Origin of the sequence: Klebsiella sp. MBT K-1, from assembly GCF_002556465.1 — a bacterium.
In the GTDB taxonomy this organism is placed as follows: Bacteria; Pseudomonadota; Gammaproteobacteria; order Enterobacterales; family Enterobacteriaceae; genus Klebsiella; species Klebsiella grimontii.
Map to the genome: position 1 here is coordinate 400,580 of NZ_PDEL01000001.1, position 114,626 is coordinate 515,205.

Here is a 114,626-nt window from a genome sequence, read left to right on the forward strand (position 1 = left end):
CAAAACTTTTTCCCCTCGTCAAATACGCCGATTTTCTTTGTCGATCTCTGGCTCCCGTACGGTACCGATATCGCGACCACCGAAAAGATGACCAGCGATATTGAGACCACCATTAACGGCCAGCCCGGGGTGGTCACCACCGTGGCCACCGTCGGTCAGGGCAGCATGCGGTTTATCCTCACCTACAGCGGTCAGCGGCAGTACAGCAACTATGCGCAGATCATGGTGCGTATGGACGACCAGCGCAATATTAACGCGCTGACGCAGCATGTTGATCGCTATATTGCGCGCAACTACCCGCAGGTCAACGCCAGCACGAAACGCGTGATGTTCGGCCCTTCCGGCGACAGCGCCATTGAGGTGCGGATTAAAGGTCCGGACCCAGACCGCCTGCGCCTGCTCGCCAGCCAGGTTGGCGATATTCTCTCCGCAGATCCGGCTACCGATGGCGTGCGGAACGACTGGCAAAACCGCAGCAAAGTTATCCGCCCGCAGTACTCCACCGCGCTTGGCCGCGAGCTGGGGGTAGATAAACAGGATATTGATAACGCGCTTGAGATGAACTTCTCCGGCAGCCGCGCGGGCTTGTACCGCGAGGGAGCCGACCTGCTGCCGGTGGTCGTCCGCCCCCCGGCCGCTGAGCGCCAGGACGCGAATCACCTGAATAACGTGCTGGTCTGGAGCCAGAGCCGCCAGCAGTATATTCCGCTCAGTAACGTGGTCAGCGGCTTTCACCTCGAATGGGAAGATCCGCTAATCCTGCGCCGCGACCGCAGCCGCGTGCTGACGGTGCAGACCGATCCCGATCCGCTGAGCAACCAGACGTCGGGGGATATCCTGTCCCGCGTGAAGCCGCAGATTGATGCGATCGCATTGCCGCACGGCTACAGCATCGAGTGGGGCGGCGATGCGGAGAACTCCAGCGAGGCGCAGCAGGGTCTGTTCACTACCCTGCCGCTGGGCTACCTGGTGATGTTTGTGATTACCGTGCTGATGTTCAGTTCGCTGAAAAACGCGGTGGCTATCTGGCTGACCGTACCGCTGGCGCTGATTGGCGTAACGCCAGGCTTCTTGCTTACCGGCATCCCCTTTGGCTTTATGGCGTTAATCGGCTTGCTGAGCCTGAGCGGCATGCTGATCCGTAACGGCATCGTGCTGGTAGAAGAGATTGAACAGCAGAAGCAGGAGAAAGGACAACAGGAGGCCATTATCTATGCCGCCACGTCGCGTCTGCGCCCGATCCTGCTGACGGCGTTTACCACCGTGCTCGGCCTGGCGCCGCTATTACTGGACGTTTTCTTCCAGAGCATGGCCGTTGTTATCATGTTTGGTCTGGGTTTTGCTACTATTCTGACGCTGCTGGTTCTGCCGGTAATCTACGCCTGTTTCCACAATAAGGACATGAAGCGACAACCATGAATAGTACCGGGTTAAATATTATTAAAACGCTGGGATGCATGACGGCGGTGACTTTCTTCACCATTTATAACACCTGGGATAGCTATGATTATGACTATCACTGGATCCTCGGGTTTTTGACGTTTATTTCGACTATCGCCACGCCGCTGTTTTTTGTGGTGGCGGGCTATCTGGATTCGCAGTCTCGCCACGATTCACAATGGCAGTTGGGCAAAATCAAGAGCGTGGTAATCGTCTTTCTATTCTGGATGACGGTGTACTATCTCTGGGAGCCCTACCAGCGCGGCTATCTTATCCAGCCATGGTTTGTGTTTGCGTTTATCGTCATTTACACCTTTCACCCGGTTATCGAGTGGCTCAGCCAAAGGCGCACAGCGTTCTTTGCCACGGTGTTCTCCCTGCTGCTTCTCTCGTATGGTTACGATCTTCTCTCCGCGCTGTATCCTGATATTCATGCGCTAAGCCTGGCGCCGCAGTACCGCCTGTGGACCTGGCTGCTATTTTATCTGACCGGTCAGCTGTTCAGCGACCCGCTGGTCGCCGACTGGCTCAGGCGTGAAAAAGTGGTCAAAGGCGCGATGATCGCCATTCCGTTTATTTATCTTTTCACCTGGTTTTACGAGCGGCATTTCTTTTTCGCCCTGTTTAAGGCCGACAGAAATGCGTTCATTCTGACCGGTTCACAAATTTATATTCTGGTGGTTGCGCTGGTTATTGCGGCCAACGGCGTGCGTTTTCGTAAAAACAGCGAGTTTAAAGAGACCCTTCTCGCCACCATTAGCAAAACGATGACCGGCGTTTATATTCTCCACTACTCCGTTTTTCACCTGCTCACCGCATTTATCCCGATTAACTCGCTGGGGACAAAGTTAATGCTGATTGTCCTCACGTTTATTACTTCGGTGCTGATTTCGATGCTGGCGCTGTCCAATTCGCTAATTAAAAAAGTGATTACGATTTGACGATCTGTGATTCCTGGCCGCGTGGACGCCGCCTTACCGGGCCCGGGGAAAGGATTCAGGTTCTCTTTGTCGGTCGGGTAAGGCGCCAGCCGCCGCCCGCGCATGGCTAAAAACCGTAGCGTAGCCACGCGAACAGCACGTTACCGTTGTTATAGGTGCCGGGAATATAGGTGAACTGCACGCTCAGACTACGATAGCTGGCGGAGAAAAGCGGCAAAATAATCGGCAGCGGCACGTAGTTGGCGAAGTCATCGCGGGCGGTGATGCCGGCGGTGACGCCAAGGCCAAGGCGAAAATCGCGGCGACTATCAAGATACCAGCCCTTCTCCCAGCCGTAGCCGATAATCGGCTGCCACTCGTTGTGCGAATCCTTGAACATCATGGCATAGAGCGAACTCCAGTTCCCCTCCTGGTTATATCTGGACACGCCAAATCCTCCGCCCCACGGCATTTCATTATAGTTATCGGTCTTTTCTTTATCGTACATAAAGCGGTTGTGCCAGCTGAGAAACGGCAGATAAAGATCGTAGTTTTGCGGCTCATTCCAGGTCTGCGAGACATCGTTTTTTAGCCAGTTCCACCAGCCGCTGACGCGCTGCTCGCCGTATATTTTAGTTTCAGCCTGTACTGAAAAGGCGAAAATAAACACAATTCCCCACGCTACCCGCAGACAACGTTGCATAGTTTTATCCTTAAAGAAAGTCGCCCGGTGTTCATTCAGTTTGGGAACAAAAAACAGGCTTTGCAAATATCGGCAGACAAATTTTCTGCACCGGCCAGGGGCTAATTGCAAGTCCAGTTAAGCGCCCATTTCAGGACAGTGAGAACCGCCACGGCGATTTCAATTCCTTGCCGCTGGTATTATGATGGCGCTAATTATCCTTTCTGTCCGTAGTGATTGAGAAATAGATGGACTTCATCAGCATTATTATGTCGGCGGGGAAAACGTCCGTCGATGTGGCGCTTTATACGCTGTTGCCAATCATGGTCGTCATGCTCATCGTGATGAAATATCTCGAGGTACGCGGGGTACTGGACGTTATCGTTCGCTGGCTCGCCCCGCTGCTTAAGCCGTTCGGCTTAACCGGGATGAGCGCGTTTGCCCTGATTCAGATGAATTTTGTCAGCTTCGCCGCCCCGCTGGCGACCCTCGCGATTATGGATAAACGCGGCGCTTCGGACCGGCAGATGGCCGCCACGCTGGCGATGCTTTTCGCCATGGGTCAAGGCAACGTGTTTTATCCGTTAACGCCCTTCGGCCTGCACTGGCTGGCCTCTATCGTTATCTCGATTGTCGGCGGACTGTGCGCCGCCGCGGTCACCTGGCATATCACCGGCCGCAGGCTGTCAATGGTTGAAAACGCGCGGGCCGAAGCGCTGCCTGAGGCCGAACAAAATAGCCAGGGGATAATCGCCGTTATCAACAGCGCCGGCGCCGACGCCATTCGCCTGGCCCTCGGCGCGGTGCCCATGCTGATCCTGTCGCTGGCTATCGTCGGTTTTATGCAGGCGGCGGGCCTGATTGAGATGCTCCAGCGCCTGCTGATGCCGCTGCTGCTGTGGCTGAATATCCCGGTTAACTTCATGCTGCCGGCGCTGGTCAAATGCGTGGCCGGCGGTACGGCCTACTTCGGCGTGGTCTCCGAGCTCGTTCAGCAGGGTAAAGTAACCGTAAGCCAGATCAACGCCTCGGCAGGCCTGTTGGTGCAGACCTTCGACCTCCCCGGCATCGGCATCTTTCTGGGCGTCAGCTCGCGCTTCGTACGCCTGTTCCGCTTCGCCGCGACCGGCGCAATCGCCGGGATCGCCATCCGTACCGTGATGCACCTTACGCTATTCTGACGCCGCCGACTCAGGACGGAGACAGGCAGCGATATCAGCCCGATCGCTACAGGCGATATGATGGTTAATTCTCACCATCATCCACGGGAAAAACGGGTTGGACGTGACGCGCATCAGCGTATCCAGCCCGACGCTCAGCGTAGCGGTTTCTCCGCGCAACGAGATCGTCCCGATGCTGATCCCGTAGCGATTTTTCTCCGCCGGTTCCCGGCCATAGAGCGAATCGCTCAGCGGGAACGGCACCGCCACGTGCGACAGGGAGTACATATCCTGCGGCCAGGCGATATGCAGCGGCGTCACGGTTTCGCTTCGCGTTCCGGCAAGCGTGGTGCGGGCTACCGTCTCATAGGTGTCGGGCGCGGCGTTGGTAATCACCGTGGTGCCGTAGGGCCGCGGCGCCGGCGGCAATAACGTATTGACCGCCGAATAGAGCGACGGGCGGAATAGCGCGCGCAAATTCGCCGCCTGGTTAATATCGAAAATCACCAGTTCGCTACCGTTATCCGGCAGATAGCGATAGAGCGAATCCACCACCGCCCGGGTGCTGACCGTGGAATCCATCACCGACTGGAAAGTTAACACCGGCGCCAGTTCAGAAAGCCGCTTACTCTGTGCTTCCTGCACGATTTGCTGCTGCAGCGCCTGCGACAATAGCCACGACTGCCTTGCCGCCTTCACCGGGAACGAATTGTATTTATAGGGGTTAAATTCCGGCACGATGTTCAGCCACGCCGCGCGCGCGAAGGCCGGAAACACAGAGGGTAAACCGGCCAGCCCGGCGAAACGGGCAAATGCGGTCACGCCAATCATCGGCGACAGCAGGATGACCTGCTGCGGCCGGCGCAGCGATTTATCCTCAAGGCTATCGAGGGCGTACTTCAGCGCCAGCGCCCCGCCGTTGGAGTAACCAACCACGTGCAGCGGCGCGTCATCCCCCGCCAGCCGCGTCGCTTCGCGCACCGCAAGCCGGGTTGTCGCTATCCACTCTTCGCGATCCACCCCGGTGAGCGCGCCGGGGGCGGTCCCATGTCCGGGCAGCCGCGGCGCGACGGCGACAAATCCCTGCTGCTGATAGCGCTGCGCCAGATAATGCACGCTGTAGGGCGAATCCGTCAGGCCGTGGAGCAGCACCGCCGCGCCGCGCGGTTTGCCCTGCGGCAGCAGAATAAAGGAGCGGTTCCAGTCGGGATGAAACTTATCCGGATAGACCAGGCTTTGCGCGTAAAAGCGGTTAATGGCCGTTTTTTCATCGTCGCTCAGCGTGTCGGTAATTTTGCTTTTCATATCGCGAAAGATCGCCGCTTCCCGCGTCTGGTATTCAGCAAAAGTGGCGTGGTCAATCTCGCTGGCGATCATTTCATTCGCCGTCCAGGTATGCCAGCGGTGCAGCGCCGGGCCGCGCTGCGACTCGTAAATACGGCCAATAAAAAAGACGATCACGACCACCAGCAGCCCAATAATGGCTTTTTTCACCACCGAGACCATTCTTAAGCCCGACTTATTCAGCAGGCGGGTAAAACGCATCATTGCCATATTTCTGTCCGAATTATCTCTTTAGCTGCGAGGGCGTGGGTAATACTCAAAGCGGATCCGATCCTGCGATTCACTTATTAAACATAGACTAAACCAACCACCTGTTCTTATTGTCAGATGAGAAGCAAACATGAATTATCGCCGGAGTGTAACAGGTCAGGAATAAACAAATGGAATGGTGGATTAAGAAACTACACGAGAACTCGACGTCTACACCTACCCACGCGGTTCTGCAAAGCGGCCAGTTAACGATCATTGCCGAACTCACGCCCTGCGGCCGACGTTTACAGGAAGGCGATAAGCTCACGCCGTTGGCTAACGCGTTGTACTGCATCAACGGCGATAAGTCGATCACGATTAAAGTGCTCAACGCTACGCATTTTAGCGCTGAACGCTGGGGCGCCATCGTGAATATCACCGCGCATTAAGCGACGTACCCTGGCATCAACCGGTTCTAATCTCAGTACTTTCTCAACTCAGCGGGTGAAATTATCCTACGCCTGGTTCAGCCTGTGACATACTAAGCAAAACGTCAGCAGAGCAGAAACAAGGAGTAAGTCATGAACCAGAAAGCCGCCAGGCTGACCCCAGAACAGGCGCTTACGCAACTCGAAGCGCTCTATGAAAAATCGGTCAATGCGCTGCGTAAAGCCATCGGCGACTATATTCACCATAATATCCTCCCCGAGAATAGTGCCCGTGCGGAAGGGCTGTTCGTTTACCCGCAGCTGTCGGTATCGTGGGACGGAGCGGAACATAAAGCGTTAAAAACCCGGGCCTGGGGTCGTTTTACCCATAGCGGTTGCTATACCACCACTATTACTAACCCTAAACTGTTTCGCGCCTATCTGCTGGAACAGCTCACCATGCTGTATCAGGATTACGATGCCGCGATTACCGTCGGGCTATCGCAGCATGAGATCCCCTATCCGTACGTCATTGATGGCTCAGAGCTTACGCTCGATCGTTCAATGAGCGCCGGCCTGACGCGTTTTTTCCCCACCACCGAGCTGTCGCAAATTGGCGATGAAACCGCCGATGGTCTGTTTCATTCGACGGAATACTATCCGCTTTCGCACTTCGACGCCCGCCGCGTCGATTTCTCGCTGGCGCGCCTGCGTCACTATACCGGCACGCCGGTTGATCATTTCCAGCCGTATATGCCTTTTACCAACTACACCCGCTACGTCGATGAGTTCGTGCGCTGGGGCTGTAGCCAAATTCTCGATCCCGAGAGTCCCTATATCGCCCTCTCCTGCGCGGGCGGGATCTGGATAACGGCGGACACGGAGGCGCCGGAAGAGGCGATTTCCGATCTGGCGTGGAAAAAGCACCAGATGCCCGCCTGGCACCTGATCACCAAAGACGGCCAGGGGATCACGCTGATTAATATTGGCGTCGGTCCGGCGAATGCCAAAAATATCTGCGACCATCTGGCGGTGCTGCGTCCGGACGTCTGGCTGATGATTGGCCACTGCGGCGGCCTGCGTGAAAGCCAGAATATCGGCGACTACGTGCTGGCCCACGCCTATCTGCGCGACGACCATGTGCTGGATGCGGTGCTGCCGCCGGATATCCCGATTCCGAGCATTGCCGAAGTTCAGCGCGCGCTCTACGACGCCACGAAGCAGGTCAGCGGCATGCCCGGTGAAGAAGTGAAACAGCGGCTGCGTACCGGAACGGTGGTCACCACCGACGATCGTAACTGGGAGCTGCGCTACTCGGCCTCGGCGCTGCGTTTTAACCTCAGCCGCGCGGTGGCTATCGATATGGAAAGCGCGACCATTGCCGCCCAGGGCTATCGCTTCCGCGTCCCCTACGGCACCCTGCTGTGCGTCTCCGATAAACCGCTGCACGGCGAAATTAAGCTGCCGGGCCAGGCGAACCGCTTCTATGAAGGGGCTATCTCCGAACATTTGCAGATTGGTATCCGGGCGATTGACCTGTTGCGCGCCGAAGGCGACCACATGCATTCGCGCAAGCTGAGAACCTTCAACGAACCGCCGTTCCGCTAAGCGCTGATATCATACGCGCAGAATAAACTCAGTCCGGGTGGCGTGAAATATTTATGCCCTCCGGACTAAGCGTTAGCGAAGGAGAGTCGTTCGGCCAGAGAGCCAATAACCACTCTCCTGCCGTAATACAATAAAATTTTTATTTTCTTTAATGGTAAAAATTCCTCCGAAAATGGCCATACCGCCTATCCGAGAAATATTATTGCTAAACTGCCGAGATTAAAAAAATAACTGCATCGATTAAAAAAACACACTGTTAACATATTAACAATATTTGTCACATGATCATAAAACGTCCCACTGTGGCTTGATTAACACTTGAATGGGGTCTCGTAACCTATTAAATTAATTACATAAATTCACAAGCAACCAAAAAGCGGTACAAGATAGACAGTGCCATTGAGAGATCAAAATAATCAAAGAGTTACCTATGGGCGTTACTCTCCCCCTGGAATCATCCTTTAATAGCGACAGGTTATTTGCAACAAATATCTTGTTACTACATTACCAGAGTTAAATTGCGCATGTCGACGGTAAGCAACCATGGATATGCTTATCTATCGCGATCGGCAATGGACTATTTTCGTAAAAGTAGGGAAGACAGCTTTATGAAATTAACCATAGGGAATATCCGCCTGTTTATTTTATTAGCAACGTTTTTTTTCTGGACAGTCGCGATCGGGCTAATTTCCCTAATTGTATCCTGGTTTTAAAAACCTGATGGTACGCAGGGTATGTTCTTCTGCGCCCCGACGTTGCCGCCATCGTGTCTATGGAATAGAAAGCAAAAAGCCCGCTTAAGTTTCCTTAAGCGGGCTTCTTAAATTTGGCTCCTCTGACTGGACTCGAACCAGTGACATACGGATTAACAGTCCGCCGTTCTACCGACTGAACTACAGAGGAATCGTGTGAACGGGGCGCATATTATCGATGGCGCCCCACCTTGTCAAAGGCTGTTTTCACATTTCAAACCGTTTGCCGAATAATTCTCCACTTTGGGCGAAAAGTCCCGCTTCGCTCTGTGAGATTAGCTCTCTTTGGCCGGCGCACTGGTCTCTTCCCTCTGCGCTTTCGTTCGCGGATACTTCCACAGCCAGCGCCCGCTGACCATTCGGCAGTAAAACAGAACGCCGCGCACCGCCCAGTCAAGCACCATCCCGAGCCAAACGCCGATAACCCCCATCCCCAGTACAATCCCCAGCGTATAGCCCGCCACCACGCGGCAGCCCCACATGCCAAGCATTGAGACCCACATGGTGTAGCGCACGTCACGCGCCCCTTTAAAGGCGCACGGCAGCGTCCAGGCCATCGCCCAGATCGGCATAAAGAAGGCGTTCAGCCACAGCAGCTCTTTTACCACCACTTTGACATCTTCTTCACTGGTATAGAACGAGGCGATCAGACCGGCAAGCGGCGCGGTTCCCCAGGCAATCACCGTCAAAATGATGGTCGACAGCCAGAAGACATGCCACGCCTGACGCTCTGCCTGGCCGATCTGCCCTTTTCCGAGACGTCGGCCGGTGATAATGGTCGATGCTGAACCGAGGGCGTTCCCCGGCAGGTTGATCAGCGCGGCAACCGAGAAGGCGATAAAGTTGCCGGCAATCACGTTAGTGCCCATCCCAGCGACAAACATTTGCGTCAGCAGCTTGCCGCCGTTGAACAAGACCGATTCAATGCTGGCGGGAATACCGATACCCATCACTTCCCAGATAATGGCGAAGTTAAACGGCTTAAAATAGCTCTTCAGCGAAATGCGCAGCGCCGGGTTAAAACCGATCATTAGCACCCAAATCGTGGCCACCGCGCCAATGTAGCGGGCAATCGTCAATCCAAGACCGGCGCCGACGAACCCCATACCGGGCCACGAGAAAATGCCGTAAATCAGGATGCTGCTGATGATAATGTTGAGGATATTCATCCCGCCGTTGATCAACAGCGGAATTTTAGTGGTTCCGGCGCCGCGTAGCGCACCGCTGCCGATCAGGGCGATTGCCGCCGCCGGGTAGCTCAATACCGTCAGTTCAAGGTAGGTGAGCGCCAGGCCTTTCACCTCTTCTGTCGCATCGCCGGCGACAAAATTGATAATTTCCGCCCCAAAAGCATGGATAACGGCTGCGAGAATAATCGAAAACAGGGTCATTATCGCCAGCGACTGGCGCGCTGCCGCCCTTGCCCGCCGCCGGTCACGTTTGCCCAGGCTAAACGCCACCACCACGGTCGTACCGAGGTCGATGGCGGCAAAAAAGGACATAATCACCATGTTGAAGCTATCGGCCAGGCCAACGCCCGCCATGGCCTCTTTACCGAGCCAGCTAACCAAAAAAGTACTCAACACGCCCATCAGCAGTACGCAGGCGTTTTCCAGCAAAATCGGGACCGCAAGCGGGCTGATTTCACGCCAGTAAAGGACGCGATAGCTCTTGCGTTTTTTAAACCAGGACGTGCGTTCGACGGACTGGCGTAAGGCGGCGGTGACGTTCAAGGGAGACCTTAGTGAGAAAAGTTGAAACTACATTTCAAATGATGATAGAGAAAAGCTAATCCTGCAAAGCATTTTTCCCGATAAATTGTCGATAATGGCGACAATTTGTTGATGGATGCGCCAGTTGAGCAACGGACGGCGAATAGATGTTTGACAAAAGTTTTTTCGCCGCTAAGATACGACTCCACAACGATTCCTCTGTAGTTCAGTCGGTAGAACGGCGGACTGTTAATCCGTATGTCACTGGTTCGAGTCCAGTCAGAGGAGCCAAATTTGAAAAGCCTGCTTTTGAAGCAGGCTTTTTGCTTTTCTGCATCCTGGCGTTAACTCAAAATAGCATCCAGCCTGGCAAGCACTTCATTTACCATAGCGTCTGATATGCTTTCCAGCCGCATGCCGTTCCGGGCAGCCATATCAATGGTTCTGGGCTGGTCGCAGCGAATAACGCCAATCGTTTTTGTCCCTGCCCCTGCCAGTGAAACGGTGAAACCTGCCGTGCGGGCAAAGTTTCCGCCGCTGGTGATGGGAACAACAACGGGTAGCCGGGTCAGCTTGTTAAACGATGCCTTCGATACGATAAGCACGGGACGTTTTCCGCTTTGCTCGTAGCCTGCAATCGGATCCAGTGAAACGAGCCAGATTTCTCCTCTGTCCATTTACAGGATCTCCTTGCCCACCGCAGGCGCATCAATCCATTCCCGATCCTCTTCGCTCATTTCGGCGTGCGGATCGCACTGCGCCAGCAGTTCCTCAAGCGAATAATGGGGCCGTTTCTGGGGTTCAATAATCAGGCAGCCATTATTAATGGTCATGCCGACTTCGCTGTCCGTCGACAGTTCCAGCGTTTTCAGAACGGCGGGAGCTTAGTGCGTAACAAAGAAGGCCGATAATAGAAAACTGTTTTGGTGGCTCAAAGGATTATCGCGGATCGGATAAACGAAATGCGGTGCAGCTTCCGTATCCGGGCTGCGCCGGAGGGGCATCAGCAAAAGCGTGAAGGCCACCTTGTCGAGCTTTTCATGCTGACCGTTCCGCTGCTCAACCGCTCACGGTTTACAGTTCAAATCCGTAGTGAGAACCATCCGGCAACTCAACATCAAGACGTAGCTTGCCGCCGGTGGCTTCAACGTAGCGTTTAAGCGTGGAAAGCTTCAGGTCACGGCCTGGTTTTTCCATGCCTGCAACGGTAGGTTGCCTGATGCCCAGCGCCTGCGCCATTTCGACCTGCGTTTTCTGTACTTTCTCACGCAGTTCTGCAAGGTGAATGTTGAGCAGGATGTCCGCCGCCATAGCCCGGGCGTCAGCCACGACTTCCGGTTTTTCATCCGCCATCAGCTGTTCCAACGTTCTGCCCATCGCGTTACTCCTTCTCTTTGAATGTCTTCAGCCAGTTCGTGAATTCCCGCTCAGCAACAGGGAGCATCTCATCGTAAAAACGTTTTTCATTGCCAACCTTATTACCGGCACAAAGCACAATGCCGGTACGGGCCGGGTCAAAAGCGAAAAATGCCCGTATCGGCTCGCCCCGGCTCTGAATACGCAACTCTTTCATGTCGCTGTAGCGGGAGCCTCTCAGCGTATCGGCATAAGGTCTGGACAAACCCGGCCCCTTTTCTCGCAGGACCAACAACGCTGCAAGCACCCTGGCCCTATCGGTATCGTTGAGCGAGGTAAACCAGCGCTCAAACGTATCCGTTGTTTTAATCATCCACACGGGACCTCCAAATCAATATAGGTCAAATGCTATATAGGTGTAAACCTATAAAATTGATTATGGAGAGATGGGACACGAGATTCATGCGTCGTTACTGCAAAGCTGAAGACGCATTCGGCTATTTCAGTGAATAACATGCAAGGGATTCACCGTTTTACGACCTGTCCCGAAAAAGCCGTTCAGGTATTGGCACAGTGCATGCTGAGCTGTCGCGCGTCACTGGCGTTCTCTCGGTCTCCCGCCTGCAACTCAGAGAGTCTCGACAACCCTAATTTCGGGATGTAGCTTTTCAATCAGCCCGTTAATGGCAAAGGCGCTCCCAGTCAGAGGAGCTATATTTAAGAAGCCCGCTTATGGAAACTAAGCGGGATTTTTGTTTACCGCTACGCTGAGCGTTTCGGGAAAATCAGGCTGAAAACAATTTGCGCGCCCGGCTGCTGCGACAGGCACTGAGCGCGAGCCTCACCGCCGTGCAGAGTCATAATTGCGCGTACGATCGACAATCCCAGCCCGCTGGCATGGCTACTGCGCGCGGCGTCTGCGCGATAGAAACGCTCAAACAGCTTTTCCAGATGTACCTGCGCAATCGGCGGGCCCTGATTAATCACCTGGATGATCTGTCGGTTTTCTTCCATGCCGGCTCGTAAGATGATTTGGCTCGCTTCATCGGCATAGCGAACCGCGTTGGCCACCAGATTGCTTAACGCCCTCTGGAACAGCATCGCATCGGCCCACAGCTGCCCTTCGCCTTCGCAAATCAGCAGAATATCGCGCTCCTCCGCCAGCCCCTCGAAATAATCCGCGACACGCTGTAGCTCCTGAGCAATATCCAGTTCCCGGCAGTTCAGCACCGACTGCGCATGGCTGGCGCGCGCCAGAAACAGAATATTTTCCACCATGCGTGAAATGCGTTCCAACTCCTCCATGTTGCTGGAGAGCAACGTTTCATACTCCTCCACGCTGCGAGGCTGATACAGCGCCACTTGACACTGGCCCATTAGCGCCCCTACCGGTGTGCGGATCTCGTGGGCCAGATCGGCGGAAAACCGCGTCAGGCGCTGATAGCCTTCGTTGAGCCTGTCGAGCATGGCGTTGAAGGAGACAATCAGCTGCTGCAGTTCCTGCGGCGCGTCCTGTTCGCTCAGGCGAGTCGCCAGCGTACTGGGCGTGATGATCGCCGCCTCTGCGGCCATACGCCTTAATGGCCGCAGCTCGCGACGCATCACCCAGTAGCCCAGCAGCGCAATCGCCAGAAAGGCCACCGCCACCGCCGCGATGACGCGCCACAGGTAGCGCGCCAGCATTTTCTGTTCATTTACCATCACATGCGCGACAGAAATTTGCAGTACCCTGCCATCTTCCAGCGTCACCAGCCCCGACGCCACACGCAGCGGAACACCCTGCCCGGTCATTCCGCTCTGTACCTCATTCAGGCGCTGCGGACGATCCGCCGGCGTCGGCGTCACCGACGGTAATTGAACCCTGGCAGGATTCACATTAATTAACGGCGCCTGTCCCGGAATACGAAAGATTAAAACGTCCTGCTCGTTGCCCAACATGTTTTCGAACATCCCGGTGTTCGCCACCAGCCGCTCCAGCGGAAAGCGTTTACTGAGTACGTTTCGGTAATATTCTATGCGCCCGGTCACCTGCAGATCGCTACGGTGAATCATCTCCTGACGCATGGCGTGATATAAGTATCCGCCAGCGGCGCTGACCACCAGCGCTGCAACCAGGGCAAACAGAACGGCGCTTCGCAACGTCAGCGATGTCGCCTGCCAACGGCGAGCCAGCACGTTCATCAACGAACCTCGCAAACGTAGCCGATGCCGCGGACGGTATGAATAAGTTTGATATCGAACGGCCGGTCGATTTTGGCGCGCAGGCGTTTGATCGCCACATCCACCACGTTGGTGTCGCTGTCGAAATTCATATCCCATACCTGCGAGGCGATCATGGTGCGCGACAGCACCTCTCCTTCACGCCGGACCAGCAGATGCAGCAGCATAAACTCTTTGTTGGTCAGCGGTATCACGGTGTCCTGACGGGTGGCTCTGCGCCGCAGCACATCAATATGCAGGTCGGCAATTTCATAGCGATCGGATTCCCGTACGGTTCCGCGGCGCAACAGCGTACGCAACCTGAGCACCAGTTCGGTAAAGGAGAAAGGTTTGACCAGGTAATCGTCCGCCCCCAGCTCCAGGCCATGAATACGGTCCTGCACCTCGTCGCGGGCGGTAAGAAACAGTATCGGCACATCGCTTTTCTTGCGTAAAACATCAATAATCTGCCAGCCGTCAAGCCCGGGCAGCATGACGTCGAGCACTATCGCATCGTAACCATACTCCAGCGCCCGAAATAAGCCGTCGGTACCGTCGCGCGCCAAATCAACGCCGTATCCGGCCTCCGTTAACCCCTTTTTCAGGTAATTACCGGTCCCGATATCATCTTCCACCACTAATATGCGCATGCTTACCACCTCTTCACGTCTGCGGACAGATTAACAGTTTCTGCGCCGCGGCTTGATGACATTAATGTCATCAAACGGACATGGTGTTGTCCCGATCCCCTGGCCATGCTTAACCGGCAAACCATCACAGGAGAATGTCATGCATACACGCCATCGTATTGCCGGTTTACTGTTGTCTACCCTGATGCTCTGCAGCGGCATAGCCACTGCGGCGCAGACGCCGGCTAAAGCTATCACGCCGCTGCGCGGCACCATCGATCAGGTCTCGGATACCGCTCTGCAAATCAGCAACCGTCAAGGGGAAAAGGTCGACGTAAAGCTCAACGACAAAACGCAGGTTTTTAGCGTCGCCAAAGGTTCGATCGACGATATCAAGCCGGACAGCTTTATCGGCACCGCAGCGGTCCCCCAGGCCGACGGTAGCCTGAAGGCGCTGGAAGTACACGTGTTTGCCGCCAGCCTCCGCGGCACGGGCGAAGGGCATTCTCCGTGGGAGTCCGCGGACGGTAAAATCAACACCATGACCAACGGCACCATCGGCAAGCTGGTAAACGCCAACGGCCGCACGCTAACCGTTAAATACGGCGATCGGCAAAAAAACGTCATCGTCCCTGACGATACGCCGGTAGTGACCATCAATCCCGGCGATCGCGGCCTGCTGAAGCCCGGTACGCATATCGTGCTGTTCTCCGCCACTAACGATAAAGGCGAACGCGTCGCCACCCGCATTTCCGCCGGAAAAGACGGCACCGTACCGCCGATGTAATCCAGGAGACGTGCATGAAAACCAACGCGTCGCGGCCAGTACATCGCTGGCCGGTCAGGCTCACCCACTGGGTGAATCTGGTCGCCATGATCGGTATGTTCATGAGCGGCTGGGAAATCTACAACGCTTCGCCGCTGTTCGACTTCCGCTTTCCGCCCTCCCTCACCCTGGGCGGCTGGCTGGGCGGCGCGATTGGCTGGCACCTGGCGGTCATGTGGCTGCTGGTCGTTAACGCTGTTTGCTACCTGCTGTGGAGTCTGTTCAGCGGCCATCTACGCCGCGACCTGCTGCCGCTACGTCTGGCCGCGCTCCGGCAGGATATCTGGCTGACCTTAACGCTGCGGCTGAACCACCGCCTCGGCCATTACAATGCGATTCAAAAGCTTATGTACCTCGGCGTTATGGCGCTCGGCCTGCTGCTGGTGCTCTCCGGGCTGGCTATCTGGAAACCGGTACAGCTCTACTGGCTGGTGGCGCTGTTTGGCGGTTTTCCTGTCGCGCGCTATGTCCACTTCTGCGCCATGGCGGGCATCGGACTGTTCGTCGTTATCCATGTACTGATGGTGTTAATCGTACCTTCCACCCTGTGGGCCATGCTGTCAGGAGGCAAACATGAAGGGTAAAGCGCCAACCCGCCGGGCGCCCGCGCTCGAGCCGGATCAGAAAAAACAGCTGGTAAATGTGCAGCGCCGATTACTCCTGCGATCCGGGCTGACGCTGGGAGGCGTGGCGATGCTGACCGGATGCAACATGCAGGATGGCGATCAAGTCGACAAAGTGCTGTGGGCTATGTCGCGCTGGAACGATCGGGTCCAGTCCTGGCTGTTCAGCGGCCAGCGCCTGGCCCAGACTTACCGTCCGGATCAAATTACCCACCCCTTTCCGTTTAACGCTTTTTATCCGCAATATAACGCGCCGGAAGTCGATCTGTTCGACTATCGTCTGGAAGTCTCCGGTAAGGTGGAGAAAAAAGCGCCGTGGACGCTGGAACAGCTACAGCGTCTGCCGCAACAGAGCCAGATCACCCGGCTGATCTGCATTGAAGGCTGGAGCGCAATTGGTCAATGGGGCGGCGTACCGCTAAAGCTATTCCTGCAACATGTCGGCGCCGACCTCAACGCGCGCTATGTCGGCTTTAAGTGCGCGGATCGCTATTATTCCAGTATTGATATGGCCACCGCGCTGCACCCGCAAACCATTCTGGCGCTGGATTTTGCCGGTAAGTCGCTGCCGGCGGAGTATGGTTTTCCGCTACGACTGCGGGTGCCGACCAAGCTGGGGTTCAAAAACGCCAAGCATATCGCCGCCATTTTCGTCAGCGATACCAACCCCGGCGGCTACTGGGAGGATCAGGGCTATAACTGGTTTAGCGGTATTTAGCGCCCGCGCTGCGCCGGTAAAACGGAACCGGGCAGCGTTAATGGCGCGGGATCGCGACCGGACGACAAAACCGAAGAGGCATCAGGCGTATCGACAAGACAAAAGCGCGTTATAAGGTCGGTTTTTAAGCCAGATTATTTTCACTCGCCTTTTCAAATTCTATTGCTGGAGAATATTTTTATTCATCGACATCACCCATGTTATGAATGTTCTCAGGGTATCCCGCCTCCGGGCGGGAGCGACGGTTTCCGTCTCGCGGATGTTTCTTTTCCAGCGCGTCAGTTTGTTGACCCCATGCAGCAACCTCCTCATCAAGCCAGGCCTTAAACAGAACGGCTTCGGTTTTCTGTTCAGCGGCCTGCGACGACACCAGCCAGTAAGGCCACGGATATGGGGCGGTGAAAGGCGTAAGCTGGACCAGTTCGCCTCTGCAGAGCGCCTCCTGGACTAACGAGCGGCGTTCCAGCGCGATACCTTTACCAAGCCGGACGGCCTCCAGAACCAGGTTCGAGTCGTTGATGCACAAACCGCCGGGCACAATCTCTCTTTCAAGTCCCGCATTAACGCACCATGTTTTCCACGACTCCATCGAGAAGATAATTTTACTCTTCGCTATCTCTGATGGTGTTCGGGGAAGCGCGCCGTCGTTATAGGATGGCGCGGCCACGACGATAAGCTCATCGGCGAAAAGATAATGGCTTTCCATTCCTTCCCAGTCGCCTTTGCCCATTCGGATCGCCATATCAATCCCTTCCTGCTGCATGTCGGCGATCGCCAGACTCGCCTGTATGCGCAGCGAGATATGGGGATATGTCGCCCAAAACCGCTCCAGTCGCGGCACTAACCAGTGACTACCAAAGGAGGGTACCATCGCCAGCGTCAGCTCCTGCCTTCTCGGTTTGACCTGCACCAGCCGGGTGGCATCAGCGATATGATGCAACGCCTCGCGGACCTGTAAGGCATAGAGCCGCCCGTCTTCATTAATCTGCACGCCGCGACCGTGACGGATAAACAGCTTTAAGCCGACCATCTCCTCCAGCACTTTAATCTGCTGGCTGATGGCTGAATGCGTAACGTGAAGTTCTTTCGCCGCCAGCGTCACGCTGCCAAGCCGGGCCACGGCTTCAAAACTACGCAAACTGGCAATAGGTGGAAAATCCGACATGCTTCACTCCCGCAGCTTAACTCAATATACGTGACCAACAACCTGTCAGTAATACTAACCCGATCCGTTAGATACCGATGATATTCGCTATGCACAATTTATTGTAATGTCTGTTCACCACCGGTGATGAAGCGTTAACCCGCCGCTACTGAGTCCCCATTCGTATTAATGAATTGAGTTGCGTCATTTCACAGAGACAGGAAAACAGGAATCATGATTAAACTTATCGGCATGATGGATTCGCCTTATGTCAGGCGCGTGGCGATTTCTCTTGAACTCTACGGCGTCGAGTTTGAAAGTCACCCGCTGTCGGTATTCAGCAGCTTTGACGCGTTTTCCCGCATCAATCCCGCGGTAAAAGCGCCGACGCTTTTGCTGGATAACGGAATTCGCCTGATGGACTCGTCGCTGATACTGGCCTATTTTGAAGGCCAGGCCTCCCCGGCGCGCAAGCTGCTGCCGGTCGATCCACTGGCGCAGGCAAGCGATCTGCAAACGCTGGGCTTTATTCTCGCCACGGGTGAAAAGGCGGTGCAGAACGTGTATGAACACAACCTGCGCCCGGCGGAAAAGCAGCATAATCCGTGGATAGAGCGCATCACGATTCAGCTGCTGGCGGCCTGCAGGGAGTGGAATACCCTGCTGGAAAACCGTTCGGCGGCCGCGGTCCCCGATCAGGTGGCAGTAACGAGTACGGTAATCTGGACATTTATTCAGTCGATGATCCCCCACGTGGTTTATGCGGGAGACTTTAATCATATTCAATCCGCTGCTGAATTATATGAAGCCCATAGCGCATTTAAAAAACATCCCTTTGGTTAAGCTCAAAGAGATGAAGCTAAATACCCAACATGAATCTCCACGACGACCAATAGCGCCCGGCACCCGCGGGCGCGCAGAAACCGTTCAGCGTGGCGGAAAAGGTTAAAATCCGCTACCTGCCGGCATAGCTGAATGCCCAATCGCCACCGGCATACCGGAGCGGCGTTCAAGCGCTTGCTCCGCACGATTCACATCCACGCCCTCCCCCTTCACAAAGGCCTGAAGCGCCGGCGTGACCGGGAGCGGCACCTTACGGTCCGATTCATACTCCGCGCGGTTGCGCGACAACGGTTCGTGGACTTCAACCCAGCGGCTGCCGTCCGGCTCGACGGTATATTTCACCGGCTGATCGATGATTTGCACGCGCGTTCCGACCGGAACGGTATCAAACAGGTATTTGATATCGTCGTTACGCAGGCGGATGCAGCCCTGGCTCACGCGCAGGCCGATACCGAAATTGGCGTTGGTGCCATGAATCGCGTAGAGCCTGCCGATGTAAATCGCATACAGCCCCATTGGGTTATCCGGCCCGGCCGGCACAAACGCGGGCAGGCTTTCGCCCCGACTGGCGTATTCACGACGGGTATTGGCGGTTGGCGTCCAGGTTGGCGCCTCTTGCTTACGCTCCACGGCGGTGACCCAGTTACGCGGGGTTTCGCGTCCTGCCTGACCAATGCCAATCGGCAGAACATCAACGGTTGTGCCTTCAGGTGGATAGTAGTAGAGACGCATTTCTGCAACGTTGATCACAATGCCCTGGCGTACCGTGGCGGGCAGAATAAGCTGCTGCGGCACCACCAGCGTGGAACCCGATTTCGGCAGGTATACGTCGACGCCGGGGTTGGCCTCAAGCATGTTGCTCAGACCCTGGCCGTACTGAGCGGCGAAGGCCTCCAGCGGCTGGGTATTATGTTGCGGAATAGTGATGGTCAGCGGACTGCCCACCAGGCGGCTTCCTTCCGGCGGCAACGGGTAGCTCACCGCCAGAGCGCTCTGGCTGGTGAGGATCATAATAAGAGAACAAAGCAGTTTCACACGCCGCACAATTTCCCTTCCTTTGTGGCGATAATCGTGAATAAATTATAGCTTCGTTTGCTATCTCATATCTGATTTATCATCCTGCTAAATCTGATAATCAATCGCCGCTTCTTCCGGCTCCATCGCCTGGCGTTTAATTTCCTCCAGCGACAGCCCAGCGTTGCACAGTTCAATAAAGCGCCAGACGTAGTTTCGCTGCAGCTGCCCGCGCTTCAGGCCCAGCCAGACGGTATTGGCGTCAAACAAATGGCGGGTATCGAGACGCGTAAAGGTATCAGACTCGCGCGCGTCGCCTGACTGTTCCGCTACCAGCCCAACTCCCAGCCCCAGTTCGACGTAAGTTTTGATGACGTCGGAGTCCTGAGCGCTTAATACGATATCCGGCATCAGTCCTTTACGGTTAAAGGCTTCGTCAATACGCGAGCGGCCGGTAATTCCCTGACGATAGGTAATGAGCGGCCAGCGGGCGATGGCATCGAGGGTTAACGGCGTCACCTGGGTCAGCGGGTGATCTTTGGGGACCAGCAGGCTGTGGTGCCAGCGGAACCAGGGAAAAGCCACCAGCGTCGGATCGTTGCTCAGACGCTCGCTGGCGATACCAATATCCGCGCCGCCGTTGTGCAGCAGCGCTTCAATTTCCTGCGGCGTCCCCTGAACTAACTCAAGACGCACGTCGGAAAAGAGTTCACGGAAGGCTTTAATCACCGGCGGCAGGCTATAGCGCGCCTGGGTATGGGTGGTGGCGATGGTTAAGACGCCGGAGGCATCGTTAGTAAACAGGTCAGCCAGGCGGCGAACGTTGCTGGCTTCATTAAGAATACGCTCGGCAATCAGCAGTAACGCTTTGCCCGGCTCCGTCATCCCCAGCAGACGTTTGCCGCGGCGGATAAAGATTTCGATCCCCAGTTCTTCTTCCAGTTCACGAATATGACGGCTGACGCCCGATTGCGATGTATAGAGCATATTGGCGACTTCCGTCAGGTTGTAATCCTGACGGGCCGCTTCACGAATAATTTTGAGTTGCTGGAAGTTCACCCTTTCCTCCGGGCTATCAGACATAACATAGGCGCTATTGTTAAAGTCTGTTGTCCCTGCTAACAAATAATAAAAACCAGCAACTTATTCCATCCAGGAATATAGCCTAACTGACTAACAATAATTCACGGTTTTCCAGCGACGGGCGACTCACCAGCGACATCAAAATTTCCTTCACCGCCTGCGCCTGCGGAGATAGGCTGCCGCGAGCCGACATATTAAGCGACAGCGACAGGCTCATTGACGGCGTGCTGATGCGCGCCATCCAGCCATTAGCCGCGCCGCACAGCGAACGGGCGGCGGATTCCGGGAGTACGGTGACGCCCATGCCGCTGGCAATGGCCGCCGTCAGGGTGGTGATGGATTCAATTTCGCCGATAATTTTTGCCGACAGGCGACGCAGGGTGAAAGCTTCGGTGACCCGCGCGCGGACGGCGCTATAATCGCGCGGCAGGAACAGATTCATCTCCGCAACCGCCGTCAAATCCACGCTCTGCCCCGGACAATCCCGGGTGCCGACCAGGTAGAGATCTTCTTTCAGCAGCGGCTGGCTGACGATCCCGGCGACCGGCGAGCGTTCGTAGAGCACGGCCATATCCAGCTGACCGTCGATAAGCTTGTCGTTGAGGATCGTTCCGCTGCTTTCCTGCAAATAGACCATCACTTCCGGCAGCTCATTACGCACCGTTTGCAGCAGCGGCATGGTAATGGCCGAAGCCGCCGTCCCCGGCGCCAGACCGATTGACACCTGGCCGCTTAGCGTCTGACCGACGTTGTTGACCGCCAGTTGCGCCTGCTCGCACTGGCGCAGGATAGTGCGAGCGTGGGTGTAAAGGATCTTGCCCGCTTCGGTCGGCGTGACGCCGCGCTTGGTGCGGATCAACAGCTGCTGGTCCAGCTCGCCTTCCAGGGTCGCAACCTGTTGGCTTAACGCCGGTTGTGCGATGTGCAAGACTTCAGCGGCCTGGGTCAGACTGCCGATATCGACGATTTTCACGAAATACTTCAGTCGTCTTAAGTTCATTTTGCCTCCTGTAAGGAACACCAGTACCAACACTGGCCGTTTAGATACAGAAGGTTTTGCAATTTGCTTGCCAGCTTTTTACCACAGACGCAAATGCCGCTGCAGGCCGCGTAATAAGGGATACTGATAGCAAACTGCGATTTTGTTGCCCGGTAAGCGGATTGCGGTATGCCCCATTAGGGGTATAAATGCACTGCAACGGTGCACCCGGCCGGCCAATGCCGGAAAAACAGGCACACTGTTGAAATTGTCAGCAAACGAACAAGCGCAGGTGATTCAGGCTTTGACAAGGGGGATGGTCATCGTTAATATGCGCCCCGTTCACACGATTCCTCTGTAGTTCAGTCGGTAGAACGGCGGACTGTTAATCCGTATGTCACTGGTTCGAGTCCAGTCAGAGGAGCCAATTTCCTGTTTGCATGCATCTTTGCGAATCCTTATCTGATATTGATTCAAGAGGTTAGCGTGAAAACTCTTCCCGGTGCATTTTGATTTTACCCTTCGCATCGGGAAAAATTGGTGGTCAAATCTGGGGTCAGGTTAGTTCGATAATGGAGTGACCCCCATATGTCCCTTACCGACGCGAAGATTCGCACTCTCAAAGCCACCGATAAACCCTATAAAGTCTCCGATTCCCACGGTCTGTATCTGCTGGTCAAACCTAGCGGTTCCCGTCACTGGTATCTCAAGTACCGTATTAACGGTAAAGAATCCCGCATTGCACTGGGTGCCTATCCTGCCGTCTCACTGTCTGATGCCCGCCAGCAGCGCGAAGGTATCCGTAAGATGCTGGCGCTGAACATCAACCCGGTAATGCAGCGGGCCGCAGAACGCGGTGCCTGCCCAACTGAGAAGGTGTTTAAAACCGTGGCGCTGGCCTGGCATAAAAGCAATAAAAAATGGTCGCAGAATACCGCTGACCGCCTGCTCGCAAGCCTGAACAATCATGTCTTTCCGGTTATCGGATATCTGTCAGTTACCGAACTTAAACCCCGGCATTTCATTAATTTGCTGAAAGGAATTGAAGAAAAAGGCCTGCTGGAAGTCGCGTCCCGCACGCGGCAGCACGTCAGTAACATCATGCGCCATGCGCTCCACCAGGGATTAATCGATAACAATCCGGCTGCAAACCTTGAAGGCGTGACAACACCTCCTGCCAGACGGCATTACCCCGCCCTACCGCTGGAGCGGCTGCCTGAACTGCTCGAACGCATTGAGGCATATCATCAGGGCCGTGAACTGACGCGGCTGGCCGTCCTGCTGACGCTGCATGTGTTCATCCGCTCCAGTGAACTGCGCTTTGCCCGCTGGTCAGAGATTGATTTCAGAAACCGGGTCTGGACAATACCCGCGACGCGAGAACCCATTCCAGATGTGCGTTATTCCGGGCGTGGTGCCAAAATGCGCACTGCTCATATCGTGCCCCTCTCACAGCAGGCTATAGCTATTCTGAAACGGATTAAGGAAATATCCGGGGTTTATGAACTGGTATTCCCCGGCGACCACAACCCGTACAAGCCGATGTGTGAAAACACGGTCAATAAAGCACTGCGCCTGATGGGATTCGACACGAAAAAAGACATCTGTGGTCATGGCTTTCGGGCGATGGCATGCAGTGCCCTGATGGAGTCTGGTCTATGGTCGCAAGATGCAGTGGAACGCCAGATGAGTCACCAGGAGCGCAACACCGTGCGTCTGGCTTACATTCATAAGGCTGAGCATCTGGAAGCCCGCAAGGCGATGATGCAGTGGTGGTCGGATTATCTTGATATATGCCGGGTCGCATACGTACCTCCTTTTAACACAGGACGGGATAAAAACAACGAAGCGGCATGACCCATAACAAAAAGCTGTATCAGCATACCCTGGTACGGCTTTGTTCATTTCTAATAGCTTGTCAGACCCATCATCCCACCCCGTCGCTGCCTGTAGAAAGCTGTTATACGATAACAACACGCTTGCCCCGTCAGCCCTGGCGTGCCATTTCATTTAAGAGCAAGGATCATCCCTACTGCCCCAGCTACGAGAACGGCATCAATGAGAAGCTCGAACGTGTGCGTCTGGAGTTTCTGGACGAGACGTTTCGCAATCATCGAACCGACGAACAATGCGATGCCGATGGCAAGTCCATGTGTGAGGACAGGCTGTGCGAGTGCGCCCGATATACCGAACGTAGCTAACTTGCCAGCGTAGAGCAGGATTGCGCTTGCCGCCTCTGATCCCAGAAATACGCCGCCACTCATTCCGTAGCCGGTGAATACTGGCACACTGAGCGGCCCTGTAGAGAGCACGAATCCTGTCAGAAACCCGACAATCGCCCCGGCAAAACTCATGTGCCAGAGATTCAAGTGGAGGTTCGATCGTCTGATGAGACGGCGCAGCGGGATCATCGCAAGGAAGAAAGCTGCCAGGAATACCTCCACTGTGCCAGGAGAAATCGTAAGTAACGTGTGCGCCCCGAGAACAGCCGCAGGAACTCCCGCGAACGAATAGGCAAACACCGGTCGCCAACGAATCTCATGCCACCAGACAATCACCCGTCCGATGTTGCCGAAAAGGGAGGCGATCGCCATAACAGGCACTGCAATCCTTGGCCCGTATATGGTGACGAGGACGGGGAGCATGATTAGCGACGAACCAGTGCCGACGACACCGCTGAGCACACCGGCACCGAGGGCCAGGCAGAAGAGAAGTAATAGCGCGATCATCTGCCTGGGATCAACCTGGGCCATCGCTAGCAGCCGCAAGAAGCGGCACCAGGATGTCGCTGACAGGCGTTGGAATGCTGTGAACCCGGCCGCGACGCGCAATGACACCGTTGCGGATATCCCATTCGAGCAGTCGGCCTGCTTCTCGATCCGTAAGGATGGAAGTGCTCATGTCTGCGGGAGCCGCCCGGAACTTGTCGAGGATCTCCTGCGGCACTTCGTCGCCGAGTTCTGCTCCTTCTGCCCGTGCCACGGACAGACATTCCTGTAAATAAGCCAGCGTAAGCCTGGCGATGTCAGCGCGGGCGAACATGCCCGAGCGGCGGTGCGTGAGCGCCATGAGTCCAGCCACCGCGTTCTGCATCAGTTTGCGCCAGGCCAGGGAGCTGAAGTTTGCGGCCAAATCTACGGAGCACCGCGTGCCTTGTAGCGCTTTTGCCACTAAGAAGGAAGCTGACGTGTCTGGAAGGCTCAGGCGCGCGTCGCCACGCAAGCGTACTGAGCCATCTGACTGCGCCTGTGCGGGAAACCACACGACTGCGGGGACGATCTGTCCGGGCAGAGAGTACGTCGCGAGCCTGTCCAGCTGTTCGACCCCGTTCTGAAGCACGCATACAACCGTCTCCGGGCCGGTCAACGCCCTGAGCCATTCTGCTGCCGCGTCGATTTGTGTGGACTTGACTGCCAGAAAGACAAGATCGGCTGTGCGAGTAATTTGCGCCGGATTCGTCTGTACCGGACCGGGTACGGTGATAAAGCGGTCGCCGTCTTGCAGGGTCAGGTGATCGCGGGGAGTACGTCCACACAGCAATGGTGTGCGGCCGACTTCGTGTAACGCCGCCGCGACTGTGGTGCCGATGGCACCCGGACCAACAACAGCGACAACCGTCTTGATTTCAGTGTTCATGATGCGGACTCCTTTTAACAGAATCTACTTACGTGATGGTTGTGCCCTTCGCAAAGGGAATGTAATATATTACACATGAAAAATGAAAATGGTAACAGAGTTTCAGAAAGCGAGCAGCGGTTACAGCAATGGCTTGGCAGCATTCACGCCCGAAGCGGCGACCTCGCTGCAAGTGAGGCTAAAGTTGTCGATCTCCTGCTTGTCGATCCTTTGTTTGTCGGTACAAGCACGACAGCACAGGTTGCCACCCGCGCAGGTGTATCACCGCCGACAGTAATACGCGCTGCACGAGCGATTGGGTTCACCGGGTTCACTGAACTTAAGATAGAGATTGCCCGGGCTCGTGGTACTGCCCGGTTCTTTGCACCGCCTGAAGTTCTCACAGCGGATGCGACGTTGGCATCGGTGCTGGAAACATCAGTTCGTGCTGGTGCAGACGCGCTGACTGCGCTCAGTGGTGCTATTGAAATCTCCGCCCTTGATGAGGCGGTCGATTTAATCCAGAGCGCACGCCAGGTATTTGCATTTGGTGCCGGCCCCTCTGCGACGGTTGCCGCTGATGCTGTATTTCGTCTGCGGACGGCTGGTGTGATAACCATCAGTATCCAGGATTATTTATCAGCGATGATTGCTGCCCGCCTACTCGGTTCAGGCGACGTGATGATCGTCGTCAGCTCGACAGGTCGCACATCATCCACACTCGCCGTTGCTGATGCCGCATCCTCGGCCGGAGCATCGCTTATCGCAATAACTAACCAGTACGATACACCACTGGCGACACTCGCCAACGTTTCGCTCGTGGTTGGCGGAGCGCCATTACCGGCACAGATGGCCGCTGCCGGCAGTAGACTGGCCCAGCTAGTCGTTATTGATACGCTGGTCGCTGCCCTCACTCTGCGGGATAAAGAACAAAGTCGCCGGGCTGAACGAGCGGGTATTGATTTGCCGGATATGTCCTGATGCAGTTCAGCACGGTTGCGATGATTCTTACTGCTTCAGTAGCTCATGCAGTATGGAATATAGCCTCAAAATACAAGAAGGAAGACACACTTTTGTTCGTCTGGGCCTACAGCTGTGCCTCAGCATTGTTGTGGGTTCCGATCAGCCTCATTCTGACAGTTGAGGGACAACAGGAGCTCGACTGGCGACTCGCAGTCGGGGCAGTTATCTCATCTGCGCTTCATATCGCTTATTCTCTAATCTTGCAGGCTGGCTACGAGCGCGCCGAACTTGGTGTTGTTTATCCGATTGCCCGGGGGAGCGGACCGGTTCTGACGATACTGTTTGCAACCCTTCTGATGGGGGAACGGATTTCACCAGGCGCTTTACTCGGCGCTTTTATCGTTATCGCTGGTATTTTCGTTGTCACCGGCAATCCGTTCAGGAGCGGAAGCCGACCACTACAGGGAATGCTTTGGGGGGCAGCGATAGGCACCGCCATCGCTGGCTATACACTCTGGGACGGTTATTCGGTAATCTCTCTGCACCTGGATCCAGTGCGCTACTACGCCAGCACACTCCTGCTACAGAGTCTGATTCTTACCCCTGGTGCGATGCGGCGACGAAATCGCATTCCAACTGCTGTACGTGTGGATATCATCCCAATCCTTATCATTGCTGTATGCTCTCCCCTTGCCTATATCCTTGTACTGACAGCCATGCAGAGCATGCCACTGGCACTCGTCGCTCCTCTCAGGGAAACATCCATTATTGTCGGCTCCCTTCTTTCGTACTGGCTTTTTCGTGAAAATCATCTGGCACGCCGGATTGCCGGTGCAGTGGTGGTGCTGACCGGCATCGCAATAATTAGCCTTTGATCGCTTCGTTGGATGCCAATCGTCGTCTTATTGTCAGCGTGGATCGTTCGTCGAAGTTCAGTTTTCATCACCAGCTTGATCGCAAAGCTATGCCACATAGCACTATTGGCTTTATAATCATTAACGGTAAAAGTGGTATTGAATAGTTATACGCCGATGCAGCACATTCAACATGTAGCCTGATTCTGATGACCACTTTCGTTAGAAATGGCTTACTCCATACCGAGAGTTCGTGATGCTCAAAACAGAAGATCTCAACACCATGATATCAATTGATGAGATTCACTTTGCTGACTGGCAAATCTGGCCACAGCTAAGGATTCTGTTACATCGGGGTAAGCCAGTAAGAATTTCTGCCAGAGCTTTTGATGTTCTGGTTGTTCTGGTGAGTGCTGGAGGTAAAGCGGTAAGTAAAGAATCTTTACTTACTCAAGTGTGGGGAAATGAAATCGTCGAAGAAAATAATCTTCAGGCACAAATTTCTGCTATACGCCGCATACTGGGACATGACCGCCATCTACTGATTACTGAATTTGGTTGTGGTTATCGCTTTAATATCAACAAATTGCCAACTGAACCGCTCTCTAAATCAGAAATACCTGAGCCCGCTGTTACCCCTTTTCTCGCATCGATTCTGGGGCGTGATAACGCTGTGCAGGAATTATGCACCGTATTGGATCAATACCGTCTGGTGACGGTTACAGGCTCAGGGGGCGTGGGTAAGACTCGTTTGGCATGGGAAGTCGTCAGCCTTACACACTCGCATTTTCCTGATGGAATATGTGTGGCTGAACTGGCGCATATCACCGAAGCATCCAGCTTGCTATCTGTTATTTCACAAGCGCTCCATCTTCCATTAGCTGCCATTCATAATGATGCCGATTTACGGCAACAGCTTGCACGGCGTCGATGTTTACTGCTGATTGATAACTGTGAACATGTAATTAGTGAACTGGAACCAGTGATTACGTTGCTCCTGCGCCTGGCTCCCCATATAAAACTGTTGTTGACCAGCCAGGTAGCGTTACAGGTTGCCGGCGAGCAACAATATCTACTACCGCCATTACAAGTTCCTGAGAGCGAAGAGGCTGATACCCACGAGTTACTGACTTTTGACAGTGTCCGCCTCTTTATCGAACGTGGGCAGGCCAACCGACATAATTTCCATCCATCAGCCAGCGAACTGTCGTTGATTGGCGAGTTATGCCGTCATCTTGACGGTCTGCCGTTGGCGATTGAACTTGCGGCCTCCCGTCTGCCAGTCATGAGTGTCAAAGAGATCTATAGCCGACTGGAAGACCGTTTCCAGCTATTGAGCAATACGCACAGCTCTCTGGTGCCCAGACATCAGAAAATACTGACCACGCTGGAGTGGACTTATCAGTTACTCAACACTCGTGAACAAAGATTATTTTGCTCTCTGGGGATCTATACCGATATGTTCAGTGTGAAATCAGTAAGTGACCTTCTGCTGATTAAAGACAAGCATCGCTGGCAGGTTGTTGACGATCTGCAAAGATTGCTGTCTTTATCCCTGATTCAGGTCAGTACTCAGGTACCAGAGACCCGTTTCCGCCTGCTGGAAACCATGCGCCAGTTCGCATGCGATAAACTCAGGCAACAGGGTGAATATACTGTTCTTGAAGCCCGTTTTACCGGTTATTATAAAGTTCTGGTAGAAGAGGCCCAAGGTGATTGGTTTATGCTGCCAACGGGACAGTGGCGTGAACGTTATAGCCATATGCTTAATGATTTGCGGAGCATATTACAGCAAACGTTGGCTGAAGGGGCCGCTCCCTCTAAGGGGCTTGAGATCTTACAAGCGATGACCCCTTTTTGGATTGAATATTCACTCTACGATGAATGTCAGCGCCATATCTATCCTTTGCTTTATGAAAATACTTCTCGGGTAGTATTAACGCTACGCCAGAGAATGAATCTCAGCGCTGTAGCAGGTAAGGCGTCAACCTGGGCAAAAGGCCCTACGCCTGAAACACATTCAGCCTGGAAAACCGCGCTTGCACTTGCAGAAAAGCTCGACGACAAAGAAATACGTTTACAGGCTCATTACGGATTATGGTTGTATTATCTGCGTACTGGCGAGTTGGATAAAGCGCTTGAGCATGCGCAATCTATGTGCGAGCTGGCACGGTCCATTAGTGACGAGGAGGCGATGGCAACCGGGCTGCGTATTCTCGGTGTATCCCTGCATTTTTTGGGGCGTCATTATGTCGGGCGTGATTATCTCCAGCAATCTCTTGACTGGTATGAACATGGCGAATTAAGTCACTCTTTCCGTTTTGGTCTTGATCAAGAGAGCGCCGGTCAGGCCTTTCTGTCTCGTTTACTCTGGTTACAGGGTGAGTATAAGGCCGCGAAACAGATGGCATGGCGCGGTGTTAAAAAAGCCGCTCGTTTGCAGCATGTCTGTTCTCTTTGCTGTGCACTGGCTGAAGGCGCTTGTATGACAGCAGCACTGGATCGTAATCCGCGTTGGGTTATAAAGGCCGCAAACTGGCTTATTCATCTGGCAAAAAGGCATGATTTATATTTCTGGAAGACATACGGCGAGCTGTTTCTTGTTTGGGCCAAACAGTTCAGTCATACCGATGTTAGTCAAACCACACTGTTTAGCTCGTTGCGGGCGATGGGATTAGATTGGCAATATTCCCCCTTGTTGTCAGAAATTGATACCGGGTTATCGCTGAGAGCCACCCGCCAGGATCATGAAAACTGGTGCACGCCTGAGCTGATGCGTCTTTCTGCCACTCAATTACCTCCTCAGAAGCAACGCCTGCTGTTGGAGAAGGCCCTGGACAAAGCGCGTCAGCAACAGGCTCATGGCTGGGCCCTCCGTATTGCTTATTCATTGGCGACATTGCAGGCTGAAGCCGGGGAAAAATGGGCTGCTAAACAATTGATACAGGACGCTTTACATGATGTTGATGACTCAGACAATGCGACGGATGTAAGAAGTGCTATTGCGCTATGTGCCCGAATAGGGGCCTGAATATTTACGTTTTACGGCTATCAACATCCCCATGATCACGAGTCCGCCCCCTGCTGAAGAAATCAGCGCCCAGCTATGAGTTGTCTCCCATAACCAGGTGGCAGTCAGTGAGCCACATGCTCCGCCAATAAACATAACGCACATAAATAATGTATTAAGACGGTTTCTGGCATCCGGACGCAAAGAATAAATCGTGTGCTGATTAGCTATCAGTACACATTGCTCACCCGCATCCAGTAGTAGAATGCCCACCACCATACCCACAATACTGTTCCATCTCCAAAAAACAGTCCAGGCTAGCAGCATGAGTATCACACCAAAAACAACCATTCGGAATGGTCCCTGACGATCGCTGAAACTTCCCGCCAGAGGCGCACACAGAATACCGATTAACCCCAAAGCAGCTAGGGCGCCGGTTATCCCTGCACCGTAATCGTAGCGATGAGCTAACCAGAAAGGGAGCACGGTCCACAGCACGCTGAAGGAGGCAAACAGCATTGCTTGTGTAAGAGTTGCACCACGCACCTGCGGCTCGTTTTTCCACAGCAGTCCTAATGAACGTAATACCGCCAGATAGTTAAACTTTGGCGTTGACAACGACTGAGTAGGCAAAATGCGTAAGATGAAAAATATAGCCAGCAATGTCATGATCGCGCCGGATAAAAAGACGCCACGCCAGCCGAAATACTGACCAATAAGGCCTCCGATAGCCCGGCCAGCAAGGATACCTGCCAGGACACCGCTCATCACCGTACCAACGGTTTTACCTCGTGCAGAAGTTCTTGAGAGCGAGGCGGCAAGCGGCACTATCTGTTGAGCTACTGTTGCAGCCATCCCGGTAAGGAAGGAGAAGAACACCAACACTGTCGCCGTTGGGGATAACATCATGCCGATCATTGCCAGGAAAAGCACCTGCGCTTGACGCAGGATAAGCCGCTGACGTTCAATATAATCGCCAAGGGGGATCAGAAAGAATAAGCCCACCGCATAGCCTACCTGGGTGACCATGGGGATCAAAGAAACAGCTCCCCATTCATTGGGAAAGGATCCGGCAATTAAATTCAGGACAGATTGATTAAAATAAATATTAGCCACAACAATACAACAAATAATCCCCAGCATAAGAATCCTGGTAGAAGAAAGCTCGTGATTGTCCGAACGCATTGACCACTCCTGGCACTAAACTCAATATTGTCTGGAGTATAAGCAAAGGCGACACCCAACTCTTTGACCGCTTTTTTCAGACATCTGAATTCTGATGCACAAGCTCCTGAAAAAGAGATTTGTTACTAATACTGCTCATGTTATTGACTGTGCTTAACTTGAGGAGCAACAAATGGATTTAAAACTGACTGGAAAAGTGGCTCTGGTAACTGGAGCCCATACCGGAATTGGTTTCAGCATTTGTGAAGAATTGGCCGTGAATGGTGTGCATTTAGTCATGGTGGCCAGACGAGAACCTGAGCTGATTCTTGCTGCGAAAAAAATTTCAGAGAAATACGGTGTTTCGGTGCTGCCTATTGCCGGGGATGTGACTGATCCCAAACTACCTTCTTTAGTGGTTGAACAAGCGGAAAAAGTTTTTCAGCGTATTGATTTACTGGTGAACAATGCCGGAAGAGCCCATGCGGGCACGCTGTTAACCACTTCGGAAGAAGACTGGCAGATAATGACTGAGACCAAATTCTCCGCCATGCGACGTTTTTGTAAGGTAATCATCCCCGGGATGCAGAGACGAAACTGGGGGCGTATTGTCAATATCTCATCCATTGGCGGTATCTACCCTAATCCGCAACTTACCGTCTCACACGCACTGAGCGCCGCTATCAACAACCTGACCCGTAGTTTAGCACTTAGCGTGGCTCCGGATGGCATTCTGGTCAATGCGATCGGAGTGGGTGCTGTCGCGACGGATAACTGGGCGCAGAACATGCTACCGAATGTTCGCAATCGTCGTCCTGAACTGGCTGACAGAACAGACGAAGAGGTAATGGCATTACTGGGTAAAGAGAAAACGCCTGTGGGCCGCTTTGGACTTCCTGAAGATATTGCTGCAATTGCTACGTTCCTACTTTCTGGGAGGAATCAGTTTGTTACTGGACAGACAATTGAAGCATCAGGCGGAGCAGACAGATTTATGTAATGTCTTCCATTCAACTTAAATAATGTTTGAGAATTGAATTAGTTTAACCTGATATTTGTTCTTCTTTTCAATCACTGCGAAATATGAGGCCGGATATGGGGGACTGAAACGCTAAGAAGCCCCCGTATCAATATAATCCAAATATTATAACGTAATAGATCCCGCACCATGAAATTAATTTCACTGGAAAATTCATGGTATTTTTTTTAAAAAACAGAAATAGAGGAAAACCACTATGTCAAAAAAACAAACACTATCAAATACAAACTATAGTTCGCCTGACTGGCTGACTATCCGTGAAGCAGTCGAAGTGATAAATAAAAAAGGACTGAAAATTAAAAAAAAGTGACATTTACAGGCATGCATTACATGGCAGCATTCATCTCTCTATTTACTTTCAGTCGCCAATTACATTACGAAAAATACAGAGATCGAGCTACAAAGTAAGGCTCAGACCATGTGATATGTCATCAATAAATCGTTTATGCCTTCTTGACAAAAAAGCGTTTATTGAAGGACATAATTTTATTGTTAGCACTACTGGCAAATATATCATTCCCACAGAGAGAGTGATTGACACTCTATTGATTGGATATGAATATGTTCTAGTGCAAAAATTACTTTCCCAATCTCTTAAAATACCATTACCTGTAACAGGAGCTATTGATTTTAATCATGGCATAACAGTTAGCTTACAAGGAGAACCATTTCAACTATTCGATAAAATGACATGGGAAGAAAGAATAACACAAAAAATTATGCAACTCCCTAAAAACATTTCACCATATGTACATAAAGAGATATTCTCAAAGAGGATAAATAATTACCTGGGGAAAGAGTATTTCCCGGCTCATATTTTACCTCGGGATGCCTGGTTTGTTATTCGACATGCTGAACTTGATAAAGTCATTGACATCATAACCAATAGCAGAGTGCCCTCATTATCTGCAACGCGAATATCAACACCACTATCTCGTTTTTTCTGGCTGGCCTGTAAAAATAATGAAGTCATCCGTCCATTAATTAGTAAACCGTACAAACTACTATCTATTTTCGAACAATGGGCATCTGACGAAGGCATTACCGACAGGCTCAGTGGTGATACGTTAAAAACTGCACTCGTACGCGGTTCCCCCACATCAATGTCGGATTGACGCAAGTGAATTTTACCAAACCCAAATGTCCGTATTAAGGACTCTAAAATCAGTAATACGGACATAATTAGTTTTTTTGACTCTTTTTTCCTTGTCACCTCAAGGGACATTGTATTTCTGTACTACTGGTATCAATACATATCATCAATTATCAAGCATTAGAAAAGTAAAAGCAAAACAGTACTTAAATGCTCGCAACCACGCATATACATTAAAGCCACTCCTTATTAAAGGAGGGTTTAGTCGAATTGCATAGGTTCGATCGAATCCAAAATGCACGAAATAGATTAACCTTAATTTATCCAATCATTAAATACATACATGGGCTCGTAATTATATTCCAATTAATGAATACGAATTTACTTACCAATACATTACACATGCAAAAACACGAAAGCATACATTGCACAGGAAGACTTAGATTCTTTTCAATGAAATAAATGAGTGATTTCATTTCGTTCAATAAATCTATAACTGAGGTACTAAGACCATGATTACCAGATGAACCCCGTCCATAATCCAGATAGTTACTAAAGATTTAAAAGCTCACCTTATGATACGAGTAATTACCTTACTCCAAAGAAGACTTGCTTTTAATATTTACGGCATTTTTTCTATACCGGTGTGGTGGGACATTATATCTTTTTCGAAATGCCCTGGTTAATGATTGCTGAGAGTCAAAGCCAAATCGCATCGCGATGTTTATCAAAGATTCATTTGTTGTGATAACAGCTTCTAAAATAAGACATAATTTTTTCTCTCTGATAAAACCTCCTAGACTCTGCCCTGTTTCAGAAAAAAACAATCTCTGCAAATGCCATTTTGAATATCCGGACTTGATAGCCACATCATCAATTTTTAGTGGCATCTCTATATTTTTGTTTATCCAAACAATTAAGTCATTTACAAAATCTTTCCTGTTTTTCATAACCGAAACCTCAGAATTACTCTAACAGAAACACATTCTCATCAGGCATATAGATCAAGAGCTGACAATCCCTAAGTTCTGCATAAATCCTCAATAGAGACCATACTTTTTATTATGGTGTGATGGATATACTCGCAGACAGTCCAGCCACCAATTCAATTCCCTCCGGCAATCTGTCAATATGAATCCGAACCGGGATACGCTGCGCGAGCCGCACCCAGCTAAAGGTTGGCTCGACATTAGGCAGGCCAAGCCCCCCGGTCTCGTCATTGTTATCATCTATTCCGCGTCCGATGCTCTCAACATGACCCGTGATCACCGGCTTAAATCCCATCAGCGTAATGTGTGCAGTATTTCCCGTGCGGATATGTTGCAACTTAGTCTCTTCAAAATAGCCAACCACCCAAAAACTATGGGCATCAATGATGGAAACTTTAGTTTCTCCCGCTGTGGCATAGTCACCAGGGCGAAGCCGCAAATGTGTGACATAGCCCGTAACCGGAGACCGAACAATAGCATGCGATAAGTTAAGCTCTGCAAGGTCCAGCGCAGCCAGTGCACCGTGGTAATTAGCCGCAGCGACGCTGGCTGCGCTGGCTGTTTGTTGTAAATCCTCGCTGGAAATTACCCCTTTAATCTGAGAGCGTCGTCTCGCCGCATCCTGGCGCATCAGCATTTCATGACGTTTCGCCTCAACATCAGCCTGTGCGCTGACCACGGCCAACCTCAACCAGTGCGGGTCAATGGAATAGAGCACATCGCCCCGATTAACCCACTGATTATCGCGGACGGCCACATTCAGCACCGGTCCGGAGACATCCGGCGCAATCTGTACCACATCCGCACGAACTCGACCATCGCGGGTCCAGGGGGTTTGCGCATAATGTTTCCAGAGAATAAAAGCCAAAAGCGTAGCCACCGCCACAGCGCTGAGCGTCAGCACGTAGCGGCCCAGTAGAGAAAGTAACGATTTCATTTAAAAAACCCCAGTTCGGTCAGCCCCTGCAGCAGCAGGTAAAAAGTAATAATGAAGACGGAAAAATCGATCATCGGTCTAAAGGGCAAGCGGCGGTAACCCTTGCTGAATGACAAGATATGTACGATAAATAGCGTACATGTCAGTGCAATGAGGGCAATTACCAACAGACCGGGTACAAAAACGCCCTCAATATTGAAATCATTGATCATTAGCAGGCTCCATTTTCTGAACGCTTAATGCGCAGTAAAGATCAACCAGTTGATCGACATAATGTCGCGATAGTTCATCTGTTACGCTCAAGCTGCGCTCAGTCAGAATGGCGATCCGTTGAAGTAAGGTGTCAATATCTGTCGAGTGTGTAAGAAGGGTGAGTACTTCTTTTATTTCTTTGTTCGCATGCGCATCACATCGGCGTAATCGCATTACACACAGCCCTATACGCAGGGCGTACAACAAATGATGTGCCCGTTCCGGTGACTGTCCGCTGCGCTGCAAACGCGGCAGTATCAACGCAGCCCGATCGATCATCAGGTTGATCCAGAGAGTTTCATCAGTATTCAGCACACCTTTCACGCTGCGGTTAATATCGCGCTGACATAATTGAAGCAGGCGATTTATTGCCGCATCTGCCTGTACAGTTTGCAGAAAGCCCATGCTGAATACCGCAAAGCCAGTTGCAGAAAATAGTGCGATTGCGGTATTCACCGCCACGGCAAAATCCCCGCTGTAGTGGGCACCCAGCTCGCACAAAATAGGCAGCGTCAGTGTGATCCCCATCGCCATAAACGTGGTAGGCGGTCTGGCCTGGAGCGATCCAGCCAGCAGATAGATCGGAGCTAAAACCGTTACCAGCACGATAAAATCACTGACTTGTGGTAGTAGAACGAAACTGTAGATCAGGCTTATCACAACGCCCCAGAAGGAGCCGATAATGTATTTCACAATATGCGGGGCAGGCGTATCGAAGCCGCCAAACAGTGTGCAACAAACGCCAAGGATAGAAACCGCCGTACCGCCATCAGGCCATGCCGAGAAAATCCACACCATGCAGCCGCTCAGAATGATGGTGAAAGCGCCCAGAGCGGTGCGGGCAGCAGTGAGAGAATCGCGGTGGAATACATACCCTCTCACGGTATTCTTTTCCGATTGCGCAGGCGTCTGCTTCGCGTGATGAATGGCGTCCGAAAGACGATAGCACTGCTGCACAAGGACAATGGCCTCTAACAGGTAGCGCATAAAACTTACACGCAGCGCTTCTTCAAGCGTCAGCTCATACACTGAATAGCGCTGCAGTAATTTTTCACTGCTTTTTTTGAGCGCTTCACCCTCGCTTTTGAATTTTCCTTCATCTTTGCAGGCCAACCAGACCTCAACATCACCCAGCAGAATTTGCACATCGACAGGTATCGTCGCTATCAGCGCTAAACGGTCGCGTAACTCACAGTTAACAATGACTAATCGCGCAAGCCTGTCATGAAGCCTTTTTCTCGCTTGCCGGACCGGTACAGAGAACGCAAAATCATAAGGGACATGATGGCTGATACCCTGCAGGAACTGTAATGCCAGTGCCATATGCAGCGGCCCGGAAGCAGCGTCGGGTTTGCCTGCTAAAGTCTCTGCGATACGCTGTCGCGCCGCGAGTAGCGTCTGCGACAATTTACTGTTGAACTGGCCTGAGATGCGCGCGGGCAATACATAGCGATGAATAAGTGCCGCGCAGAAGATACCGATCATGATTTCCTGTATCCGAGTGATAGCGATGTCAAAAATCGCGCCAGGATCGGATACCGCAGGGAAGCCAATCAGACTCGCAGTGTAACCAGCCAGGACAAAACCATAGGCCCGGGGCGTGCGTTCCAGCAAGGATAAATAGAGGCAGAAGGTAATCCAGCCTGTCAATATCACGCTGCAAAATACGGAGGAATTCGCGAACGTAGGTACAATTAATACCGTTATGCCCGCGCCGACTACCGTTCCCACCAGACGATACAGACTTCTGCTCAGCGATGCTCCGATGGAGGTTTGGGAAACAATATACACGGTGATAATTGCCCAGGAAGGCCGCTCCAGGCCAATTGACAGTGCAATGTAGTATGCGAGCATCGCTGCGGCAAAACTCTTCGCGGAATAGAGCAGAGCGTTCGCATCATTCAGTAGTGAAGGAGAAGCCATACCGCGAAGACGTTGGCATATCGTGTGTAAAAAATGAAAGTAACTCGCGTTAATTTTTTTCATGCCGGAAATTATTACCGGCTTGCATATCCACTTAAATACTCTATTCTGTCAAAAAACACCTAAATGTTGCCAATCTATGTTACCCCCACTCGCCAATACGCTGTTTGATCCGGATGCCACCCCCTGTCCCGCAGTCGCGCGTCATCTGGATTTTGTCGATTACGCGGCCGAAGTGCCTGTGCATACGCACCGCAAAGGGCAATTGATTATTGCCCTCTATGGGGCGGTCATTTGTCGCGCCGAAAATGATATCTGGATCGTGCCGCCTGATTGTGCCGTCTGGATCCCTGGGGGAGTGCCGCACAGCGCCAAAGCTACCTGGAATGCGCATCTCAACTATCTGTTTATCGAACCCGGAGCCGCCGCGTTGCCGGAGCGATGCTGTACTCTGGCAATTTCCAGTCTGATTAAAGAACTTGTTGCCCGTTTAACCCGCGAGGGCGTCGGATACCCACCAGAAAGCCATCTCGCCAGACTGACCAGAGTAACACTTGATGAATTAGCCACCATGCCTCAGCAGAAACTGAGCCTCCCTGTGTCGTCGCATCCTAAAATCCGCGCCATGGCCGATGCTCTGGTCAGTCAACCTGATGACCGAAGCACATTCAAAACATGGGCAAAAAGACTGGCGCTTAGCGAGCGTTCTCTCGCGCGTTTAATGCTGCGCGAAACCGGGTTGACGTTCGGACGCTGGCGTCAGCAACTGCAACTGATAATTGCTCTCCGGGAACTGGCTAGCGGCGTTTCGGTTCAGAATGTTGCAGCTAATCTGGGGTATGAATCGGTTAATGCGTTTATCACCATGTTCAAAAAAACAATGGGAAGTACACCCGCGCACTATTTTGCCGAACGGAAAACAAGCGCACACTTAACCGATATTTAGCGACATCAGGTTATCCAAAAAACCATAGGTGAGTCATAGAGCTGCCATATCCGTCTCCCTGTGCGGGGGATCACACTACAGAATCTTTACGGCATGGAACCTCCAGCCAAGACTATATTGCCTCAGCCGCCTTAACGATAACAAGAATCAAAGGACTTTATTATATCTGTTGGATCGGTCTATACATGATCGGGAAGCACAATCAATTCAGCATTGTGTTAAGGAAGTAGTTGAGCATATATGTTTCGACCACACAGAACACTTCTATGGCGATGCTTCATAGCGCATTACCGCCAGAGTGGTAACGCCCCCCCTGACTGAAATTCACAATGAATGTATTTAACCGCATCTTTTTATTGTCCTCATTATCACGCTAAGTCATGACACCATTGCACCAGCGAAACGCTGAAAACTACACAGCAGCACAACTATCCTTCTCCACATCCTTATACAACTAATAACTTATTATTTATTCACTACAAAACCGTACTAAGGATCTTCCCATCAGTAATAAGGTGCTATCGGCTTTTCCTAAGCTTACTGCTGTGTTCTTTTATTTTCTCTGGACATGCACCAGTCATTCCACAATAGGAGAATACAATGACATCACATCAGTTATTACGTTTAAAACAGGTCGAAGAAAAAACCGGTTTGAAACGCTCTCAAATTTACCTGTATATGAAAAATGGAACCTTTCCACGTTCAATAAAAATTGGCCCGGCCAGTGTGGCCTGGCTCGAATCGGAAATTGATGAATGGATCAGCCTTAAATTGGCCGGACGTTCAAACAGTTAAAAATGTCCGTTTATTTGCTCAACTTTTCCATATAGATTGAGGAGATAACAGAATGATTCCATTAATTAATTACACCATCTTAACTGATGCGTTGCACGCTCTGAAAGTTGGGGATATTCGTCACTGCGAGTCCCTCGGATTCACTTTCGACGAAATGAATGCTCTTAATCAGTTATCACTCGATGAACTGTTTGCTGTCAGCCGGGCGACGGCTCCCTTTGTTTCGGTCAGTGTCCGCCATGATGTCCTGCATCATTTACTGGCGCAGGCCCGACAGGAATACCGACAACAGCAGCAGATTAACCGGGCTATCCGGCTGGGCGGTTCTATCGCGTTGCTCAACCACTACTTTGGCTTGACGTCTAATGATGTCTGCCTTCGCCGACGGCTGCTTGGTGTCAGCGTGCCATATGGACGTACACCTGAGCCGGATGAAGAGACAGATGCCGAGATCTGGCGGCAATGGCAGAAGTGCCGGGTGGAAAGCCTTGAATCCCCCGACGCGCTGATGGCCATGATGCAGGTTACTGAACTCCTGCTACCAAGTTCCCTGGGACTATCACTCACCATGGTATGGAGACGTATCACGCTTTGTGAAAAGGAAGTTGCCGCTAACAGGAGGGCACCACATGCCGGATGAGATCGATCGCGATCAGGAATTTAATGAGCAGCGCCTGGAGGAGATGATTGAACAGAGTCGTTTTAAGCCGGGGTCGACACCATCATTATTTCACTGTCGTGTATGTGGTAAACCCATTCCAGAAAAGCGACGGCAAGCACTGCCGGGTGTAACCACCTGTACGGAATGTCAGGAAAAACTTGAACGTAGTAGCCGCTGACAGGATAAAAAGGACGTGTAGAGATGTTATATCTCTGCATGTCTTTATTATTCACGGTGAATGTTAATACCACTCTCTCGTGTTTTTTAAATCCTCATTATTCTCACTGCATCTTAAATACTCCACTATTTTTCTCTCTTCTTTTTGTTTTGAGTTTCTCATTTATATCCCTCACCAGATATTCGAATCTGAGAACGCCATTACAGCATTAGTCGCCCCTATGGACATTAATTCGTCCTGACAGGGTATTGCTCTTTAACAAAATGGATCGGGCTGTCACGTAACCACAATTCAGGGTGCCGCTGAATGTTCTCGCTGACCCGTTAAAACCGGAATGCAGAACCGGGATGTGACTGGTTTATTTCATTTACTGTTTTTGATCAAAGGAAATTCCATGAGAAAACCCGTTTATCACGTGTTTGTCACCCAGGAAAGTCAGCCCGATGCTCAGGGTGACAAAAACACGTACTGGACAAAGGTTGGTGTGGCCTTCGCGCACAACGGCAAACCCGGTCTGAATATCGTGCTGATACCTGGTATTGCGGTTTCCGGCAGGCTGGTACTGCTCGAACCGAGAGAAGAAAGCGACATTTCACAGGATGCCGCTGCCACTTAATCCATTTTCTCTTCTTCTCACCCGGCGGCGTACTTTTCTGTAAGCCGCCGGTCTCTCTGTTGCGAGGCCAGCATGCTTTCCACCACTGCCTTTCTGGCACTGGCGGTGCAGTGCGCCGCCAGTATTCACCCGTCCACGTCACTTGATGTCGCACGGGTCGAATCCGGCTTCCACCCCTACGCCATTGCTGAAATCCTGCCAGACAGCCGGGGCGTGATTTCACATTTCCCCTCGAGCCTGCCGGAGGCGATCCTCCTTACCAGACAGCTGGCTGCACAGGGCCGACGCTATTCGGTCGGCCTGATGCAAATCACCAGCATCAATTTCCGCCATTACGGCGTCACGGCCAGCGACCTGCTTAACCCTTGCATCAATCTGTCGGTATTTGAGCGCATTCTCGCCGACTGTTACCGGCGCGGCGGAACACTGAAACGGGCGCTCAGTTGTTACTACTCCGGCAACTTTGAAACCGGCCAGCGGCCGGAATCCGCCTTTAACCAGACCAGCTACGTGCAGCGCATTGGCTATGTCGTCCCGTCCACGCGGAAAGACCGGCAGCGTGCCCCTGACCGGAACGCACAGCCGTCTGTCCGTTATCCCGCCGTTGTGCTGCGCGGCGAGCCTGCCGGTGCCACTGCGCCGATCCTGACTTCCCTGCATTATCCCGGTTCCGTCATTCGCGGCGCTATCCCTGTTATCCCTGATGAGGAGAAATGATCATGCGTAAACGCCGTTACTCCGCTGTTGTTTCCGTGCTGCTGTCTTCCCCGGTGCTGGCGGCGGACAGTGGTTTTAACAAGGCCAATGAAACACTGAGCAATACCTCGACCGGCCTGCTGGGACTGGCCGCCGTCACCATCACGCTGGCGACCATGTGGGTGGGCTACAAGGTGCTGTTCGACGGCAAGAGCCTGCACGACATGCGTAACGTCATCATCGGCGCGATCCTGATTGTCGGTGCATCCGGCTTCGGTGCCTACTGGGCGTCATAAGGGAGGCAACGATGGCTACGCTGAATAAAGCGCTTACGCGGCCTGCCGCCATTATGGGTATTCCTCTTGTGCCGTTCGTTCTTGTCAGCGGGGCCATCGTCCTGCTGGCGGTCTATGTCAGCTATTACCTGGCGGTTCTGCTCATTCCTGCCTGGGCGGAAATGAAAAATAAAGCCCGAAAGGATATTCATTATTTCAGCCTGCTCTGGCTGGCGTTTAAAACCCGTGGACGGCTTTTCACCAATACCCATTTTGGCGCGAATGCCCTTCTGGCAAACCAGTACGATAATGTTGATGTCTCGGAGTTTATTCAGAAAATGAAATTAAACGAGCGTATTACGCTGGATAAATATATTCCGTATTCCTCCCATATTCACCCCTACGTCATCAGAAATCGTCACCGTGATTTTGTTGCCACCTGGGAGCTGGGCGGCACAGTCTTTGAATGTGAAGACGAACATCACCTGACCCTGATGGCCACGCACCTGAATAACGTTATTCGTTCGTATGAGGGGCTGCCGGTAACATTCTATATTCACCGGCTCCGTGAAAAATACCATGATACTTTTGAAGCCCGTTCGGGTATTCCCTTTTCCGATGAGGTAACACGGCGGTATTACCAGCCGGTAAAAGAAAAACCGTTCTGGCGGCACCGGCTGTTTTTTACCGTCTGCTACGCGCCGTTCTCTGCGATTGAGAAAAAAACCATGAAAGCGCAGCCGCCCGGTAAACGCCAGCCAGCACTGGAGGACGCGCTCAAAATCATGCTGGAATACCGCGACGCGCTGGAGTCTGCGTTATCCCGCTATATGGCAATGCCGCTGGGGATATATGAAGAAAACGAGCGGGTGTATTCCTCACAACTGGCGTTCTTTCATCGTCTGCTTACCGGCCAGTGGCAGAAAGTGGCCGTAACGCGCTCACCATTTTATGAAACGTTAAGCACGCCGGACGTGTTTTTCACCACCGACACTGGTGAATGCCAGACGGTCAGCGGTTCCCGCTTCTTCCGCAGCCTTGAGATTAAGGATTATTCCCCGGAAACCCATACTGGTATGCTGGATGCGCTGCTGTACGCCGAAAGCGAGTATGTTCTGACGCAGTCCTTTACCTGCATGGCACGGGATGAAGCGCAGGATCATATCCGGCTGGCGGAAAAACGGCTGAACTCAGCGGACGACGACGCGATTTCCCAGCGCGAAGAGCTGATTGTCCTGCGCGACCTGCTCCAGTCCGGGCATGTGTCGTGCGGTAAATTCCACTTTTCCCTGCTGATCTCCTCAGACAGTGCCGGGCAGGTGGTGAAGGACACTAACGTTCTGGCCCAGCCCTTCGCCGATCTGGGTATTATGACGACGCTCTCCACCCTGTCACTGCCCGCCGCATATCTGGCGCAACTGCCGGGCGTCTATACGCTGCGTCCCCGACTGGTGGCCGTCAGCAGCCAGAATTTTGCCGATATGGCCTGCCTGCATAACTTCCATCCCCACAAACGCAGCGGCAATCCGTGGGGGGAAGCCATCGCCATCCTCACATCGCCCGGCGGTGGCGGGTATTACCTGAACCTTCACGACAGCCAGGCCGGACGGGATGACACCGGTGAGAAAACGCCGGGAAATACGGCGATTATCGGGAAAACCGGCTCCGGCAAAACCCTGCTGATGACCATCCTGCAACAACTGATGCAGAAGTACCGTAACCCGGCGTCGTTTGCGCCTTCTGCCACCCTCAAACGGCTGACCACGGTGTATTTCGATAAGGACCGGGCGGCGGAGATGGCGATCCGCCAGGCGGGCGGGCGTTATTTCCGCATCCGTACCGGCGAGCCCACCGGCTTCAACCCGTTTGCGCTGGAGCCAACCCGCCGGAACATCAGTTTCATCAAACGGCTGGTGCGCATGCTGTGCCGCCGCAACGGTAAGCCGCTCGATCCGCGCGATGAGGAGCGGATCAGTGCCGCCGTTGACACCATCATGCTGGACTATCCGCCGGAGTACCGCCGGTTCGGGATCACCCGGCTGCTGGAAGTGCTGCCGGAGCCGCCGACCACAGACGCCCGCACCAACGGGCTGCGTATCCGCCTGAAACAGTGGGCACAGGGGGGCGAGTTCGGCTGGGTGTTTGATAACGAGGCTGATACTTTCACCATCAGCGATGTCGATAACGTTGGTATCGACGGCACCGAATTTCTGGATGATGACGATATTCGCGGCCCCGTGACCTTTTACCTGCTGTATCGCGTGACCAGCCTGCTGGACGGTCGCCGCCTGGTGATGTTTATGGATGAGTTCTGGCGCTGGCTGTCCGATGTCGAATTTTCCCGCTTCTCACTCAATATGCTGAAAGTCATCCGCAAGCTGAACGGTATCTTCATCCCGGCAACACAGTCACCGGATGAAATCGTCAGACACCCCATCGCCCCGGCGATTATTGAGCAGTGCGGTACCCAGATTTTCCTCGCCAATCCGAAAGCCAGCTATGCGAATTACGTGGAGAAAATGAAAGTGCCGGACAGCGTTTATGAGACGGTCCGAAACCTTGATCCGGGCGAGCATTATATGGTCATCCTGAAAACACCGTTGCAGGCCGGAGAAACCCGCCCGTTTGTGGCAATGGCGAAAATGGATTTGTCCGGACTGGGTAAACTCACCCGGCTTCTCAGCGGCAGTGAGGACAACCTGAAAATATTCGATGCCATTTATCAGGACGGTATGCGACCTGATGAATGGAAAGACGCTTTCCTTGAGCGGGCCATCTGACAGTAGACCGGAGGTAATATTAATGCGTACCCGGGATCACCTTCTGGCATTATCGTTATTTTTCTCGACGCAGGCGTTCAGTGCCGGAATACCGGTTTTCGACGCCGTGCAGAATACCGAATCCATTAACCAGTGGATGCAGAAATTACAGCAATGGGAGGATACGGTTACCCATTATAAAAGTGAACTTGATGCGTATAAAAAACAGTTAGCCACTGCAACCGGCGTACGGGATATTCAGGGTTTTCTCAGTGATGCCCGGAGCCTGAAAACCGATATTGATAATCTCCGTAAGAGCGGTATTTCACTGGATGATCTGCTGACCACGAAAAACAGTTCATATTCTGCTGAACTGCAAAACCTTTACAGCAAATACAAATCGTTCAGCGTATGCAGCGAGGAACAGGAAGGAATAAAGTCTCAGGCCCTGGCCGAAAGTTGCAAACAGATAATCCTTAATCAGGCAATGGCGATTGAGAATACCACTGACGTTGAAAACAGGATCAACAGCACACTCAGCGATATATCAGACTTATCTGACCGTATATCGAATGCGCAGGACTCGAAAGAGTCTCAGGATCTGGCTAACGCCATTGCGGCGAAAAGCGTACAGTTAAATGCGCTGACGAATCAGTGGGAGATGTCTGTCAGACAGGCTGAACAGCGAACGACATTGCTGGAACAGCAAAGACAGAAAGCCTTTGAACAGCAGCAGCTAACGGCACCTGTTGCTGACCTTAATAATTTATAAGGAGGTTATTCGTGCTCAGATCCTTATTCACCTTATGCACACTCTCAGGCGTGATATTACTGTCCGGCTGCAAGGAAACCAAATCCGAAGCCTGGTATAAGCAGCATCCTGACGAAACTTATGCGGTTTATATGCAATGCCTGAAGGATGGCGAGGCAAGCGATAACTGCGAATTTGCCCACCGGGCAGCACTTATGTTTGCACAGGAAGGCCAGACCGGGGTTAAGGAGAAATTCGGGGCGATATTTCAGCAGGAAGCTGAAAAACGAAATGCAGTGACACAGTAATTTCTCCTCCAGCAAAACAGGGAATCCTCCCTGTTTTCTATTTCCTTTCTTTATATATCAGGTGAGGCACCATGTCCGGTGGTATTTTTGTGGGTATGGACAAAAACATCATGGATGGACTGAATGCCGTACTGGAAGGCCAGTCTTCCACTTACGGCACGATGATCAGCGTCATCATCGTCAGCTCTTTTACCTTATTTATTCTCTATCGCGGTTATCAGACGTTGGCTGGCAAACTCCGGACCCCGGTAGAAGATGTCGCCTGGGATGTGGGGCGAATGTTGCTGATCACCACCTTTGCATTAAACCGGGATGGCTGGCTGGATTTGGCGGTAGCGGCTATCCAGGGACTCAAAGACGGTATCAGCGGCGATCATAACGTCTGGGCCCTGCTCGATACCGTCTGGGAAAAGGCACAGGCGCTGGGGCAAAAGTTATTTAATATGGACACCTCAACTTACGTCAAACTGAATGGCGGCCTTGCTGAAGTCCTAGTATGGGGTGGCGCAATCGTCTTGCTACTGGCTGCAACCTTTGCCAACCTGCTCGCCGAAATCACCATCCTGTTAATGACGACCACCGCGCCGCTCTTTATTTTCTGCCTACTGTACGGTTTTCTTAAGCCGATGTTTGATAACTGGCTGAAAACGATTTTCGCGGCAATATTAACGATCATGTTTTCTGCCTTATCCATCCGTATCGCCATTAATTACCTGAATAAAATACTGGATGCTGCAACAAAAACATCCGCTGAAACCAATATGGTCACGCTGGCGGCACAGTGCCTGCTGGCCGGGATTGCGGCAGGTGTGGTGGTCTGGTTCTCCGCGAAGCTGGCCAGCGCACTCAGCGGGGCCGCCGTACAGGCGGTGCTGCAGGGGGCAGCCATGAGTGGTCTGAGCGGACTGGCGAATAAATCCGCCGACCTTACCGGTCCGGGTGTAAAGGGTGGTGCCCGCCTGGCTGTGAAAGGCGGCATGGCCGTCGCCGCGGCGACCGGCGCAGGCGCGGGTAAAACCGTGAGCGCCTGGCAGAAACGCGCCGCCGCCATCGAAAGCATGAAACGCCTGCACCGGCAGCGTCACCGTTAATCCTCCCGACCCTTAATTTCCTTTCCCCGTCACGCGGTGGCCTGCGCCACCGGTACGGCATTCCTGCATGCATTCGATAAGGGGCTTCCATGAAATTCAGCATCTTCCTTCTGATGCTGTGCGCGCTCACGGGCTGCGCACAGCATCAGGGCGACCTACCGCCGGTATCCGGCGAACCCGAGCCGGTGAATTCCCCCGCCATCATTCAGGAGCTGGCTCACCATGTCTAATATTCAGAACATTGTTAATGTTTCCCGCTCTTTTGAATCCATCCTGCTGGAAAAGGAAGAGCGGTCCCGAAAAACCGCCTGGCGGGTGGCCGCTGCCGGACTGGTTCTGGCCGCAATGGCGATTGCGGCCATTATTATTCTGCTGCCGCTGAAAACCACCGACACTGAATTATGGTCAGTGGATAAACAGACCGGTCGCTATGAATATATGACCCGCGTGAAGGAGCGGGATATTGCTGCTGAAAAAGCGCTGGCACATTCACTGGCAGCACACTATGTCAGACTTCGCGAAGGATATAATTATTTCTCCCTCCAGCGTGATTATGACGACGTGCAGTTATTTAACAGCGACAGCGTGAACCGGGACTATCTGGACGGGTTTAACGGCGACCAGGCACCGGACGTGATTTTTAACAAGGCGGAATATATTGTTGATATCGACATTATTTCCAATGTGCATGCGCCTGCCACCGGGCCGGATAATCTGGCAACCCTGCGTATCAAGCGCACTATCCGCCGTATTGCTGATAATTCCGTGAAAACGGATGTCTGGAATATCCGCCTCACATACCGCTACGTCCCGCACCGGCAACTGACCGACAGCCAGCGCGAAGTGAACCCGCTGGGCTTTATCGTCACCAGCTACCAGCGCGACAAAGAGCTGAGGGGGGAATGATGCTGAAACACATTCTGCTCCTCACGGGTTTACTGGCGTCATGCGTGGCATGGAGCTCGGCGACACCGCGCGGCAGCGCGTATGACAGCCGGATGCAGAACGTCACGTACAACAGCCAGAACGTCACGGTCGTCAGTACCCGACCCGGCTACGTCACCATGCTGGTATTTGATGACGATGAAACAGTCATCGATGCGCAGGCGGGTTTTCCCAGAGGCTGGACCGTGACGAAAAGCGATAACCGGGTGGGTGTCAGCCCGAATCCCATCGCCCAGCCAGTCACGGATGCCAGCGGCAACAACATCAGCCAGGTCTTTCTGCCGACGGCAAAAGACTGGAAAACCAATCTGTTCGTGGTGACCTCGAAGCGCGATTACAGCCTGGAGCTGAACGTGCTGGACCGCGACTCGCCCGCTCAGGCCTTTGTTATCCGCTACCGCTATCCCGACGAACTGCGAAAAAAGACTGCAGTTGCCAGCGCCGCCCGTCAGCAACATCAGCAGGAAGCACTGGACCGGCAGCGGATATCGGCGGCATTCGGGAAGGCCACCACGCCGCGCAACTGGCGCTATACAAAACGGGTGGCAGCTGGCTCAGCCTTCATCGCCCCGGACTTTACCTGGGATGACGGTCGTTTCGCGTATATCGGTTTTTCCCCCACGAAAACCCTGCCTTCTGTCTTCCGGGTGATTAACGGCCAGGAGCAGGCGGTCACGCCCGGAACGGTTAAACGGGGCAACCACACCGTGATGGTGGTTCCGGCATCACCGCAGCTGGTTCTGCGTTACGGCACCTCGGTGGTGGGGATCGAAAACGACGGATTCGGGCGTATCCCGCTGACCAACAGTGGCACCGTTTCGCCGTCCGTTACGCTGGAGGCAAAATGACCGAAAAATCTTTCCCGGACGAACCGGAAAAAACCACCGCAGAGCGGGAAGCGGAAGCCCGTGAACGCGCCCGCGCGGCAATGACATATCAGGAGCCGGAGCAGAAAAAGCCGCCCGGCCAGCCGGAAGTGACCCGTTTCCGTAAGGCGTCCGGTCGCCGCACACTGATCGTCAGCCTGCTGAGTCTGGTCCTGGTCATCGCGCTGGCATCCGGTGGCGATCGTCTTCTCAGCGCCCTGAAAAGGGATGGTGAGAAAAAATCTGACACCGCGCCGCCGCCCTCTTCCGGGGCGGTGCAGCAGGAGCGTAAGAATCTGGGCATGGACAGTAACCCGTTTGGCCTGTTCGGGCCAGGGAGGCAGGAAAGCGCAGGCCCTGCCAGTCAGAGCGCCCCGGCCACTCCAGCTCTGCCGCCTGGACCACCCGCCCTGAACAAGGCGGCAGCACTGACAGACGGGCTGAACAGCGGCAGTACAGGGTCAGGCGACAATACACGCTCGTCCCGAAGCGGTTTGCGCAGCAACACGGAAACGTCGGGCAGCCAGTCAGCCTCCACGGCGTACACATCCTGTCAGTCGGTACTGGTCAGTGGCGAAGATGGACGCCTGCGCTGCCCGGAAACGACAGCACCGGCAGGCAGCAATAACAACGACAATCCGGGCGTTGCCCGCGTCACCGGTGTCAGGCGGCTGGGCCTTGATCCCGATCTCTATATCCCGGTAGATCACTATATTCCGTGTTCGATGATGCGGCGCTTCGTATCCGATGTTGGCGGTCATATCTCCTGCCTGATCGGTGAGAATGTCTGGAGCGCCAGTAACCATGTGAAGCTGATCCCGGCAGGAACGGTCGCCCGTGGCGTCTACCGCACCGGCGCACTGCAACACGGGCGCAGCCGGATGTTTGTGCTGTGGACGGAGCTGCGCACACCGGAGCCCGGCAGCCTGCAAATCCCGCTCACCGATACGCAGGCCACCGGCCCGCTTGGTGAGGCAGGGATCGCAGGCTGGATCGACAGCCATTTCTGGGAGCGTTTCGGCAACGCCCTGATGCTGAGTACCGTACAGGACGTGGCAGCAGCGGCATCAGATGCCGCGCCGGGTAAAGACCGCAATACCGACTATACCGAAAATACCCGCGCCGCCACGGCGGAAATGGCGAAAACGACGCTGGAAAACAGCATCAGTATCCCGCCCACGATGTACCTGAACCAGGGCGATGTGATCGGCATCATGACCGGCACGGATATTGATTTTTCCTCTGTTTATCAACTACGGCTGAAAAAGAAATGGTATGAACGCTGAAAACCTGTCACTGGACTTTATGAAAAACCGGCTCTTTGGTGATTTTCTTGCGCAGGATGGCCTGACAGAAATTGCCGTTAACCGACCGGGCGAACTGCATACGAAAATCCGGGGGAATTGGCAAAAACAGGCATCCCCGATCACGCTGCGTCAGTGTCATGCCTTTGCCAGGGCGCTGGCATCCTGGCAAGACGACAATATTGACGATACATCACCCATCCTTTCTGCAACATTAAGATCCGGCGAACGTATTCAGGCGATTATTCCCCCGGCCTGTGAGCGTAATACGGTATCCATTACGCTGCGCAAGCCTTCGTTTGAGCAGAAAACACATCAGTCATGGATTGATGCAGGATTTTATCAGCGTGTGGCTGGTCAGGAGAAAACGGAAAGCCAGGATGATGCACTGGTTCAGTTATATCACAGCGGGAATATCCCCCGTTTTATGGAAAAGGCCGTGGAATATGGCAAAACGATTTTTATTGTGGGTGAAACCGGCTCCGGTAAAACCACCTATATGAAAACGCTGCTGCATTATATTCCACTGCATCTTCGGCTGACCACAATCGAAGATAATCCCGAAATCCATTTTTATCACCACGCCAATTATGTGCATCTTTTTTACCCGGCGGATGGCGGGGATAATGCCATTGTCACCCCCGGCAGGCTGATCCGTGCTAATTATCGGATGAACCCTGACCGGATATTACTGGCGGAAATTCGTGGGCGGGAGGCATGGGACGCGCTTAAAATTATTGGTTCCGGGCATGAGGGATTAATCACCTCCCTGCATGCAGGCAGCCCGGAAGAATGTATTGAAGGGATCATTGACCGCTGCTATGAAAACCCCGACTGCCGGAATATTCCTTTTGATGTGCTGTTACGCAAGGTACTTAAAAGCATTGATGTCATCGTCAGTATTGACATACACGGCGATGTGCGCCGGATGAGTGATATTTACTTTAAGCCAGTTCATTTAAAAAGCATGAAAGAGGCATTCAGACAATAACTCTGGCAAATAACATTACCCTAAATACGCAACCTTTCATTAATCATACCGGTGACTGAAATGAAGAAAGTCATACTCTCCTTATTATTTCTCGGCGTTATGGCGTCATGTTCAACATCCGCAACGACCGCTGAAGCCTGCGAAGTGGTTTTATGCATGTACGGTAAAACAACGGGAAACAGCGGCAGCAGTGAATGTCATTCCGCTGAACGGGCATTCTTTAATATCGTGAAAGAGAATAAACACGGTTTTCTTCCTGACCATACGGCCGATGCCAGAAAATCGTTTTTACTTGAATGTGTTTCGGCAGACCCGGCGGCTATTAGTCAGGTCATCAGTAAATATGGCCGCGTTCGTGGTTAATACTGGCGAGACGGGCGGAGAGCGTGACGGTTTTCAGGTTTTTATGGCTTCTGTTTTTCGCGGATTAAGGAGCGAAGAAACAGGGGCCGTAAAAATGAGGCAGCGGACAGAAATATTTTCACGGGTTAAGGAGCGAAAATAATTCAGGCACCGCGCCTCACCTGCAAACAGCCGCGCCCACGCGGATTTTGCAGGCCGGGGGGAGCCGGATAAATTTCGCCGCCCCAGCGAGCGAAAAGCTGTCGCCCACGACAGCGGTTTATTTGGGGGGCATCGCCCCGCACACCGTCGCAGATAAGTCTCCGGCCAAAAGCCGGTAGCGTGGCGCGACCACCCTCTTTAAAGGTCAGCTTCCCTTTTATTCCCGCTACGAGGAACGAGTAAAGGGAAGAAAAAGGCGAAAGCGACCGTCTTAAAGGGGGTGGTCGCGCGTAGCGTGCGACGGTGTGCCGCCGTTGACCCTGGGGGTTTTGGCGCGGCGTCCAGATGCGACATTACCCCCATGTGACATGCAGTGAGAGCGTCCAGCCCGAGCGTAATGTCACACGCCGTTGCCCGTCATTCGGGCGTTTCAGGAGACGGACGACCACTGGTCGGCTGTTTTCTGAAAGCGCGGATCACGGGCATGAGCGTCGGAGACGTTCAATGCTTTTCATTCTTTTATGGGCGTCATCAATAGGCGTCGCGTATGGGCGTGGGGTGTGACGTCCATTGGTGACGCCCATGTGATGCGCCGTCACACCGAAATCAGACCGGAGATCACTGCAATGGGAACTCATCTGATGCAAAGGCTGAATGCCTTTTCGGATGCCTTTTCTTTTTTTCTGCTGTGGCTGCAACACAACCCGGTAATATTATCCATATTTGCCGGGCTGACGCTGCCATTCATCTTTCATCTGCCACGTGAAGAAAGAAAAAACGCCCCCTTCTGGTTAAAATCGGTGGCGGGTATATCCACCTTCTTTTTCATATTTGGCACCCTGTCACCGCTGACCATTCAGGGGCTGAGTTTTTTCTTTAAAGTACTCGACAATAACATTCTGCTCAGATTATCACTCTGGATACTGACTGTCGGATTTACCCTTGCTGGTCTGGCTTTTCATATTACTGCCCGAAGGCTTCTGGTCGGAGAAGTCGACAGTCTGAAACATCGGATGATTAAAAAAAGCAAGCTGGAAAGAAATGTCAGAACGGATGTTCGTGAAGTCAGAGACATGTTACCTGACAGCATTGCATATAATCCGCTGGATTATATTGACCTCAATAACGGTATCTTTATCGGACTGGATAAAGATAATCAGCCGCAATATATCACCCCCGAAGAATTTCAGACCCAACATGCCGACCTTATCGGCACCACAGGCTCCGGTAAAGGGGTGAGCGTCTGTGTTCTGCTTTATCAGGCAATACTTGCAGGTGAAGGCGTGTTTGTCGAAGATCCCAAAAATGATGAGTGGGCACCACATGTTATGCGGGAAGCCTGTCAGAAAGCTGGAAAAAAATTTGTTCTTATTAACCTGAACGACCTTAATTTCCAGCTTGATTTACTGGCTGATATTTCTCATGAACAACTGGAAGAACTGTTTAATGCCGGTTTCAGCCTGGGTAAAAAAGGCGAAGGTGCTGACTTTTATCGTATTGCCGATCGCCGTGCAGCGAGAAACACGGCTGCTATTTATGAAAATGGCATGACATTACGTGATTTATTCAACACTGACTTTGTGAAATCTCTCAGTGAAGATGTGCCTGCTTTTTATGGCGAGCTTGAGGAAATCGCTTTAGTGAATTCCATTAATGCCCGCAACGGATTTTCCTTAAAGACCATTTTTGATGAAGGCGGATGCTGCTACATCATCGGCTCGATGCGTAACCAGAAAATCATATCGGCTCAGCGAATGATTTTAACTCGCCTGATTCAGATAGCCGAAACGCGTGATCGGATAAAAGGCAAACCTCGTCCTGTCGCTATTTTCCTTGATGAACTCAAGTATCACCTGTCCCGCCCTGCGCTTGAAGGACTTGGCGCAGCGAGGGATAAAGGTGTGCATATCATCATGGCTCACCAGTCGGTAAAAGATTTATATGACTGTCCGGCAGATCTGGAGGGTGATGCCGTTGCCGGTTCGGTGATTGAGAATTGCAAGTTTATGCTGGTTTATCGCCTTCGCGATCCGGATACTGCCGACTGGGTCGCCAGAATGACAGGCTCTATACTGGTTGACGATGAAATGAGGAAAGTTAAAACGGATATTTCCCTGACGGAGAAAATGGAAACAGACAGGATGATCCGCCAGGCTGAACGATATTATATAGACAGCAATATGTTGCTTAACCTCCCCCAATTTGTTGGTTTTGTTTTTACCCAGAATGACCTAGCGAAGGCAACCAAACTATCCCACATACCTGTGAAAAAGAAATATATCGACCTGTTTTCATTTGAGCATAAAAACCCTTCGCACACCGAAAAAGAAAGCCAGAACCACAAACCCTCCATTAACCTGTGAGGCTATCTATGCTTATTCATAACGTTGCTGAAAGAAATGAAACCGCAAAAAAGAGAATGCGGGCATTGTTGTATTTTCTCAAAGAAGAAACATTTTCTGATTTCCGGACCTTAAAAAAAGTTGTCGGCTATAAAGGGAAACATAACCATGCGATGTATAACCTGCTTAATAAAGCGGTTGCGATGGGCTTCTTGAATAAACATAAATACCCGGTATTGACCGGAAAAAAATCATTGTGGGGGATCACCATGCAGGGACTGGCAATGGTGGTTAGCGCTAATGACAAGGTTTTCCCTGCCTATTTTGAGCCGGGCAAACTCAGACACTGGACGCTGGAGCATCGCCTGTTAAACCAGCGGGTCAGGATCGCACTAGAGGAAAAAGGCGGTACGGGCTGGCTTAACGGCGATCGGGGAGAGTTTATAGCGCGATATCCGGGTGTCCGACACCGACCAGACGGCATTATTACCTTAAGCAGCGGCGCCATCGTTGCGGTGGAAACAGAGCGAACGATGAAAACACGTGCCCGTTACCTCAGCATCATTAACAGTCATCTGGCCGCCAGCGACGCCGGGCGCTGGCACTATGCGATGTATGTGATGCCGGATGATAAAACCAAGGAGTCGCTGATCAGGCTGTTTGCCAGCATCAGGACGGTGATGAGAAACATTGTGCCCGTTCCGTTTGATGCGAAAAACCGCGAGATGTTTCTGTTCCGCACAATTGATGAACTGGAAGAGAGTATCAATGATAAACAGGAAGCCCCTTCTTCATCAGCTCATGGCGATGACGGGAGGGAATACCATGCATGACGTTCTGACCCATGGCGACTGCCTTGACGTACTGCGCAGTATGCCGGGCAACTCGGTGGACAGCATCGTGACCGACCCGCCCTATGGTATTAAATTCATGGGTAAGGCATGGGACTATGATGTTCCTTCACAAGCCATCTGGGAAGAATGTCTGCGCTTACTTAAACCCGGTGGTCATCTGCTGTCCTTCGCGGGATCCCGTACTCAACACAGGATGGCAGCGCGTATTGAGGATGCAGGATTTGAAATACGTGACATGATCGTATTTCTCTACGAGACCAGCACTGCTGCTCAGGTCCTCATTGAAAGTTTATCGTCGGATCAGCTCAAATTGCTGGATGCGGCATTCGGACATGACGGAATGCTGGGATGGGTATACGGCTCGGGTTTTCCTAAATCTCATAACGCGTTGAAACCGGCTCTGGAGCCTATTACCCTTGCCCGTAAGCCATTCAGGGGATCCATGGCATCGAACGTTCTCGTTTATGGTACCGGCGTTCTGAATGTCAGAGAATGCAGGATCCCTCTGGCAGAGGGGGAATCCCCCTATGATTATCCAAATGGACCGGGAGGTTCCGATCCTAACCACATGTGGCGAGGCAGAAATAAAGGTGACGGGGGTATCGCCAGGCAAGGAAACCCCGATGGCCGATGGCCTGCCAATCTTATCCATGATGGCAGTGATGAAGTACTTGCTATGTTCCCGGATACTCCTCAACAGGCAGAAATTAGCAGCGCCAGTCGGTTTTTTTATTGTGCGAAAGCCAGCAAAAAAGATCGTGGTGAGCGTAACAATCATATGTGTGTAAAGCCCACCGAACTGATGCGTTACCTCTGCCGCCTGGTTACCCCTCCAGGCGGCACTGTACTTGATCCCTTTATGGGGAGTGGAAGCACCGGCAAAGCTGCGGCGATGGAAGGTTTCTGTTTCATCGGTATTGAGCGGGAAGCGGATTATGTGGAAATTGCTCACGGGCGTATTGCGGCAGCACGGAGTACCGCAGCTCGTTCTGGTGATGCAGGAATACACATTGACAATTGAATTCGGGTAAAATGCCTCTAAAAATGTTAGCGAAGATTTGAGCTAACATTTTTATGGCTCAAGGCCATAACCTAACCTGACAGACAGCTTTGTGCCAAAAGCGGACGTTGCTACCAAACAGTCTGAGTGATTCAGCAAAGCGTCAGTCGTCATATATTTTCAGGACAAAGATGCACGCGGAACCAGTCAACAACCCTATTTATGACAACGGGTTGATACCAGTGATCATCACCGTGTTCTGCGCCTTCGATAAGGACGTAGTCCGCTTTGTTTCCCGATTCCAAAAGGGCTTTGTAAAGCGTTGCGCTCTGTTTAGGTGATACTAATGTATCCTTACTTCCATGCATTATTAGGAACGGAGGTTTACATCCCTTGAGACGCCCTATGGGGCTTGCATTTATCGCTTTTTCAGGTACAGAACTGATTGAGGCACCTGCAAAATTCTTGAAAGCCACACCATTAATTAGCAGTGACTCCGTGACTGCAGGAGACTGATGCACTTTTTGTCGGAGATCCGGAAAACCGTCACCTATGTTACGCAGATCTGATATTCCGTAAAGCGTAGCGACAGCCTGCACATCAGCGGACTGGCTGAGAAAATCGCCGTGATCGAATGACTTATCGCCATTAGTGGTACCAAGCATCTGCGCCAGCCAGCCTCCAGCAGAATCGCCAATTACACCAATTCGTGAGGGGTCAATGCCATAATCATGGGCATGTTGACGAAGGTATCTTACTGCTGCTTTAGCATCTATCACTGGCGCAGGGAAAGTATCAGGAATTGTCCTGTATTCTGCCGCTGCAACAACAAAGCCAGCCTCCGCTAAAGCCATGCGCATCTCCACAAATTTGTTGTGTTCAGCGGTCATAAACCCACCCCCAGGAAAATAAATGATACCTGGTTTCAAAATGTTGGTACGAGGAACAAGAAAAGACATATGCAATTGCCTGACAGAACGAGTTTTTTTTACTGTCTCATAAACCACATCACTAATATTATCTATAGGGGTTTTAGTCAAGGCGACTTGGATAATTTTCGCCCCATGAACATAACCAGGAAGATCATGATAATTAGAAGATATTTCATTGTTTTCTTTAGAAATCATAAAAAAACACCAGTTTTTAAATATTGTTTCACCAGCCCATCTATAATTCTGAAAGGGTAGGCCATCCTGTCAGATAATTTTCAAGGCCGAATTAATGGTAGCAAAAAATAAAATTCGCTTTAACACCCATTTGAAATATGTACAGACTAACATTGATGTCAGACATACGTAAAATATAATCCTCTGTAATTACACCATCCCGACCAAGCTTGGTGAAATCGGTTCTGTCTCCGGATGACTACTGTATACATACATATCGAAAGGCTCATCAATTCAAACACTTGTATTATCTACAAATCACAAAAAGTGATATTTATATTCATAGCCAGTTACGCCCTTGGGTTATTGTTATTTTTTTCATATCTCAACCGGTCTTCACGAAAGCGATCAGCATTATCGACAATCCAGGTCCACAGCGGGATCATTCGCACAAGTAACTCCATACCTGTATCGGACAGCTCGTATTCGACTCGTGGCGGGATTTCACTGAAATCATGGCGAATAACCAGTCCGTCGCGCTCAAGCTGTCGTAATGTACGTGTCAGCATGCGCTGAGTCACTCCGTGCATACGCCTGCCAATTTCGGCGTGACGTAGTCTGCCATAAACGCCAAGCGTGTTGACGATACCCAGTGACCATCGACTGCCTGCATGAGCCAGTACCTCCCGCCGCAAGCCATCATCATCGTCTCTCAGACCCTTACAAACAGCCTGCGAATACTGAAGAATTTCGTCCCGATCCATTTCACAGATTCCCGGTATCATACGTGTACCTTCTTTTTTAGCCTGTTATGAATTGCTAGAGTGGCGCAACAATTCATGTAAGGCCAGATTATGAACAAAACTGATCTTAACGCTACGTCTGAGAAAATCCTCGTGCTCGGTGCCGGTGAGCTGGGCCTCCCCGTTCTGCGAAATCTTGCCCTTCGGGCAAAAGATGTGGAGGGAACGAAAATCAGCGTACTGCTGCGCGAAAGTACCGTAACGTCAGATGAACCTGTAAAAAAATTAGTTATCACGGAAATCAGAAACCTCGGTATTAATATAGTCACGGGCGATCTCGTCATGAGTTCTGTCGACGATTTGGCCAGCCTCTTTGCGCAATTTGACACAGTCGTTGGCTGCACGGGGTACGCGGCCGGAATAAATACACCAATGAAACTGGCGCAGGCGGCCCTGCAGGCGCGAATTCCACGCTATTTTCCATGGCAGTTTGGTGCCGATTTTGATGCCATCGGACGTGGCAGTCCACAAGACATCTTCGACGCGCAGATTGACGTGCGTGATTTACTACGCAGCCAGCATGAAACTGAGTGGGTCATCATTTCGACCGGCATCTTCATGAGCTATTTGTTCGAACCAGACTTCGGTGTGGTCGATCTGCAGAACGATACTGTTCACGCACTCGGCAGCATTGACAACACCATGACGCTGACAACACCTGATGATATCGGGGTGCTGACGGCAGCGATCGTATTTACAACTCCTCGCATCCGTAATGAAATTGTGTATATCGCCGGTGATACACTGACCTACGCAGAGGTTGCAGATAAGCTGCAATCAGCGCTTGGCCACCCTTTCGACTGCACGGTATGGAGCGAAGAATATCTGATAGATAAACTGGCGCTCAACCCACAAGACATGATGTCTAAGTATCGTGCCGTTTTTGCGCAGGGGCGGGGAGTTGCATGGGATAAAAAGCAGACATTCAATGAACGCCATAACATTCGGGTCACCGATGTGGCAGCCTGGATTAATGCAAACCTGGCCCCGGGCAGCTCGCTATAAACGTATTTAAGCTGCTGTAATAAATACCAGAGTCTTTCTCCTGCCTATCCGAATACGGTGATGAGAAAGACTCTGTTCCCCCTGTTGGCACTGATAGCAAAGCGGTTATGCTGTGTGCGCTGAAAACCGGCTCTCCGGTAAACCGGGGAATACGGCTGATTTCGCTCTCAGCAGCGCTCCATCATGCCTTGACGGCACAGAAAGACCCACGCTGGCACTGGTACAATACAGCGTTGTGAATGCTTCTCCCGCGAGTGTCGGACAAGTGCTCTGAATTCCTGGAGAGGGCAGTATACGGTCCGTCGTTCCGTCCGGACGATAACGTACAACACGGCTTCCTCCCCATTCGGCATTCCAGATATAGCCCATTGCGTCCACGCAGGAGCCGTCAGGCGCCCCCTTTCCTTCTGTTACAGTGAACACGCGCTGGTTATTCATAGAGGGGTAATCACAGCACATTATACGGCCCTGCATCGAGTCACAGTAATACATCGTGCTGCCGTCCGGACTGAAGCAGATGCTGTTCGGGATGGCCACCTCAGGCAGGGGTAGAGTCTCAATGCTGAGTGTCGCTGCATTTAGCCTGTGAAATCTTCCTATGACTTTCGCGGGGTACCCGTCATCCATGGTCCCGAAGACGAAATTACCCTCACGGTCGCACCGACCATCCCCTGTCCGTGTTCCCGGTCCTCCTGGTGACGCCACTATCGGCATAAAGGTACCTGTATTCAGATCGCAGAAGGCGAATCTGGATGCCAGCCCCATCAGTAAAACGTCAGGATTTTCAGTAAGTGCAAACGAACCGAGGCGCTCCGGCAGGGACCAGCGCATCACAACACTGGTGTCTTCTTCAAGGGCAAGCAGTTCGCTGCCTTCAATGTCAGTCCAGTAAATCCTGCGTGTCCTCTCGCACCAGATTGGGCACTCTCCCAGCAAATTTCTGGCATCAGCAGCCACTGAAAACATGTTATTTCTCCCGCATATAAAAGTTTCGCATCGCCTGACCAAAAACTTACGGCCATCTGCACTATGGCAGAGCGCCGTAAGGAGTAATTCTCACCCTGTCAGGGCAAAAAACGCGCTGAAAGTTTGTCACCAAAAAGCATGATGGCGAGACCTGCCAGCATGACCAGCATGCCCCCCAGTTTGAGCAGCGAAACCGGTCGCCTAACAGCACCCAGCAGACCGAAATGGTCAATCATTTGCGACGAGAGTAATTGCCCAACGATTGCCAGCCCTAGCAGAGCTGAAAAACCGATTTTCGGTGCCAGCACCACGTAGCTGAACAACGCACAGGCACCGATCAGGCCGCCCGCCAGACTCCACGCAGGCTGCGAAGGAATAGCAGCGAGAGAGGTAAATAACCCTCCACGTAGCAGCGAGTAAATCCCGAGGCTCAACGCCCCGGCCGTAAAGGAAAAGAACGCGGCGGTGACCGGATCTCCGCCGAGCCCTTTTGCGAGCTGACTGTTCAGTGTCGTCTGAAGGGTAATACCCAGGCCCGCTGCAAAAGCTATTACGTAATAAATCGCGCTCATGCTGTTATTCCCTGTCAGTTTGCCTGGACCAGCGGCAGGAATTTTTCCGCAAAGATGTCTGGCTCATACCCTGCTGCCGCAAATAGATGCTCGCGTGACTCATCAATGGCGGCGCGAAGGCGCTCACTGTCCACACCCAGCACTTTGCCGTTCTGCTTGACGATGCGCCCGCCGATCATCACGGTATCGATGTTGCTGCGTTCAGCTGCATGTACCACCGTTCCGAATGCATTTCCGTTCGGGTAAAGGTTGAGGTCAGCCGCGTTAATCAGGATCAGATCGGCCTGTTTGCCCGGCGTCAGGCTGCCTACTTTATCCTGCAGACCGGCACAAAATGCACCATCGACCGTTGCCGATTTAAGCAGCTGCGCTGCCGGGATCGTTGTCAAAGAATGATCTGAATCACAGCAGTGCTGCTTATGCATACCCATTACGCGCTGCAGATAAAACGCCACGCGCATTTCCATAAACATGTCGGTGCTGTAAGACGTTTCGTTATCCACGCTCAGACCCGGTGTAATGCCATGACGCTGCGCAGCCTCAATAGCAAACATCCCGCTTTCAATACCGTAGTGCGAATCTGAGCGCGGGCAGACGTTTACCCGCACGCCGGCTTCACGCAGGATTTCCCAGCCCTCATCAGGCAGCGCGGTACAGTGGTTAAAGATATTGTCCGGACCCAACAGGCCCTGCTGATGCAGCGATTCAAGCTCGGAGGCCATCTCAGCACCAAAGAACTCGGTCACGATTGGCAGCCCCAGCCTGCGGGCCTCGGCCCACAATTCCGGCTCCAGCTGGGCCATGACGCCGAGCGTCACAAGACTATCAGGATTATCCCTGAAATATTTTTCCTGCAGACGCTGCCAGTTGCCAGGCCAGTGCGCTTTATCCCATTCGCCTGCTACCGGCGCACCGGACGCATGAATAGCGCGAATACCGGCATCAAGCAGGGCTTCAACGGCGGCGTCTGAATGCGCTGCGGTACGGCTGTTGTGCGAGTTATCGATCATGGTAGTGATACCCGCATCAATCGCGCCCAGCGCCGTCAGCAGGTTGCCAACATAGATATCGGCAGGCCGGTAATATTTCGCGAACGAGAAATGCGTGGCATTGCTGTAGTCGTCCAGACAGGTGGCGTTGGGGTTGATGCGGCGCAGCTGACCTTCCCAGGCGTGACGATGAGAATCGACCATCCCCGGCATGGCAATCATATTTGTGGCATCAATGACTTGAGCACCCTCGGCGTTCAGGTCCTTGCCGATTGCGGTGATGGTTGAACCTGTGACAAGAATATCGCCACGTTCATGGTTACCAACATTCTCATCCATACTCAGTATGGTTGCACCGCGGATCAGGGTTACCGGCGCATTTTCCGTCTGATTATTAACAATATTTCTGATGTAATCGGTCATTTTAAGTGTCTCTTTCAGGTTCAGAATGGAAACAATACGCCTCCTTTTTAAACTGAAAAAGATGACTAACTTGTTTTCATCATTCAGAATTTACGAATAATGAGCATTATCACCGTTACATGCTATTCAGGAGTGCAGTCAGGTGGATCGTATTCAGGCTATGCAGGTTTTTATAAGGGTGGCTGAGGCCGGAAGCTTCGTCCGGGCCGCGGAAACACTTTCCCTGCCTTCTTCTACTGTTACCAGCACCATCAAAAACCTGGAGAAATATCTGCAGGTGCGTCTGCTGAACCGGACCACAAGACGTGTCAGCCTTACTCCGGAAGGTCTGCAGTATCTGGCGCAGTGCCGGGAAATTCTGGCCTTAGTTGAACATACGGAAGCCAGTCTGGCCGATTTGAACAGGCGCCCCCGTGGCCGTTTACGCGTTGATATGCCCGGCGGTATAGCGCACTTCATCGTCATGCCAAACCTGAAAGAGTTCTACAGCCGTTATCCTGACATTTACCTGATGACCGGCGTCAGCGACCGGCAGGTTGACCTGGTTCAGGAGGGTGTAGACTGCGTGATCAGAACCGGAGAGTTACTTAACTCCACGCTTGTAGCTCGTCCGCTCGGAGAATTTCGCTGGATAACCTGCGCCTCTCCCGACTATCTCAGGGAGTACGGTATTCCGCAGTCACCTGAAGATCTGTCTCATCATCGGGCTATTCATTATTTTTCCGGACAAAGCCGGCGTACAGACGAATTGCGTTTTGTAAAGGGAACAGAAACGCTGTCCGTATCCGTCAGTGGGCAGGCAGCCGTCAACGAGACGGGGCTTTATATAAAAATGTGCCTTGAAGGGTTCGGACTGGCGCAGCTTGCTGAAAATGTTGTAGCAGAACACCTGGAGAAAGGAACGTTGGTTGAAGTTCTGGCCGACTGGCAGCCGCCGTCTGTTCCTGTCACGCTACTTTATCCTCATCAACGTTTTCTTTCCCCTGCTGTACGTGCATTTGCAGACTGGATAGGTGAAATATTCAGTTGATACGCCTGTCACAGCTCCCCGTTGCACATTAAAAGTCGCCAGTATTCAGGGCCCCTGAACGAGCGGCAGACTTTGTTTCTGCGGGTAAGATCCTCCCGGAGCAGCGACTTCCCGGAGAAAGGCACTACTCAATAATTCACATCTCCGGTTTATGGAGGATGCCAGCTAAGAGCGCCAGCAATATCCGGGCCCGCTTTCAACTGAAGTGTCTGAGTAAAATACTTTCAAGGATGTGAAAAACGGTCCTGATGCGCTGCGGTACCAGGGTCTGATAGGGCCTGTAAAGATAAAGCTGCCAGGTTTCCAGTTTCAGTTCGGGCAGGACATTGACCAGCCTGCCGTCTTCAAGGTATTCCCTGCAGGCCAGATTACTCGACTGAATGACAGCTTTACCGGCTAACGCAGCCTGGATCTCCGACTGGGAGTCGGTGGTAAAAAACTCCAGATGGCGCGGTACAAAAGTATCAACGCCATCGAGCATATATTCGAATACTTTTCCGGTTTCAGGATTCAGCAGGCCACTGAAAGGGTAGCGCTGGCGCAGATCGTCGAAATTTTTCGGCGCGCCCAGCTTCTCAATGAGCCCGGGTGATGTCATCAGCGCGTGATGAACCAGCGTAATGGGCCTGACGATAAAATTCGGGTTTGGCTCCCGCTCTATACGGATCCCCATGTCAATGCGGTTCTGAACAGTATCCAGCTTCATCATGTCTAACCGCCAGTCTATAAACAGCTCAGGATAAGGATCGAGGGAGGTAAGAAGCTCATATAACACCTGCTCGTGGCCGGGAAACCGGAATAACGTGATCCTCACAACGCCCTTCATGTCATTGTCATCTCGGGCCGTCTGAAAAAGGGCCTCTGAATCTTCAAGTAGCCGCATGGCCTTCGGCAGGAAAAGCTCACCAAAGCTGGTCAGCACAATTGATCGGGTATTCCGCTTAAAAAGTGGCTCGCCGAGCTGATTTTCCAGTTCGGCAATAGTCCGCGTCACCACTGAAGGGGAAATGGCCAGTCTGACTGCTGCTTCACGAAAGTTCATCGTTTCTGCAGCGGCAACAAAAAATTTCAGCGCATCAAGTTTATTCATCATTATTGTGATTTTAGCAATTCTGACTTTCTAAATTAACAATTTTTCAGCAACAAATCCAGCCGTATACTTAACGTCTCAGAATCAGAAATGCTTTAAAAAAGGGTTAGATAATCATGAAAATGAGAAGGTTAGGTAGCCAGGGACTTCATGTCTCGGAAATGGGGCTGGGGTGTATGGGCATGGACCATGGCTACGGCTATTCAGTTGAAATCCGTGAGCGAACAAAGCTGATAGACAAGGCTGTAGAACTGGGCTGCAACCTTTTCGACACTGCCCCCATTTACGGATTTGAAAACGAAGAACTGCTGGGTGTTGCGCTCAGCAAACACAGGGACAACGTTATCATCGCGACCAAATTCGGCGTGACCGGAATGGAAAACATTGATGGACAGCTGGTGCCGGTATTAGACAGCCGTCCGGCGTCTGTCAGAGAGCAACTGGAAGGTTCACTCAGTCGTCTGCAAACCGACCATATCGACCTGTTTTATCAGCATCGTGTCGATCCAAAAGTTGAGCCGGAAGTGGTGGCGGGATTAATGAAAGAGCTAATCGCGGAGGGGAAAATTAAGTACTGGGGCTTATCCAATGCGCCCGTATCTTACATACGCCGGGCTCATGCGATCTGCCCGGTCACCGCGGTCGAAGACCAGTATTCAATGATGTGGCGTAAACCTGAGCAGGATTTGTTCAAAGTCTGCGATGAACTTGATATTGGCTTTATGGCCTACAGCCCGCTGGGTAATGGATTCCTGAGTGGTCAGGTTACCGCTGATACAACTTACGGGGAAGGCGATTACCGGGGCATGATGGGGCGCTTCAAACCTGAAGTAATGGAAAATAACCAGGCGCTACTGGATTTGATTGCTCAAATCGCGGAAAGAAACAACGCAACTTCAGCACAGATTGTTCTTGCCTGGGAGCTGGCTCAGAAGCCTTACATCGTACCGATCCCGGGAACAACGAAATTACACCGGCTCGAAGAGAATTTTCACGCCGCAAATATTCAGCTCAGTGACGCTGAATTAAATGATATCAATGAAGCTTTATCCCGGCTTGAAATTGACGAAACATTCTTCTGAAGAATAAGAGATCGACATGAAAACAACTGTATTTGTTACCCACCCCAACATTAATCAGTCACGGGTAAACTCAGCCCTGGCAAAAGGTGCAGCATCACTGACCGACGTTGAAGTGCGTTATCTGTATGACCTGTATCCGGATGGCAAAATCGACGTGGCCGCTGAACAGGCTGCACTGGAAAAGACGGATCGTATCGTGCTGCAATTTCCTATGCAGTGGTACAGCACGCCGCCACTTCTTAAACAGTGGCTTGACGATGTACTGACGTACGGCTGGTCACATGGTGGAGAAACACAGGCGCTGCGCGGTAAGCAACTCATGCTGGCCGTTTCGCTGGGTGGTGCAGAGTCTGCCTATCAGCCTGATGGCGCTGCCGGACATACGGTAGGCGAGTACCTGCTGTCTTTTGAAACCATCTCCGGGTATCTGGGTATGAACTACATCAAGCCGTTTATTACAGGCGGAAGCGCGACGATAACTGACGAAGAAATCGCAGCTCAGGTCGAACAATATAAAACGGTATTAGCCTGATTACTTTCGGGCGACCATCAGTGTTTTAAAACGCCCTCAAATGTGCCGTTGCCGTTAACGGCACATTTTTATCTATGGGAAGGAGAAATCCTGTGTCTTTACAGCCAGTTGAACTGAATAAAGCATACCGATTATTGCAAGTCGGCCCAACTACAATGATTTCCGCTAAACATAATGGTAATGCCAATGTAATGGCCGCCGCATGGGTGAGTCTGGTGGGGATCAATAAAGTCATGGCGTATATCAGTCCGCAGGCTTACACCCGTGGATTGGTGGAAGAAAGTGGTCTGTTTGCCGTACAGATACCCGTAGTCAGCCAGATGGAAACCGTTTTGTACGCAGGTGAGCACAGCTACCGTGACAGGCCTGAAAAGAATCATAAAATACCGATGTTCTACATGAAAGAGTTCGATATTCCGCTGGTAGAGGGCTGTGCTGGCTGGCTTGTATGTAAGGTAATGCCAAATGCGGAATACGAGCTGGAACATAATCTGTTCATGGGAGAAATTGCCGGGGCGTGGAGTGACGATCGGGTTTTTCGCAATGGGCACTGGATATTTGATGAAGCACCAGACGAATTACGAACCATACACTATGTCGCCGGGGGGCAGTTTTATGCCATCGGCAAAGGAACCCGCTTTGACCATGGTCCGGGCAAAGACTGATACACGAGTGCTTTTTGTACTGGTACAACAAACTGCAGGGGCTGGTTGTTAAAATGCTTTTCTTTTCTCTCATGACCAGCAGCAGGCGATGTTGCCTCTGAGCCAGAAGGGGAAGCCGCTTTTCGACGCCTGCAGCCTGCCTTCCTATATGCTCCTGTCAGCCCGCAGCACTCATCAATGAACAATGGCATATCAAAGAGAAGGATCTGTGTCTTTAACCAGAAAGTGACAGTTTTGTTCTACCCACCGGTTGAGTTCATTTGCTGCCTGCCAGAGGGACGTTCCCAGCTCCGTGAGTGCATATTCGACTTTGGGCGGTACTTCACGAAAGACAGTGCGCGTAACAAGATGCCTGCTTTCAAGTTCCTTTAGAACGTTTCTCCGGCACCTCAGATAAAATAGACGGGTTTGCAGCGGCTGCCGGCTCAATACTTTTTTCGAGGATCAGTATGTTGTCAAGTCACTACAGGAGCAGTTTGCGGCCTATGCGGACATTTTCCCGGCACAGCACAGCTATCGCTCAGTATGCGGTCTGGCTGGCGCTGGCTGAAAAAGGAATTGGTGCCAATCTGCAGCATTATAATCCTCTGATCGATGAAGATATTCGCACTGAGTGGAATGTTCCTCCATCATTGAAACTCCGCGCGCACATGAATTTCGGTGCTATCCTTTCACCCGCCAGTGAAAAAGCCTTTATGGGTGATGAAAAGCGATTCATCGTTGCCAAACAGTCCTGAGGCTTGCTTATTATATTATTACTGACAGCGCTCGCCCTGAACGGCCTTTTCACCGAAAAATCCGCTCATCGGGATAGTACAGATGGCTCCGGTACTATTAAGACGCTTCAGAACCTCAATGGAAAGCATCCGCTTTAGAAGTTCAGCTGGTACCCTCCTGTGTAAGCCCATTCAGCCCGGCTGCTGTAAAGGTTCCAGGTGTACATCTCGTCCGGCAGCCATTCCGGTGCAGGCTCCTGCAACTGAGATTGCTGTGGTCATCAGTAATGGTACGGTCCAGCCTCCGGACAACTCCTGTACTTTTCCCAGCAATAGCGGTCCCATCGCCGCCATCAGATAACCGATACTCTGCGCCATGCCTGACAGCGCGGCAGCATCACCAGCGTTTGTAGTGCGCAACCCGATGAAGGTCAGACCCAGCATCATGCTGGCACCCGAGCCGAAGCCGAGGAGTGCAGCCCACAGCATCGCCAGATTTGGCAAATAAAGGATGCCAATAAAGGATACTGCGGTTAAAAGGCTGACACCAGCAGCGGCTAATTTCTGATCGTTAAGACGACGCAGCGTGGCTGCCAGAATTAAGCCGGGAATAGCGGTGGTGAGCTGAAGGATGCCATGTACCTCACCAGCCTGAGCTGAGGATAGCCCACTGCCTGTCAGAATGACTGGCAGCCAGCCGACCGCAACATAAAAGGGCATCGCATTCAAGCCCATAAACATGGTGACCTGCCACGCCAGAGACGAGCGCCAGACCGCAACGGTCGCTGCTTTTTTCTCACCTGCTACTGGCAATTGATGCTTTTTCTTCAACTGCGGCAACCATAAAAGCATCGCAAGGAGCGGTGCAATAACCAACATGGCTAACGCGATGTTCCAGCCCCAGCTCTGCGTCAGAGGAATGACAATGGTAGAGCCGATGGCGCCAGCGGTGCCCATGGTGATGGAATATGCTCCCGTCACGGAAGCCACGTTTCCGGAAAAGTCACGTTTAATCAGGCCAGGCAGCAGGACATTGCCCAGGGCAATCCCGATACCAATTAATACTGTTCCGCCATAAAGCGCCCAGACGCTGTCTGTTGAGCGAAGCACAATCCCCGCTGAAATCACGACCAGGGCACCAAAAAGGGTGCGTTCCAGGCCATACTTGCGGGAAATCGATGCGCTCAGTGGAGAAAAGGCGGCAAAGGCCAGTAAAGGCAGCGAGTTAAGCAACCCAACGGCTGTGATACTCAGCCCAAAATCATGGCGAATGGACTCTAAAACGGGTGCGATAGCGGTAAAAGGAACACGCAGGTTAATGGCAATAAAAAGAATGCCGATCACAAGTATGATTGAAGACCACTTGTTCGTCGTGTGGGACATAAGTTTTGCTTTCTCTGAAAAAAAGAAAGACTTTAAAGGACGCATGAGTTACAGAATATAGATAATCTGACAACATATAGCTAAATCATGCCAGTTAATAAAAAACCGGTGACCTCACCGGAAGAGTTTAATGCCGATGATTTCAGTCAGGCCGCTATCGCCCTGCATGTATCATCGTCAGGCGAGTATGCCGGGCAGCGTCCGCACGCTCATCGCAAGGGGCAACTTATTCTCTCTATGCGCGGTGCAGTGCGCTGTGAGGTTGACGATGCGCTGTGGCTTGTTCCACCGGGGCATGCCGTCTGGGTTCCGGGAGAGATCCCGCACCGTTGCCGGATCACGAAGAATGCAGATACGTGCTTTTTATTCATCGAGCCCGGCGCAGCAGCGATGCCGGAAATTTGCTGTACCATAGCGGTTACACCTCTGGTCCGCGAGCTTGTTCTGTATCTTGCAGAGCAGGAACATACTTATTCTCCTGACAGTAAAACCGCCAGGCTTGCAGCGGTGCTGCTGGAGCATATTCCGGATGTGCCGGTCGAAGCACTCCATCTTCCTGTATCAGATCATCCTAAAATCCGGATTATGGCTGAGGCACTCTTTAATGAGCCAGATGACCGGCGAACGTTAAAGCAATGGGCTGCTCATCTGGCCATCAGCGAGCGATCTCTGGCTAGGCTGATAAAAGAGGCGACAGGAATGAGCTTTGGCCGCTGGCGTCAGCAGCTGCATTTGATGATTGCACTAAGCCATCTGTCTGAAGGTCAGCCCGTGCAGCGCGTAGCCGGAACTCTAGGGTATGATTCGGTAAGTGCGTTTATTACGATGTTCAGAAAAGCGCTGGGTAAATCACCGACGCAATATTTCTCTTCCCTGGATTAGTGCACAAGCACAGAAGTCGAATTTATCTAAATAACACCAGCGTCCGCTTTTCGCTCATAAGGGACAACCATACTCAAATCTCCCACATTGCAGGAGATTTGAGTATGAACACGTCACCGTGGAACAAAGACCGTATCATCGGCCAAAAAAGACCACTTCAGATATCTCATATCTGGGGTATCCGAATCCGACTTGAACTGGAAGGTAAAACGCGCGATTTAGCTCTGTTCAACATGGCCCTGGACAGTAAGCTTCGAGGCTGTGATCTGGTCAAACTCAAAGTATCTGATGTTGCATATGGTAGCTCTGTTTCAAGCAGAGCAACGGTGTTGCAACAGAAAACCGGTAGCCCTGTGCAATTTGAGATAACCAAAGGGACAAGAGAAGCTGTTGCTGCATTGATACAGCTTAGCAATTTGCACAGTAAAGACTGCTTGTTTCGGTCTAGGGTCGGAACTAACCAGCACATTTCAACCCGGCAATACAACCGAATCTTTCATGGGTGGGTAGAAAAGCTTGGTCTCGAAGATTCGCTTTACAGCACACATTCCATGAGAAGAACAAAACCTTACCTGATCTACAAGAAAACCAAGAATCTCCGGGTGATCCAACTTCTGTTGGGTCATAAGAAACTGGAAAGCACAGTCCGTTATCTGGGCATTGAAGTCGATGATGCGTTAGAGATCTCTGAATCGATTGAAGTCTAAGGTTGTCAGGGCTGCAACAGCAGCCCTGTGCCAAAAGTGGAAGTTTGTATTTCAAAATTCTGCAAACAAAACGGGGATTCTTAAAGTTACACAACCAGTGAATCCAGTGTCACTAAATGGCTAAGGGATACACATTTTTGCTTTACAATAAAATCGGTTTCTTCCGCCTCTTTTGGAAGCATGTATAAAATATCCAACGGCAATTCAGCCCCTGCAATCTTCAGCTCTGCTTTGAGCTGGATTAATGCTTCTCCTGCAGGGCCTATAACCAAAATATCGTAATCAGTGCCAACCCCCAAAAGCGACGAACCAAACATAAAACATTCAAAAAACTTCAATGAATTGCACGTTTTTAAAAGGTGGCGTGCCACATCGTTTACCGACATCAACGACGAAGAATTAATTCCTTGAATTCTGACCATTTCATGATTCCGCAACCAAGTTCACGCCCTGCTACAACGGCATTATTAGTAGGATCTCCGTTAGGATTAATGTTCCACATGACATCAACCGGACCAAACTTTTCCCAAAATGATCGCACGGCATCAGCTGTAGGCTCGTATTCAAGTAGCATTCCCACCCTCAGCTTGCGACCATTGGCTAAATGAATATTGAATACGCGATCAAATTCCCTCTCTATACTTTTTACAACTCCCATTTGAGTTATAAGCCGATATGAGAAAAAATAATCTTTGTGAGAAGCAATATTAACATTATTGTCTGAAAGGGCAGAATATAAGGTACCTGCATTACCCCATCCTACTTTTGCGTTACTTAAGTAGTTGATAGCCTCACCTGTCCACACACACTCTTTCCTGTAACCACATAGAAAATCCAAATCAGGGAATTTTTCATGATACTGCTTAGCTATCTCAAGAGTGATCTCATATGATGCGGAAATAATAACTAATGTGTCAGGTCTGTCGTGGATAGAAATTCTGATAGCATCGTCAGCAACGTGTTCTGCAGAACCTGTTCTTTTAAAGTGGTTATTTATATTTTCAAGTGCATATTTAACTTGCCAGTTCATGCAAATATCCCATCCATATCTTGAGGGTAACGAATGGCCCTTCCAGAAACACCACAAACATGTCGCTCAGAAAGCCCGCGAACATGTTCTTTGTATTGTGCAAAGGTTTCCCGCTCTTCGGCTGTCAGATGGCATAAATTCATGCTTATGATCGCCTGAATGCGGAAGTGATTAGGTAAAATGACACTTTTCATCCTTTGCGACCATATTTGGGCCGTTTCAGACTCAGGATTGAAGTCAGACCTTGCCCCTTCAACAGGAGCGAACTCTTTCCATATAGCCTTATTTTCATCCATAGCTGCTACGACAGCCTCTCTCGCTTGTCTTCTATCTTCATAACGAATATTACCTTGCTTGTGCGCTAAGGCTGCAAGATGGTTGCTCTTCCACTCTAAAATCATGCTTCTTGAAAAGGACTCAGGCGCTTTATCGATAATGGTGTGGCAAGTTGGACATAGCAGTATGAGGTTTTCAAATGAGTCTGCTTCAAACTCCTCAGCAGGTCTCTCTTCGTGGCGGGGCCCAGTATCACCATGAGGAATGACATGTGCCATTTCAGCAATATGCTTATCACCGCCTATCTCTGCTGGGAAAAGCGGCTTAAGGCAGTCTGGTTTCTGACAATGACCTGCGGACGCCGAAAACAGCCGCAATTTGGTTTCGTTTGGGATACTTTTCCGAATAGCCATATTAGATTCCAAGCACTTGATTGTACGAGTAAAAATCTACCGCACTACAGTTGAAATAGTATACAGCTGACCAGCCTTATATTGCACTGAGTTTTTCATCATGCGTTATTCCATTTTGATAACAATATCGAACTTCCGCTCCTCGCTCGTTGCCGACTGTCACGCTGAATCGTGTTCTAATAAAGAACACGGCCAGATCAAGTCTGAGCCAATACACCTAAAGTTATGAGCGGGCTCTTTGCCGCCCGCCCCCGCAGCCTGCGAATTTTTCCTGACACACTGTGCCACGAAAAATTCGTAGGGAGGTTATACCTTTAACACCACCACGACTCTGCCCACAAGAATATATTGTCAAAGCCACATTCCTTTGCGACTTCTTGCCCCTGCCCTCAGGCTTTATCCATTAAATAACGATGCGCTTTTGATGCCTCACTAGCAGCTTTGAAAACATAGCGCTTATCGTTTTTCAGTGCTTTCAGCCAAGAAGCAATATAGCTTTCGTGCTGCACCTCTCCAACAATACCCAAATCCGCCATCAGAAAAGCACTTCCCAGCTCAGCCACTAATTCCTCCTCCGCATAATCTGCGCTGCCAAATTTCCCTTTCATTTCACGGTTAAGCCTTTTTTTACCACCGCTCCAGTGAACCAGCTCATGCAGGCCAGTAGCGTAGAAATTAGCAGCAGCGGAAAAAAGGTGACGCTCTGGTAGCCAGACCTCATCAGTTGAGGGTTGGAAAAAGGCATTTTGTCCTTTCTCAATGATGTTTGCGCCACTCTTTTGGAACAGATTTTCAGCCTCCGGCAACGGGTCAAAGATTGCTTCTGGGCTGACTATTTCAGTTGTCAGAGGAAGGCCATCAATTTGTTCAACGTTGAACACATTGAAGGTTTTCAGCATTGGGATCTGGTCGATGTCACCGTCTTCGTTTTCTTTCTCTAAGGTTTTATAGAAAATGGCTGCCGTACCGTGTTCACCTTTTCGAACCTGCCCGCCTATTGCCTGCGCCTGTTTGTAGGTCATCCAGCGTGAATCACCAAAGCCCTGTTTTGACGCGCTGCACCACAACAGCATGATATTCATTCCGCTATACGCGATACCGGTTGCGAAGTTGGAAGGCAACCCAGACATGCCCGGCACTCGTTTCCACGGGCAAGACCACGGTTTTACACCGGCTTCAAGCGTTGCAATGATGTTGTTGGTGACAGTCTGATAAATATCGGTTTTGGCTTTAGAAAATTTCGTTTTTGAGGAGCCTGACTGCTCCAGCGGGGATACGCTGGTCGCCGCTGCGGTGTTAGGGGCGCTAGTCTGGGTATGCAGGGAAATGGTCATGTTTTTTCTCCGTCAGTGGTGTGATTTTCGTCTTCGTATCGCCTGACGGTTCGCTTTCCCGACATCATTCCGGCCAGCAAGGGCGCAGAATGCGTGCCATTTACCCTTGCGGGATGGGTTGTGTTGGGAAACGATTAACCGGAAGCTGATACGAGAACGGAAGTCACACGGAGAAAAAACTGACACAGCATAGGCGGGCGTAGCGCCCCTTAGACCGCAGCAGTGAAAGGGGGTTGGGAAGTACGTTCATATAGCTATTTAAGGTGCTGCACACAGCCAAACTCGCTACATTTCGGACACAGCCCAACGCATTAAGCTTTTCTCAAAGCCAGTCAGTTGAAGGTGCTCTACTCTGGGTGCTAGGGTCCGAAGTTTCGCCAGCAGATCGTTCAGATGTTCCGATGGCAAGATGAGGTTCTTGATCTGAGTCGAGATCTGAGTGGGAATTCCGTATTCGTCCAACGCAGTAAGTAGCGGGTCGAGGAACATATTTTCAAGCGGCTCAGCAAAGAAGCTGAAATCTCCCGGCTCGCTCCCTTCTTTCGCCAGCACATCGGCCTGAATTTTATTTACGGCCATGATGTCCCGAGGCAATCGGAAACACACCATGTTTCTAATGAATTTCAGGCGCAGATTGATCGCTTCGCTGGATGTGTGTTCCGGTCGTCGATTCTCCACCGCGTCTCTTAGGTAAGCAGGCAGGTTTTTCTGAGTTCGGAGCTCATTGATGTGCCACACCAATTGCGAGCTGGACGAGATACCATAATCCATAAGGTTACCGCCCTCCAGAATGTAAACCAGCTCACATAAGTAATTTAGTTGGTTCGGCTCAGGAATGCCTTTCCAGTCCAGAAGCTTGCTGCTGAGCAGTAAGTCACGAATGATCGCTTCTGCTACCTCGATTTGCCGCTCAATCGGAACGTGCCGATTCTCTATCAGGGTTGTCGGCGACAATACCGGGTTGGCGTATGCATCTTGCAGCCGGCCACGTGAAATATCGGTAAGGTATTCGTTCTCCAGTTGCATGAGGAGTCCCATTGGGGAGTTTTCATCCTGATGGCCGATGGGGTATTCGACTGTGAGGCCCTGCTCAAGGGGAGGCGCTTCGAGCATGAAGACTTTTCCAATGAAGTACTTATTCATGCGGCCTGCGCGACCGGAAATATTCTTGTAGGTGAAGTAATCGAACGTTGAATTCTTCAGGCGGCGGTCGTAAATGATCACGTTCTCTGCCGATGTGTTGACACCTTCAATCATCGTAGATGTACAGATGATTCGCTTGATGATGCCCTCGTTGAACAACTTGACGATGTACTGCTGCAATGCACGTGGCACTCCGCCATGGTGAATCCCGATACCCAGAGATATTGCCTTAGCAACGTTCCATTCAGGGTGGTAGTGTTTAGAGATCCATGCTGCTATTTCCTGCGTCTCTGGTACTGGTGTCAGCCCAGCTTCCTGAATCAAATACTCTGCGACCCTGTTCGCACTAGGTGGTGCCTGACAGTATATTAAGGTAGGCGAGTCTAGGGTTGTGACCAACTCGAGCAATTTTTCCTTTCGCTCTTCGGATCGCATCTCCAGATTGAAATTCTGGATGTCGACCGCGACAGTGCTGTAGTCGGATGGGATGAAGTGGTACTCATAGTCATCCAAACCAGAGATCTTCTGAATGTGAGGCCCGAGCATGTAGAACTGAGCACCAGTCTTTGCGAGCTTGTGAAAGGCCAAGCTCAGGTCAACAGCGCGCGTGCTTTCGTCTGTGGCATTCCCCAGATCGATTTTGTAGAACTCGTCCAAGACGAAGAACTCCACATCAGCAAGATCAGGACGCTGGATGACACGCTCTTGGGTGAGCAAGTAGACATTGGTTGTCTCGCTCACAGATTCCTGGCTCGGATGCGTAATCAGGTTGAAGTCCTTAAAGCGTTTGACCAGACGACGGCGGGTTTCGTCGATCAGCGCAATGGTCGGAACGATCACCACCACCTTTTTGAATCGTCTCTGTGCCAGCACAGCGTCAATTACTAGACTTTTTCCGACGCTTGTAGAAGCACTGAGTACAACGTTTCGGCCTTGCATGATCAAGCTGAAAACATGAGCCTGCAGGTGATGAAACACCATGCCCTGTTCTACTCCCTCGACCCTGTGAGCTTCATAAGCCAAGCGATCAGAAATCGCCATGCTGCTGAGGTGAGGAGTGATATAGGGGAATAGTCCGACAGCTCGTACCATGTTTAGCAGGAGCGACTGTTCGACAGAGTCAAAAAGCTTAAATTTGTCGAGTGCTCGGATCACCAAATCGCGGCCCTCCCACTCTGAATTGCTTCTGTTGACAATGGTGTTGATGGCGAGAAGCACATCGACCGTCGATGCGCTTTCTTCACCCAGTTTCGCCAGGATGTTCTTGATTTTTTCGTAATTCATAGCCGCTTTGTTCCTTGAGACATCTGCGGCAGAGTGACCTGCCCGGGATATCTTCATCCTCGTATACCTTCTGCTCCGTAATCCGGAGAGCATGTATCAGTTATGCCTATAATTCTTCCAGCTTTTCGCAGTAAGAGTTGAAAGCCTTGGTCAGATGTTCAATGCTTTCCATAGGCACCAAAAAGATGTGCACCTTCACTTGTTTGATGTTCTCCGGCAGTTCCGAGGTGAACGTTCTGAAGTGGGTTTCGATCTCTATCTTGAGGTTGTCTACGTAATCAGTGAGCCAGCCTGACGAAAGCGCTGCACTATCGTAGGTCAACAAGATAGGGAAGCAGAGAATATTCAGCATGTCATCGACAGGAGAATTTCGATGCAGAGCTTGGTTGAAGGAATCTGCTTTTGGCTGGTGATGTAAAGGTTCGCGTAAAGAAATAATGATTTCTCGCTCTGCCGACAGCACGGTTTCTGAGATCGTTTCGTCAAGAATTTCGCGAATTTGCTCTAGGGTTGTATCCATATCATTTGCTTTGATCAAGCGGGCAAGACCTAGCCACAACTGATCATCCTGATCAGGCATCTGAACGATGTGAGCATTGCCAAATTCTGAAAGCTTGTCAGCAGATTTGTAGAATACTTTGCACGCAACGGGCTCGCTGTCTTGGCGACTGCGCAGGATGGAGTGCAGAATTAGTTCTGCAATGAGCCTATCGCGCGGAAGCTCACTGTCGCTGAAGGTACTGATTGACCTAGCCAGGATCGCTTTGGCGTTATGCGCGAGGATGTTTACGATTTCACTGGCCTTTAGGGAAAACTCAGGTAGCCATTCGATGAGATGCTTTGCGTAATTTTCGTGCCGCCATTTCTTAAGTGCATAGCGCACGTCAAAACCAGAAAATGAGTGCAATAAGCCCTCTTTAGTGTTGGCGTGAAACTCGACCAAGAACGGATCCGGACGCTTTTTATATGGTTTGGATGTGGCTGTTGACTTGTCATCAGCCTCGTCTAATAATTTTCTGAGGTAAGCCAGCGTCGGATCTCGAAGGATGATCTTAGATGCTGCAGCTGTCTTCACGCTAGCCGTGGCCGCTTTGTCAGCAATCTCTAAAAATTCTTCGTAAATTGCCTTTAGTTGCGTGAAGTTGGGACGATTTCCAAGCACCTCCGCAAGCTGGGACAAAGCCTTTATATTGACGGCCTCCAACGCCTCAACATCACCGTACACCTGCCAGACAAAGTTTTCCGCCCAGTACAAAAAGTTCCTTTTTTGAGGTGAGACAAAAGTTTTAAACGTCTTGCACAGTGCCATACCTCGGGTCGTGGTTATGTCAGGCAGAACACGCTTATCTATCTCTTTCTTGAATCCTTCAAGAATTTTTGCGACGTCGCGCTTGGTCACGATTCGGAAACGGGCAATACCTGGACGTACATCGCATTTCAGCGATTTATGCAGAAGCGAAGAATTAGCCTTGCTGCCATCTAACGCCGTTATCTCTTTCAAGTTCCATTTGCCATCACTTTCGGTTGTTTTGACCTGAATGTATTCATTTAGAATCTGGCCCTCGCATTGGAATACAGCCACGATATCATCCGCTGTCTCGCATTCCACTTGAGAGTAGTTGCTGTCTCGGAGCATCTTGAAGATGAAACTAACAGCTACGTGATCCTGATACTTGAAGCCTTGCCTTGCCGCAGGCCCACCTGCATCAGATAGGCTAGTAATACTCATCATGACATCCTTGCATTGCGAGAAGATTTGCAGAAATCGGACATCAGCTCAGCCAATCAAGACAACACATGCAAAACCTGCTAATACTACAGCGCTATTCCTAATAGAAGTCATTGGCAGGTCATCTGCAATATTTATTGTCACTTTATGCTGCTCTCAATAGTCCAGGTAAAAGCAATATTTCGATTGAATCACCCAGCAGTCGTGAACACAAGTTAACCGCTTTTTGCCGAATGCAGTCATTTATACAAATGGATAATAGACGAAATAAATCATTGCGTCTCAGCTTTGCAGATCGCGCAGCTCTAAGTTCGCTGTTTGCTCATCCATAATAGGATTGGCTATCGCCATACTTCTGTATCCCGACGCCTACCGACCGCCTTCCAGATCCGGGTCTGCACGCTAGTACTTGCCATGGAGCTCAATACACAGGAACGACCAATGACATGTCCAGTCTTCTTTCCTGACGCCTTCACCTCCGTGGTTGTAACCCGTGGTTACGTAACTGGGGCATGGTGAGCCCCTTGCTCAAAAAAAGTGCTGTACAATGTGGATAGAGCGAAGTGATAGTGAACAACTGCCCCATCATCTTAACAAAACAGGTATGGCGGTTAGCCTACTAGCAGGATAACCGCCTTTGTTTTCAATTTCAGCGAGCCTTTTTCTATATGTCCCTTCCGCAAGACACCAGTAATACACCAGACATTTCAGATACTCTTAAAGGTCAAAATGCCGCCCGGCTTATCATTGATAATGATCCCGCAGCAGTTCATATCCATGATCCCAGAACCATCGAGTTTGCAGATGCCATGATCGACACTGCTGCAGGCGAACTTAAAAACGCCGCCGGTATACTCAAAAAAATGGTTAAGGGTGCGGCTGCAAGCGCAGAAGATCTAGCGGTGGCAACCTTCCAGGGTATCATCGAAATTATTCAGAACGCAGATGATGTAAGGGCGACTAAGGTATGGTTTGGACTAAGATCAACTGAAGCAGGTAAACAGCTACTGCTTGTCCACAATGGCACTCCAGTAACCTGCCTCAACGTTCTTGGGATGGTTCTTCCTTACCAAACTTCCAAGACCAATAGAATAGACCAACGTGGCCGATTTGGGATCGGGATGAAAACTCTTTTGCGCATTGCCGACTCAATTTCCGTACACTCTGCGCCTTACCATTTTTCATGTAATCAACTAGATTTTAACCGCTTGCCACCTGAACCAGCTCTTCCTGGTTTTTATGACCCGGGACACCATACGCTGATTGTCGCAGATCTTAATTCAGCCTTTGATGATGCTGAGCTCATTGAATGGTTTGATTCATGGCGCCATGAAGGATTACTGTTTCTAAGTTCGGTAAGCCAATTAAAATGGTGTGAACTGGATGGCAGTATAAAAAGCGAACGCTCGCTGGATTTTTCAAGCTGGAAGGATACTGGTTATGAGCTGCAACACCCGGGAATCAGAAAGCTGCAATATCGATACGCTAAAAGTAAAGAAGATGACTGGACTGTCTGGCGAGCATCGGTAGCCGTTCCTGAACATTTACACCCAGCTCATAAAACACGTAGTGAAGAAACAGATATTTCAATCGCCATTTCGTCACAGCCGGTTAACTCAGGAATCTTCATTGGCTTTCGTACCGATATTCCCTCAACGCTCCCTTTTTCATTAGATGCACAATTCGATCCTAGTACGTCACGTGAGTCCATTATAGAAAATGACTGGAATCGATGGTTAATAGATCGAACTGCAGAAGTCGTTGGAAATATAGCCGCTGGGATGCTAATTACCAGCCCCAAAACGGCATGGAATCTCATTCCACTCTCTATTGAGGGCGTAGATCCAGGCCGTAGCTCAATTCTTAACAAGCGTTTTTTAGCCGCGCTAAAAACAACCAGAACATGGTTATCTCAGCATGCCCTGATACAACTACCTTTAGGTAATTATCCTTTTTCTGATCTCAGTTACGAAGAAGACATACTAACTGGTTTTCTGACCGAAGAGGATGTCGAACTCATTCATAAAGGTTTGCATGCTTTACATAGAAGTACCCGGGATAGCCAGGATCGCTGGCGTAGTGTTATGGATGAACTCAATGTGTCAAGACTTGTCGATACAGGTGAATTACTTGATGCCATGGAAAACCGGATATTCAATTTTAAACCTGCGGCATGGTGGGTCAATGCAGGGGCATGCCTTGTTGAGAATCATGAAAATACCGAATTATTTGAACGTCCCTTCCTGCTTTCTCATCTTAATGAACCAGTTTCCTGCAAACCGAAAGCGCAAACTTCAATCCCTCTGGTTTTGAACAGCCCTTCTGATTTTTCTTTACACTGGGGGCTGATGGAACGACTGCATTCAGATTATGCTGATAAGAGTACTGGCGAACCAGTCATTGCATGGCTGGATAACCACGCCGCTTTTGTCAGCCAAACCGACACAGCTATCGAACTGAATGCCTTTGCAGAGAAATTCGAAAAAAGCAGCATTGAAATATCTGAAGATGAGCTCCGCTTACTTCGGGACAAATTTGATTATCTACGGGACACCGAAGCAAAGGTTATAGGGACTAAAATTGGCACTATTCTCAAACTGGATGGATATGTCTATGATGGTGTTCGGATGCTCCGACAAAAAGTGCGCCTCTCAGAAAGCTATCTGTGTAAAACCCTAGATGGTGAAAACTCAACGTGGCCTGATGCCGCCGGGAAAACAGATGGTATTCAATGGGTTGGAGCCAAATATGAAGCCATTTTGAAAACTAACATCACCAAAGGAGCAAAACGCAAACGCGAGGATGGAACACAATCTCGGGGAGCCAGAAAGTTTCTATTCCTGCTTGGGGTTGAATCATCACCTCGTATAGAGAAAGTGAATGAAAACCTCTATTGGGGAACAGAGCTCCGTAAAAAAGAACTCAGGGAACATGGAGCTGAGCTGGTTGATTACGACTATGAATCACCAGATCTTGAGCATGTCATTCAAAATATCAAGGAAGCCACTAAGCAGCACGCGAAACAGCGAAGTCCTGCGCTGGTCCATACCCTTTCCAAAAACTGGCATCGCCTGTATGCCCATGTCTCAATGGTCCCCTCCCTTCACAAAGCGATTAAGTACTTTTATAAAAAGGGAAATGTCACAGCTGCGTGGCTGAATACACTAAGAAGTGTCGATTGGGTTGCGGTCGGTAAAGGAGAAACTGTTTTTTCTAATATTGCTGTGTTGAAGACCCCAGAGACTCAAACGCTTTACCAGACCTTCATCTGCGGGGTAAATGCCAAGGATATTGATCTCGATTTTTTAACCGCATTAGGCATCATTACTGATGTCAGAATCAGTGACCTACTAACTCAACTTAAGGCCTTACGTGACAGCCCGAGAATGGTAGATCAGACTCAAACACAGTCGATTTACCGTGCAATTGCAAAACGCTGTCCTTCTTCCGAGTCATATTTTTCATCGAAAGTGGGCGAACTCACTATCCAGGAGCTCAGGAGTCGCTTTCTAGAGGGAAAAGGACTCGTTTATGTGCCCTCAAAAGGATGGGCTAAACCAAACGAATTACTTAGAGGGCTAGATATTTTCCATGGCCAGCGACTTTTTGTGCCTGGAGGCTCGTCGTCAAATTGCCAAAACCTTTGGCGTACACTGAATATCCCCGAACCAGGCATTGATGACTGTATCCAATGCTGTCGGGAACTGACTCGTGAACAGTATGATTCAAGAATAGAATCTCAGCTTATGGATGTTTATCGTTACATGGAGAAATTGCTGGAGCATGCAGAGCGCTACCATAAAGATAAGTTACGGGTACTACCACTGTTCTGCTCGACTGGCTGGGTAACTCAACGCCCAATTCACTACGTGGACAATCCAGAGCTTCGGCAGCAATTAAGTAAGAGGCTTCCTACCCTTCATTGCTGGATACCGCCTTGTGATATACAGGATTTCCCTAGACTGGTTAAAGCACTTAGAGTAAAAGAACTGAATCCTGAACTTCAGATTCTCGGTAATAATTCCTACGCTAAAGAGCGTGGTGACCAGGAAAGATTACGTTTTGGGCATGCTGTTGAACACCTGTCAAATGAGCTTGCCAGAAGTACCCCTGAATTACGTGAAAAACTCGTTATAAGCTGGGATACTCTTAGGAATACTCAGCTCTATATTTACGAGCACCCCATCACAGTGCGTGCATTGTCTTCAGAGTTCCCTGCTGGATTTATTGAAGTTGCTCTTAATGCCGTGAGTTTGAACCAATCCGAAGTCTTCCATTTTTATAATGACGCAATCGGCAATCGTGATTCTGGAGGATGGCTTATTGCTTCTCTGTTTCCTGCAAAAGAACGTCGGCGAATTGATGGCGAATGGGTTCTTGCTTGGCAAAAAAGCTGTCACTCAGCGGCAGAAGCAATCCGCCTTGCGAGTGACGAGGCTCGTACTGAAGCCATGGAAGATATAATCACCAATATTAACGGTTCGGTAAAACACAAAATTAACGTTACTCCACCGAAGAGCCGATCAGTTGGAGCGAAGCCAAGAACACTGAAGCCATCGGTAGGTGCTATGGTCGGAGCTTCGCTGCAGACCAAGGCTGCACCCTCAAAATCTACAGCCACCCGTGGAGGATCCCGAGGACTGAAAAATACCCCGCCAGTGCCCCAACGAGGTCCAAGTTCATCAGTTCCCGCACCGGTTGCCTATACCAACGCAGATCTTGAGCAGAGAGCTTGGGAGCTACTTTCCCAAGCTCTGGACACAACCGACGATCAGAGGATTATTGATTTCAGACGCAATCATGGTGTGGGTGCCGATGCCGTTATTGACTGGAAACAGTTTATCGAAATGAAAGCCACTGGCCGTGGTCCCCAGAACCAGATAGAGATGTCTAACAATGAGTACTTACGCGCTAAGGAACGTGGAAGCAACTTTATTCTGGCTCTTGTGTCAGGACTTGAAACAGGTCAGTCGGATGAAATCAGGCTCATAATTGATCCTGTTAATTGTGCCAACGTAATCCCTACTAATGGGGTCAGATTAGGTGGGTTACTTGATGCCCCCTCCGTTGTTATTGAGTTTGAGAGCAGTAATGATGAATAGATAATCCTTGGCGATTCACCACATTCAGAGTGGGGAACTCAAACTAGTTTTATGTCACCTGTGTCATTGGTGGTCACTCTGGTGGTCTTGACAGAAGGGGATTTCTGATTTAGCTTAATAATTAGCCAGTTACTGGCAAAGGCGATCCCAGTCAGAGGAGCCAAATTTAAGAAGCCTGCTTTCGAGCGGGCTTTTTGCTTTTCCACTCTCTCATGGCAGCCATACCGCCTTCTTTAATACCCCCAAATGCGTTCTGCAACGGCGTCTCCCCCCAGGCGATAGCAGAGAAAAAACTCCCTGGCACATTAATATCCATTCATTACACTGACAAACGAGGGTGAAGACAGGCTGCGAACGAACCCCATGCTTTTCAGCCCATGTATCTTAATATCACGCTCCGAATCCCAGCCCGGCTATAAAAGACTTTTGCATCATCGCCTCAATTATACTGCCGGCCATCGCTTCAGCACGGCAGTTTGGGTTCCGTGGTCAATCCGTCATCGCTTCTGAATAAATACGATGCTATTTTCCCCCGCAGAATTAGCGTTCTGATGCGAGCGGAAAAGGTATACTCGGGTCACCTCTATAGGACTCTTCAGAAGCTCTTAAAAATTTTTGCTGCACTAAGATAGAAAATCCCACGCCTTTAACAAGGAATATTCCCTAAGAAAATTCCAATACAAAGAGCAGGGCTATTGTTGAGGCTTTAATGATAACCTCTCCCTATCATCTTTGCTTTATAAAAAACTACTAATAAATATAATAACAAAATTTAACACCAATAAAAAATATAAATACAAACAAAAACACCACACAAAAACAGCTTAATGGCCGTTATATCTTTTAGAGCGTCAGCGACATGTCTCATTGAGGCGGGCAATGTTAGATTACCCTCAATTCGCTGAATGGTGTTATTAACGCTGAGTTAAAGGTCAACCCAAGGATGAGATCGCGTTCAGATATGAATCTATCAACTAATATTTTATCTAAGGATAAATATTTTACTCTGGGCCTGATTGAATTGCTTGGAGAAGAGTTTATTGACAATTTCTTTTTGATTATAGATTTGGACTCTAACGACCTTCCCGGTGCGGAGTGGATTTATTTTTCGAATAAAAACATTGTCGCCTTTGCATCCAGCGACTTAGCGTTCTATAAGTCCGAACTCTTTGGCAAAGTAACGGTACTAGACAAAAAGAGTAACACCAGAAGTATTCTGAATTTCTTTTTAAAGAAAGAAACCGCAGGAAATTATCATACTAAGTTCCAGCTGAGTCTGCGTGAAAAGCAGATATTAAGCATGTTGAGCAGAGGGGAAAGCAACCAGGAGATCGCAGAAGAGTTTGGCGTGAAACTTAAGACTATTTATACCCACCGTCGCAACCTGATGAATAAATTAGGCTGTAAAAATAGGATTACGTTTCAAAATTTATTTTTCAACAATAAATGTCTTTTTAAGTGAAGCATCGCTTCAGGATTATTCATAAACAGGAGTTTTACCATGAACAAATTAGCCGTTATCGTTTTTTCAGCACTGTCCCTGAGCGCTACTGCAGCCCTGGCAGCCGATCCCGTTACGGTGAACGGCGGCACGGTACATTTTAAAGGTGAAGTGGTGAATGCGGCCTGCGCAGTGGATGCCGGTTCTCTCGATCAGACCGTTCAGTTAGGCCAGGTTCGTTCAGCGAAACTCGCCACCGCAGGCAGCACCAGCTCTCCCGTGGGCTTCAACATCCAGCTGAATGATTGCGATATCACCGTTTCCGAGAAGGCCGCCATTGCTTTTGCTGGCACGGCGATTAACAGTACCAACCCAACCGTTCTGGCCCTGCAGGGTTCTGCCGCGGGCGGCGCGACTAACGTCGGCGTACAGATCCTTGACCGTACCGGTACCCCGCTGGCGCTGGATGGCGCGACTTTCGGTGCGCAAACCACCCTCAGCAATGGTACCAACGTCATCCCGTTCCAGGCTCGCTACTTTGCGACCGGTGTCGCGACGGCCGGTACTGCTAACGCGGACGCCACCTTTAAAGTGCAATACGAGTAATTTCTTCATCAGGCAAGGAGGCGCATCGGGCCAGGATGGCCCGTTATCCAAATAAGACTGGGGTGATAACGATGCAAAAGATGAAGTCGGGTCTGTTGATATTTTTGCTACCACCGCTGGCGCTGGCCGGTAACTGGGAGGTGATGTTGCCCGGCGGGAACATGCGCTTCCAGGGGATCGTCATTGCCGAGTCCTGCCGCGTTGAAGCGGGAGACCGGCAGATGACGGTCAAGATGGGGCAAATCAGCAGCAATCGGTTTCATTCGGCCGGGGAAGACACCAATCCCGTCCCTTTCGATATTCACCTACAGGAGTGCAGTACCGCCGTGAGCCAGCGCGTTGGCGTGGCGTTTCACGGCGTCGCCGATGGTAAAAATCCGGATGTCCTCTCGGTTGGCGAGGGGCCGGGGATCGCTACCGGCATTGGCGTTGCCCTGTTTGATAAAACCGGCAGCCAGATCCCGCTCAACGCGCCAGCAGGGGCATGGGCGCAGCTGCACACCGGGCCAACCACGCTGCATTTTGTCGCTAAATATCGTTCCACCGGGAGTCAGGTCACCGGAGGAGCCGCGAATGCTCAGGCCTGGTTCTCCCTGACCTACCAGTAATCAGCGCCGGTAACAGGAAATCACCGTGAGAAAGAAAGAGATAAATATGAAAAATAGACTGGCTACCACGCGCGGGATGCGCGGTTTACTGGCGGGACTTTTACTGATCGCCACCGCCGGTTTTTCGACTCAGTCGCAGGCCGGCGTGGCGCTGGGTGCTACCCGCGTAATTTATCCGGCGGGGCAGAAACAGGCGCAGCTGGCGGTAACGAATAACGATGACAATACCTATCTGATCCAGTCCTGGGTGGAAAATGCCGACGGCGCGAAGGACGGAAGCTTTGTTATCACCCCGCCGCTGTTCGCCATGCAGGGGAAGAAAGAGAATACCCTGCGCATCCTTGATGCCACCAACAACCAGCTGCCGCAGGATCGGGAAACGCTGTTCTGGATGAACGTCAAGGCGATCCCGTCGATGGACAAATCAAAGCTCAGCGATAACACCCTGCAGCTGGCGATCATCAGCCGCATTAAGCTCTATTACCGCCCGGCTAAACTGGCGCTGCCGCCGGATCAGGCCGCGGAAAAGCTGACGTTTCGCCGCAGCGGGAATGCGCTCACGCTGATTAACCCCACCCCTTATTACCTGACGGTCACCGAACTCAACGCCGGCACCCGGGTGCTGAAAAATGCGCTGGTCCCGCCGATGGGCGAAGCCAGCGTCAGTTTACCGTCCGATGCAGGTCGCGAGATTACCTACCGGACGATTAACGACTACGGCGCACTCACCCCGCGCATGAAAGGCGTCATGCAGTAACCGATCGGGGAGCAGCGCTCTCCCCCTGAACGAAAAAAATAACGATGGCCGGGCGACTTTGGACCGGAGGGACTATGTCACATCTGAAATATGGACTCGACCACGTGGGCTCCCGGCGTATGACTCCAGGATCTGCGCGCGCATTCGCGCAGATCCCCTTAGCTCTTTTACTCGCCTCACCGGCTTTTTACGCCCAGGCGGAGCTCTATTTCAACCCACGCTTTCTGGCGGACGATCCCGCCGCCGTGGCGGATCTGTCCGGCTTTGAAAAGGGCCAGGAGCTGCCGCCGGGCACCTACCGCGCCGATATCTATCTGAATGACGGATATATGACCACCCGCGATGTCACGTTTAATGCCGGTGAAAAAGGCCACGGTCTGGCCCCCTGCCTGACGCGCGGACAGCTGGCCGGGATGGGCGTGAATACCTCAGCGATCGCCGGAATCGACGTCCTGGCGGCGGATGCCTGCGTACCGTTAACCGAGATGATTAAAGACGCGACGACCCGCTTTGATGCCGGGCAGCAGCGGCTGTATCTGACCATACCCCAGGCGTTTATGGGCAACCGCGCCCGCGGCTATATTCCGCCCGAGCTCTGGGACCACGGGATTAACGCCGGCCTGCTGAACTACAACTTCACCGGCAACAACGTGCACAACGACGTTGGCGGCAGCAGCAATTACGCGTACCTGAACCTGCAGAGCGGGCTGAACCTTGGCGCCTGGCGCCTGCGCGACAACACCACCTGGAGCTACAGCAGCGGCGGCAGCTCGTCGACCAGTGAAAACAAGTGGCAGCACATCAATACCTGGCTTGAACGTGATATTACGCTGCTGCGCTCGCGCCTGACCCTCGGCGACAGCTACACCAACGGCGACGTCTTCGACGGCATCAACTTCCGCGGCGCGCAGCTTGCCTCCGACGACAATATGCTGCCGGACAGCCAGAAGGGGTTTGCCCCGGTGATCCACGGCATTGCCCGCGGCACCGCTCAGGTGTCGGTGAAGCAGAACGGCTATGAGATTTACCAGAGCACGGTGCCGCCCGGTCCGTTCACCATCAACGATCTCTACTCCGCCGGCAGCGGCGGCGATCTGCAGGTGACCATCAAAGAGGCCGACGGCAGCAGCCAGGTCTTCACCGTCCCTTACTCGTCCGTTCCGGTGCTTCAGCGCGAGGGCCATACCCGCTATGCCGTCACCGCCGGAGAGTATCGCAGCGGCAGCAATCAGCAGGAAAAACCGACGTTCTTCCAGGGGACTCTGCTGCGTGGTCTCCCGGCGGGCTGGACGCTGTACGGCGGCACCCAGCTGGCGGACCGCTACCGCGCCTTTAACCTCGGCGTCGGCAAAAATATGGGGGAGCTGGGGGCGCTGTCGCTGGATATCACCCAGGCCAACGCCACCCTGCCCGATGACAGCAATCGTCAGGGGCAGTCGCTACGTTTCCTCTATAACAAGTCGCTGACGGATACCGGCACCAACATCCAGCTGGTGGGCTACCGCTACTCGACGCGCGGCTATTTCAGCTTCGCCGACACCACCTACAGCCGGATGAGCGGCTACAACGTCGAGACCCAGGACGGGGTGATTGAGGTAAAGCCGAAGTTCACCGATTACTACAACCTCGCGTACAACAAGCGCGGCAAAGTGCAGCTCAGCGTTACCCAGCAGCTGGGGCGTACCGCCACGCTTTACCTGAGCGGCAGCCACCAGACCTATTGGGAGACCAGCAAGTCCGACCGGCAGCTCCAGGCCGGGCTTAACGCCGCCGTCGACGATATCAACTGGACCCTGAGCTACAGCCTGACCAAAAACGCCTGGCAGCAGGGTCGTGACCAGATGCTGGCCGTCAACGTCAATATTCCGTTCAGCCACTGGATGCGATCCGACAGCAAGTCGGCCTGGCGACACGCCAGCGCCAGCTACAGCATGTCCAACGATCTGAACGGCAGGACCACCAGCCTGGCGGGGCTGTACGGCACGCTGCTGGAGGACAACAACCTGAGCTACAGCATGCAGACCGGCTACGCCGGCGGCGGTGAGGGCAACAGCGGCGGCACCGGCTACGCGGCGCTGAACTACCGCGGCGGCTACGGCAATGCCAACGTCGGCTACAGCCGCAGCGACGGCATCAAACAGCTGTACTACGGCCTGAGCGGCGGCGTGCTGGCCCACGCCGACGGCGTCACCCTGAGCCAGCCGATGAACGACACGGTGGTGCTGATCAAAGCCCCCGGCGCAGACAATGTAAAAGTAGAAAACCAGACCGGGGTCCAGACCGACTGGCGCGGCTACGCCGTTCTGCCCTACGCCACCGAATACCGGGAAAACCGGGTGGCGCTGAACACCAACAGCCTGGCCGATAACGTCGACCTGGACGACGCGGTGGCCAGCGTAGTGCCAACCCACGGCGCGATAGTTCGCGCGGAGTTTAAGGCCCACGTCGGACTCAAGCTGCTGATGTCGCTCATCTATAACGGTAAGCCGGTTCCCTTCGGCGCGCTGGTCACCTCTGTCGGCAGCCAGGGCAGCAGCATCGTCGCCGATAACGGCCAGGTTTATCTGAGCGGGATGCCGCTGGTCGGCAAAGTACAGGCGAAATGGGGTGAAGGCCCGAATGCCAGCTGCGAGGCGAACTACAGCCTGCCGCCGGAAAAACAGAGCCAGATGCTGATCTCGCTGTCCGCCGAGTGCCGCTAAGGAAACCATGATGAGAAAAAACTTCTACCTGCTGAGCGCCCTCGTATCACTGGCGGTCAACAACGCCAGCGCGGCGGACAGCACCATCACCATCAGCGGCTACGTCCGCGATAACGCCTGCGCCGTGGCGGGTGAATCGAAAGATTTTACCGTCGATCTGATGAATAACGCCGCCAGGCAGCTTCATGCGGTTGGGGCGACCACGCCGCTGGTGCCGTTTCGCATCGTGCTGTCGCCCTGCGGCAGCTCGGTCACCGCTGTCAAGGTCGGCTTTGTTGGCGTTGCCGATAGCAGCAATACCGAACTGTTAAAGCTCGACGGCGGGGCTTCAGCGGCGGCAGGCATGGGCGTGCAGATCCTTGACGCGCGGCAAACGGCGCTGCCGCTCAACGCCGCTTCGTCAGCGATCGCCTGGACCACGCTGACCCCCAGCCAGGCCAACACGCTGAACTTTTACGCCCGGCTGATGGCCACCCAGGTGCCGGTGACCGCCGGACACGTTAATGCAACCGCAACCTTCACGCTTGAATTTCAGTAACCGGAGGCGCTGATGAACCCGACCTATTCCGGATGGCTGCTGGCCGCGATGCTGGCGGCGTCCTCCCCGACGCTACAGGCCGCCGACGTCACCATTACCGTTAACGGCAAAGTGGTGGCCAAACCCTGTACGGTTTCCACCGTTAACGCCACCGTCGATCTCGGCGATCTCTATACCTTTAGCCTGGTGTCCGCCGGCTCTTCGTCGCCCTGGCATAGCGTGGCGCTCAATCTGAGCAACTGCCCGGTCGGCACATCGCGGGTCACCGCCAGCTTCAGCGGCACGGCGGATGCCACCGGCTATTACAAAAACCAGGGTACCGCCGGCAATATCCAGCTTGAGCTCCAGGATGCGGGCGGCACCACGCTGAATACCGGCGCGAGAAAAGAGGTACAGGTGGATGACGCCACCCAGACCGCCAGCTTCCCGCTCCAGGTCAGAGCGCTAACGGTCAACGGCGGCGCTACCCAGGGAACGATCCAGGCGGTGATTAACGTCACCTATACCTACGCCTGAGCCAGGAGAAAAGAGGAATGAAAAAAATAGTCACCCTGTTGTTAACGCTGCTGCTGGCGGGCTGGTCGCTCAACGCCTGGTCGTTCGCCTGTAAAACCGCCGCCGGGGTGACAATCCCCATCGGCGGCGGCTCGGCGAACGTTTACGTGAACCTCGCGCCGGCGGTCAGCGTCGGGCAGAACCTGGTGGTGGATCTCTCGACGCAAATTTTTTGCCATAACGATTTCCCGGAAACCATGATCGACTACGTGACGCTGCAGCGCGGTTCAGCCTACGGCGGCTTACTGTCGAGCTTTTCCGGCACCGTCAGGTATAACGGCGTCAGCTATCCGTTCCCGACCACCAGCGAAACGGCGCGTATGACCTACAATTCCATTGTTGATCGCCCCTGGCCCACCGTCCTCTATCTGACGCCCATCAGCAGCGCGGGCGGCGTCGCGATTTCCGCCGGTTCATTAATCGCGGTCCTGATCCTGCGCCAGACCAACAACAAGGATAATGACGACTTCCAGTTCGTATGGAACATTTACGCCAACAACAGCGTCGTGGTGCCAACCGGCGGCTGCGACGTTTCCGCTCGCGATGTGACGGTGACGCTGCCGGAATATCCCGCGTCCGCCGCCATTCCGCTGACGGTTTACTGCGCGCAAAACCAGAATCTGGGCTACTACCTCTCCGGTACCACGGAGAACGCGGCCAATTCGATATTTACCAATACCGCCTCGGCCTCCCCCGCCCGGGGGGTGGGCGTTCAGCTAACCCGTAACGGCAGCGTCGTTCCCGCCAACACCACGGTGTCGTTAGGCAACGTCGGAACCTCGGCGGTCAGCCTCGGATTAACCGCCAACTACGCGCGCACCAGCGGCCAGGTGACCGCGGGTAACGTGCAGTCAATTATCGGAGTGACCTTTGTTTACGAATAACCCCCTGCCCCCTGCCGGCAGGCGGCAGGTCGACTGCATCCTGTCGCCCTGTTCGCTGGCCGCCGAGGGGCTGGTGCGGATAATAGAGGAAGGGGGAACCCGGCCCGTCGTGCTGCCGTCAGAGTCGCCGGCCCTACCGGCTGGCGTTCGCCGCGTGGTGGTCTTTCTCCCAGAAGCTCCCGCCCGGCTTCTCGCCACCCTGAAGCGGGCCGCCGCGCTGCTGGCTCGGTCCGCCACGCCGCTTCCCATGCTGTTTCTCAGCCGCAGCCCGGCGAGCTGGCTGTGGTCCACCCTGCTGCATCAGGTCGCCGACCGTCGCCTGCTTTCAGCCGTGCGGGCCGCCGCATCCGATCTGCCGGTCCCCAGCCTGGCGGCGCTGCTGCGCGACGCCATACTCGACGGCTATCCTTCCCTTGAACAGCTGGCAGAGGAAGAGATGCGAGCTTTCGGCAAGCGCCCCGCCGGGCTCACCAGGCCGGAGCTGGACGCCATCCTCGGTTTACTCTGCGGCTACAGCGCCAGCGCTCAGGCGAAACGCCGCGGCATCAGCCACAAAACGCTCTACAATCAAAGAACCGCAGGATTAAAAAAAATGGTGGAACACCATCCTGAAATGGCCCCCGGTTTTCCCGGCAGCCAGATACGAGAACAGAAAAGCGAGCCCATCGCCGCCCTTTCCGCTTTCGAGCGCGAACTCGTCCATGCGATCCACACCCGACATATCTTCCCGGTTTTCCAGCCCATTGCCGATGAACGCCGGCAATTAAAGGGGATGGAGATCCTCTCCCGCTGGAACCGAAACGGCAGCGTGCTGCTTGCCGATGAGTTTTTACCGCAAATAGGCTCGGAATATGCCTGGCTGGTGCTCACCGCTTTTGTGCTTCAGGAGGCGGTACAGAATATCAACCGGCATTCTGGCGAATGCTATTTCGCCGTGAATATTCCCGCCGCCGTCGCCAGTAATGATAACCTGCTTCGCATGATGGAAACCGCGCGCCAGCAGCTGCGTCAGCCGCAGCGGTCGCAGAGGCTGGTGCTCGAGTTCGCTGAAAACAGCGACCTCAACCGCCACGGCAAAACAGCCGACAATATCGCCCGCCTGCAAAAGCGCGGCTTTCGTATCATGCTCGATGGCTGCTTCTCGCAAAGCAGCGTGATGTTTCCGGTACGTACGGTGAGATTCAACGCCTACAAGCTGGATATGAGCATCGTCAATGATATGCAGCGCGATCCGCACGCGCTCGCCCTGATTAAAAGCCTCATCCACTACTGCCAGTTGACCGACAGCCGCTGTCTGGCGGAAGGCGTGGACAGCCGGGATAAATTTAACAAACTCAAAGCGCTGGGCGTCGACTCTTTTCAGGGGGACGCCATCGCTGCGCCGGTAGGCAGGGAAAACGTGGCGGAGATGATGGCGGAGCTCTCAGGCGAAGCGGAGCCGCAGTCCGGCGTCGCAGTGTAGTCAGCGCCCGACGGGAGACATCGGGCGTTGACAGCGCATTAGCGCAGTTCCGGCCAGTAGCCGCGGTTGGCCACAATCAGTTCATCAAGGATCGCTTTTGCCACCGAAGCGCTCGGTACGGTTTTGGACAGGGTCATCGCCTGCCACAGCTTCTGATAGCTTCCTTCAACCCAGGCATCCACCACCAGTTTTTCAACCGCCACCTGCTGCTCCATCATCCCCTTTTGAAACAGCGGGATCTTACCCATCGCCAGCGGCTCGGGGCCATTAACGCCCACCAGGCAAGGCACTTCGACCATCGCGGTATCGTCAAAATTCGCGATAGCGCCGTTGTTTTCCACAATCAGCAGCATTCTCTCCTGAGTGTTAAAGGCGATGGCGCAGGCGAGGTCGACGATAAAGGTCGCATGCGCCCCGGCATGGAAATGCGCCGCTTTGCCGCTCTGCCGGGCGACGATTTCTCTGGCCATATCAAACACCTCCTTCTCTCTCCCCGCCATCACCTCGTTGGCGCGAGTAAAGTCGGGGTCCGAATGGGCCACCTCATAATCGGCATAAAAATAGTATTTCAGATAGGTATTGGGCAAGGTGTCGGTATCCAGCGCAAAGACGTCCTTCACCTTTTTGAAGGTCTCAATCCAGCTCGGCGCTTTATGCTGAAAATCCTCTTTCGGACTGCAATAGCCCAGTTCGGCAACGTGGTTTTTTAAGGCCGGCATGAGATCGTTACCGGCCTTGTCGGTAATGCTGGTCCACCAGCCAAAATGGTTCAGGCCGAAATAACGCACGTTCATCTCTTTACGCGATTTAAGTCCGAGAATATCGGCAAATAACCCTTCGATGGCCACCGGCATATCGCAAATATTAATAATTTTGGCCGTTGGGCGTAGCCGACGCGTGGCCTCGGCCACGATAGCCGCCGGATTGGAATAGTTAAGCATCCACGCGCCGGGTGAATACGTTTCCATATAATCAACCAGTTCAAGGACGCCGGCGATAGAGCGCATACCATAAGCGATACCGCCCGGTCCGCAGGTTTCCTGGCCAATCACGCCATGCTTAAGCGGGATTTTCTCGTCTTTTTCGCGCATCTCATAAAGGCCTACGCGAATATGGGCCATCACAAAATCGACGCCGGTAAAGGCTTCCTGCGGATCGGTGGTGAAGCTAAATGCGACTTGCGGATAGCGTTCAGCCACCAGAATCGCACAGGCTTCACCGATAACGCTTTGCCGATCGCGATGATTATCATAGAGACGAATTTCGCTCAGCGGAAACCTGTCCATATTTTCCAGCAGCATCATCACAATTCCCGGCGTGTAGGTACTGCCGCCGCCTGCAATAGTCACAACAAATTTATTTTTCATCTTCCACCTCATTATTCATGCACATCTAAATAGCGATTCACAGCGTTACGGATTTTATTAACCCCTAAACCATAAATAACCTGAACGTGATGACCTTTAATAATGACGCTGGTACCGCCGCTGGTCTTCAGAATATGTTCCTGAATCAATGCAGGGTCCCGCACGTCAACCCGAAGTCGCGTAAAACAATTATCGACAGAACAGACATTTTCTTTGCCGCCAAGGCCGAGGATGACCTGCTCCCCTGACGCCGCGTCAGGCGAACCTGCGCTTGGCGGTTGATTAACCACGGCGACCTCTTGTTCCTGGCCGGGCGTTCGCATTTTGAAATGGATAATCATAAACTTACCGACATAATACATTGCCGCTGTTTCCATTAGCCCCAGCGCGACAAACACGGGCCAGCGCGTGAGATGCGTTCCCGCCGGAATGTTGTAAACAATAAAGTCGATAATGCCGTTGGTGGCGCAGACCCGTACATCAAACAGCCACGCCAGCATCTGGAAAAACCCGTCTAACAGCGAATAAACCAGCCACAGCAGCGGTGCGGTAAAGATAAATAAAAACTCAAAAGGTTCGGTTATGCCCACCAGGAACGAGGTCACAATCAAAGGAATCAGCGTGATTTTTAACTTTTGCTTATTTTCGGGCCGGGCGGTTTTATAAAAGGCCAGCGCCATTCCGGCGGTACCGAATATTTTCACCATCCCGTAGGTGAGAAATCGCGCCGAATCGCTTAACGCGGCCCCGGTGTTATTGGCGATTTCCGCGAGGAAAATGGGTTTTGCCCCCACTACCGTCTGTCCATCAATCAACAGCTGTCCGCCAATGGAGGTAAACACAAACGGCGACCAAATCAGGTGGTGTAATCCGGTCGGAATAAGAAAACGATTGAGAAAACCATACAGAAAAACGCCCGCGGCCCCGAAGGTTTTCATCACCCCGGTCAGCGCCGAAATGCCGTGTTCCACGATCGGCCAGACATACACCGTGGCGATGGCAAATACGCCGACCAGCGGGATCATGATAATCAGGACCAGCTTGCTATTGCCATAAATAGAGAATGCGCCGCGAAACTCAATTTCGACAAACCGGTTATGAATAAAAGCGACCGCGCAGCCAAGAATGATGCCAAGAAATACGCCCATATCAATGACCTGGAAACCAAAAATATAGGTTTGTCCGCTGCCGTAAAGCTGCGCGTTACTGGCGCCGGCGGCGAGGCGCTGGGTCAAGGTTAGCCAACTATTATTCGCCGCCAGGTACATAAACCAGGTCATTGCGGCAACAAAAGCCGCTTCCGCTTTGCGGGTTTTAGCCAGCCCCCCCGCCAGCCCGAGGCAAAAGAAGAAGCCAAGGTTGTTCATCACTGCCCACAGCATGCTGGAAACGTATTTCCCCAGCAGATAAAGCGAGCTGTCTTCCGCTAGCCAAATTTTATTGGTTGTCATACTGAGCAACGCAATCAACAGACCAATCACCGGCAAATACAACACAGGCCCAATCATGGCCTTCGAAAAATCCTGTAATTTTTTTACCCCGATCATTCTCACCCCCGTACTGCTTATCGACCGTCAGCGCTCGAAACATGCGATTCAGCCTATGCGTCGACCGAAATAAATCAGAGGAGTTAAATCGTCATCTGTGATGAAAGTCATATATCTCTTGAAGTAATAGATATATATATAAAATCAAATAAATAGATGACAGCTAAGACACGAAAACCTATAAAAATAAATATAATTTTAAAATCAATCAGATAGAAAAAAAATTCAATAAACAGCGCCGCCAGGAGACATCTATAAGTGATATACAAATTAATCGCCGACAGGCTAAAAAATCGCATCAATAGCGATGAGTTTGAGGTCGGAGATGCGCTCCCGAGTGAAAAAGCGCTGGCCGGGGAGCTGGAGGTCTCAGTGATGACCATCCGTAAGGCGCTCACGCTGCTGGAGAGTGAGAAACTGATCGTCAAGCGTCACGGCAGCGGTTCATACGTGGCGCGCAAGAGCAATTATCACGGTGGGGAGCTTGACGGGTTCAACTACCAGATGCACATCGGCGGCGTCACCAACTATCATAACAAGGTCATTGAGTTCACGATGATCGATGCGCCTCTGGCGATCGCACAACAGTTGAAAATTGAGCCGGGTGAAAAGGTCTATTACGTCAGACGCATCCGGATGATTGACGACTCGCCTATTCTGATTGAAAACAGCTATATACCGGTGGCGATTTTTCCCTGGTTAAGCGTCGGAAATCTGGAAAGATCGAAATTTAACTATTTCAAGAAAGAGTGCAATATCACCATTCTGGAGAGCCACCGCAGCTATACCCCGGTTCTCGCCACCCGCGAACAGGCAGAGCTCTTGCAGGTTCCACAAAACAGCCTTTTGCTACGGGTGCAGTCAATCAGCTATGCGCATAACAATACCATTGTCGATTTATCCGATATTTACCAAAATACCAACAAATACAATGTCAAACACATCACTCGCCGCTAAAAACCGCTGGCTACCGTTGACGCGAATGGCGCTGGTCAACGCGGGGCGACCAGCGTCAGCTGACGGTTTGCCTTCGGCACACGACTACCAGCCGCAGACGTTAGTCTCTTCGTCGGACTCGTAGCCGCGGACAATATTAATCAGGTCTTTTACCGCGTCGGCCGCCGTCTGCGGATCCTGTAGCCCGGCCAGGGTCGCAAATTCACTATCGACCGACACGCCGTTATTATTATTGGTCACCGTTAATATAAATCCTTTTCCTCCGGCGTTATCCGTCGACAGCGTAGAAATAAGTTCAGACACGGCCTGGGCGGCGATATCAGGTACATAAAGAGCCATCGGCTTAAGATAGACTTTTTCTTTTTTCTCTTTATTGTTGCCGTAGATAACCGCTAACGCATAGCCTTTATTTTCACTGTTCATCATAATGCCTATCCCTCGATCAGAATTTTAGGGTCAACGTAAAAATCGACATTAAAAACGGTATCCTCCGTTAACGCCTCGATGCGATGCCATTTCTCAGGGGGAAAAACGCCAAATTCGCCTTCGGCAATGGTCAGGGTTTCCAGCGGATCCGCACTGGTCTCATTAGCATATCCAAAATAGCGGATCGCTCCGCGCATGACCGACAGACGCGGATAGACGCCCTGGCGGGTACCGGCATCCAGGTGCCGCTTCCAGATTGAGGCCGGCGCCGTCTGTTTGGTCCACAGCGGCGTGCTCCGGGTATGCACATAGTGGGTAGGAATAATGATTCGCTGCATGATTTTGCCTCTCTTAACGCGCCGCATATACGGTCGAAACCAGGAAAATATGTTGCATATGATATACCCCTTTCAATCGCTAAGGGTATTATTTTTTAACGACACGAATCTCTACCCCTATTTATACCTATTAGGGATTACAGCGATTTAAAATAAATAAGGGCAATGTTCAGCTAAATTAACATTGCCCTTATTAAGAGATGAACTACCTGTTTTCGGGTGAATTAAGCGGCCCCGGCTTACCGATTAAATAGCCCTGTACCAGGTCACAGCCTAATTTGCGTAACGACTGCAGCTGCTCTTCTGTTTCGACCCCTTCAGCCACGATACGCATATGCAGGCTTTTGCCCATGCTGATAATCAGCCTGACGATATCGAGGTCATCTTTCTGGTCAGGAATATTAATGACAAAAGAGCGGTCGATTTTTATCTTATCAAAGGGGAAGTAGCTTAAACGCGATAACGAAGAGTAGCCGGTACCAAAATCATCAATGGAGATCTGCACCCCGAGCTCGCGCAGCTGGCTGAGGATCTCTAAAGAACGGGTATTTTCGTTAAAGACGTCAGATTCGGTGATCTCCAGATCCAGACGATGCGGGTCAAGCCCGGTGCTTCTCAATATGGCCACCACGGTATCGGTCAGCGAGCTATTAATCAGCTGAATGGGCGACACGTTAACCGACACTTTTAGCGGCGACGACCAGCTGGCGGCCGCTTCGCAGGCGGTTCTCAACACCCACTCGCCCAGCTGATTAATCAGGCCAATCTTCTCCGCGACCGGGATAAATTCGGTCGGCGGAACGCTGCCGCGCAGCGGATGGAACCAGCGCACCAGCGCTTCGTAGCCGTAGATTTCACCGTTCAGGGTGTCAGCTATCGGCTGATAGTAAACCCTGAACTCACCTTTGTTCAGCGCCTGCATGAGATCATCTTCGAAGGATTTGTTTTCCTGCTGGCGCTGAAGCAACCCAGGGCGGTATACCTGGACTTTACCGGACCCCGCTTTTTTCGCTTCATACAGCGCCAGATCGGCGCATTTATATAAATAGTCGGTGCGGCTTTCGCCGTCAGAGATAACAATCCCGATACAGGCGCCAATCTGGATCAGCGTATCGTAAATCTGATACGGCTGACTGATCTTTTCCCGGATCGCCTCCGCCCGCTCCAGCGCCATTTCCTCGTTGAGATCGTGCGAAACCAGGGCAAACTCGTCCCCTCCCAGCCGGTACAGCGTTTCTGACGTTTTGCGAAAAAAGGAGAGACGGCTGGCCAAATCCTGCAGCAGCTTATCCCCGGCATCGTGCCCCTGGGTATCGTTGACGTCCTTGAAATTATCCAGGTCAAACAGCATGACGACCGCCGAGCCGTTATAAGGCCGCACCTGATTAACGACCTCCTGCAGACGTTGCCAGAAAGAGAGCCGGTTGGGCATACCCGTCAGCGAATCATGATAGGCATCGTACTGCAGCCGACGGTTCTGCACCTGAAGCTTCTCTTTTGAAGCCTGCAGATCGGTTGCCAGTAATTTCATCCGCACGTGGGCGCGACGCAGGGTGTTATTCTGCTTCAGCATCAACAGCCCAAGAGTGATACACAGAATAATCAGCAGAATAGAAATAGCCGAATAGATGTAATACAGGTTCTGTATTTTATCGTGGGTCAGATTAACAAGATTAAAATCCTGGGCGAGTGAAGTAGACGCAAGCGAGGTCAACGGCCCGTCGAGAGTGCTCATCTCCTGCAGCATCAGCTTCAGCTGCGCTGTCGACATGGTATCCAGCTGCTTATCCAGCCGGCCCAGAAGACCAATCAGGCTGTCAACTATCGCCTTACGGTGAGGATCTTTGCCGATAAACTTTCCCAAATCACCCTGCTGCAGCAGCGCGATCTGGCTCATCATAATTTCCAGGCGCAGGCGTACCTCATCGTGGTCGCTTCCCTTCACCTCCAGCCCCATCGCGCTTAGCCGCGCCTCGAGGCGCATGTACTCGGAGACTATCTGGGAAACGGACCACGAATCGGTATAACGCGTTAATTTTTGCAGCTCACTTTGCCGCTCATGCACCAGATAAGTAATGTAACCGGTCACAAGGAAGAGCAACAAAATAATGGCAGTGAGTATTCGATTCAAGATCAAACCCTTACTCAATTATAATCTTCGAAACCTGCCATGCCGAACGGGAATAATAAATCTGATTCTGCAATTCCGGGCTACTGTCGTAGGGATAAACAATAAATAAAGGCCCTTTATCGCGAATGCGCATATATTCGCCGTTCATTTTTAAAGCCAAAATTACCGGAAATTTATGAAAATCATCGATGGGTACGATGGTGGTGTAATCGTTTAGCGCCAGCACCCGCGCCGACTTACCTTTGGCACCGACTAAATCCATGAGTTTACTGAGGGAAATGCCGTCAAAGCGCACCTTTCCCGAGTACCACGGCGTGGTTGTGATCACCGTTTGCATCCCCAGCTTTTCTAATGCCGCGACATCAAAAACGGCGGTATCACCCTCATTCGTATTACTAATCAGGCCGGAAATAGTTAAAACGGGTTGGCCCACCGGCGCTGGCAGTTTTTCTGCAAAAGCGGAAGGGGAAACCATAACACAAAATAAAGCTGCAAAAATTAAACGCATTTAACTCACCCTTCCGAAATTGGAGACTTGTTAATTGTAAACCATTTAAGTCATTTCTTAAAAGGTGTCCCCATTGAGTTCAAAAATTAAAATTAAAAACAATAAGCGGACTCCGAAGCTCACATTCTGAACGCGTCGCAAAGACGTCCCGCGCCCGGTTAAGCAAACCCTTTATGCCTTTAAACGCCCAGAGCAGGTAAAAATCTTTTCTCTTAACCATCCGCGCGGTAGTCTCAAGGCTGGCGCGGATCCGAAAAGCGTCTCATTCCAATAATTAAAAACTCAGCAACAGACAGGACAGGTATGGACTCAACGTTAATTTCTCAACGCCCCGGCAAGGAGGCATGCTCACTCAACCGCGCCCGCAGAGCGGCCTGGGGCAGCTTCGCCGGGGCCGTGGTCGACTGGTACGACTTTCTTCTTTATGGCATCACCGCCGCGCTGGTATTTAACCGGGAGTTTTTCCCGCAAATCAGCCCGGCAATGGGCACCCTCGCCGCATTTGCCACCTTCGGCGTCGGCTTCCTCTTCCGCCCTCTCGGCGGCATTATCTTTGGCCATTTCGGCGATCGCCTCGGCCGTAAACGCATGCTGATGCTGACGGTGTGGATGATGGGGATTGCCACCGCCTGTATCGGTCTGCTTCCCTCCTTCAGCCAGATTGGCTGGTGGGCGCCGGTTCTGCTGGTCCTCCTGCGCGCCGTCCAGGGTTTTGCGGTGGGCGGTGAATGGGGCGGCGCGGCGCTGCTGGCGGTAGAGAGCGCGCCGAAAAATAAGAAAGCGTTTTATAGCAGCGGCGTACAGGTGGGCTACGGCGTCGGACTGCTGCTCTCTACCGGGCTGGTATCGCTGATAAGCGCCAGCACCACCGATGAACAGTTCCTCAGCTGGGGCTGGCGCCTGCCGTTCCTGTTTAGCGTCGTGCTGGTGCTGGCGGCGCTCTGGATCCGCAACGGCATGGCGGAATCCGCCGAATTTGAACAGCAGCAGCGCGAACAGCAGGGGCAGCCAAAGAAAAAGCGTCTGCCGGTCGTGGAAGCGCTATTCCGCCATCCGGGCGCATTCTTAATGATTATCGGTCTGCGTCTGTGCGAACTGCTGACCATGTATATCGTCACCGCTTTTGCGCTCAACTATTCGACGCAAAACCTCGGTCTGCCGCGCGAGCTGTTCCTGAATATTGGCCTGCTCGTCGGCGCCATCAGTTGCCTGACCATCCCCTGCTTCGCCTGGCTGGCGGACCGCTTCGGTCGACGCCGCGTCTATATCACCGGCGCGCTGATCGGTACCCTCAGCGGCTTCCCGTTCTTTATGGCGCTCGAAAGCCAGTCTTACTTCTGGATCCTGTTTTTCGCGCTCATGCTGGCGAATATTGCGCACGACATGGTGGTTTGCGTACAGCAGCCGATGTTTACCGAAATGTTCGGTGCCAGCTATCGCTACAGCGGGGCCGGGGTGGGATATCAGGTCGCCAGCGTCGTCGGCGGCGGTTTTACGCCGTTTATCGCCGCCGCCCTGGTCACCTTATCCGGCGGCGCCTGGCATAGCGTCGCTATCTACTTGACCGCGGGCTGCCTGCTCTCCGCCCTCACGGCGATGCTGATGAAACCCAGCCGCCATGACGAAGAACCTCAGTAAGGAGAAATGATGACTCAGGATCCCTGCTGGCCGCTGCGCTTTAACCACCAGCAGCTGCCGGTTCGCTACTGCGCCGACCCAACGCTGGCCGAGCAACCGCTGTTTGACCGGGCTCGCGACGGGGAAGCGGTGGCTCAGCTCTGGCAGGCCCCGCAGGGGTTTGTGGTGCCGGGAAGCTATCGGAAATTTGCTGAACTCCCGGCGACGAGCGAGCAGTTCGCCAGCCGGGGATGGCCGGTCTGGCTGCGCCGCTCCGGCGGCGGGCTGGTGCCGCAGGGGCCGGGAATTGTCAATCTCAGCCTGGCCTGGCCGGTTTATCACTCGCTGGGCGAAGCCGCAGAGCCGATTTATCTTTCCCTCTGCGCGCTGCTGCAGCGCACGCTGGCGACTTTCGGCGTGGCCAGCCACTTCCAGGCGGTCAACGGTTCTTTTTGCGATGGTCGCTATAATCTGGCCTGCGGCGAGGGCGAGAATGCGCGAAAAATAGCCGGCACGGCCCAGTACTGGCGACCGATGGCGGAAGGTCAAGGCCATGTGGTTCTCGCGCACGCGGTGGTGTTGCTGGATGCCGACCTGGCAGCGGCTCACCGGGCAGCCAATGATTTTGAAACCCGGCTCGGCAGTGGGCGGGTTTACCGCGCCGATAAAACCGTGACCCTGGCGGAGCTGATTTCAGACGGGGCCGATTTGCTGCCGCGCTTTCGCGAGGCGCTGGCGCAGCAGCTCGATAATATCAGCTGAAGGTCGCCTTCAGATAGCGGCTAAAGGCCTCTACCGCCCGCGATACGCGTGGCGTGTAGGGGCGAATGACGTAGAGACTTTCCGCAAACACATCCACCGGCCGCCATCCCGGCAGCAGCTCCTGTACCAGCCCGCGGCCAATCGCCTCCCTGGCGCTAAAATCCGGCAGTAAGGCAACGCCCAGCCCTGCCAGCACCGCGTCGCGCAGGGATTCGCTGTTATTGGTGGCAAACGGCCCCTGCACCTTAACGCTCACCCGCTCGTCGTTGCGCTCAAAGGTCCAGTGCGGGCTTTGCGGCCCGCGCGGGTAGGTCAGGCATTGATGCTGACGCAACGCGTCAGGCGAATCGGGACGGCCAAAGCGGCGAATATAGTCCGCCGAGGCGACCACCAGGGTAGCCGTACGGCACAGCGGCCAGGCCACGTGGGTCTCCGGCAGCAGCTCGCGACGACAGTGGCGAATGGCGAGATCGAACCCCTCGCTGGCGAGCGACACCAGCCGGTCGGTCACCTCCAGCTGGAGATGAAGCTGCGGATGCTGATGCAGAAAAGGGGTAATGGCCGGGACTAGCTGTTGGCGTGAGAACGCCACCGGCGCGGTCAGGCGCAGCGTACCGCGCAGCGGGCCGCCTTCCTCATCGCAGGTGCCGGTAAAGATCTCGCGGATCTGCCCAAACGGCTCGTTCAGTTCCGCCACCAGCCGCAGGCCATCTTCGCTTAGGGTCACGCTACGGGTGGTGCGGTGCACCAGGGTTTTCCCGGTGACCCGCTCCAGTTCGCTAATTTTCTGGCTGATGGCGGATTTGCTGACCGCCAGCTTTTCCGCAGCGCGGGTATAGCTTTTTTGCTCCTCCAGCACCGTAAGCCAGTACAAATGGGTCCAGTAAATTTCCGGGCGTATCTCGCGCATATCGATTGTTCACAGAGAAAAACAATGCGTTCAAATATAGCGGTTTTTGCCGTCGTCAGCATTGGTTAGCATCACATTCACAGACCGTTAACCCGACAATAAGGATCATCTGCTATGCCATTACTGACGTTTGATATCATTGAAGGACGCAGCGAAAGCGAGATCAAAACCCTGCTGGATGCGGCACATCGCGCCGTCGTGCAGGCGTTCAAGGTGCCAGAGCGCGACCGCTACCAGATTGTTCATGAAAACAAAGCCTACCATATGATCGTTGAAGACACCGGGCTAGGGCTGACGCGCAGCCGGGAGGTGGTGGTGGTGAGGGTATATACCAGCCCGCGCAGCGAAGAGCAGAAGCAGCTTTTTTATGCCATCCTGCAAGCTGAGCTCCAGGAGCACTGCGGGCTGAGCGGCGAGGATCTCATGATCTCGGTGATCGGCAACCACAAGGGGGACTGGAGTTTCGCTCACGGCGTAGCGCAGTATATTACTGGCGACCTTTAGCCCTGCCGACGATGCGACTGGCGCACGATGGGCTCCCCAGTGCGCCACGTCGCCGTCGGCCCTTCAGCAGCATCAATGAGCCGATTCAACGCCTCTTCCACCAGCCGCTCGCGTCGCTGATCGTAGGTCGTTAGCTGCCATTCCGGCGCCGCCGCCTCATCGATATTATCGAAACCGACAATACCCATCGTTAAATCGCGCTCGCGCAGCGCCTGAAGCGCGCCTATCGCCAGAATATCGTTTTCACAAAACAGGGCATCTACTCTTTCGCCTGCGGGCGTCGCGTCCAGATAGTCATTCATCGCCGCATATCCCCGGGTACGTAAATACTGGCCGGCAACCAGCAGAGTATCAAGCCGGCAGCCTGCCTGCTCCAGCGCCGCTTCGTATCCTTCCATCCTCATTAAATGGTGGGAAGCGGTATCCGGACCCTTCATATAGCCAAAAGTGCGATGCCCCTGCGCCAGTAGCAGTTCAGCAAGCTGCTTTCCGGCAAGCCGACCATCGATATTGACCACCTGGATTTCCGGATGATCGGTATTACGGCCAATCTGCACCAGCGGAACGCGATGAATTTCAGTGGCAATCGCGATAAGTTCCGGTGTCAGCACCGTGGCCATAAACAAGATACCGTCAACCTGGAGCTGGTAAGCCAGCGCCATCGCTGTGCGGGTATTTTCTTCATCGGTGACGTTAATCACCAGCGCCATGTAGCCACGATTCTGCAGCTGGCGAGTCACTTCGTTAAGCAGCAGCACCATGTTGGGATTGCGTAACTCGTCGACCGCCACGCCAATAATATGCGTTTGCTTTTGCGTCAGGCTACGCGCCAGTAAATTTGGTCGATATCCCAGAATATTAGCGGCTTTCATCACCTCTTCCCGGGTTTTGGGCTGGATGGAGGCCCCGGGGGTAAATGCCCGGGAAACCGTCCATTTGGAGACGCCAGCCAGTAACGCAACGTCGCTGGCGGTCGCTTTTTGTCGTTTTGGGGCGCTCATACTCGGTTTTAACGTTCCTGATAAAAAACATCCAATAGAACGTAAAATACAGCAAGATAGAATCCGCTCAACAAAAAACGCGCCGCGTTCTCCCGCCCCCCGGAGGGAAAACGCGGCCCGTTGTCACTGACTTAATGTGGCGTTGAGGGCATCAATCGACGTCCGTAGCCCTGCTTCAACGCTCATCGTCAGGTCCTCCATCTCCAGCGACACATAACCGTTATATCCGGTCATGCGCAGCACCGAGAAGAACTCTTTCCACCACTTCAAATCCTGTCCACAGCCAACCGCCACGTAGTTCCAGGTGCGGGTTTTGGTCTGCGTGACCGGCTGGTATTCCAGTAAGCCGTCGACATCCGCCAGCCCGCGTTCAATACGCGCGTCTTTACCGTGGACGTGATAAATCACCCCTTCAAGCTTACGGGCTGCGGCAATCGGGTCTGCCCCCATGGCGATCAGATGCGACGGATCGAGATTCATGCCGATTATGTCGCCAACCGCATCGCGCAGGCGCAGCAGCGTGCTCGGGTTGTAAACCAGCTGGCTGGGGAATTCCTCGAGAGCAATCTGTTCGATGCCGTGTTCAGCCGCATGGCGGGTAAAAGCCTGCCACCAGGGAATAGCAACCTCGTTCCACTGGTAATCGATCACGCCTGGCATATAGTCCGGCCAGGAAACCGTCGAGGTGATCCAGTTAGGGATTTTATCGTCCGGCCCGCCGCCCGGCAGGCCGCTCATCATGACAATCTTTTTCACCCCCAGCTTTGCCGCCAGCTCGACGGTACGATAGCTGCTGGCGGTATGCTTCTCGCCCAGCGCGCCGGGGGCCAGCGGGTTACCCGAACAGTTCAGCGCAACGATCTCCATTCCGCGCTTTTCCAGTTCTCCGCGAAACGCCGCCAGCGCTGCCGAAGAAGCCAGCAGTTCTTCAGTTTTAACATGTGGACAGGGCGACCAACCGCCTGCGGTCATCTCCACGCCCGTAATGCCGTACTGCTTGACGCGATCGAGCATTTCCGGGAACGCCAGGCCGGCGAGAACATCGGTACAGAGTGCCAGTTTCATATTCTATCCTTCTTAAATGAGTGTCCTTCGAGGATCTGCATAAACGCGTCTTTGCTGTCGGCGCTGGCCAGCAGCGTGGTTTTCACTTCGTCATCAAGCAGGTCTGCCAGATCCGCTATAACATCAATGTGTTCATTATTTTTTGCCGCCACGGCGACCACAAGGAAAGCCACTTTCCCCTCCCCCCAGCCCACGCCATCCGGGAACTGAAACAGCTGGAAACCGGTTTGCCGCACCAGGTCGATCCCCTCTTTGCTACAGTGGGGCATCGCCACTCCCGCCCCGAGCCAGGTAGAGAGCGCCTTTTCGCGATCCACCATCGATTCAAAAAAACCCTCGCTGACGTAGCCGCTGGCCTGCAGGGAATCCGCGGCAATACGCAGCGCCTTTTTCTTTGAATTCGCCCGACAGCCAATAAAAATATCTTCTGGTTTCAGCGTTAACATGCGCCTCTCCCTTCGTTAATGGGTCAGCGGTAGAGCGCCGGACACTCCGGCAGAGAGACCGCGTGCTTTTCGCCATCCTTCAGCGATGCCAGGCCAGCATCGCATACCATCGCCACGACAAATCCGTCCCACGATGATGGCCCGCTCATCTCCGCCCCCAGGTTTACCCGGTCAACGAAATTCTGCACCTCGCGATCGTAGGCGGTGGCGAAACGTTCCATACAGGTTTTGGGGATAGCACGGCTATAACCCTGTGCCGAACGGACGGTGGTGAGAGCCTGTTCGGTCAATGCGCTAATGGCATTTTCGCCAATCACTTCACAGCGAATGTCGTAACCATAATCGCAGTTAACAAACAGCTCATCATCAATACGTACGCCGGATTCGGTTTCAAAAATCACAATCAACGGATCCTGCAGATGCGCGCAGGCTCTGCGCGTTTTCTTCTGTGGTTTATCGACGCGTACCGAAACGATATTTTCGTTAAGCAGATAGCGGATAATATCGATCTCGTGGGTCGCCGAATCGTTAATCGCCATCTCCAGGGTGTAGCTTTCTGGCACGGAGGCGTTGCGATGTGCGCAATGGATGAGCAATATTTCCCCCAGTTCACCGCTATCCAGAGTCGCTTTAAGCTGGTTGTACCCTGGGTCGAAACGGCGCATAAAACCCAGCTGCAGCATACGTTTGCCGTAGGCCACTTCAGCATCAATAATCGCTTTGGCTTCATCCGCGGTTGGGGTCAGCGGCTTTTCGCAAAACACCGGTTTACCTGCCTTGATGGCGGCCAGAATTTGTTCTTTATGGACCGGACCAATAGAGCAAATAAAGATCGCATCCACGTCGTCCGATTGAATCATTTCGACCGCATCGTAATAGGGTTGAGCGCCATATTCGCGGGCAATAGTGTCGGTAACATTACGATTGATATCGCAGACGGCGCTGACCCTGGCGTTCTGAATCACCGTCTGAAAACGCTGGAGATGATCGCGCCCAATCATACCTAAACCAATTAAACCGATATTAACTGTCATATATTCCTCCATGTCGCTAAATCAGAATCTGAATTTTTGTTCAATTTGTTCAAGGGTTAAGCCACGGGTTTCCGGCAGGAACTTCACCAGCAGAATCAGCATTATGACGTTGGTTACCGCGAAGAAACCGAAGGTCATTCCGCCGCCGTAGCTGTTGAGTAAAATCGGGAAAATAGACTGAATGATGAAGTCAAATATCCATAAACCGAATACCGCAAAACCCATACCCAGACCGCGCATCCGCAGCGGGTAAATTTCCGCGAGCATCAGCCAGAACACCGGTGCGATCCAACCCTGCATAAAGGTCAGAAACATCAGCATCAGGGCAAGGATGATGTAGCTGGCGCCGGTAAAGTTGGCGTGCAAGCCACTGACGCCATCAACGGTTTCCATATGGAAGAAGAGCTTGAACGAGAGACCAATCAACACCAGGCTAAGGGTGACGCCGATCTGTCCGGTAAAGAACATTTTCCGTCGGGAATGCCTGCCAATTAACAGCATCCCTAGTAGCGTGGCCAGAATAGACACGACGCCATTAGCCACGGCACCGGTCACCGCCGCCGCATCGCCAAGTCCGGTGGCTTTCAGCACCGTCGGCGCGTAGTACATAATGGTATTCACGCCGGTTACGCGCGTTGCCAGCACAATCATCAGCCCGATCAAAATCAGCTGCAGCACCCATTTTTTCTTCAGCTCGTCAACAAATCGGCCATGGTTGATGCCAATCTGACTCACCTGCTGGATATCGCGGATCTCCTGCTCCACCTCTTCAGGCCGACGAATCGTTTTCAGCACCGCAACCGCTTTGTCTATTTGCCCCTTACGCACGAAGAAGCGCGGAGACTCCGGCATTACCAGCATTCCAATCCACAGCAGCGCGCCGGGCAGCGCCGGAATAGCCAGCATCAGCCGCCAGTTGTGCGACATGTCGGGATAGAAATTGACGATGGAAGCGTTGACGGAGTAAGCGAGAAACTGCCCGGTGACGATCATCAGTTCGTTGACCGTCACCAGCCGTTCACGCTGCGCGGGCCGCGCCAGCTCTGAAATATAAATCGGCACCGTCACTGACGCACAACCAACCGCCAGGCCGAGGATAAAGCGGGCGATTATCATCGACGACATATCCCACGCGACGGCGGTACCGAGGGCGCCAAAGATAAAAATCACCGCTACCCACAGAATATTTTTCCGCCGCCCCTGGCGGTCGGACAGCCAGCCGCCGCCAACGGAGCCGATTGCCGCGCCGAATAATAAAAACGATGTCACCAGCCCTTCCTGCAGAGGAGTGAGGCCAAGATCGTTCTTCATGAATATCAGCGCGCCGGAAATAACCCCGGTGTCATAGCCAAAGCACAGCCCACCGATGGTTGAGACGAGGGTTATTAATCTGATTTTCTTATCATTATCTGTTTTACGACTTTCAGTTATCACATGATCGGTCATTTTGTTGTCCTGTCAGGGATGAGCGTTCTATCGTTTTGTTTTTATGAATAAAAAGATCACATTGCCGATGCAGATACGGCAGGTTCTGGCATCAGGAATACATTTGCACCTTTTTGCACCCGGGTGCATTATTTAACAACTTGTTATACTCTCACGGATTAAAAAATCCATAACAAGTTATTTTGAAATATTCATTTCGTTAAGGGCGTCAACTTTTTGCTCATTGAATGGCCAATTTTGTCGATCGCAGTCACGATCCGCAGAGCTTGTCGCTTTCGGGGGGAGCAAAATGCGTGGTTCAGGCTAATGGCTGGGGAGGAAGGCTATACGAAGGGGAACCCGTGGATTAATCCGCGTTCCCCAGAGAGCCAGGGTCGTCAGGATCGCTGGGCGCTGGCGATACGCTGTCTGGCTTTTTGTTCAATATTTTCCAGCAGCTCCTGCACGTCGTCTTCATCAATGTCGAGAAACTGACCGTCCAGCAGGGCCGCATGAATATCTTCGCGCGTCACGGATATGCCCAGCGGCACCGCCTCCGCTTTCGCCTTCACTTCCTCCGCCGCCAGCGGATGCGGGTAGCGCCGTCCGACCAGGTTATTAAAAACAATGGCCAGCATCGCCAGCATCAATGAGTTGAGTAACACCGGGGTCAGAACAAAGTGATAGCCTTCGCTCTGTATCCCCGCCCCGCCGAGGATCGCCGTTAACGCCACCGCTCCGCCCGGCGGATGCAGGCAGCGCAGGAAGTACATGCCGGCGATCGCCAGCCCTGCCGCCACGCCGCAGGCCAGCGCCAGGTTCGGGATCGCTATGCCCACGGTCACGCCGATCAGCGCCGAGAGCACGTTGCCGCCGACAATCGACCAAGGCTGGGCCAGCGGGCTGCTCGGGACGCCAAACAGCAGTACCGCCGAGGCGCCCATAGGGGCGATAAACCAGATATTAACCTCGCCTAACAGCCAGTGGCTGAACAAGCTGGTCACCGCCAGGCCCGTCCCGGCGCCGATCGAGGCCAGAACAATATGTTTTCTGGCGACCGGTAAGGCGTGTGGCTTCAGGCGACCGAGAAAAATGCGGATCCGCGAAAAGAGCGATCCGGGTAATACGCTTAACATCCTGCTGCTCGCTTACGTCATCGTAAAAACTTATGCTTTATTTTCTTTTTTTAACCTTATTTTAACAACCATGTCTTTATCGTGGCTTTTTGCCATTCATTTTGTGAATGTAAAAACGGCGCGCGCTACGTTAAAATCCCCTCACCTCTGGGTATCAGCATTCTATGGATTGAAGGTCAAACACGTTGAATAACAAAATAAAATTAGAGAAAGAAATCGCATGGGCCAGTCAGAATATGCCGCGCACCCTGCGTCAGGTCGCCGCCCTGCCCGATCTCAGCGAGGTGCGTCTGGCCTGCTGTATGCATCTCGATATGAAAATGATCCCGCTGGTGCAGGGAATTCTGGAAAAAGGCGCGAAGGTTTTTCTCACCACCTGTAACCCAACCACGGTACAGGATGAGGTGGTCGCCTGGCTGGTGGAGCGCGGCGCGGAGGCCTGCGCCTGGCGCGATATGAGCGATGCCGACTGGCAGCAATCGTGGGAAAAAGCGATTGCCTGGCAGCCGACGCATCTGTGCGAAATGGGCGCGGATATTACGACCCTACTGCATCAGCGCGGGGAGTTCGGCAACGTTGTCGCCGGGCTTGAAGCGACAGGTTCGGGCGTGAGCCGTCTGGGCGATATTCGTCCTGGCTATCCGATTTTTAACTGGGATGATTTGCCGGTTAAGGAAGGACTGCACAACCGTCATATGGTCGGCCTGACCGCGTGGCATACCTTTTTCCAGACAACCCACCTGACCCTGCATGAGAAAAAAGTGCTGGTCGTCGGCTATGGTCTGGTCGGCCAGGGCGTCGCGGCGGCAGCGAAGGCCTTCGGCGGCCAGGTGATGGTGGCAGAAATCGACCCGGCACGGAGATTACAGGCGGCCTATGATGGCTGGCACGTCGTTGAATTACAGGAGGCTATCGCCTCGGCGGACGTGGTGGCCACGGCGACCGGCGGCAAAAAAGTCGTTAACCGCCAGGCGCTGGATAAGTCCAAAGATGGGGTGTTTATCCTCAACGTGGGTCACGTGGCGGAAGAGATTGACTGCGAGTACCTGCGTCAGTTTGCGCAGGAAGAGGTCATGCCCTATATCAACGCTTACCGGATGGGCGATAAAACCGTTTATCTGCTGGCGAACGGTTCGATGCTCAACCTGACCGCCGGTTTTGGCGATAGCCTGAACGCCTTTGACGTCACCCTGGCGGTGATGGCCAGCGGCATTCAGCATATTGTGACCGACGGCATGACGGCACCGGCGGACGTTTATCTCCTGCCGCAGAGCGTATGGCAAAAAGCGCTATAGCCATAGGTGCCGGATAATATCCCGGCACATTTCCCGGAGGCGGCGCGAGGCGCCTGTCCGGGCTACCGCCCCGCAGAGCGCTGCTAACCCGTAGCCCGGTCAGCGCAGCGCCACCGGGAAGAAAGCCAATCCTACAGCAGGGCCAGCAAAAATATGACTTCACCGAGCTCAATCGCCGCGCCTAAGGTGTCGCCGGTTTGCCCGCCCAGAGTACGCTTCAGCGCCTGACCCAGCGCCCATACCAGCACCAGCGTGATAAGCGCCGCGCGCAGACCGTTAACTCCGAGCAGCACTGTCGCCAGCGCCAAAGCGATCCCCATGGTAATCAGCGTCTGACGCAGCGTGATTTTGCCGATAAACAGATTGCCCAGCCCCTCTTCGCGGGCGTAGCGCTGGCGATACATCAGCAGCACCGGCATACCGCGGCCGACGGCGCAGGCGGCTGCCAGCGCGGCAAGCGCCGACGTGCCGCGCAGCGCCACCTCGCTGACCACCAGCACTTTCGCCATTAGCACGAAAATCAGCGCCAGCCCGCCGTGAGTGCCCAGCCGACTGTCGCGCATAATTTCCAGCATCCGTTCGCGCCGGCGGGCGGAGAAGATGCCATCGCAGGTATCCGCCAGCCCATCAAGATGGAAGCCGCCGGTCAACAGCGCCAGCGCCAGCACGCCGAGCAGCGCGGCAAGCGGGCCGCCGCACCACGGCTGGAGCAGCATCACGACGGCGCCGGCAATCGCCCCGAGCAGCAATCCGACCAGGGGGAATGTGACTATACTGCGTTGATATTGTTCAATTTCCAGCCCCTGGGATAAACGCGCCGGGACCGGCAGGCGGCTGATAAACGATAATGCGGCAAAAAAAGACTTAATCATTGAGAGAGGACTCCTGTCGATAAACCCCGCGGCCAGCGGTTATTCATCTCCGCCGCCGGCCGTAACCTGACTTGTGCGCGCGGCTTGAGCGCGGCCGCGTTCTTCCAGCCGCCAGTGGGCAAGCCGGGTATCACGGTGGTGTTGAATGCGCGCGGCGATTTGATTGTCGGATATCCGGGAGGTAGCGATGTAGATCGCCGAAACGAAAGAGTTGAGTAAAGATTCGGCGTCGCGGCGTTGGCCGCTATGGGCGTCGCCGGTAATCAGTATCATCGCGGCGGCACCTGTTGCAGGGACAGCATGAGATAAACCCTTCCGATATCAATATGTTTACCGCGGAAGTATACCAAATTCCTCGGGAAAGATTCAGCGTTGCATGGGGTGTTTTGCGAAGGATTTGCGAGATGGCGCAAGAGAAAGAAGAGGAACTCCGGCAGCGAGCGCCGCCGGAGCGCTTAAACGGGAATTACTCGGCAGATTTATCTTCTACTTTCGCTTCGCCCATTGCTTTCAGCTTTTTAGAGATGTCGCGACGTTCTTTGGAGATCTCGGCGTTTTTGATGATGTAGTCGTCAACGCGATCTTCGTAATCGCTCTTCATGCTGGCAATGATGCCCTGAATAGCTTCAACGCTCATGCCCGGCTTGATGTAGTCGCTCAGGTTGTCCAGCAGCAGGACGCGCTTCTGGTTATCACGGATCTTTTTCTCAACGTCCTGAATTTCACGCTGCAGTTTGTTCTTACGACGATACAGGCGAACAAACTCCAGTACGTCCTGGAAAGAAGGCTTAGTTGTTTCCATTTTTATACCCCTAATATTTGAGATTCGGATTCGCTAAAGCGACTGCTACATAGGGCTAACATAACTGTTAGCAGCCGCTGATGACAATGTTTTTTCCTTTGCCGTTATCATAACCCTAAACGCTGCTGAATCGAAGCAAGCGATAGAAAAACCACGCGAGTCTGGTCTTTATTTACGCAATGCCCGGCAGATCAAATGCGACAGCAGTTCGAGCTGGCACGCCAGCTCGATAGTTAACCAGACATAACCATGAATGGGCGTTTCGGAGAAATTGTCGTCCTGCTGCTCTTTGATGAGCTGGCGCAGTTCGGCAACGATTTCGTTGAGCTTTTCATTGTTGGCCAGGATCGGCTGCGGGTTGCCCTCATACAGGGCGTGGGCGATAGTCAACAGCGTTTGCTGAGTCATCTGCTGGGTTTCGCGCAGCGTATGGGCATTAAGCATCACGAAGTGGCCGGGACGCGACGCCCAGTAAGCGTTGATTTGCAGCTCCAGCATGCACACCAGGTTACGGCTGACGGTCTGGATCGCCTCAAAGATGGCTTTCTGGATATGCGTCTCTTTGCTGGCGGGCGTAATCAATCCGCGCATTTTCACCACGTCGTTGAGGACCTTTTGCAGGTGCTTTTCCAGACGCGGACGCTCTACCAGGTTCGGCGAGAAGCCGGCTTGATAAAGCCGGTTGAAGGCGGTGACGTAGCTGGCCATCTGGATGCGCCAGTGCAGAAAGGCCCGCTGCGGCCAGATACCGGTGAACAGCATCGCCAGCAGGGAACCGAAGATAACGTCGCCGCTTCGCCACAGCGCGGTCGTCATATCGCCCGGCGGCGCGCCGACAACCACCGCCAGGGTGATGCCGATCAGCAGCGCCTGGTAAGGCTTTTTGCCCAGCGCCAGCCAGCCGCAGAGGAACATCGCCACCGCGCACCACAGCAGCATGATAGGCAGCGAGATGAGCTCCAGCTTAAGCGCCACCAGCCCGAGCGCCGAGCCGAGGATCGTGCCGCCGATGCGCTCAAACGCGCGCGGTACGACGTTTCCCCAGAAGGAGATTGGCCCCATCACCACCACCAGGGTGATGAGAGGCCAGGTGCCTTCAGGAACGTTAAGCAGGCGCACCAGCACAAAGGTGAGCACAAAGGCCAATGCTATTCGCACGCCATGGACGATGCGGTAATGGCGATACAGCCGAATTTCAAATGGCTTAAGTGATTTATCCGCGCGCACAACCTACTCCGACTCCGACACAACGAAAAGGCCAATTGTAACTGCTTTTTCGCCGCAAGCATCACGCGAATGTAATAAACCTTGTCCAGCGAAGGGACAATGTTCGATTTACTTCACCACAGGCTCGACCGCGATATACATATCAATATCCCAGTAGCCGTCCTGGTTACCATCGTTAAGATAGACTTCAAAGCAGGGTTTCATCGCCATCTGGTGCGTTTTGCTTTGCATCAGGCTCTCGAAGAACTGATACCACGGCGTTGCAAAGTCATAATTCTCGACTCTGGCACGGGCAACCGCGTACTCTCCGCCGGCGATATCGGTCATCATCACGCCTTCGCTGTTGGCGGGGATTGAGTAGTCCTCCGCCACCGTGACGGCGGTCGCGCAGCGCAGCTTTTCCGCCGGGACCTCATCAGGATTGTCGTAGTAAACGGCCACCCACTCCTGCGCCGGAACCTGGCTGTTATCAACCCACATCATTAGCTGTTCAAACCCCTGTTTAACCGTCTGCTCCCAGGGACCGACCAGATGAAACCCGGCAATTTTCTTCTTGCCCACGGACTTAACGTTATATTCCATGCTGCCTCCACCGTTGATAAAATACTGTATATATATACATAAATTAGCAGTACTATCAGCCATAGTATGTGCGGCAATTCACAAATCCGCGCGGCAAGAAGAGTAAAAAAACCGGCGCCATCCGGTTATAAAATGAACGGCAGCTCGACGCCGATGCTGGCCCCGACATCGTCGCTGGCGCTGTGGTTGGCGTCGGTGTACCACACGGAGGTATTCAGACGTACCGTCGGCATCACATCGCCGCTCCAGCCCAGCTGCACGCCCTTCAGCGTATCGGCGCGCGGGAAGGCTTTATTGATTCGCTGGTTCTTCGGATTGACCTCTGCGTAGACCAGCCGCGCGCTCCAGCGCTGGTTCTCTTCGGTTACCAGCTCTACCTTACCGGCATACAGACGCCCATCGCCGCCCATCGCGTCGCCCAGCGGATAGCCCTGCTGGTAGTAGCCGTCTTTATAGATGAAGTGGTTATAAATGTAGTTGGTGCGCCCCATGTTCGAACGGGTATCGTGGGCTTCCAGATACCAGTTAACCGCATTGCTATTCCATTGGTGATGCCCTTCCACGCCGCCAAGATAGAGGTGCGCCGAGGGTAAATATCCGGCTTCGTCCTCGCCGATCATCTGGCCGTAAATGCTCACCGGCCACCCCAGAGCGGGCGCCAGCTTCAGCTTGAAATCAAAACCGGCCAGCTGGTTGCCGGGATCGTCGGCCGATTCGCCGGTGTTGTCATTGCCGGTCAGACCGTCCCAGAAGCTGCTGAATGATGAAGGTCGCCCTTCGCCGCCCCACTGCATGATGCGTGAGGCCCCCAGCTCCAGCGAGGAGATTGGCGAAAACGTCAGGCGGCCGCCGAAGATTTTGGTATGCGGTACGGCGGCATACTGGCTCATCTGACTGGCGGAAAGCTGATACTGCCAGGGGCCAATCCAGCTCAGCCACGAGGTTTCCGGCGCGCGCTGTTCGGCGCGCTGCAGCAGAAAACCGGTCATCGGCCGCGCGGCATCGGAGCGAATCAGGCTGCCCTCGTAGCCCGGCCCCCACCACTGCGGAATTTGCCCGAACGCAAGCCACTGATTCCACAGCTTTACCGCGCCGTATGCGCCGTTGGCGTTCACGCTCGAACCGTTGCTGATGCGCTTGTCGCCTTCAACATTGCCCTGTAGATGCAGATCCCACCATTCGCCGCTGTTGTTCAGGGCGAGAGAAAGCGACTGGTCGGCGGGATAGGACTGGGCAAACCCCTGCGGGGTTCCCGGCTTATCAGTGGAACTGTAACCGGTAACGCGCACGTCGGCTTTCAGCGCCCTTAAACGCTGATTTACACGACTCAGAACCCCCCGCTCTGCGGAGGTTGTCGGATGCGCGTTGGCCAACGCGCGGTTAATCTCCTCCTCGCTCAGAGGCCAGGTCGACAGGCTTAACACGAGGGTTCCGCGGTCGGATAACCAGGCTAAATCATTGCGAAATTCGTTATCGGCCAGAACGAGGC

110 protein-coding genes, 3 tRNA genes and 3 pseudogenes (2 of these 116 running past the window's edge) are annotated in these 114,626 nt (G+C 52.6%); 61 read left to right on the top strand and 55 right to left on the bottom strand.

What is annotated here, in order from left to right:
- Both CMQ96_RS01875 and CMQ96_RS01880 read left to right on the top strand, forming a co-directional pair.
- On the top strand, window positions 1–1,419 hold the final stretch of the coding sequence (locus CMQ96_RS01875) for an efflux RND transporter permease subunit (protein WP_024359971.1). It extends 1,644 nt beyond the left edge of the window; the window shows 1,419 of its 3,063 coding nt (coding positions 1,645–3,063); its start codon lies off the left edge, out of view; its stop codon occupies window positions 1,417–1,419.
- 38 nt (window positions 1,420–1,457) lie between these two features.
- Window positions 1,458–2,381, top strand: coding sequence for an acyltransferase (locus CMQ96_RS01880; protein WP_162685378.1), 924 nt, complete (start codon window positions 1,458–1,460; stop codon window positions 2,379–2,381).
- A gap of 106 nt (window positions 2,382–2,487) precedes the next feature.
- On the opposite strand, the gene pagP is transcribed toward CMQ96_RS01880, so the two are convergent.
- On the bottom strand, window positions 2,488–3,063 hold the full coding sequence (pagP, locus tag CMQ96_RS01885; protein ID WP_098065764.1) for a lipid IV(A) palmitoyltransferase PagP: 576 nt from the start codon (window positions 3,061–3,063) through the stop codon (window positions 2,488–2,490).
- A 227-nt stretch (window positions 3,064–3,290) separates the two neighbouring features.
- Here pagP and CMQ96_RS01890 point away from each other — a divergent pair, with 227 nt between their 5' ends.
- Window positions 3,291–4,223, top strand: a complete 933-nt coding sequence (locus tag CMQ96_RS01890) for a nucleoside recognition domain-containing protein (protein ID WP_098065766.1) — start codon at window positions 3,291–3,293, stop codon at window positions 4,221–4,223.
- Here CMQ96_RS01890 and CMQ96_RS01895 read toward each other — a convergent pair.
- Complete coding sequence (locus CMQ96_RS01895) at window positions 4,215–5,756, bottom strand: carboxylesterase (RefSeq protein ID WP_098065768.1); 1,542 nt, start codon at window positions 5,754–5,756, stop codon at window positions 4,215–4,217. The genes CMQ96_RS01890 and CMQ96_RS01895 overlap by 9 nt on opposite strands.
- Before the next feature lie 170 nt (window positions 5,757–5,926).
- Between CMQ96_RS01895 and CMQ96_RS01900 the strand changes: the two genes are divergently transcribed.
- The gene (locus CMQ96_RS01900; RefSeq protein WP_049089251.1) at window positions 5,927–6,184 is read left to right on the top strand and encodes a histidine kinase; all 258 of its coding nucleotides are present in this window, start codon (window positions 5,927–5,929) and stop codon (window positions 6,182–6,184) included.
- A 132-nt stretch (window positions 6,185–6,316) separates the two neighbouring features.
- Window positions 6,317–7,771 carry an AMP nucleosidase gene (locus tag CMQ96_RS01905; RefSeq protein WP_098065770.1) on the top strand — a complete coding sequence of 485 codons (1,455 nt, stop codon included), beginning with the start codon at window positions 6,317–6,319 and terminating at the stop codon, window positions 7,769–7,771.
- A gap of 827 nt (window positions 7,772–8,598) precedes the next feature.
- On the opposite strand, the gene CMQ96_RS01910 is transcribed toward CMQ96_RS01905, so the two are convergent.
- The 3 genes from CMQ96_RS01910 to CMQ96_RS29020 form a co-directional block, all read right to left on the bottom strand.
- Window positions 8,599–8,674: transfer RNA gene (locus CMQ96_RS01910), tRNA-Asn, on the bottom strand.
- Window positions 8,675–8,798: 124 nt separating this feature from the next.
- Window positions 8,799–10,256, bottom strand: a complete 1,458-nt coding sequence (locus CMQ96_RS01915) for an EmmdR/YeeO family multidrug/toxin efflux MATE transporter (protein ID WP_004136541.1) — start codon at window positions 10,254–10,256, stop codon at window positions 8,799–8,801.
- A gap of 8 nt (window positions 10,257–10,264) precedes the next feature.
- Window positions 10,265–10,444 carry a DUF5951 family protein gene (locus CMQ96_RS29020; RefSeq protein WP_219192691.1) on the bottom strand — a complete coding sequence of 60 codons (180 nt, stop codon included), beginning with the start codon at window positions 10,442–10,444 and terminating at the stop codon, window positions 10,265–10,267.
- Between the two features lie 6 nt (window positions 10,445–10,450).
- Here CMQ96_RS29020 and CMQ96_RS01920 point away from each other — a divergent pair.
- Window positions 10,451–10,526, top strand: a tRNA-Asn gene (locus CMQ96_RS01920).
- A gap of 53 nt (window positions 10,527–10,579) precedes the next feature.
- Here the strand turns inward: CMQ96_RS01920 and CMQ96_RS01925 are convergent.
- The 6 genes and pseudogenes from CMQ96_RS01925 to CMQ96_RS01950 all read right to left on the bottom strand — a co-directional run bounded on the left by CMQ96_RS01925 (window position 10,580) and on the right by CMQ96_RS01950 (window position 14,440).
- Window positions 10,580–10,912: a type II toxin-antitoxin system PemK/MazF family toxin gene (locus tag CMQ96_RS01925; RefSeq protein WP_098065772.1), complete on the bottom strand. Its 333-nt coding sequence runs from the start codon at window positions 10,910–10,912 to the stop codon at window positions 10,580–10,582.
- Window positions 10,913–11,116: pseudogene (locus CMQ96_RS01930) on the bottom strand (hypothetical protein); the annotation flags it as partial.
- 193 nt (window positions 11,117–11,309) lie between these two features.
- Window positions 11,310–11,612, bottom strand: a complete 303-nt coding sequence (locus CMQ96_RS01935) for a helix-turn-helix domain-containing protein (protein WP_004132739.1) — start codon at window positions 11,610–11,612, stop codon at window positions 11,310–11,312.
- A gap of 4 nt (window positions 11,613–11,616) precedes the next feature.
- Window positions 11,617–11,970, bottom strand: coding sequence for a type II toxin-antitoxin system RelE/ParE family toxin (locus CMQ96_RS01940; protein ID WP_049089248.1), 354 nt, complete (start codon window positions 11,968–11,970; stop codon window positions 11,617–11,619).
- A gap of 383 nt (window positions 11,971–12,353) precedes the next feature.
- Window positions 12,354–13,772: a heavy metal sensor histidine kinase gene (locus CMQ96_RS01945; protein WP_049085817.1), complete on the bottom strand. Its 1,419-nt coding sequence runs from the start codon at window positions 13,770–13,772 to the stop codon at window positions 12,354–12,356.
- Window positions 13,772–14,440, bottom strand: a complete 669-nt coding sequence (locus CMQ96_RS01950; protein ID WP_004132733.1) for a heavy metal response regulator transcription factor — start codon at window positions 14,438–14,440, stop codon at window positions 13,772–13,774. The genes CMQ96_RS01945 and CMQ96_RS01950 overlap by 1 nt, the downstream gene beginning before the upstream one ends.
- A gap of 139 nt (window positions 14,441–14,579) precedes the next feature.
- Between CMQ96_RS01950 and CMQ96_RS01955 the strand changes: the two genes are divergently transcribed.
- Genes CMQ96_RS01955 through CMQ96_RS01965 form a run of 3 tightly spaced genes read left to right on the top strand, consistent with a single transcriptional unit; the run spans window position 14,580 to window position 16,586 of the window.
- Window positions 14,580–15,206 (top strand): hypothetical protein, encoded by a 627-nt coding sequence (locus CMQ96_RS01955; RefSeq protein WP_004132731.1) that lies wholly within the window; start codon window positions 14,580–14,582, stop codon window positions 15,204–15,206.
- A gap of 14 nt (window positions 15,207–15,220) precedes the next feature.
- Window positions 15,221–15,829, top strand: a complete 609-nt coding sequence (locus CMQ96_RS01960) for a cytochrome b/b6 domain-containing protein (RefSeq protein WP_004132729.1) — start codon at window positions 15,221–15,223, stop codon at window positions 15,827–15,829.
- A complete protein-coding gene (locus CMQ96_RS01965; RefSeq protein WP_004132727.1) occupies window positions 15,819–16,586 on the top strand; it encodes a molybdopterin-dependent oxidoreductase in 768 nt (255 codons plus the stop codon). The genes CMQ96_RS01960 and CMQ96_RS01965 overlap by 11 nt, the downstream gene beginning before the upstream one ends.
- Before the next feature lie 178 nt (window positions 16,587–16,764).
- Here CMQ96_RS01965 and CMQ96_RS01970 read toward each other — a convergent pair whose 3' ends face one another.
- On the bottom strand, window positions 16,765–17,751 hold the full coding sequence (locus CMQ96_RS01970) for a LysR substrate-binding domain-containing protein (RefSeq protein WP_098065774.1): 987 nt from the start codon (window positions 17,749–17,751) through the stop codon (window positions 16,765–16,767).
- Window positions 17,752–17,964: 213 nt separating this feature from the next.
- On the opposite strand from CMQ96_RS01970, the gene CMQ96_RS01975 reads away from it, so the two are divergent.
- A complete protein-coding gene (locus CMQ96_RS01975) occupies window positions 17,965–18,573 on the top strand; it encodes a glutathione S-transferase (protein ID WP_098065776.1) in 609 nt (202 codons plus the stop codon).
- A 102-nt stretch (window positions 18,574–18,675) separates the two neighbouring features.
- Here the strand turns inward: CMQ96_RS01975 and ldtA are convergent, their stop codons facing one another.
- From ldtA to nac, 3 genes are all read right to left on the bottom strand, one after another.
- Window positions 18,676–19,617 (bottom strand): L,D-transpeptidase, encoded by a 942-nt coding sequence (gene ldtA / locus CMQ96_RS01980; protein ID WP_004132719.1) that lies wholly within the window; start codon window positions 19,615–19,617, stop codon window positions 18,676–18,678.
- 78 nt (window positions 19,618–19,695) lie between these two features.
- On the bottom strand, window positions 19,696–20,646 hold the full coding sequence (cbl, locus tag CMQ96_RS01985; protein WP_004122262.1) for an HTH-type transcriptional regulator Cbl: 951 nt from the start codon (window positions 20,644–20,646) through the stop codon (window positions 19,696–19,698).
- Between the two features lie 106 nt (window positions 20,647–20,752).
- Window positions 20,753–21,670: a nitrogen assimilation transcriptional regulator NAC gene (nac, locus tag CMQ96_RS01990; RefSeq protein ID WP_004132716.1), complete on the bottom strand. Its 918-nt coding sequence runs from the start codon at window positions 21,668–21,670 to the stop codon at window positions 20,753–20,755.
- Window positions 21,671–22,000: 330 nt separating this feature from the next.
- Between nac and CMQ96_RS01995 the strand changes: the two genes are divergently transcribed.
- Window positions 22,001–22,076: transfer RNA gene (locus CMQ96_RS01995), tRNA-Asn, on the top strand.
- Between the two features lie 161 nt (window positions 22,077–22,237).
- Window positions 22,238–23,506 (top strand): integrase arm-type DNA-binding domain-containing protein, encoded by a 1,269-nt coding sequence (locus CMQ96_RS02000; RefSeq protein WP_047739401.1) that lies wholly within the window; start codon window positions 22,238–22,240, stop codon window positions 23,504–23,506.
- A 149-nt stretch (window positions 23,507–23,655) separates the two neighbouring features.
- Here the strand turns inward: CMQ96_RS02000 and CMQ96_RS02005 are convergent, their stop codons facing one another.
- Complete coding sequence (locus tag CMQ96_RS02005) at window positions 23,656–24,402, bottom strand: sulfite exporter TauE/SafE family protein (protein ID WP_197769051.1); 747 nt, start codon at window positions 24,400–24,402, stop codon at window positions 23,656–23,658.
- Window positions 24,389–25,285 carry an oxidoreductase gene (locus CMQ96_RS02010; protein WP_049082437.1) on the bottom strand — a complete coding sequence of 299 codons (897 nt, stop codon included), beginning with the start codon at window positions 25,283–25,285 and terminating at the stop codon, window positions 24,389–24,391. Before CMQ96_RS02010 ends, CMQ96_RS02005 begins: the two co-directional genes overlap by 14 nt.
- 75 nt (window positions 25,286–25,360) lie before the next feature.
- On the opposite strand from CMQ96_RS02010, the gene CMQ96_RS02015 reads away from it, so the two are divergent.
- The 3 genes from CMQ96_RS02015 to CMQ96_RS02025 all read left to right on the top strand — a co-directional run bounded on the left by CMQ96_RS02015 (window position 25,361) and on the right by CMQ96_RS02025 (window position 30,112).
- A complete protein-coding gene (locus CMQ96_RS02015) occupies window positions 25,361–26,245 on the top strand; it encodes a MurR/RpiR family transcriptional regulator (RefSeq protein WP_047740691.1) in 885 nt (294 codons plus the stop codon).
- Window positions 26,245–27,102, top strand: a complete 858-nt coding sequence (locus CMQ96_RS02020) for a DMT family transporter (protein WP_049082435.1) — start codon at window positions 26,245–26,247, stop codon at window positions 27,100–27,102. The genes CMQ96_RS02015 and CMQ96_RS02020 overlap by 1 nt, the downstream gene beginning before the upstream one ends.
- A gap of 235 nt (window positions 27,103–27,337) precedes the next feature.
- The gene (locus tag CMQ96_RS02025; protein WP_098065778.1) at window positions 27,338–30,112 is read left to right on the top strand and encodes a winged helix-turn-helix domain-containing protein; all 2,775 of its coding nucleotides are present in this window, start codon (window positions 27,338–27,340) and stop codon (window positions 30,110–30,112) included.
- On the opposite strand, the gene CMQ96_RS02030 is transcribed toward CMQ96_RS02025, so the two are convergent.
- Window positions 30,089–31,276, bottom strand: coding sequence for an MFS transporter (locus tag CMQ96_RS02030; protein ID WP_049082432.1), 1,188 nt, complete (start codon window positions 31,274–31,276; stop codon window positions 30,089–30,091). The genes CMQ96_RS02025 and CMQ96_RS02030 overlap by 24 nt on opposite strands.
- 172 nt (window positions 31,277–31,448) lie before the next feature.
- On the opposite strand from CMQ96_RS02030, the gene CMQ96_RS02035 reads away from it, so the two are divergent.
- Complete coding sequence (locus CMQ96_RS02035) at window positions 31,449–32,255, top strand: SDR family NAD(P)-dependent oxidoreductase (RefSeq protein WP_016530710.1); 807 nt, start codon at window positions 31,449–31,451, stop codon at window positions 32,253–32,255.
- Between the two features lie 235 nt (window positions 32,256–32,490).
- Window positions 32,491–33,409: pseudogene (locus CMQ96_RS02040) on the top strand (hypothetical protein).
- Window positions 33,410–33,980: 571 nt separating this feature from the next.
- Here CMQ96_RS02040 and CMQ96_RS02045 read toward each other — a convergent pair.
- The 4 genes from CMQ96_RS02045 to CMQ96_RS02060 all read right to left on the bottom strand — a co-directional run bounded on the left by CMQ96_RS02045 (window position 33,981) and on the right by CMQ96_RS02060 (window position 37,551).
- Complete coding sequence (locus CMQ96_RS02045) at window positions 33,981–34,337, bottom strand: helix-turn-helix domain-containing protein (protein ID WP_049082431.1); 357 nt, start codon at window positions 34,335–34,337, stop codon at window positions 33,981–33,983.
- Window positions 34,338–34,449: 112 nt separating this feature from the next.
- Entirely contained in the window at window positions 34,450–35,313 is an 864-nt protein-coding gene (locus CMQ96_RS02050; protein ID WP_032754812.1) for an HlyD family secretion protein, read from the bottom strand.
- Window positions 35,310–35,525 carry a DUF1656 domain-containing protein gene (locus CMQ96_RS02055; RefSeq protein ID WP_032754814.1) on the bottom strand — a complete coding sequence of 72 codons (216 nt, stop codon included), beginning with the start codon at window positions 35,523–35,525 and terminating at the stop codon, window positions 35,310–35,312. Before CMQ96_RS02055 ends, CMQ96_RS02050 begins: the two co-directional genes overlap by 4 nt.
- Window positions 35,515–37,551 carry an FUSC family protein gene (locus tag CMQ96_RS02060; protein WP_098065780.1) on the bottom strand — a complete coding sequence of 679 codons (2,037 nt, stop codon included), beginning with the start codon at window positions 37,549–37,551 and terminating at the stop codon, window positions 35,515–35,517. Before CMQ96_RS02060 ends, CMQ96_RS02055 begins: the two co-directional genes overlap by 11 nt.
- Before the next feature lie 76 nt (window positions 37,552–37,627).
- Here CMQ96_RS02060 and CMQ96_RS02065 point away from each other — a divergent pair, with 76 nt between their 5' ends.
- From CMQ96_RS02065 to CMQ96_RS02160, 20 genes are all read left to right on the top strand, one after another.
- A complete protein-coding gene (locus CMQ96_RS02065) occupies window positions 37,628–38,434 on the top strand; it encodes a helix-turn-helix domain-containing protein (protein WP_032754820.1) in 807 nt (268 codons plus the stop codon).
- A gap of 600 nt (window positions 38,435–39,034) precedes the next feature.
- Window positions 39,035–39,229 carry an AlpA family transcriptional regulator gene (locus CMQ96_RS02070; RefSeq protein ID WP_032754823.1) on the top strand — a complete coding sequence of 65 codons (195 nt, stop codon included), beginning with the start codon at window positions 39,035–39,037 and terminating at the stop codon, window positions 39,227–39,229.
- A 52-nt stretch (window positions 39,230–39,281) separates the two neighbouring features.
- Window positions 39,282–39,869, top strand: coding sequence for a DUF2857 domain-containing protein (locus CMQ96_RS02075; RefSeq protein ID WP_032754824.1), 588 nt, complete (start codon window positions 39,282–39,284; stop codon window positions 39,867–39,869).
- A complete protein-coding gene (locus CMQ96_RS02080) occupies window positions 39,859–40,068 on the top strand; it encodes a TraR/DksA family transcriptional regulator (RefSeq protein ID WP_022065314.1) in 210 nt (69 codons plus the stop codon). Before CMQ96_RS02075 ends, CMQ96_RS02080 begins: the two co-directional genes overlap by 11 nt.
- Before the next feature lie 394 nt (window positions 40,069–40,462).
- Entirely contained in the window at window positions 40,463–40,684 is a 222-nt protein-coding gene (locus tag CMQ96_RS02085) for a hypothetical protein (protein WP_032754827.1), read from the top strand.
- A 72-nt stretch (window positions 40,685–40,756) separates the two neighbouring features.
- Window positions 40,757–41,401, top strand: a complete 645-nt coding sequence (locus CMQ96_RS02090) for a lytic transglycosylase domain-containing protein (protein WP_032754830.1) — start codon at window positions 40,757–40,759, stop codon at window positions 41,399–41,401.
- Window positions 41,398–41,676, top strand: coding sequence for a TrbC/VirB2 family protein (locus CMQ96_RS02095; RefSeq protein WP_032754832.1), 279 nt, complete (start codon window positions 41,398–41,400; stop codon window positions 41,674–41,676). The genes CMQ96_RS02090 and CMQ96_RS02095 overlap by 4 nt, the downstream gene beginning before the upstream one ends.
- Window positions 41,677–41,687: 11 nt before the next feature.
- Entirely contained in the window at window positions 41,688–44,435 is a 2,748-nt protein-coding gene (locus tag CMQ96_RS02100) for a VirB3 family type IV secretion system protein (RefSeq protein ID WP_049082429.1), read from the top strand.
- A gap of 22 nt (window positions 44,436–44,457) precedes the next feature.
- Entirely contained in the window at window positions 44,458–45,186 is a 729-nt protein-coding gene (locus tag CMQ96_RS02105; protein ID WP_032754836.1) for a type IV secretion system protein, read from the top strand.
- An 11-nt stretch (window positions 45,187–45,197) separates the two neighbouring features.
- A complete protein-coding gene (locus tag CMQ96_RS02110; RefSeq protein ID WP_032754838.1) occupies window positions 45,198–45,473 on the top strand; it encodes an EexN family lipoprotein in 276 nt (91 codons plus the stop codon).
- Between the two features lie 71 nt (window positions 45,474–45,544).
- On the top strand, window positions 45,545–46,564 hold the full coding sequence (locus tag CMQ96_RS02115; RefSeq protein ID WP_032754840.1) for a type IV secretion system protein: 1,020 nt from the start codon (window positions 45,545–45,547) through the stop codon (window positions 46,562–46,564).
- A gap of 89 nt (window positions 46,565–46,653) precedes the next feature.
- Window positions 46,654–46,794, top strand: coding sequence for a hypothetical protein (locus CMQ96_RS28605; protein WP_032754842.1), 141 nt, complete (start codon window positions 46,654–46,656; stop codon window positions 46,792–46,794).
- Window positions 46,787–47,470 (top strand): virB8 family protein, encoded by a 684-nt coding sequence (locus CMQ96_RS02120; RefSeq protein ID WP_032754846.1) that lies wholly within the window; start codon window positions 46,787–46,789, stop codon window positions 47,468–47,470. The genes CMQ96_RS28605 and CMQ96_RS02120 overlap by 8 nt, the downstream gene beginning before the upstream one ends.
- Entirely contained in the window at window positions 47,467–48,357 is an 891-nt protein-coding gene (virB9, locus tag CMQ96_RS02125; protein ID WP_176518970.1) for a P-type conjugative transfer protein VirB9, read from the top strand. The genes CMQ96_RS02120 and virB9 overlap by 4 nt, the downstream gene beginning before the upstream one ends.
- Complete coding sequence (gene virB10 / locus CMQ96_RS02130; protein ID WP_049082428.1) at window positions 48,354–49,661, top strand: VirB10/TraB/TrbI family type IV secretion system protein; 1,308 nt, start codon at window positions 48,354–48,356, stop codon at window positions 49,659–49,661. Before virB9 ends, virB10 begins: the two co-directional genes overlap by 4 nt.
- Window positions 49,651–50,670: a P-type DNA transfer ATPase VirB11 gene (gene virB11, locus CMQ96_RS02135; RefSeq protein WP_032754854.1), complete on the top strand. Its 1,020-nt coding sequence runs from the start codon at window positions 49,651–49,653 to the stop codon at window positions 50,668–50,670. The genes virB10 and virB11 overlap by 11 nt, the downstream gene beginning before the upstream one ends.
- 60 nt (window positions 50,671–50,730) lie before the next feature.
- Entirely contained in the window at window positions 50,731–51,033 is a 303-nt protein-coding gene (locus CMQ96_RS02140) for a TrbM/KikA/MpfK family conjugal transfer protein (RefSeq protein ID WP_072032071.1), read from the top strand.
- Between the two features lie 767 nt (window positions 51,034–51,800).
- Complete coding sequence (locus CMQ96_RS02150; protein WP_049082426.1) at window positions 51,801–53,537, top strand: type IV secretory system conjugative DNA transfer family protein; 1,737 nt, start codon at window positions 51,801–51,803, stop codon at window positions 53,535–53,537.
- 8 nt (window positions 53,538–53,545) lie between these two features.
- Window positions 53,546–54,349, top strand: coding sequence for a MobC family replication-relaxation protein (mobC, locus tag CMQ96_RS02155; RefSeq protein WP_032754861.1), 804 nt, complete (start codon window positions 53,546–53,548; stop codon window positions 54,347–54,349).
- Complete coding sequence (locus tag CMQ96_RS02160; protein WP_049082439.1) at window positions 54,342–55,391, top strand: site-specific DNA-methyltransferase; 1,050 nt, start codon at window positions 54,342–54,344, stop codon at window positions 55,389–55,391. Before mobC ends, CMQ96_RS02160 begins: the two co-directional genes overlap by 8 nt.
- A 149-nt stretch (window positions 55,392–55,540) precedes the next feature.
- Here the strand turns inward: CMQ96_RS02160 and CMQ96_RS02165 are convergent, their stop codons facing one another.
- Complete coding sequence (locus tag CMQ96_RS02165; protein ID WP_012539955.1) at window positions 55,541–56,497, bottom strand: alpha/beta hydrolase; 957 nt, start codon at window positions 56,495–56,497, stop codon at window positions 55,541–55,543.
- 329 nt (window positions 56,498–56,826) lie between these two features.
- Window positions 56,827–57,261: a helix-turn-helix domain-containing protein gene (locus CMQ96_RS02170; RefSeq protein ID WP_012539944.1), complete on the bottom strand. Its 435-nt coding sequence runs from the start codon at window positions 57,259–57,261 to the stop codon at window positions 56,827–56,829.
- A gap of 69 nt (window positions 57,262–57,330) precedes the next feature.
- Here CMQ96_RS02170 and CMQ96_RS02175 point away from each other — a divergent pair, with 69 nt between their 5' ends.
- On the top strand, window positions 57,331–58,284 hold the full coding sequence (locus tag CMQ96_RS02175; protein WP_049082425.1) for an aromatic alcohol reductase: 954 nt from the start codon (window positions 57,331–57,333) through the stop codon (window positions 58,282–58,284).
- A gap of 105 nt (window positions 58,285–58,389) precedes the next feature.
- On the opposite strand, the gene CMQ96_RS02180 is transcribed toward CMQ96_RS02175, so the two are convergent.
- The 3 genes from CMQ96_RS02180 to CMQ96_RS02190 all read right to left on the bottom strand — a co-directional run bounded on the left by CMQ96_RS02180 (window position 58,390) and on the right by CMQ96_RS02190 (window position 61,234).
- Window positions 58,390–59,250 (bottom strand): SMP-30/gluconolactonase/LRE family protein, encoded by an 861-nt coding sequence (locus tag CMQ96_RS02180; protein WP_012540029.1) that lies wholly within the window; start codon window positions 59,248–59,250, stop codon window positions 58,390–58,392.
- Between the two features lie 98 nt (window positions 59,251–59,348).
- Window positions 59,349–59,822, bottom strand: coding sequence for a DMT family transporter (locus CMQ96_RS02185; protein ID WP_046622862.1), 474 nt, complete (start codon window positions 59,820–59,822; stop codon window positions 59,349–59,351).
- Between the two features lie 14 nt (window positions 59,823–59,836).
- The gene (locus tag CMQ96_RS02190; protein ID WP_032700794.1) at window positions 59,837–61,234 is read right to left on the bottom strand and encodes an amidohydrolase family protein; all 1,398 of its coding nucleotides are present in this window, start codon (window positions 61,232–61,234) and stop codon (window positions 59,837–59,839) included.
- Between the two features lie 142 nt (window positions 61,235–61,376).
- Here CMQ96_RS02190 and CMQ96_RS02195 point away from each other — a divergent pair, with 142 nt between their 5' ends.
- Entirely contained in the window at window positions 61,377–62,264 is an 888-nt protein-coding gene (locus CMQ96_RS02195; protein ID WP_032700793.1) for a LysR family transcriptional regulator, read from the top strand.
- Between the two features lie 196 nt (window positions 62,265–62,460).
- On the opposite strand, the gene CMQ96_RS02200 is transcribed toward CMQ96_RS02195, so the two are convergent.
- Window positions 62,461–63,354, bottom strand: a complete 894-nt coding sequence (locus CMQ96_RS02200) for a LysR family transcriptional regulator (protein ID WP_032700859.1) — start codon at window positions 63,352–63,354, stop codon at window positions 62,461–62,463.
- A gap of 116 nt (window positions 63,355–63,470) precedes the next feature.
- Between CMQ96_RS02200 and CMQ96_RS02205 the strand changes: the two genes are divergently transcribed.
- The 3 genes from CMQ96_RS02205 to CMQ96_RS02215 all read left to right on the top strand — a co-directional run bounded on the left by CMQ96_RS02205 (window position 63,471) and on the right by CMQ96_RS02215 (window position 65,633).
- Window positions 63,471–64,436, top strand: a complete 966-nt coding sequence (locus CMQ96_RS02205) for an aldo/keto reductase (RefSeq protein ID WP_032754870.1) — start codon at window positions 63,471–63,473, stop codon at window positions 64,434–64,436.
- A gap of 16 nt (window positions 64,437–64,452) precedes the next feature.
- Window positions 64,453–64,968, top strand: coding sequence for an NAD(P)H-dependent oxidoreductase (locus CMQ96_RS02210; RefSeq protein WP_032754872.1), 516 nt, complete (start codon window positions 64,453–64,455; stop codon window positions 64,966–64,968).
- Window positions 64,969–65,060: 92 nt separating this feature from the next.
- Window positions 65,061–65,633, top strand: a complete 573-nt coding sequence (locus tag CMQ96_RS02215) for a flavin reductase family protein (RefSeq protein WP_004136862.1) — start codon at window positions 65,061–65,063, stop codon at window positions 65,631–65,633.
- 192 nt (window positions 65,634–65,825) lie between these two features.
- Here CMQ96_RS02215 and CMQ96_RS02225 read toward each other — a convergent pair whose 3' ends face one another.
- A complete protein-coding gene (locus tag CMQ96_RS02225) occupies window positions 65,826–66,062 on the bottom strand; it encodes a helix-turn-helix domain-containing protein (RefSeq protein ID WP_072123626.1) in 237 nt (78 codons plus the stop codon).
- A gap of 20 nt (window positions 66,063–66,082) precedes the next feature.
- On the opposite strand from CMQ96_RS02225, the gene CMQ96_RS02230 reads away from it, so the two are divergent.
- Window positions 66,083–66,370, top strand: a complete 288-nt coding sequence (locus tag CMQ96_RS02230; RefSeq protein WP_323071165.1) for a hypothetical protein — start codon at window positions 66,083–66,085, stop codon at window positions 66,368–66,370.
- Window positions 66,371–66,541: 171 nt separating this feature from the next.
- Here CMQ96_RS02230 and CMQ96_RS02235 read toward each other — a convergent pair whose 3' ends face one another.
- A complete protein-coding gene (locus CMQ96_RS02235) occupies window positions 66,542–67,732 on the bottom strand; it encodes a CynX/NimT family MFS transporter (protein WP_004136868.1) in 1,191 nt (396 codons plus the stop codon).
- An 87-nt stretch (window positions 67,733–67,819) separates the two neighbouring features.
- Between CMQ96_RS02235 and CMQ96_RS02240 the strand changes: the two genes are divergently transcribed.
- Both CMQ96_RS02240 and CMQ96_RS02245 read left to right on the top strand, forming a co-directional pair.
- Window positions 67,820–68,614 (top strand): helix-turn-helix domain-containing protein, encoded by a 795-nt coding sequence (locus tag CMQ96_RS02240; RefSeq protein ID WP_012540031.1) that lies wholly within the window; start codon window positions 67,820–67,822, stop codon window positions 68,612–68,614.
- A 104-nt stretch (window positions 68,615–68,718) separates the two neighbouring features.
- Window positions 68,719–69,321, top strand: coding sequence for a site-specific integrase (locus CMQ96_RS02245; RefSeq protein WP_032754877.1), 603 nt, complete (start codon window positions 68,719–68,721; stop codon window positions 69,319–69,321).
- A gap of 86 nt (window positions 69,322–69,407) precedes the next feature.
- Here CMQ96_RS02245 and CMQ96_RS02250 read toward each other — a convergent pair whose 3' ends face one another.
- The 6 genes from CMQ96_RS02250 to CMQ96_RS02275 form a co-directional block, all read right to left on the bottom strand.
- Window positions 69,408–69,743: a hypothetical protein gene (locus tag CMQ96_RS02250; RefSeq protein WP_224375514.1), complete on the bottom strand. Its 336-nt coding sequence runs from the start codon at window positions 69,741–69,743 to the stop codon at window positions 69,408–69,410.
- On the bottom strand, window positions 69,707–70,351 hold the full coding sequence (locus CMQ96_RS28795; protein ID WP_032754882.1) for a hypothetical protein: 645 nt from the start codon (window positions 70,349–70,351) through the stop codon (window positions 69,707–69,709). The genes CMQ96_RS02250 and CMQ96_RS28795 overlap by 37 nt, the downstream gene beginning before the upstream one ends.
- Complete coding sequence (locus tag CMQ96_RS02260) at window positions 70,348–71,040, bottom strand: HNH endonuclease signature motif containing protein (protein ID WP_032754885.1); 693 nt, start codon at window positions 71,038–71,040, stop codon at window positions 70,348–70,350. Before CMQ96_RS02260 ends, CMQ96_RS28795 begins: the two co-directional genes overlap by 4 nt.
- A gap of 389 nt (window positions 71,041–71,429) precedes the next feature.
- Window positions 71,430–72,374: an ArdC family protein gene (locus CMQ96_RS02265; RefSeq protein ID WP_032754888.1), complete on the bottom strand. Its 945-nt coding sequence runs from the start codon at window positions 72,372–72,374 to the stop codon at window positions 71,430–71,432.
- A gap of 285 nt (window positions 72,375–72,659) precedes the next feature.
- Window positions 72,660–74,801, bottom strand: a complete 2,142-nt coding sequence (locus CMQ96_RS02270) for a DEAD/DEAH box helicase (RefSeq protein ID WP_049083419.1) — start codon at window positions 74,799–74,801, stop codon at window positions 72,660–72,662.
- 106 nt (window positions 74,802–74,907) lie between these two features.
- Window positions 74,908–76,533: a dsDNA nuclease domain-containing protein gene (locus CMQ96_RS02275; protein WP_224375512.1), complete on the bottom strand. Its 1,626-nt coding sequence runs from the start codon at window positions 76,531–76,533 to the stop codon at window positions 74,908–74,910.
- Between the two features lie 665 nt (window positions 76,534–77,198).
- Between CMQ96_RS02275 and CMQ96_RS02280 the strand changes: the two genes are divergently transcribed.
- The 11 genes and pseudogenes from CMQ96_RS02280 (at window position 77,199) to CMQ96_RS02330 (ending at window position 91,185) form a co-directional block, all read left to right on the top strand.
- Entirely contained in the window at window positions 77,199–81,632 is a 4,434-nt protein-coding gene (locus CMQ96_RS02280) for a sacsin N-terminal ATP-binding-like domain-containing protein (RefSeq protein ID WP_050887871.1), read from the top strand.
- Between the two features lie 22 nt (window positions 81,633–81,654).
- Window positions 81,655–81,869 (top strand): annotated as a pseudogene (locus CMQ96_RS28800) (hypothetical protein).
- A 724-nt stretch (window positions 81,870–82,593) separates the two neighbouring features.
- Window positions 82,594–83,094, top strand: a complete 501-nt coding sequence (locus CMQ96_RS02290; protein ID WP_004138868.1) for a helix-turn-helix transcriptional regulator — start codon at window positions 82,594–82,596, stop codon at window positions 83,092–83,094.
- Window positions 83,095–83,133: 39 nt separating this feature from the next.
- On the top strand, window positions 83,134–83,679 hold the full coding sequence (gene fimA / locus CMQ96_RS02295) for a type 1 fimbrial major subunit FimA (RefSeq protein ID WP_024359983.1): 546 nt from the start codon (window positions 83,134–83,136) through the stop codon (window positions 83,677–83,679).
- 71 nt (window positions 83,680–83,750) lie between these two features.
- Entirely contained in the window at window positions 83,751–84,287 is a 537-nt protein-coding gene (locus CMQ96_RS02300; RefSeq protein WP_049085579.1) for a fimbrial protein, read from the top strand.
- A 76-nt stretch (window positions 84,288–84,363) separates the two neighbouring features.
- Window positions 84,364–85,044 (top strand): fimbria/pilus periplasmic chaperone, encoded by a 681-nt coding sequence (locus tag CMQ96_RS02305; protein WP_171016421.1) that lies wholly within the window; start codon window positions 84,364–84,366, stop codon window positions 85,042–85,044.
- A 74-nt stretch (window positions 85,045–85,118) separates the two neighbouring features.
- Window positions 85,119–87,746: a fimbrial biogenesis usher protein gene (locus CMQ96_RS02310; RefSeq protein ID WP_049089515.1), complete on the top strand. Its 2,628-nt coding sequence runs from the start codon at window positions 85,119–85,121 to the stop codon at window positions 87,744–87,746.
- Window positions 87,747–87,756: 10 nt separating this feature from the next.
- Window positions 87,757–88,284: a fimbrial protein gene (locus tag CMQ96_RS02315; protein WP_024359987.1), complete on the top strand. Its 528-nt coding sequence runs from the start codon at window positions 87,757–87,759 to the stop codon at window positions 88,282–88,284.
- A gap of 12 nt (window positions 88,285–88,296) precedes the next feature.
- The gene (locus tag CMQ96_RS02320) at window positions 88,297–88,800 is read left to right on the top strand and encodes a fimbrial protein (protein ID WP_004138850.1); all 504 of its coding nucleotides are present in this window, start codon (window positions 88,297–88,299) and stop codon (window positions 88,798–88,800) included.
- Window positions 88,801–88,817: 17 nt separating this feature from the next.
- Complete coding sequence (locus CMQ96_RS02325) at window positions 88,818–89,723, top strand: fimbrial protein (RefSeq protein ID WP_049089513.1); 906 nt, start codon at window positions 88,818–88,820, stop codon at window positions 89,721–89,723.
- A complete protein-coding gene (locus tag CMQ96_RS02330) occupies window positions 89,710–91,185 on the top strand; it encodes an EAL domain-containing protein (protein WP_176518971.1) in 1,476 nt (491 codons plus the stop codon). Before CMQ96_RS02325 ends, CMQ96_RS02330 begins: the two co-directional genes overlap by 14 nt.
- Window positions 91,186–91,223: 38 nt before the next feature.
- On the opposite strand, the gene CMQ96_RS02335 is transcribed toward CMQ96_RS02330, so the two are convergent.
- Together CMQ96_RS02335 and CMQ96_RS02340 are read right to left on the bottom strand one after the other, a co-directional pair.
- A complete protein-coding gene (locus CMQ96_RS02335; protein ID WP_049089510.1) occupies window positions 91,224–92,552 on the bottom strand; it encodes a 6-phospho-alpha-glucosidase in 1,329 nt (442 codons plus the stop codon).
- 11 nt (window positions 92,553–92,563) lie between these two features.
- Entirely contained in the window at window positions 92,564–94,099 is a 1,536-nt protein-coding gene (locus CMQ96_RS02340) for a PTS transporter subunit EIIC (protein ID WP_098065786.1), read from the bottom strand.
- A gap of 258 nt (window positions 94,100–94,357) precedes the next feature.
- Between CMQ96_RS02340 and CMQ96_RS02345 the strand changes: the two genes are divergently transcribed.
- Entirely contained in the window at window positions 94,358–95,056 is a 699-nt protein-coding gene (locus CMQ96_RS02345) for a GntR family transcriptional regulator (protein WP_004138839.1), read from the top strand.
- Between the two features lie 84 nt (window positions 95,057–95,140).
- Here the strand turns inward: CMQ96_RS02345 and CMQ96_RS02350 are convergent, their stop codons facing one another.
- The 4 genes from CMQ96_RS02350 to CMQ96_RS02365 form a co-directional block, all read right to left on the bottom strand.
- Entirely contained in the window at window positions 95,141–95,479 is a 339-nt protein-coding gene (locus CMQ96_RS02350) for a DUF1869 domain-containing protein (RefSeq protein ID WP_098065814.1), read from the bottom strand.
- 8 nt (window positions 95,480–95,487) lie between these two features.
- A complete protein-coding gene (locus CMQ96_RS02355) occupies window positions 95,488–95,820 on the bottom strand; it encodes a DUF1971 domain-containing protein (RefSeq protein WP_004138835.1) in 333 nt (110 codons plus the stop codon).
- A gap of 205 nt (window positions 95,821–96,025) precedes the next feature.
- A complete protein-coding gene (locus CMQ96_RS02360) occupies window positions 96,026–97,951 on the bottom strand; it encodes a bifunctional diguanylate cyclase/phosphodiesterase (RefSeq protein ID WP_024359991.1) in 1,926 nt (641 codons plus the stop codon).
- Window positions 97,952–97,961: 10 nt separating this feature from the next.
- The gene (locus CMQ96_RS02365) at window positions 97,962–98,459 is read right to left on the bottom strand and encodes a molybdopterin-dependent oxidoreductase (RefSeq protein WP_004138833.1); all 498 of its coding nucleotides are present in this window, start codon (window positions 98,457–98,459) and stop codon (window positions 97,962–97,964) included.
- Window positions 98,460–98,762: 303 nt separating this feature from the next.
- On the opposite strand from CMQ96_RS02365, the gene shiA reads away from it, so the two are divergent.
- Together shiA and CMQ96_RS02375 are read left to right on the top strand one after the other, a co-directional pair.
- Entirely contained in the window at window positions 98,763–100,097 is a 1,335-nt protein-coding gene (shiA, locus tag CMQ96_RS02370) for a shikimate transporter (RefSeq protein ID WP_049087411.1), read from the top strand.
- A gap of 9 nt (window positions 100,098–100,106) precedes the next feature.
- The gene (locus CMQ96_RS02375) at window positions 100,107–100,838 is read left to right on the top strand and encodes a lipoate--protein ligase A (protein WP_049099669.1); all 732 of its coding nucleotides are present in this window, start codon (window positions 100,107–100,109) and stop codon (window positions 100,836–100,838) included.
- Here CMQ96_RS02375 and CMQ96_RS02380 read toward each other — a convergent pair.
- A complete protein-coding gene (locus CMQ96_RS02380; RefSeq protein ID WP_004138824.1) occupies window positions 100,831–101,748 on the bottom strand; it encodes a LysR family transcriptional regulator in 918 nt (305 codons plus the stop codon). The two genes, CMQ96_RS02375 and CMQ96_RS02380, sit on opposite strands and share 8 nt — an antisense overlap.
- A gap of 114 nt (window positions 101,749–101,862) precedes the next feature.
- On the opposite strand from CMQ96_RS02380, the gene CMQ96_RS02385 reads away from it, so the two are divergent.
- The gene (locus CMQ96_RS02385) at window positions 101,863–102,252 is read left to right on the top strand and encodes a tautomerase family protein (RefSeq protein WP_064342926.1); all 390 of its coding nucleotides are present in this window, start codon (window positions 101,863–101,865) and stop codon (window positions 102,250–102,252) included.
- Here the strand turns inward: CMQ96_RS02385 and CMQ96_RS02390 are convergent.
- The 6 genes from CMQ96_RS02390 to CMQ96_RS02415 all read right to left on the bottom strand — a co-directional run bounded on the left by CMQ96_RS02390 (window position 102,249) and on the right by CMQ96_RS02415 (window position 108,359).
- Entirely contained in the window at window positions 102,249–103,253 is a 1,005-nt protein-coding gene (locus tag CMQ96_RS02390) for a LacI family DNA-binding transcriptional regulator (protein WP_064342927.1), read from the bottom strand. The two genes, CMQ96_RS02385 and CMQ96_RS02390, sit on opposite strands and share 4 nt — an antisense overlap.
- A gap of 123 nt (window positions 103,254–103,376) precedes the next feature.
- Complete coding sequence (locus CMQ96_RS02395) at window positions 103,377–104,318, bottom strand: sugar phosphate isomerase/epimerase (RefSeq protein WP_016809176.1); 942 nt, start codon at window positions 104,316–104,318, stop codon at window positions 103,377–103,379.
- A complete protein-coding gene (locus CMQ96_RS02400) occupies window positions 104,315–104,764 on the bottom strand; it encodes a PTS sugar transporter subunit IIA (RefSeq protein ID WP_004103610.1) in 450 nt (149 codons plus the stop codon). Before CMQ96_RS02400 ends, CMQ96_RS02395 begins: the two co-directional genes overlap by 4 nt.
- Before the next feature lie 23 nt (window positions 104,765–104,787).
- Entirely contained in the window at window positions 104,788–105,798 is a 1,011-nt protein-coding gene (locus CMQ96_RS02405; protein WP_004113905.1) for a Gfo/Idh/MocA family protein, read from the bottom strand.
- Between the two features lie 21 nt (window positions 105,799–105,819).
- Complete coding sequence (locus CMQ96_RS02410; protein ID WP_016809178.1) at window positions 105,820–107,244, bottom strand: sugar porter family MFS transporter; 1,425 nt, start codon at window positions 107,242–107,244, stop codon at window positions 105,820–105,822.
- A 377-nt stretch (window positions 107,245–107,621) separates the two neighbouring features.
- The gene (locus tag CMQ96_RS02415; protein ID WP_064342928.1) at window positions 107,622–108,359 is read right to left on the bottom strand and encodes an HPP family protein; all 738 of its coding nucleotides are present in this window, start codon (window positions 108,357–108,359) and stop codon (window positions 107,622–107,624) included.
- Window positions 108,360–108,544: 185 nt separating this feature from the next.
- Here CMQ96_RS02415 and CMQ96_RS02420 point away from each other — a divergent pair, with 185 nt between their 5' ends.
- Entirely contained in the window at window positions 108,545–109,654 is a 1,110-nt protein-coding gene (locus CMQ96_RS02420; RefSeq protein WP_064362685.1) for an adenosylhomocysteinase, read from the top strand.
- Window positions 109,655–109,785: 131 nt separating this feature from the next.
- Here the strand turns inward: CMQ96_RS02420 and cobS are convergent, their stop codons facing one another.
- The 6 genes from cobS to CMQ96_RS02450 form a co-directional block, all read right to left on the bottom strand.
- Window positions 109,786–110,526: an adenosylcobinamide-GDP ribazoletransferase gene (gene cobS, locus CMQ96_RS02425; protein ID WP_098065788.1), complete on the bottom strand. Its 741-nt coding sequence runs from the start codon at window positions 110,524–110,526 to the stop codon at window positions 109,786–109,788.
- Window positions 110,527–110,565: 39 nt separating this feature from the next.
- Window positions 110,566–110,799 (bottom strand): bifunctional adenosylcobinamide kinase/adenosylcobinamide-phosphate guanylyltransferase, encoded by a 234-nt coding sequence (locus tag CMQ96_RS02430; protein ID WP_004138801.1) that lies wholly within the window; start codon window positions 110,797–110,799, stop codon window positions 110,566–110,568.
- A gap of 193 nt (window positions 110,800–110,992) precedes the next feature.
- Window positions 110,993–111,328 carry a DUF496 family protein gene (locus tag CMQ96_RS02435; protein ID WP_004103624.1) on the bottom strand — a complete coding sequence of 112 codons (336 nt, stop codon included), beginning with the start codon at window positions 111,326–111,328 and terminating at the stop codon, window positions 110,993–110,995.
- A 168-nt stretch (window positions 111,329–111,496) separates the two neighbouring features.
- Window positions 111,497–112,555, bottom strand: a complete 1,059-nt coding sequence (locus CMQ96_RS02440) for an FUSC family protein (RefSeq protein WP_098065790.1) — start codon at window positions 112,553–112,555, stop codon at window positions 111,497–111,499.
- A 108-nt stretch (window positions 112,556–112,663) separates the two neighbouring features.
- Entirely contained in the window at window positions 112,664–113,137 is a 474-nt protein-coding gene (sbmC, locus tag CMQ96_RS02445) for a DNA gyrase inhibitor SbmC (RefSeq protein ID WP_024359997.1), read from the bottom strand.
- A 125-nt stretch (window positions 113,138–113,262) separates the two neighbouring features.
- A protein-coding gene (locus CMQ96_RS02450; protein WP_098065792.1) for a capsule assembly Wzi family protein crosses the window boundary here: on the bottom strand, window positions 113,263–114,626 show its 3' portion. It continues 73 nt past the right edge of the window; only the last 1,364 of its 1,437 coding nucleotides appear in the window; its start codon lies off the right edge, out of view; the stop codon is at window positions 113,263–113,265.

Excerpts from the sequence above, each read along its gene's own strand:
- CMQ96_RS02310 (WP_049089515.1), top strand. The coding sequence starts at position 85,119 with ATGTCACATCTGAAATATGGACTCGACCACGTGGGCTCCCGGCGTATG.
- shiA (WP_049087411.1), top strand. The coding sequence starts at position 98,763 with ATGGACTCAACGTTAATTTCTCAACGCCCCGGCAAGGAGGCATGCTCA.
- CMQ96_RS02025 (WP_098065778.1), top strand. The coding sequence starts at position 27,338 with ATGCTCAAAACAGAAGATCTCAACACCATGATATCAATTGATGAGATT.
- CMQ96_RS02045 (WP_049082431.1), bottom strand. The coding sequence starts at position 34,337 with ATGAAAAACAGGAAAGATTTTGTAAATGACTTAATTGTTTGGATAAAC.
- CMQ96_RS02020 (WP_049082435.1), top strand. The coding sequence starts at position 26,245 with ATGCAGTTCAGCACGGTTGCGATGATTCTTACTGCTTCAGTAGCTCAT.
- sbmC (WP_024359997.1), bottom strand. The coding sequence starts at position 113,137 with ATGGAATATAACGTTAAGTCCGTGGGCAAGAAGAAAATTGCCGGGTTT.
- CMQ96_RS02290 (WP_004138868.1), top strand. The coding sequence starts at position 82,594 with ATGAATCTATCAACTAATATTTTATCTAAGGATAAATATTTTACTCTG.
- CMQ96_RS02380 (WP_004138824.1), bottom strand. The coding sequence starts at position 101,748 with ATGCGCGAGATACGCCCGGAAATTTACTGGACCCATTTGTACTGGCTT.
- CMQ96_RS28795 (WP_032754882.1), bottom strand. The coding sequence starts at position 70,351 with ATGAACTGGCAAGTTAAATATGCACTTGAAAATATAAATAACCACTTT.
- CMQ96_RS02035 (WP_016530710.1), top strand. The coding sequence starts at position 31,449 with ATGGATTTAAAACTGACTGGAAAAGTGGCTCTGGTAACTGGAGCCCAT.
- CMQ96_RS02180 (WP_012540029.1), bottom strand. The coding sequence starts at position 59,250 with ATGTTTTCAGTGGCTGCTGATGCCAGAAATTTGCTGGGAGAGTGCCCA.
- CMQ96_RS02055 (WP_032754814.1), bottom strand. The coding sequence starts at position 35,525 with ATGATCAATGATTTCAATATTGAGGGCGTTTTTGTACCCGGTCTGTTG.
- CMQ96_RS02185 (WP_046622862.1), bottom strand. The coding sequence starts at position 59,822 with ATGAGCGCGATTTATTACGTAATAGCTTTTGCAGCGGGCCTGGGTATT.
- CMQ96_RS02190 (WP_032700794.1), bottom strand. The coding sequence starts at position 61,234 with ATGACCGATTACATCAGAAATATTGTTAATAATCAGACGGAAAATGCG.
- CMQ96_RS02115 (WP_032754840.1), top strand. The coding sequence starts at position 45,545 with ATGTCCGGTGGTATTTTTGTGGGTATGGACAAAAACATCATGGATGGA.
- CMQ96_RS02200 (WP_032700859.1), bottom strand. The coding sequence starts at position 63,354 with ATGAATAAACTTGATGCGCTGAAATTTTTTGTTGCCGCTGCAGAAACG.
- CMQ96_RS02350 (WP_098065814.1), bottom strand. The coding sequence starts at position 95,479 with ATGAACAGTGAAAATAAAGGCTATGCGTTAGCGGTTATCTACGGCAAC.
- CMQ96_RS01925 (WP_098065772.1), bottom strand. The coding sequence starts at position 10,912 with ATGGACAGAGGAGAAATCTGGCTCGTTTCACTGGATCCGATTGCAGGC.
- CMQ96_RS02305 (WP_171016421.1), top strand. The coding sequence starts at position 84,364 with ATGCGCGGTTTACTGGCGGGACTTTTACTGATCGCCACCGCCGGTTTT.
- CMQ96_RS02240 (WP_012540031.1), top strand. The coding sequence starts at position 67,820 with ATGCCAGTTAATAAAAAACCGGTGACCTCACCGGAAGAGTTTAATGCC.
- CMQ96_RS02280 (WP_050887871.1), top strand. The coding sequence starts at position 77,199 with ATGTCCCTTCCGCAAGACACCAGTAATACACCAGACATTTCAGATACT.
- CMQ96_RS02050 (WP_032754812.1), bottom strand. The coding sequence starts at position 35,313 with ATGAAATCGTTACTTTCTCTACTGGGCCGCTACGTGCTGACGCTCAGC.
- CMQ96_RS02300 (WP_049085579.1), top strand. The coding sequence starts at position 83,751 with ATGCAAAAGATGAAGTCGGGTCTGTTGATATTTTTGCTACCACCGCTG.
- mobC (WP_032754861.1), top strand. The coding sequence starts at position 53,546 with ATGCTTATTCATAACGTTGCTGAAAGAAATGAAACCGCAAAAAAGAGA.
- CMQ96_RS02080 (WP_022065314.1), top strand. The coding sequence starts at position 39,859 with ATGCCGGATGAGATCGATCGCGATCAGGAATTTAATGAGCAGCGCCTG.
- CMQ96_RS02095 (WP_032754832.1), top strand. The coding sequence starts at position 41,398 with ATGATCATGCGTAAACGCCGTTACTCCGCTGTTGTTTCCGTGCTGCTG.
- CMQ96_RS02210 (WP_032754872.1), top strand. The coding sequence starts at position 64,453 with ATGAAAACAACTGTATTTGTTACCCACCCCAACATTAATCAGTCACGG.
- CMQ96_RS01950 (WP_004132733.1), bottom strand. The coding sequence starts at position 14,440 with ATGCGCATATTAGTGGTGGAAGATGATATCGGGACCGGTAATTACCTG.
- nac (WP_004132716.1), bottom strand. The coding sequence starts at position 21,670 with ATGAACTTAAGACGACTGAAGTATTTCGTGAAAATCGTCGATATCGGC.
- CMQ96_RS02340 (WP_098065786.1), bottom strand. The coding sequence starts at position 94,099 with ATGATCGGGGTAAAAAAATTACAGGATTTTTCGAAGGCCATGATTGGG.
- CMQ96_RS02100 (WP_049082429.1), top strand. The coding sequence starts at position 41,688 with ATGGCTACGCTGAATAAAGCGCTTACGCGGCCTGCCGCCATTATGGGT.
- CMQ96_RS02325 (WP_049089513.1), top strand. The coding sequence starts at position 88,818 with ATGAAAAAAATAGTCACCCTGTTGTTAACGCTGCTGCTGGCGGGCTGG.
- CMQ96_RS01955 (WP_004132731.1), top strand. The coding sequence starts at position 14,580 with ATGCATACACGCCATCGTATTGCCGGTTTACTGTTGTCTACCCTGATG.
- CMQ96_RS01895 (WP_098065768.1), bottom strand. The coding sequence starts at position 5,756 with ATGGCAATGATGCGTTTTACCCGCCTGCTGAATAAGTCGGGCTTAAGA.
- CMQ96_RS02150 (WP_049082426.1), top strand. The coding sequence starts at position 51,801 with ATGGGAACTCATCTGATGCAAAGGCTGAATGCCTTTTCGGATGCCTTT.
- CMQ96_RS02400 (WP_004103610.1), bottom strand. The coding sequence starts at position 104,764 with ATGTTAACGCTGAAACCAGAAGATATTTTTATTGGCTGTCGGGCGAAT.
- CMQ96_RS02005 (WP_197769051.1), bottom strand. The coding sequence starts at position 24,402 with ATGGCCCAGGTTGATCCCAGGCAGATGATCGCGCTATTACTTCTCTTC.
- CMQ96_RS01960 (WP_004132729.1), top strand. The coding sequence starts at position 15,221 with ATGAAAACCAACGCGTCGCGGCCAGTACATCGCTGGCCGGTCAGGCTC.
- pagP (WP_098065764.1), bottom strand. The coding sequence starts at position 3,063 with ATGCAACGTTGTCTGCGGGTAGCGTGGGGAATTGTGTTTATTTTCGCC.
- CMQ96_RS02265 (WP_032754888.1), bottom strand. The coding sequence starts at position 72,374 with ATGACCATTTCCCTGCATACCCAGACTAGCGCCCCTAACACCGCAGCG.
- CMQ96_RS02410 (WP_016809178.1), bottom strand. The coding sequence starts at position 107,244 with ATGACCGATCATGTGATAACTGAAAGTCGTAAAACAGATAATGATAAG.
- CMQ96_RS01905 (WP_098065770.1), top strand. The coding sequence starts at position 6,317 with ATGAACCAGAAAGCCGCCAGGCTGACCCCAGAACAGGCGCTTACGCAA.
- CMQ96_RS02000 (WP_047739401.1), top strand. The coding sequence starts at position 22,238 with ATGTCCCTTACCGACGCGAAGATTCGCACTCTCAAAGCCACCGATAAA.
- CMQ96_RS01900 (WP_049089251.1), top strand. The coding sequence starts at position 5,927 with ATGGAATGGTGGATTAAGAAACTACACGAGAACTCGACGTCTACACCT.
- CMQ96_RS02430 (WP_004138801.1), bottom strand. The coding sequence starts at position 110,799 with ATGATACTGATTACCGGCGACGCCCATAGCGGCCAACGCCGCGACGCC.
- CMQ96_RS02015 (WP_047740691.1), top strand. The coding sequence starts at position 25,361 with ATGAAAAATGAAAATGGTAACAGAGTTTCAGAAAGCGAGCAGCGGTTA.
- CMQ96_RS02355 (WP_004138835.1), bottom strand. The coding sequence starts at position 95,820 with ATGCAGCGAATCATTATTCCTACCCACTATGTGCATACCCGGAGCACG.
- CMQ96_RS01935 (WP_004132739.1), bottom strand. The coding sequence starts at position 11,612 with ATGGGCAGAACGTTGGAACAGCTGATGGCGGATGAAAAACCGGAAGTC.
- CMQ96_RS02395 (WP_016809176.1), bottom strand. The coding sequence starts at position 104,318 with ATGAAACTGGCACTCTGTACCGATGTTCTCGCCGGCCTGGCGTTCCCG.
- CMQ96_RS02165 (WP_012539955.1), bottom strand. The coding sequence starts at position 56,497 with ATGATTTCTAAAGAAAACAATGAAATATCTTCTAATTATCATGATCTT.
- CMQ96_RS01965 (WP_004132727.1), top strand. The coding sequence starts at position 15,819 with ATGAAGGGTAAAGCGCCAACCCGCCGGGCGCCCGCGCTCGAGCCGGAT.
- CMQ96_RS01945 (WP_049085817.1), bottom strand. The coding sequence starts at position 13,772 with ATGAACGTGCTGGCTCGCCGTTGGCAGGCGACATCGCTGACGTTGCGA.
- CMQ96_RS02140 (WP_072032071.1), top strand. The coding sequence starts at position 50,731 with ATGAAGAAAGTCATACTCTCCTTATTATTTCTCGGCGTTATGGCGTCA.
- cobS (WP_098065788.1), bottom strand. The coding sequence starts at position 110,526 with ATGATTAAGTCTTTTTTTGCCGCATTATCGTTTATCAGCCGCCTGCCG.
- CMQ96_RS02275 (WP_224375512.1), bottom strand. The coding sequence starts at position 76,533 with ATGATGAGTATTACTAGCCTATCTGATGCAGGTGGGCCTGCGGCAAGG.
- fimA (WP_024359983.1), top strand. The coding sequence starts at position 83,134 with ATGAACAAATTAGCCGTTATCGTTTTTTCAGCACTGTCCCTGAGCGCT.
- CMQ96_RS02070 (WP_032754823.1), top strand. The coding sequence starts at position 39,035 with ATGACATCACATCAGTTATTACGTTTAAAACAGGTCGAAGAAAAAACC.
- CMQ96_RS02075 (WP_032754824.1), top strand. The coding sequence starts at position 39,282 with ATGATTCCATTAATTAATTACACCATCTTAACTGATGCGTTGCACGCT.
- CMQ96_RS02060 (WP_098065780.1), bottom strand. The coding sequence starts at position 37,551 with ATGAAAAAAATTAACGCGAGTTACTTTCATTTTTTACACACGATATGC.
- CMQ96_RS02375 (WP_049099669.1), top strand. The coding sequence starts at position 100,107 with ATGACTCAGGATCCCTGCTGGCCGCTGCGCTTTAACCACCAGCAGCTG.
- CMQ96_RS02090 (WP_032754830.1), top strand. The coding sequence starts at position 40,757 with ATGCTTTCCACCACTGCCTTTCTGGCACTGGCGGTGCAGTGCGCCGCC.
- CMQ96_RS02105 (WP_032754836.1), top strand. The coding sequence starts at position 44,458 with ATGCGTACCCGGGATCACCTTCTGGCATTATCGTTATTTTTCTCGACG.
- CMQ96_RS02245 (WP_032754877.1), top strand. The coding sequence starts at position 68,719 with ATGAACACGTCACCGTGGAACAAAGACCGTATCATCGGCCAAAAAAGA.
- CMQ96_RS02270 (WP_049083419.1), bottom strand. The coding sequence starts at position 74,801 with ATGAATTACGAAAAAATCAAGAACATCCTGGCGAAACTGGGTGAAGAA.
- virB11 (WP_032754854.1), top strand. The coding sequence starts at position 49,651 with ATGAACGCTGAAAACCTGTCACTGGACTTTATGAAAAACCGGCTCTTT.
- CMQ96_RS02175 (WP_049082425.1), top strand. The coding sequence starts at position 57,331 with ATGAACAAAACTGATCTTAACGCTACGTCTGAGAAAATCCTCGTGCTC.
- virB10 (WP_049082428.1), top strand. The coding sequence starts at position 48,354 with ATGACCGAAAAATCTTTCCCGGACGAACCGGAAAAAACCACCGCAGAG.
- CMQ96_RS02065 (WP_032754820.1), top strand. The coding sequence starts at position 37,628 with ATGTTACCCCCACTCGCCAATACGCTGTTTGATCCGGATGCCACCCCC.
- CMQ96_RS01975 (WP_098065776.1), top strand. The coding sequence starts at position 17,965 with ATGATTAAACTTATCGGCATGATGGATTCGCCTTATGTCAGGCGCGTG.
- CMQ96_RS01890 (WP_098065766.1), top strand. The coding sequence starts at position 3,291 with ATGGACTTCATCAGCATTATTATGTCGGCGGGGAAAACGTCCGTCGAT.
- CMQ96_RS02085 (WP_032754827.1), top strand. The coding sequence starts at position 40,463 with ATGAGAAAACCCGTTTATCACGTGTTTGTCACCCAGGAAAGTCAGCCC.
- CMQ96_RS02415 (WP_064342928.1), bottom strand. The coding sequence starts at position 108,359 with ATGTTAAGCGTATTACCCGGATCGCTCTTTTCGCGGATCCGCATTTTT.
- CMQ96_RS02390 (WP_064342927.1), bottom strand. The coding sequence starts at position 103,253 with ATGAGCGCCCCAAAACGACAAAAAGCGACCGCCAGCGACGTTGCGTTA.
- CMQ96_RS02120 (WP_032754846.1), top strand. The coding sequence starts at position 46,787 with ATGTCTAATATTCAGAACATTGTTAATGTTTCCCGCTCTTTTGAATCC.
- CMQ96_RS28605 (WP_032754842.1), top strand. The coding sequence starts at position 46,654 with ATGAAATTCAGCATCTTCCTTCTGATGCTGTGCGCGCTCACGGGCTGC.
- CMQ96_RS02030 (WP_049082432.1), bottom strand. The coding sequence starts at position 31,276 with ATGCGTTCGGACAATCACGAGCTTTCTTCTACCAGGATTCTTATGCTG.
- CMQ96_RS02315 (WP_024359987.1), top strand. The coding sequence starts at position 87,757 with ATGAGAAAAAACTTCTACCTGCTGAGCGCCCTCGTATCACTGGCGGTC.
- CMQ96_RS02320 (WP_004138850.1), top strand. The coding sequence starts at position 88,297 with ATGAACCCGACCTATTCCGGATGGCTGCTGGCCGCGATGCTGGCGGCG.
- virB9 (WP_176518970.1), top strand. The coding sequence starts at position 47,467 with ATGATGCTGAAACACATTCTGCTCCTCACGGGTTTACTGGCGTCATGC.
- CMQ96_RS02230 (WP_323071165.1), top strand. The coding sequence starts at position 66,083 with ATGTTGTCAAGTCACTACAGGAGCAGTTTGCGGCCTATGCGGACATTT.
- CMQ96_RS01880 (WP_162685378.1), top strand. The coding sequence starts at position 1,458 with ATGACGGCGGTGACTTTCTTCACCATTTATAACACCTGGGATAGCTAT.
- CMQ96_RS02405 (WP_004113905.1), bottom strand. The coding sequence starts at position 105,798 with ATGACAGTTAATATCGGTTTAATTGGTTTAGGTATGATTGGGCGCGAT.
- CMQ96_RS02260 (WP_032754885.1), bottom strand. The coding sequence starts at position 71,040 with ATGGCTATTCGGAAAAGTATCCCAAACGAAACCAAATTGCGGCTGTTT.
- CMQ96_RS01970 (WP_098065774.1), bottom strand. The coding sequence starts at position 17,751 with ATGTCGGATTTTCCACCTATTGCCAGTTTGCGTAGTTTTGAAGCCGTG.
- CMQ96_RS02170 (WP_012539944.1), bottom strand. The coding sequence starts at position 57,261 with ATGATACCGGGAATCTGTGAAATGGATCGGGACGAAATTCTTCAGTAT.
- CMQ96_RS02435 (WP_004103624.1), bottom strand. The coding sequence starts at position 111,328 with ATGGAAACAACTAAGCCTTCTTTCCAGGACGTACTGGAGTTTGTTCGC.
- CMQ96_RS02235 (WP_004136868.1), bottom strand. The coding sequence starts at position 67,732 with ATGTCCCACACGACGAACAAGTGGTCTTCAATCATACTTGTGATCGGC.
- CMQ96_RS02010 (WP_049082437.1), bottom strand. The coding sequence starts at position 25,285 with ATGAACACTGAAATCAAGACGGTTGTCGCTGTTGTTGGTCCGGGTGCC.
- CMQ96_RS02250 (WP_224375514.1), bottom strand. The coding sequence starts at position 69,743 with ATGGTCAGAATTCAAGGAATTAATTCTTCGTCGTTGATGTCGGTAAAC.
- CMQ96_RS02385 (WP_064342926.1), top strand. The coding sequence starts at position 101,863 with ATGCCATTACTGACGTTTGATATCATTGAAGGACGCAGCGAAAGCGAG.
- CMQ96_RS02205 (WP_032754870.1), top strand. The coding sequence starts at position 63,471 with ATGAAAATGAGAAGGTTAGGTAGCCAGGGACTTCATGTCTCGGAAATG.
- CMQ96_RS02365 (WP_004138833.1), bottom strand. The coding sequence starts at position 98,459 with ATGCGTTTAATTTTTGCAGCTTTATTTTGTGTTATGGTTTCCCCTTCC.
- CMQ96_RS02335 (WP_049089510.1), bottom strand. The coding sequence starts at position 92,552 with ATGAAAAATAAATTTGTTGTGACTATTGCAGGCGGCGGCAGTACCTAC.
- CMQ96_RS02160 (WP_049082439.1), top strand. The coding sequence starts at position 54,342 with ATGCATGACGTTCTGACCCATGGCGACTGCCTTGACGTACTGCGCAGT.